The 115,343-nt window shown below is 54.7% G+C and carries 123 protein-coding genes and 1 other annotated feature (2 of these 124 cut by a window edge); of the genes, 110 read left to right on the top strand and 13 right to left on the bottom strand.

All coding sequences use genetic code 11. From position 1 onward, the window contains the following. Together mntR and ACFSO0_RS18485 are read left to right on the top strand one after the other, a co-directional pair. Positions 1-243 carry the 3' portion of a transcriptional regulator MntR gene (gene mntR, locus ACFSO0_RS18490; protein WP_376882835.1) on the top strand. 186 nt of this gene lie to the left of the window's left edge, so the window shows 243 of its 429 coding nt (coding positions 187-429); its start codon lies off the left edge, out of view; the stop codon is at positions 241-243. Positions 244-357: 114 nt separating this feature from the next. Further along, positions 358-1,287, top strand: a complete 930-nt coding sequence (locus ACFSO0_RS18485; RefSeq protein WP_376882832.1) for a patatin-like phospholipase family protein — start codon at positions 358-360, stop codon at positions 1,285-1,287. A 46-nt stretch (positions 1,288-1,333) separates the two neighbouring features. Here the strand turns inward: ACFSO0_RS18485 and ACFSO0_RS18480 are convergent, their stop codons facing one another. Beyond that, entirely contained in the window at positions 1,334-1,678 is a 345-nt protein-coding gene (locus ACFSO0_RS18480) for a hypothetical protein (protein WP_376882830.1), read from the bottom strand. Positions 1,679-1,722: 44 nt separating this feature from the next. Beyond that, positions 1,723-2,655 carry a DUF1385 domain-containing protein gene (locus tag ACFSO0_RS18475; protein ID WP_376882827.1) on the bottom strand — a complete coding sequence of 311 codons (933 nt, stop codon included), beginning with the start codon at positions 2,653-2,655 and terminating at the stop codon, positions 1,723-1,725. 137 nt (positions 2,656-2,792) lie between these two features. On the opposite strand from ACFSO0_RS18475, the gene ACFSO0_RS18470 reads away from it, so the two are divergent. The 4 genes from ACFSO0_RS18470 to efp all read left to right on the top strand — a co-directional run bounded on the left by ACFSO0_RS18470 (position 2,793) and on the right by efp (position 5,607). After that, positions 2,793-3,296: a YqhR family membrane protein gene (locus tag ACFSO0_RS18470; protein WP_376882824.1), complete on the top strand. Its 504-nt coding sequence runs from the start codon at positions 2,793-2,795 to the stop codon at positions 3,294-3,296. Between the two features lie 175 nt (positions 3,297-3,471). Continuing rightward, a complete protein-coding gene (gene aroQ, locus ACFSO0_RS18465) occupies positions 3,472-3,915 on the top strand; it encodes a type II 3-dehydroquinate dehydratase (protein ID WP_376882822.1) in 444 nt (147 codons plus the stop codon). Positions 3,916-3,937: 22 nt separating this feature from the next. Then, positions 3,938-5,008 carry a M24 family metallopeptidase gene (locus ACFSO0_RS18460; RefSeq protein ID WP_376882820.1) on the top strand — a complete coding sequence of 357 codons (1,071 nt, stop codon included), beginning with the start codon at positions 3,938-3,940 and terminating at the stop codon, positions 5,006-5,008. 41 nt (positions 5,009-5,049) lie between these two features. Further along, complete coding sequence (gene efp, locus ACFSO0_RS18455) at positions 5,050-5,607, top strand: elongation factor P (RefSeq protein ID WP_376882817.1); 558 nt, start codon at positions 5,050-5,052, stop codon at positions 5,605-5,607. Positions 5,608-5,661: 54 nt separating this feature from the next. On the opposite strand, the gene ACFSO0_RS18450 is transcribed toward efp, so the two are convergent. Genes ACFSO0_RS18450 through comA form a run of 3 tightly spaced genes read right to left on the bottom strand, consistent with a single transcriptional unit; the run spans position 5,662 to position 7,688 of the window. Beyond that, positions 5,662-6,123: a DUF441 domain-containing protein gene (locus ACFSO0_RS18450; RefSeq protein ID WP_376882815.1), complete on the bottom strand. Its 462-nt coding sequence runs from the start codon at positions 6,121-6,123 to the stop codon at positions 5,662-5,664. Positions 6,124-6,159: 36 nt separating this feature from the next. Beyond that, positions 6,160-6,876: a 2-phosphosulfolactate phosphatase gene (locus tag ACFSO0_RS18445; protein ID WP_376882812.1), complete on the bottom strand. Its 717-nt coding sequence runs from the start codon at positions 6,874-6,876 to the stop codon at positions 6,160-6,162. After that, positions 6,867-7,688, bottom strand: coding sequence for a phosphosulfolactate synthase (comA, locus tag ACFSO0_RS18440; protein ID WP_376882810.1), 822 nt, complete (start codon positions 7,686-7,688; stop codon positions 6,867-6,869). The genes ACFSO0_RS18445 and comA overlap by 10 nt, the downstream gene beginning before the upstream one ends. 170 nt (positions 7,689-7,858) lie before the next feature. Here comA and ACFSO0_RS18435 point away from each other — a divergent pair, with 170 nt between their 5' ends. The 31 genes from ACFSO0_RS18435 (at position 7,859) to ACFSO0_RS18285 (ending at position 33,148) form a co-directional block, all read left to right on the top strand. Continuing rightward, positions 7,859-8,122 carry a YqhV family protein gene (locus tag ACFSO0_RS18435; protein ID WP_376882807.1) on the top strand — a complete coding sequence of 88 codons (264 nt, stop codon included), beginning with the start codon at positions 7,859-7,861 and terminating at the stop codon, positions 8,120-8,122. A gap of 82 nt (positions 8,123-8,204) precedes the next feature. Then, entirely contained in the window at positions 8,205-8,540 is a 336-nt protein-coding gene (locus ACFSO0_RS18430) for a CD1247 N-terminal domain-containing protein (RefSeq protein WP_376882805.1), read from the top strand. A gap of 180 nt (positions 8,541-8,720) precedes the next feature. Further along, positions 8,721-9,683 (top strand): stage III sporulation protein AA, encoded by a 963-nt coding sequence (spoIIIAA, locus tag ACFSO0_RS18425; RefSeq protein WP_376882803.1) that lies wholly within the window; start codon positions 8,721-8,723, stop codon positions 9,681-9,683. Continuing rightward, entirely contained in the window at positions 9,671-10,189 is a 519-nt protein-coding gene (gene spoIIIAB, locus ACFSO0_RS18420; RefSeq protein WP_376882801.1) for a stage III sporulation protein SpoIIIAB, read from the top strand. The genes spoIIIAA and spoIIIAB overlap by 13 nt, the downstream gene beginning before the upstream one ends. A 22-nt stretch (positions 10,190-10,211) precedes the next feature. Then, complete coding sequence (gene spoIIIAC / locus ACFSO0_RS18415) at positions 10,212-10,412, top strand: stage III sporulation protein AC (RefSeq protein WP_376882799.1); 201 nt, start codon at positions 10,212-10,214, stop codon at positions 10,410-10,412. Between the two features lie 15 nt (positions 10,413-10,427). Then, the gene (gene spoIIIAD / locus ACFSO0_RS18410; protein WP_376882796.1) at positions 10,428-10,817 is read left to right on the top strand and encodes a stage III sporulation protein AD; all 390 of its coding nucleotides are present in this window, start codon (positions 10,428-10,430) and stop codon (positions 10,815-10,817) included. Between the two features lie 52 nt (positions 10,818-10,869). Further along, positions 10,870-12,021 (top strand): stage III sporulation protein AE, encoded by a 1,152-nt coding sequence (spoIIIAE, locus tag ACFSO0_RS18405; RefSeq protein ID WP_376883267.1) that lies wholly within the window; start codon positions 10,870-10,872, stop codon positions 12,019-12,021. A gap of 8 nt (positions 12,022-12,029) precedes the next feature. After that, positions 12,030-12,683 (top strand): stage III sporulation protein AF, encoded by a 654-nt coding sequence (spoIIIAF, locus tag ACFSO0_RS18400; RefSeq protein WP_376882793.1) that lies wholly within the window; start codon positions 12,030-12,032, stop codon positions 12,681-12,683. 31 nt (positions 12,684-12,714) lie between these two features. Continuing rightward, the gene (spoIIIAG, locus tag ACFSO0_RS18395) at positions 12,715-13,389 is read left to right on the top strand and encodes a stage III sporulation protein AG (RefSeq protein ID WP_376882791.1); all 675 of its coding nucleotides are present in this window, start codon (positions 12,715-12,717) and stop codon (positions 13,387-13,389) included. Positions 13,390-13,402: 13 nt separating this feature from the next. After that, positions 13,403-14,089, top strand: a complete 687-nt coding sequence (locus tag ACFSO0_RS18390) for a SpoIIIAH-like family protein (protein ID WP_376882789.1) — start codon at positions 13,403-13,405, stop codon at positions 14,087-14,089. A gap of 215 nt (positions 14,090-14,304) precedes the next feature. Next, complete coding sequence (gene accB, locus ACFSO0_RS18385; protein WP_376882786.1) at positions 14,305-14,811, top strand: acetyl-CoA carboxylase biotin carboxyl carrier protein; 507 nt, start codon at positions 14,305-14,307, stop codon at positions 14,809-14,811. Between the two features lie 16 nt (positions 14,812-14,827). After that, complete coding sequence (gene accC / locus ACFSO0_RS18380; protein ID WP_376882784.1) at positions 14,828-16,183, top strand: acetyl-CoA carboxylase biotin carboxylase subunit; 1,356 nt, start codon at positions 14,828-14,830, stop codon at positions 16,181-16,183. Between the two features lie 68 nt (positions 16,184-16,251). Further along, positions 16,252-16,674 carry an Asp23/Gls24 family envelope stress response protein gene (locus tag ACFSO0_RS18375; protein ID WP_376882782.1) on the top strand — a complete coding sequence of 141 codons (423 nt, stop codon included), beginning with the start codon at positions 16,252-16,254 and terminating at the stop codon, positions 16,672-16,674. 116 nt (positions 16,675-16,790) lie between these two features. Further along, positions 16,791-17,348, top strand: a complete 558-nt coding sequence (gene amaP / locus ACFSO0_RS18370; RefSeq protein WP_376882779.1) for an alkaline shock response membrane anchor protein AmaP — start codon at positions 16,791-16,793, stop codon at positions 17,346-17,348. Positions 17,349-17,360: 12 nt separating this feature from the next. Continuing rightward, positions 17,361-17,573, top strand: coding sequence for a DUF2273 domain-containing protein (locus ACFSO0_RS18365; RefSeq protein ID WP_376883265.1), 213 nt, complete (start codon positions 17,361-17,363; stop codon positions 17,571-17,573). Positions 17,574-17,641: 68 nt separating this feature from the next. Beyond that, positions 17,642-18,046 carry a transcription antitermination factor NusB gene (gene nusB, locus ACFSO0_RS18360; protein ID WP_376882776.1) on the top strand — a complete coding sequence of 135 codons (405 nt, stop codon included), beginning with the start codon at positions 17,642-17,644 and terminating at the stop codon, positions 18,044-18,046. Positions 18,047-18,066: 20 nt separating this feature from the next. Next, positions 18,067-19,029, top strand: coding sequence for a tRNA (adenosine(37)-N6)-threonylcarbamoyltransferase complex transferase subunit TsaD (locus ACFSO0_RS18355; RefSeq protein WP_376882774.1), 963 nt, complete (start codon positions 18,067-18,069; stop codon positions 19,027-19,029). An 87-nt stretch (positions 19,030-19,116) separates the two neighbouring features. After that, positions 19,117-19,971, top strand: a complete 855-nt coding sequence (gene folD, locus ACFSO0_RS18350) for a bifunctional methylenetetrahydrofolate dehydrogenase/methenyltetrahydrofolate cyclohydrolase FolD (RefSeq protein WP_376882771.1) — start codon at positions 19,117-19,119, stop codon at positions 19,969-19,971. An 87-nt stretch (positions 19,972-20,058) separates the two neighbouring features. Further along, on the top strand, positions 20,059-21,438 hold the full coding sequence (gene xseA / locus ACFSO0_RS18345; RefSeq protein WP_376882769.1) for an exodeoxyribonuclease VII large subunit: 1,380 nt from the start codon (positions 20,059-20,061) through the stop codon (positions 21,436-21,438). Beyond that, on the top strand, positions 21,407-21,661 hold the full coding sequence (gene xseB, locus ACFSO0_RS18340) for an exodeoxyribonuclease VII small subunit (RefSeq protein ID WP_376882767.1): 255 nt from the start codon (positions 21,407-21,409) through the stop codon (positions 21,659-21,661). Before xseA ends, xseB begins: the two co-directional genes overlap by 32 nt. Then, complete coding sequence (locus ACFSO0_RS18335) at positions 21,662-22,561, top strand: polyprenyl synthetase family protein (protein ID WP_376882764.1); 900 nt, start codon at positions 21,662-21,664, stop codon at positions 22,559-22,561. A 319-nt stretch (positions 22,562-22,880) separates the two neighbouring features. Then, positions 22,881-24,767 (top strand): 1-deoxy-D-xylulose-5-phosphate synthase, encoded by a 1,887-nt coding sequence (gene dxs / locus ACFSO0_RS18330; protein WP_376882761.1) that lies wholly within the window; start codon positions 22,881-22,883, stop codon positions 24,765-24,767. Continuing rightward, a complete protein-coding gene (locus ACFSO0_RS18325) occupies positions 24,764-25,582 on the top strand; it encodes a TlyA family RNA methyltransferase (protein WP_376882758.1) in 819 nt (272 codons plus the stop codon). The genes dxs and ACFSO0_RS18325 overlap by 4 nt, the downstream gene beginning before the upstream one ends. 111 nt (positions 25,583-25,693) lie before the next feature. Further along, positions 25,694-26,551 carry an NAD(+)/NADH kinase gene (locus ACFSO0_RS18320; protein WP_376882755.1) on the top strand — a complete coding sequence of 286 codons (858 nt, stop codon included), beginning with the start codon at positions 25,694-25,696 and terminating at the stop codon, positions 26,549-26,551. 6 nt (positions 26,552-26,557) lie between these two features. Next, entirely contained in the window at positions 26,558-27,007 is a 450-nt protein-coding gene (gene ahrC / locus ACFSO0_RS18315) for a transcriptional regulator AhrC/ArgR (RefSeq protein ID WP_376882753.1), read from the top strand. A gap of 16 nt (positions 27,008-27,023) precedes the next feature. Beyond that, positions 27,024-28,748: a DNA repair protein RecN gene (recN, locus tag ACFSO0_RS18310; protein ID WP_376882751.1), complete on the top strand. Its 1,725-nt coding sequence runs from the start codon at positions 27,024-27,026 to the stop codon at positions 28,746-28,748. 115 nt (positions 28,749-28,863) lie between these two features. Then, positions 28,864-30,201 carry a SpoIVB peptidase gene (spoIVB, locus tag ACFSO0_RS18305; RefSeq protein WP_376882749.1) on the top strand — a complete coding sequence of 446 codons (1,338 nt, stop codon included), beginning with the start codon at positions 28,864-28,866 and terminating at the stop codon, positions 30,199-30,201. 263 nt (positions 30,202-30,464) lie between these two features. Then, a complete protein-coding gene (gene spo0A, locus ACFSO0_RS18300; protein WP_376882746.1) occupies positions 30,465-31,253 on the top strand; it encodes a sporulation transcription factor Spo0A in 789 nt (262 codons plus the stop codon). Positions 31,254-31,439: 186 nt separating this feature from the next. Beyond that, positions 31,440-31,661, top strand: coding sequence for a hypothetical protein (locus ACFSO0_RS18295; RefSeq protein ID WP_376882743.1), 222 nt, complete (start codon positions 31,440-31,442; stop codon positions 31,659-31,661). Between the two features lie 53 nt (positions 31,662-31,714). Next, the gene (locus ACFSO0_RS18290) at positions 31,715-32,281 is read left to right on the top strand and encodes a beta-class carbonic anhydrase (protein WP_376882741.1); all 567 of its coding nucleotides are present in this window, start codon (positions 31,715-31,717) and stop codon (positions 32,279-32,281) included. 3 nt (positions 32,282-32,284) lie between these two features. Further along, a complete protein-coding gene (locus ACFSO0_RS18285; RefSeq protein ID WP_376882738.1) occupies positions 32,285-33,148 on the top strand; it encodes a metallophosphoesterase in 864 nt (287 codons plus the stop codon). Here ACFSO0_RS18285 and ACFSO0_RS18280 read toward each other — a convergent pair. Next, positions 33,145-34,011 (bottom strand): LysR family transcriptional regulator, encoded by an 867-nt coding sequence (locus ACFSO0_RS18280; protein ID WP_376882736.1) that lies wholly within the window; start codon positions 34,009-34,011, stop codon positions 33,145-33,147. The two genes, ACFSO0_RS18285 and ACFSO0_RS18280, sit on opposite strands and share 4 nt — an antisense overlap. Before the next feature lie 100 nt (positions 34,012-34,111). On the opposite strand from ACFSO0_RS18280, the gene ACFSO0_RS18275 reads away from it, so the two are divergent. The 8 genes from ACFSO0_RS18275 (at position 34,112) to ACFSO0_RS18240 (ending at position 39,874) form a co-directional block, all read left to right on the top strand. Next, positions 34,112-34,924, top strand: a complete 813-nt coding sequence (locus ACFSO0_RS18275) for a class I SAM-dependent methyltransferase (protein WP_376882734.1) — start codon at positions 34,112-34,114, stop codon at positions 34,922-34,924. Next, positions 34,908-35,282, top strand: a complete 375-nt coding sequence (locus ACFSO0_RS18270) for a VOC family protein (protein WP_376882732.1) — start codon at positions 34,908-34,910, stop codon at positions 35,280-35,282. Before ACFSO0_RS18275 ends, ACFSO0_RS18270 begins: the two co-directional genes overlap by 17 nt. Position 35,283: 1 nt before the next feature. Next, a complete protein-coding gene (locus ACFSO0_RS18265) occupies positions 35,284-36,060 on the top strand; it encodes a class I SAM-dependent methyltransferase (protein ID WP_376882728.1) in 777 nt (258 codons plus the stop codon). Between the two features lie 149 nt (positions 36,061-36,209). Then, positions 36,210-36,386 carry a DUF2759 family protein gene (locus tag ACFSO0_RS18260; RefSeq protein ID WP_376882726.1) on the top strand — a complete coding sequence of 59 codons (177 nt, stop codon included), beginning with the start codon at positions 36,210-36,212 and terminating at the stop codon, positions 36,384-36,386. A gap of 215 nt (positions 36,387-36,601) precedes the next feature. After that, entirely contained in the window at positions 36,602-37,720 is a 1,119-nt protein-coding gene (steA, locus tag ACFSO0_RS18255) for a putative cytokinetic ring protein SteA (RefSeq protein WP_376883263.1), read from the top strand. A 12-nt stretch (positions 37,721-37,732) separates the two neighbouring features. Continuing rightward, a complete protein-coding gene (locus ACFSO0_RS18250) occupies positions 37,733-38,296 on the top strand; it encodes a copper transporter (RefSeq protein WP_376882723.1) in 564 nt (187 codons plus the stop codon). Then, positions 38,283-38,978: a glycosyltransferase family 2 protein gene (locus ACFSO0_RS18245; RefSeq protein WP_376882720.1), complete on the top strand. Its 696-nt coding sequence runs from the start codon at positions 38,283-38,285 to the stop codon at positions 38,976-38,978. Before ACFSO0_RS18250 ends, ACFSO0_RS18245 begins: the two co-directional genes overlap by 14 nt. Then, entirely contained in the window at positions 38,957-39,874 is a 918-nt protein-coding gene (locus ACFSO0_RS18240) for a UDP-N-acetylmuramyl pentapeptide phosphotransferase (RefSeq protein ID WP_376882717.1), read from the top strand. Before ACFSO0_RS18245 ends, ACFSO0_RS18240 begins: the two co-directional genes overlap by 22 nt. Before the next feature lie 11 nt (positions 39,875-39,885). Here ACFSO0_RS18240 and ACFSO0_RS18235 read toward each other — a convergent pair whose 3' ends face one another. After that, a complete protein-coding gene (locus ACFSO0_RS18235) occupies positions 39,886-40,146 on the bottom strand; it encodes a DUF2627 domain-containing protein (RefSeq protein WP_376882715.1) in 261 nt (86 codons plus the stop codon). Positions 40,147-40,321: 175 nt separating this feature from the next. Here ACFSO0_RS18235 and ACFSO0_RS18230 point away from each other — a divergent pair, with 175 nt between their 5' ends. From ACFSO0_RS18230 to ACFSO0_RS17965, 54 genes are all read left to right on the top strand, one after another. Next, positions 40,322-42,391: a sigma 54-interacting transcriptional regulator gene (locus tag ACFSO0_RS18230; RefSeq protein WP_376882713.1), complete on the top strand. Its 2,070-nt coding sequence runs from the start codon at positions 40,322-40,324 to the stop codon at positions 42,389-42,391. 236 nt (positions 42,392-42,627) lie between these two features. Beyond that, positions 42,628-43,719 carry a Glu/Leu/Phe/Val dehydrogenase dimerization domain-containing protein gene (locus tag ACFSO0_RS18225; RefSeq protein ID WP_376882710.1) on the top strand — a complete coding sequence of 364 codons (1,092 nt, stop codon included), beginning with the start codon at positions 42,628-42,630 and terminating at the stop codon, positions 43,717-43,719. 184 nt (positions 43,720-43,903) lie between these two features. Further along, complete coding sequence (lpdA, locus tag ACFSO0_RS18220; protein ID WP_376882708.1) at positions 43,904-45,325, top strand: dihydrolipoyl dehydrogenase; 1,422 nt, start codon at positions 43,904-43,906, stop codon at positions 45,323-45,325. Between the two features lie 18 nt (positions 45,326-45,343). Next, positions 45,344-46,336, top strand: coding sequence for a thiamine pyrophosphate-dependent dehydrogenase E1 component subunit alpha (locus ACFSO0_RS18215; protein ID WP_376882707.1), 993 nt, complete (start codon positions 45,344-45,346; stop codon positions 46,334-46,336). A 14-nt stretch (positions 46,337-46,350) separates the two neighbouring features. Further along, positions 46,351-47,334, top strand: a complete 984-nt coding sequence (locus ACFSO0_RS18210; protein ID WP_376882705.1) for an alpha-ketoacid dehydrogenase subunit beta — start codon at positions 46,351-46,353, stop codon at positions 47,332-47,334. A gap of 20 nt (positions 47,335-47,354) precedes the next feature. After that, positions 47,355-48,698, top strand: a complete 1,344-nt coding sequence (locus tag ACFSO0_RS18205; protein ID WP_376882702.1) for a dihydrolipoamide acetyltransferase family protein — start codon at positions 47,355-47,357, stop codon at positions 48,696-48,698. A gap of 248 nt (positions 48,699-48,946) precedes the next feature. Further along, positions 48,947-51,097 (top strand): copper amine oxidase N-terminal domain-containing protein, encoded by a 2,151-nt coding sequence (locus tag ACFSO0_RS18200; RefSeq protein WP_376882699.1) that lies wholly within the window; start codon positions 48,947-48,949, stop codon positions 51,095-51,097. A 385-nt stretch (positions 51,098-51,482) separates the two neighbouring features. Further along, positions 51,483-51,911, top strand: coding sequence for a methylmalonyl-CoA epimerase (gene mce, locus ACFSO0_RS18195; RefSeq protein ID WP_376882696.1), 429 nt, complete (start codon positions 51,483-51,485; stop codon positions 51,909-51,911). Between the two features lie 132 nt (positions 51,912-52,043). Beyond that, on the top strand, positions 52,044-53,159 hold the full coding sequence (locus tag ACFSO0_RS18190; RefSeq protein ID WP_376882693.1) for a M20/M25/M40 family metallo-hydrolase: 1,116 nt from the start codon (positions 52,044-52,046) through the stop codon (positions 53,157-53,159). 126 nt (positions 53,160-53,285) lie between these two features. Further along, positions 53,286-54,488, top strand: coding sequence for a DUF3866 family protein (locus ACFSO0_RS18185; protein ID WP_376882690.1), 1,203 nt, complete (start codon positions 53,286-53,288; stop codon positions 54,486-54,488). A 158-nt stretch (positions 54,489-54,646) separates the two neighbouring features. Beyond that, a complete protein-coding gene (locus ACFSO0_RS18180; RefSeq protein ID WP_376882688.1) occupies positions 54,647-55,204 on the top strand; it encodes an NUDIX domain-containing protein in 558 nt (185 codons plus the stop codon). Beyond that, positions 55,197-56,381: an endonuclease Q family protein gene (locus tag ACFSO0_RS18175; RefSeq protein WP_376882686.1), complete on the top strand. Its 1,185-nt coding sequence runs from the start codon at positions 55,197-55,199 to the stop codon at positions 56,379-56,381. Before ACFSO0_RS18180 ends, ACFSO0_RS18175 begins: the two co-directional genes overlap by 8 nt. Positions 56,382-56,455: 74 nt before the next feature. Beyond that, a complete protein-coding gene (gene spoIIM / locus ACFSO0_RS18170) occupies positions 56,456-57,082 on the top strand; it encodes a stage II sporulation protein M (protein ID WP_376882683.1) in 627 nt (208 codons plus the stop codon). A gap of 94 nt (positions 57,083-57,176) precedes the next feature. Beyond that, on the top strand, positions 57,177-57,641 hold the full coding sequence (gene fur, locus ACFSO0_RS18165; protein ID WP_275296701.1) for a ferric iron uptake transcriptional regulator: 465 nt from the start codon (positions 57,177-57,179) through the stop codon (positions 57,639-57,641). 194 nt (positions 57,642-57,835) lie between these two features. Then, positions 57,836-58,075, top strand: coding sequence for a YqzK family protein (locus ACFSO0_RS18160; RefSeq protein ID WP_376882680.1), 240 nt, complete (start codon positions 57,836-57,838; stop codon positions 58,073-58,075). A 105-nt stretch (positions 58,076-58,180) separates the two neighbouring features. Continuing rightward, positions 58,181-59,068, top strand: coding sequence for a site-specific tyrosine recombinase XerD (gene xerD, locus ACFSO0_RS18155; RefSeq protein WP_376882678.1), 888 nt, complete (start codon positions 58,181-58,183; stop codon positions 59,066-59,068). 141 nt (positions 59,069-59,209) lie between these two features. Continuing rightward, a complete protein-coding gene (gene deoB / locus ACFSO0_RS18150) occupies positions 59,210-60,382 on the top strand; it encodes a phosphopentomutase (protein WP_376882676.1) in 1,173 nt (390 codons plus the stop codon). Positions 60,383-60,439: 57 nt separating this feature from the next. Then, complete coding sequence (locus ACFSO0_RS18145) at positions 60,440-61,249, top strand: purine-nucleoside phosphorylase (RefSeq protein WP_376882674.1); 810 nt, start codon at positions 60,440-60,442, stop codon at positions 61,247-61,249. A 26-nt stretch (positions 61,250-61,275) separates the two neighbouring features. After that, the gene (locus ACFSO0_RS18140; RefSeq protein WP_376882672.1) at positions 61,276-62,580 is read left to right on the top strand and encodes a pyrimidine-nucleoside phosphorylase; all 1,305 of its coding nucleotides are present in this window, start codon (positions 61,276-61,278) and stop codon (positions 62,578-62,580) included. Positions 62,581-62,904: 324 nt separating this feature from the next. Continuing rightward, complete coding sequence (locus ACFSO0_RS18135; RefSeq protein WP_376882669.1) at positions 62,905-63,375, top strand: Lrp/AsnC family transcriptional regulator; 471 nt, start codon at positions 62,905-62,907, stop codon at positions 63,373-63,375. Between the two features lie 112 nt (positions 63,376-63,487). Next, positions 63,488-65,140: a peptide ABC transporter substrate-binding protein gene (locus tag ACFSO0_RS18130; protein WP_376882667.1), complete on the top strand. Its 1,653-nt coding sequence runs from the start codon at positions 63,488-63,490 to the stop codon at positions 65,138-65,140. Positions 65,141-65,402: 262 nt separating this feature from the next. Then, positions 65,403-66,335 carry an ABC transporter permease gene (locus ACFSO0_RS18125; protein WP_376882664.1) on the top strand — a complete coding sequence of 311 codons (933 nt, stop codon included), beginning with the start codon at positions 65,403-65,405 and terminating at the stop codon, positions 66,333-66,335. A 7-nt stretch (positions 66,336-66,342) separates the two neighbouring features. After that, a complete protein-coding gene (locus ACFSO0_RS18120) occupies positions 66,343-67,260 on the top strand; it encodes an ABC transporter permease (protein WP_376882661.1) in 918 nt (305 codons plus the stop codon). Positions 67,261-67,274: 14 nt separating this feature from the next. Next, a complete protein-coding gene (locus tag ACFSO0_RS18115) occupies positions 67,275-68,270 on the top strand; it encodes an ABC transporter ATP-binding protein (RefSeq protein WP_376882660.1) in 996 nt (331 codons plus the stop codon). Between the two features lie 14 nt (positions 68,271-68,284). After that, a complete protein-coding gene (locus ACFSO0_RS18110; RefSeq protein WP_376882657.1) occupies positions 68,285-69,244 on the top strand; it encodes an ABC transporter ATP-binding protein in 960 nt (319 codons plus the stop codon). 177 nt (positions 69,245-69,421) lie between these two features. After that, the gene (locus tag ACFSO0_RS18105) at positions 69,422-71,500 is read left to right on the top strand and encodes a methyl-accepting chemotaxis protein (protein WP_376882654.1); all 2,079 of its coding nucleotides are present in this window, start codon (positions 69,422-69,424) and stop codon (positions 71,498-71,500) included. Positions 71,501-71,620: 120 nt separating this feature from the next. Next, a complete protein-coding gene (locus ACFSO0_RS18100; RefSeq protein ID WP_376882652.1) occupies positions 71,621-72,808 on the top strand; it encodes a D-alanyl-D-alanine carboxypeptidase family protein in 1,188 nt (395 codons plus the stop codon). Between the two features lie 148 nt (positions 72,809-72,956). Further along, positions 72,957-73,307 (top strand): anti-sigma F factor antagonist, encoded by a 351-nt coding sequence (gene spoIIAA / locus ACFSO0_RS18095; protein ID WP_376882650.1) that lies wholly within the window; start codon positions 72,957-72,959, stop codon positions 73,305-73,307. A 2-nt stretch (positions 73,308-73,309) separates the two neighbouring features. Beyond that, positions 73,310-73,756, top strand: a complete 447-nt coding sequence (spoIIAB, locus tag ACFSO0_RS18090; RefSeq protein WP_376882648.1) for an anti-sigma F factor — start codon at positions 73,310-73,312, stop codon at positions 73,754-73,756. 12 nt (positions 73,757-73,768) lie between these two features. Continuing rightward, a complete protein-coding gene (gene sigF, locus ACFSO0_RS18085) occupies positions 73,769-74,524 on the top strand; it encodes an RNA polymerase sporulation sigma factor SigF (RefSeq protein ID WP_376882646.1) in 756 nt (251 codons plus the stop codon). A 201-nt stretch (positions 74,525-74,725) separates the two neighbouring features. Further along, on the top strand, positions 74,726-75,340 hold the full coding sequence (locus tag ACFSO0_RS18080) for a stage V sporulation protein AA (protein ID WP_376882643.1): 615 nt from the start codon (positions 74,726-74,728) through the stop codon (positions 75,338-75,340). Continuing rightward, positions 75,337-75,756, top strand: coding sequence for a stage V sporulation protein AB (locus ACFSO0_RS18075; protein ID WP_376882641.1), 420 nt, complete (start codon positions 75,337-75,339; stop codon positions 75,754-75,756). Before ACFSO0_RS18080 ends, ACFSO0_RS18075 begins: the two co-directional genes overlap by 4 nt. Positions 75,757-75,855: 99 nt before the next feature. After that, positions 75,856-76,341 (top strand): stage V sporulation protein AC, encoded by a 486-nt coding sequence (gene spoVAC / locus ACFSO0_RS18070; protein WP_376882639.1) that lies wholly within the window; start codon positions 75,856-75,858, stop codon positions 76,339-76,341. A 32-nt stretch (positions 76,342-76,373) separates the two neighbouring features. After that, positions 76,374-77,381: a stage V sporulation protein AD gene (gene spoVAD, locus ACFSO0_RS18065; RefSeq protein WP_376883261.1), complete on the top strand. Its 1,008-nt coding sequence runs from the start codon at positions 76,374-76,376 to the stop codon at positions 77,379-77,381. Next, positions 77,381-77,731: a stage V sporulation protein AE gene (gene spoVAE, locus ACFSO0_RS18060; protein ID WP_376882637.1), complete on the top strand. Its 351-nt coding sequence runs from the start codon at positions 77,381-77,383 to the stop codon at positions 77,729-77,731. The genes spoVAD and spoVAE overlap by 1 nt, the downstream gene beginning before the upstream one ends. Before the next feature lie 32 nt (positions 77,732-77,763). Continuing rightward, entirely contained in the window at positions 77,764-78,369 is a 606-nt protein-coding gene (gene spoVAEA / locus ACFSO0_RS18055) for a stage V sporulation protein SpoVABEA (protein ID WP_376882634.1), read from the top strand. After that, positions 78,332-79,801 carry a spore germination protein gene (locus ACFSO0_RS18050; protein WP_376882631.1) on the top strand — a complete coding sequence of 490 codons (1,470 nt, stop codon included), beginning with the start codon at positions 78,332-78,334 and terminating at the stop codon, positions 79,799-79,801. Before spoVAEA ends, ACFSO0_RS18050 begins: the two co-directional genes overlap by 38 nt. Positions 79,802-79,964: 163 nt before the next feature. Beyond that, positions 79,965-81,287: a diaminopimelate decarboxylase gene (gene lysA / locus ACFSO0_RS18045; RefSeq protein ID WP_376882629.1), complete on the top strand. Its 1,323-nt coding sequence runs from the start codon at positions 79,965-79,967 to the stop codon at positions 81,285-81,287. A gap of 133 nt (positions 81,288-81,420) precedes the next feature. Continuing rightward, positions 81,421-82,386: an EAL domain-containing protein gene (locus ACFSO0_RS18040; protein ID WP_376882627.1), complete on the top strand. Its 966-nt coding sequence runs from the start codon at positions 81,421-81,423 to the stop codon at positions 82,384-82,386. Next, on the top strand, positions 82,299-83,348 hold the full coding sequence (locus ACFSO0_RS18035; protein ID WP_376883259.1) for an EAL domain-containing protein: 1,050 nt from the start codon (positions 82,299-82,301) through the stop codon (positions 83,346-83,348). Before ACFSO0_RS18040 ends, ACFSO0_RS18035 begins: the two co-directional genes overlap by 88 nt. A gap of 68 nt (positions 83,349-83,416) precedes the next feature. Then, positions 83,417-83,851 carry a peptidylprolyl isomerase gene (locus ACFSO0_RS18030; protein ID WP_376882624.1) on the top strand — a complete coding sequence of 145 codons (435 nt, stop codon included), beginning with the start codon at positions 83,417-83,419 and terminating at the stop codon, positions 83,849-83,851. 135 nt (positions 83,852-83,986) lie between these two features. Next, positions 83,987-84,652 (top strand): site-2 protease family protein, encoded by a 666-nt coding sequence (locus ACFSO0_RS18025; RefSeq protein WP_376882622.1) that lies wholly within the window; start codon positions 83,987-83,989, stop codon positions 84,650-84,652. A gap of 21 nt (positions 84,653-84,673) precedes the next feature. Next, a complete protein-coding gene (locus ACFSO0_RS18020) occupies positions 84,674-85,447 on the top strand; it encodes a segregation and condensation protein A (protein WP_376882620.1) in 774 nt (257 codons plus the stop codon). Continuing rightward, the gene (gene scpB, locus ACFSO0_RS18015) at positions 85,437-86,021 is read left to right on the top strand and encodes an SMC-Scp complex subunit ScpB (RefSeq protein WP_376882617.1); all 585 of its coding nucleotides are present in this window, start codon (positions 85,437-85,439) and stop codon (positions 86,019-86,021) included. The genes ACFSO0_RS18020 and scpB overlap by 11 nt, the downstream gene beginning before the upstream one ends. 98 nt (positions 86,022-86,119) lie before the next feature. Continuing rightward, positions 86,120-87,289 (top strand): D-alanyl-D-alanine carboxypeptidase family protein, encoded by a 1,170-nt coding sequence (locus tag ACFSO0_RS18010; protein ID WP_376882615.1) that lies wholly within the window; start codon positions 86,120-86,122, stop codon positions 87,287-87,289. Continuing rightward, positions 87,282-87,872, top strand: a complete 591-nt coding sequence (locus ACFSO0_RS18005) for a nucleoside recognition domain-containing protein (protein WP_376882612.1) — start codon at positions 87,282-87,284, stop codon at positions 87,870-87,872. Before ACFSO0_RS18010 ends, ACFSO0_RS18005 begins: the two co-directional genes overlap by 8 nt. Before the next feature lie 11 nt (positions 87,873-87,883). Continuing rightward, a complete protein-coding gene (locus ACFSO0_RS18000; RefSeq protein WP_376882610.1) occupies positions 87,884-88,417 on the top strand; it encodes a spore maturation protein in 534 nt (177 codons plus the stop codon). Between the two features lie 107 nt (positions 88,418-88,524). Next, positions 88,525-89,274, top strand: a complete 750-nt coding sequence (locus tag ACFSO0_RS17995) for a pseudouridine synthase (protein ID WP_376882607.1) — start codon at positions 88,525-88,527, stop codon at positions 89,272-89,274. Positions 89,275-89,384: 110 nt separating this feature from the next. Further along, entirely contained in the window at positions 89,385-89,909 is a 525-nt protein-coding gene (resA, locus tag ACFSO0_RS17990) for a thiol-disulfide oxidoreductase ResA (protein ID WP_376882604.1), read from the top strand. 12 nt (positions 89,910-89,921) lie between these two features. After that, on the top strand, positions 89,922-91,547 hold the full coding sequence (gene resB / locus ACFSO0_RS17985) for a cytochrome c biogenesis protein ResB (RefSeq protein WP_376882602.1): 1,626 nt from the start codon (positions 89,922-89,924) through the stop codon (positions 91,545-91,547). Between the two features lie 24 nt (positions 91,548-91,571). Next, positions 91,572-92,801, top strand: a complete 1,230-nt coding sequence (gene ccsA / locus ACFSO0_RS17980; RefSeq protein ID WP_376882600.1) for a cytochrome c biogenesis protein CcsA — start codon at positions 91,572-91,574, stop codon at positions 92,799-92,801. A gap of 87 nt (positions 92,802-92,888) precedes the next feature. Further along, entirely contained in the window at positions 92,889-93,605 is a 717-nt protein-coding gene (locus ACFSO0_RS17975) for a response regulator transcription factor (RefSeq protein ID WP_376882598.1), read from the top strand. 1 nt (position 93,606) lies between these two features. Continuing rightward, positions 93,607-95,403, top strand: a complete 1,797-nt coding sequence (locus ACFSO0_RS17970) for a HAMP domain-containing sensor histidine kinase (RefSeq protein ID WP_376882596.1) — start codon at positions 93,607-93,609, stop codon at positions 95,401-95,403. A gap of 6 nt (positions 95,404-95,409) precedes the next feature. Then, entirely contained in the window at positions 95,410-96,546 is a 1,137-nt protein-coding gene (locus ACFSO0_RS17965; protein WP_376882595.1) for an HAD family hydrolase, read from the top strand. A 97-nt stretch (positions 96,547-96,643) separates the two neighbouring features. On the opposite strand, the gene ACFSO0_RS17960 is transcribed toward ACFSO0_RS17965, so the two are convergent. The 5 genes from ACFSO0_RS17960 to ACFSO0_RS17940 all read right to left on the bottom strand — a co-directional run bounded on the left by ACFSO0_RS17960 (position 96,644) and on the right by ACFSO0_RS17940 (position 102,603). Beyond that, entirely contained in the window at positions 96,644-97,927 is a 1,284-nt protein-coding gene (locus ACFSO0_RS17960) for an ArsB/NhaD family transporter (RefSeq protein ID WP_376882593.1), read from the bottom strand. 118 nt (positions 97,928-98,045) lie between these two features. Next, positions 98,046-99,629 (bottom strand): phosphoglycerate dehydrogenase, encoded by a 1,584-nt coding sequence (serA, locus tag ACFSO0_RS17955; RefSeq protein WP_376882590.1) that lies wholly within the window; start codon positions 99,627-99,629, stop codon positions 98,046-98,048. Next, positions 99,622-100,776 (bottom strand): pyridoxal-phosphate-dependent aminotransferase family protein, encoded by a 1,155-nt coding sequence (locus ACFSO0_RS17950; RefSeq protein WP_376882588.1) that lies wholly within the window; start codon positions 100,774-100,776, stop codon positions 99,622-99,624. Before ACFSO0_RS17950 ends, serA begins: the two co-directional genes overlap by 8 nt. Before the next feature lie 70 nt (positions 100,777-100,846). Then, positions 100,847-101,091 (bottom strand) — a binding site (T-box leader). Between the two features lie 363 nt (positions 101,092-101,454). Beyond that, the gene (locus ACFSO0_RS17945) at positions 101,455-101,661 is read right to left on the bottom strand and encodes a ferredoxin (RefSeq protein ID WP_376882586.1); all 207 of its coding nucleotides are present in this window, start codon (positions 101,659-101,661) and stop codon (positions 101,455-101,457) included. Between the two features lie 123 nt (positions 101,662-101,784). Next, entirely contained in the window at positions 101,785-102,603 is an 819-nt protein-coding gene (locus ACFSO0_RS17940; protein WP_376882583.1) for a hypothetical protein, read from the bottom strand. Between the two features lie 165 nt (positions 102,604-102,768). On the opposite strand from ACFSO0_RS17940, the gene ACFSO0_RS17935 reads away from it, so the two are divergent. The 7 genes from ACFSO0_RS17935 (at position 102,769) to ACFSO0_RS17905 (ending at position 110,332) form a co-directional block, all read left to right on the top strand. Continuing rightward, positions 102,769-103,881 carry a YpbB family protein gene (locus ACFSO0_RS17935; RefSeq protein ID WP_376882580.1) on the top strand — a complete coding sequence of 371 codons (1,113 nt, stop codon included), beginning with the start codon at positions 102,769-102,771 and terminating at the stop codon, positions 103,879-103,881. Further along, complete coding sequence (locus ACFSO0_RS17930; RefSeq protein ID WP_376882578.1) at positions 103,878-105,407, top strand: RecQ family ATP-dependent DNA helicase; 1,530 nt, start codon at positions 103,878-103,880, stop codon at positions 105,405-105,407. Before ACFSO0_RS17935 ends, ACFSO0_RS17930 begins: the two co-directional genes overlap by 4 nt. A gap of 19 nt (positions 105,408-105,426) precedes the next feature. Beyond that, positions 105,427-105,987 (top strand): CPBP family intramembrane glutamic endopeptidase, encoded by a 561-nt coding sequence (locus ACFSO0_RS17925; protein WP_376882575.1) that lies wholly within the window; start codon positions 105,427-105,429, stop codon positions 105,985-105,987. 65 nt (positions 105,988-106,052) lie between these two features. Continuing rightward, positions 106,053-106,724, top strand: a complete 672-nt coding sequence (locus tag ACFSO0_RS17920; RefSeq protein WP_376882572.1) for a LysM peptidoglycan-binding domain-containing protein — start codon at positions 106,053-106,055, stop codon at positions 106,722-106,724. Positions 106,725-106,797: 73 nt separating this feature from the next. Then, entirely contained in the window at positions 106,798-107,724 is a 927-nt protein-coding gene (locus ACFSO0_RS17915) for an NAD(P)/FAD-dependent oxidoreductase (protein WP_376882570.1), read from the top strand. 222 nt (positions 107,725-107,946) lie between these two features. Continuing rightward, positions 107,947-108,549 (top strand): genetic competence negative regulator, encoded by a 603-nt coding sequence (locus tag ACFSO0_RS17910; protein WP_376882568.1) that lies wholly within the window; start codon positions 107,947-107,949, stop codon positions 108,547-108,549. A 550-nt stretch (positions 108,550-109,099) separates the two neighbouring features. Next, entirely contained in the window at positions 109,100-110,332 is a 1,233-nt protein-coding gene (locus tag ACFSO0_RS17905) for a Glu/Leu/Phe/Val family dehydrogenase (protein ID WP_376883257.1), read from the top strand. 114 nt (positions 110,333-110,446) lie between these two features. Here ACFSO0_RS17905 and ACFSO0_RS17900 read toward each other — a convergent pair whose 3' ends face one another. Continuing rightward, on the bottom strand, positions 110,447-111,418 hold the full coding sequence (locus ACFSO0_RS17900) for an asparaginase (RefSeq protein WP_376883255.1): 972 nt from the start codon (positions 111,416-111,418) through the stop codon (positions 110,447-110,449). 83 nt (positions 111,419-111,501) lie between these two features. On the opposite strand from ACFSO0_RS17900, the gene prsW reads away from it, so the two are divergent. The 4 genes from prsW to cmk all read left to right on the top strand — a co-directional run. Continuing rightward, the gene (prsW, locus tag ACFSO0_RS17895) at positions 111,502-112,176 is read left to right on the top strand and encodes a glutamic-type intramembrane protease PrsW (RefSeq protein ID WP_376882566.1); all 675 of its coding nucleotides are present in this window, start codon (positions 111,502-111,504) and stop codon (positions 112,174-112,176) included. 471 nt (positions 112,177-112,647) lie between these two features. Continuing rightward, complete coding sequence (gene ypeB / locus ACFSO0_RS17890) at positions 112,648-113,997, top strand: germination protein YpeB (RefSeq protein WP_376882563.1); 1,350 nt, start codon at positions 112,648-112,650, stop codon at positions 113,995-113,997. 136 nt (positions 113,998-114,133) lie between these two features. Next, on the top strand, positions 114,134-114,817 hold the full coding sequence (locus ACFSO0_RS17885) for a flagellar brake protein (RefSeq protein ID WP_376882561.1): 684 nt from the start codon (positions 114,134-114,136) through the stop codon (positions 114,815-114,817). A 347-nt stretch (positions 114,818-115,164) separates the two neighbouring features. Continuing rightward, positions 115,165-115,343, top strand: the 5' portion of a protein-coding gene (gene cmk, locus ACFSO0_RS17880; protein ID WP_376882559.1) for a (d)CMP kinase. 493 nt of this gene lie beyond the right edge of the window; only the first 179 of its 672 coding nucleotides appear in the window; it begins with the start codon at positions 115,165-115,167; the stop codon falls past the right edge of the window.

Below are 115,343 nucleotides of genomic sequence, written 5' to 3'. Positions count from 1 at the left end.
ACCACAAAAGGGAAGAAGATTGGCAAACGGCTTGTTGACCGCCACAGCCTGCTGGAGGAGTTCATGCGGGTGATCGGCGTCGATGAGAATCATATTTATCAGGACGTGGAAGGAATCGAACACCATTTGAGCTGGGAGTCCATCACTTGTCTGGAATATTTGGTGCAATACTTCCAGGCAGATCCCAACCGTATGGAAGAGCTGAGGCGGATTCGGCTCGAGGACGAACAAAAAGAAGAATAGTTTTGAGCATTGAGCGCAGGCTGGCCAGGCCTGCGCTTTTCGATGTCGTATGGGATTGGCTGTCGCCTTATATTTGATAAGGAGACAGATAATCCAGTCACAGGAGGCGGAAGGATGAAAGCGGACGCAGTCTTTGAGGGGGGCGGAGTAAAGGGGATCGCTTTTATCGGAGCCTTGCAGGTCATGGAAGAGCACGGGTATACGTGGGAAAAAGTCGCCGGAACATCCGCTGGCTCCATCGTCGCGGCGCTGCTCAGTGCAGGCTACACCAGTCGGGAGCTGAAGCCGATTTTTGAAGAAATGGACTATCAGTGCTTTCTGCAGCGCAGGGGATTGGGGCGGCTTCCCTTCGTCGGGCCCATGTTCGAGCTGCTCCTGAATGAAGGCATTTTTCGGGCAGACCGGCTCGAGTTGTTCATCGAAAATCTGCTGCAGCGCAAAGGAATCCGGTCATTCGGCGATCTGCCGGAGGGCAAGCTGCGCATCGTCGCATCCGATGTGACCGCCGGGAAGATGCTGGTGCTGCCAGATGATCTGCCCCGCTACGACGTGGCTCCCGAGAGCTTTTCGATCGCCAGGGCGGTGCGCATGTCTGCCTCCATCCCGTTTTTCTTTCAGCCAGCGATTCTCCAGAGCGACAGCAAGCCGCATTACATCGTGGACGGAGCCTTGCTCAGCAATTATCCGGTCTGGCTGTTTGACGTTCCGGGGGCGCCCAAGTGGCCGACGATCGGGTTTCGGCTGCACGACAACAAGGTGACGGCAGAGCAGACGTCGATCTCGGGGCTATTCTCGTTTACACGCGCTTTGCTCGTGACGATGCTGGATGCGCATGACAATCTTCACGTGGAAAAGGCCAATGCGGTCCGGACTATCTTCATCAACACGCTCGGCGTTCGTACGACGCAGTTCCACTTGCCATACGAGCTTCGCCAGCGCCTGTTTGCGTCGGGCGAAGAGTCCGCCCGCCGTTTTCTGAGAAATTGGAATTTTGCAGAATACGTCAAAGTGTTTCGTACCTCTTCCCCGAAGTATCTGGTCTGAACACAAAAAAACAGGCACCCTCCAAAGCGGCTACCTGTTTCTTTTTTTAATGAGAGATGTTGTTGTGTGAATTTTGATCGCCCTGCTCTTGCTTCGTTTTCCCCTTTTTTCCATCGATGACGCGGAAGGGATGATCGCGTCGGGGGTGTGCCTGCTTTTTCGCGGGCTTTTGCCCCGGCGTTTTGGCCTTGGGCGGTTTTGGCTTGCGAGGCCCGGTGTTGCGCGGAAAAAAGGAGCCCGTTTGCAAATAATTCCGCACCACCAGGATCAACGCAACAGACAGCCCCAGAATAATCAGCGTATTCACAGGGTCCTCGATAAACGTCAGGAGAAAACCGTAGGCAGCGAGCAACAATACAATCAGTATCACTGGTGGAATGCGGCGTAACATAGGCCTCACCTCTAAGGGATTCAAAAATGCCTCACGTTCTCACGTTATCCTGTCGTGGCCGTACGCTCCTGCGCATGTCTCTGGTCGAGTTCGCGCATTTTCTGGAAGGAGGCAATGGCTACTTCCACCTGATGGTCTTCCGGCTCCCGAGTCGTAATTTTTTGCAAGAGCAAACCCGGATAGCCAAGGAAACGAAACGGGGTGTCGCGCAGCTTGTTGGTCCACTGCAGCACCTCGTAGGAGACGCCCATGACGACCGGCAGGAGAACGATGCGCTGGATGACCCGTTCAGTCAGCGAATCATAGGGGAAAAGGGAGTAAATGACGACGCCGACGAATACCGTGAAAATGAGAAAACTGCTTCCGCATCGATAATGCAGGGTGGAAAATTTTTGTACATTTTCTACTGTTAATTCTACCCCGGACTCGAACGCGTTAATCACTTTATGTTCGGCTCCGTGATATTGAAATAGCCGTTTGATAATCGGGGCTTTCGCGATTGCGGTAATGTAGCCCAGCAGCAGGAGGATCTTGAAGCCGCCTTCTGCCAGCGTTTGCGGAACGCCGTCCGGGACCCATTTGCCCAGGAGGAATTTGGCCAGAAATACCGGTACGAGCGTGAAGACGAACTTCCCGAACAGGAAAGACAAGACGCCGACCAGCGCTACGCCGAGAATCATTGTCAGCCGGGAAGGAGAGTCCGGCGATACCTCTCCTGAGTCCGCGTTGTAACGTTCGGAGGCGAAATTCAGGTGTTTGGCACCGTTCGCACTTGCTTCAATCAATCCGACGACCCCGCGCAAAAACGGAATTTTTTTCAAGGGAGTAATCCATTTATATTCCGTACGGGGGGCTTCAAAATACTCGATTTCCTGATTTTTTTTCCGAACAGCCGTGACGGTCATGGTTTTGCCGCCGAACATGACACCTTCGATGACAGCCTGACCACCGTAGCTGGGTACGACTTGCTCTGCCAATTTGAATCACCATCCTTATTTCCTATTTTACCGGAAACAGGGGCTTGAAGCTACATGCAGTTCATGGCCGGGCAATGAAATGTCAGGAATTAGTGAAAATAGGGAATGCGGCGCATAATACCAAGGAGGTGATCAACATGGAAGCGACCAAAGCCCGAAAAGGTCTGCGGGGATGGAACGGGAGACAGGCGCAGGAGCAGCAGCAACAAAGGCAACGGCAAGCAAGCGGCGGGCAGCCCGCGAAAAAAATCGTGGAGGTGGCCCTTTGGGGAACGATCTTCTGGGGGATCATCCGCATGGCGGCCCATTTCCTGAATTTTACTCCCTATGGCTTGGGAGCGTTCGCCCGGCCGATATTGACGGGAATCGACGAGAATACGGCGGCCGCGATTGGCCTTGGAGCGATCTTCTTGTTCGTGGAGTCGCTGATCGCAACGGCGCTGTTTTCCGCACTGTTTCGCAAAGTGCGGGTATGGTGGAGCGGGCTTTTGCTCGGTGCCGTCATGCTGGCGGTAGCAGGATATTTTTTCGTCATCGGGAATTGGGAAGTATCCACCTTGAGTACGGAGGCGGCCTGGTATTTGTCCTATGGCCTGTTTGCCGGAATGACGCTGACGCTCGAAGAATCCGACGAAGAATAGCGGAGCGGGCTCTTTGCGGTTGGGTGGAAACGCCCGTTCCTGCCAAGAGGTATGCGAATGTTGGGAATCTTTTTCGTAAAAGGCGGATCTTTGGTTGAACTCTGCAAGGCATGTGGTAAAATGTTTCATTAGTAAAAAATCTTTTCTTGAAGAAATCTACGTGGGAGGGATGAGCATGACTTCCGTTCTGTTGTTGAACGGACCCAACCTCAACTTGCTGGGGACGCGGGAGCCGGAAGTATACGGGAGTGAGACGCTCGAGGATCTGGTTACGAACTTGGGCAAGGTGATGGAAGAGCTGGGCGGCAAACTTGAGCATCTGCAATCCAACCATGAGGGTGTGCTGATTGACGCGATTCATCGGGCGAAGGGCGTGCATGACGGAATCCTGATCAATCCCGGCGCATTCACTCACTACAGCTACGCGCTGCGCGATGCCTTTGCCAGTGTGGCGCTGCCTGTCATCGAAATACATATTTCCAACATTCATGCGCGGGAAGAATTCCGCCACCACTCCGTCATTGCGCCGGTCGTGATTGGCCAGGTGGTGGGGCTGGGCCTGGATGGCTACGAGTGGGCGCTGCGTGCGCTGGTGCGCAAGATCGAAAAAAATAAATAACGATAAAGGGGAGGATGTTGTCATGCAACAACGTCTGGACAAATTGCGCGAAGCTGTGGCCAATCTGGGAGCAGATGCCATCATCACGGAGAAACAGGAGAACCGGTTTTACTTCAGCGGCTTCACAGGTTCTACCGGCTGGGTCATCGTCACGGAGAAAGAGGCGTTCCTGGTCACCGACTTCCGTTACGTCGAGCAAGCGCAGGAGCAGGCTCCGCTGTTTACGGTCGTAAACAACGAGCGCAAGGCAGTGGAAGCGATCGCCAAACTGCTTGCCGAAAAAGGCGTAAAGCGTCTGGCGTTTGAAAGCTCCGTCTCCTACCAGACCTACCAGGAATGGAGCAAAGCCTTTGACGGCGTAGAGCTGATCGCGGCTTCGGGCCTGATGGAAAAAATCCGCATGTTCAAGGATGAGTCGGAGCTGGCGATCATCCGCGAGGCGGTGCGGATCGCAGAAGCGGGCTTCGAGCATATTCAAAAGTACATCAGGCCGGGCGTGAGCGAGGAAGACGTAGCGCTGGAGCTGGAGTTCTTCATGCGCAAGCAGGGAGCGTCCGGGTCTGCGTTTGACATGATCGTTGCTTCCGGACCGCGCGGGGCATTGCCGCATGGCCGGGCCAGCGAAAAGATCATTCAGGCAGGGGAAATGGTGACACTCGATTTCGGCGCGGCGTACAAAGGATACAATTCGGACATCACACGCACGCTGGCCGTAGGGGAACCAAGCCCGAAAATGAAAGAAATCTACGACATCGTCCTGCGTGCCCAGCTTGCGGGCGTCGCGGCGCTGAAGCCGGGTGTGACAGGGAAAGAGGCGGACGCAGCGACCCGTGACATCATCGCGGCAGCAGGTTATGGCGATTGCTACGGACACAGCGCGGGTCACGGACTTGGCCTGGAGGTGCACGAGCAGCCGAGCCTGTCCACGGTAAGCCCGTTTGTGCTGGAGCCGGGGATGCTGGTGACGATGGAGCCGGGCATTTACGTGAGCGGTCTCGGGGGCGTGCGCATCGAGGACGACGTGCTGATCACGGCTGACGGTCACGAGGTACTGAACAAGTCCACGAAAGAGTTGATCATTTTGCCCGTGTAATTTATACTTAACCTGTTATCGATTGATTTGGGAGGACTATCATGATCTCTGTGAACGATTTTCGGACAGGTTTGACGATCGAAGTGGACGGCAATATCTATACGGTTCTCGAATTCCAACACGTGAAACCGGGGAAAGGTGCGGCATTCGTTCGTTCCAAACTGCGCAACCTGCGTAACGGCAATACCACGGAAATGACCTTCCGCGGCGGCGAGAAAGTAAACCCTGCGCGGATTGAAACCAGCACCATGCAGTACCTGTATGCAAGTGGCGACGAGTACACTTTCATGAACACCGAAACTTATGAGCAAATGACGTTCACCCGCAGCCAAATCGAGCGTGAACTGCGTTTCCTCAAGGAAAACATGAATGTGCAAATCATGCAGTACAACGGTGAAACGATCGGGATTCAGCTGCCAAACACCGTGGAGCTGACTGTTACCGAGTGCGAGCCTGGCGTAAAAGGCGATACGGCTTCCAACGTAACCAAAAAAGCTACCCTGGAAACCGGCTTTGTGGTAAACGTACCGCTGTTCGTAGAAGAAGGCGACCGCCTTATTATCGATACCCGCACCGAAGCATACGTATCGCGCGCATAATCGCCGCGAATAAGGAAAAGGCAGTGCCCGTCACGGGTGCTGCCTTTTTTTGCATCATCGTCCGCCCAGCCACTCCCACAGCTTGAGCACGAAAGCAGTAATGCCAGCCGCCATGAGCGGTCCGACCGGGATGCCGCGCAAAAAAACGATGCCGATGATCGAGCCTATGACCAAACCCACGATCATGTGGGGTTCTGTACGGAGGAGATCGAGACCTTTTCCGTTCATCCACGTAGCAATGGCTCCGCCCGCGAGCGCCGTCAGTCCGATGAGCGTGGTAAAGAGGGGAAGGATGTCTTTCCACGATATTTTTTCGCTTGCAAACGGCACAAGGACGGAGATCGTCAAAAACAGCAGGCCGAGCTCCAGTCCGCGTCTTTCTACCGCAGGGAAAAAGCGCTCCAGCGCCGTGAGCTTCAGCACCAACAGGATGCTGGCGGCGGTGGCAATGATCGGTGAACGGCCAAGTAACCCTATGACGATCAGGATGACGAGCATCACTTCTCCAGACATCATTGGCATCAAAACCCCTGTCCCTGTTCTCCTTTCACTCTATGAGACAAGGTATGGGAGTATGCGTTTCTCCTTGATATACGGGACGAGCCGGTAGCGGTCGAGCTGCGCGCAGTAGAGGATGTCATCCGTGAAATGGTGCTGGACCAGGCGTTTCCCTGTCGTCGTCTGCGGCAGCAGTTCGGTCAGGCGTCCGGCGAAGTATTGGTAGCTCGCCTTCAGCGCTTCGCCGAGATCGCAGACTTGAAAGTGGGCGGACATTTTTTGCGCCTGCCCGATCATGAAGCCGGCTGCCAGCCCGTCCTCCAGGGCGAATTCGGAGCGAGTGCCTGCACAGTACAAGGTGATGTCCAGATTGTACGTCAGAGCGTGGGTGATACAGGCGGTGGCATTGAGAAAGCAGCCGATGAGCAGCGCTGCGGCTCGCTCCGCTTTTTGAATGGCGCGGGTGCCGTTAGTCGTGGTCAAGATCAGCTGCTTTCCGGCAGACTGCCGCGATGCAATTTCAGTCGGGGAATTGTTGCAGTCGAAATCCGGAATCTTCCTGCAATGCCGTTCCCCGGCCAGGATGCAGTCTGCCGCGCGCAATGTATTGGCCTGGCCGATTGTCTCTACTGGCATGACAGACAAAAATCCGCTGGCAAGGGCCGTGACGATCGTACTGGATGCACGAAGCACATCAATGACGATCACGACATGGTTGCTAATCTGGTCAAACCGGATTTCCTCCACGCTCGGAACGACTTCTATTCGCACGCATGTGACCTCCCTGCCTCCATGAACGCGGCCGTATCTCCCCGCAAGCCTCTGCGTAAGGTCTCTACCGACAAGACGTCCACATAACTTACATTCCCCAGATTGACGTCGGTCCCCAGGGTGCGGATGAGCAAGACTTGCTGTTCTTTTTTCGGCGCTTCCCAGATCAGGCGGTTTGCTTCCTGGCCGGCAGCCTTGGCGATTTCGAGGATGAATTTGCCATCGGCAGAGCCGTCCTTGTCGAAAATGCCGACGGTCCCGCTCTCCCGCGCCTCCACAATGACGTGACTTGCTCCCGCGTCCAGATCGGCATACAGCGTCTCCAGCAGCTCGCAGATTTCAGTGCGGTAATCCGCCGCCTTTTTTCCAACCTCGCTGTAGACGACGAGCCCCGCCTCGACGCCTGCCGCAATGGCGCTCCTGCGCTCTGCTGCGGTGAGGGGGAAGGTGCCGTCCGATATTTCCACTGCATTAAAGCCTAAAGATTGGATCAGGTACATATACTCCTCGACAGCTGTTTTCCTGCGGGCGATTTCAAAAAACGTTCCGCCTGGCATGATGTGCAGCCCGTGCGCGGCAGCCAGGCTCAATTTTTGCTGCAACAGGTCTTTGGGATACAACGCGCTTGTGCCAAAGCCCAATTTGTATATGTCCATATAGGGAGAGGCCATTTCCAGCAAATCGCGGAAGGCGGTGAGACCGACGCCTTTGTCGATGACCATGGTTAATCCCGCGCGGCGCGGTTTGTCACGTCGCTGTCCGGACGGATTTGCCCAGTCGGCGGGCCAGAAGGGATGGTCGCAGTGTAGCATAGGTGGTTCCTCATTTCTTCTAGGCGATTTGGTTCAGTGTATGCCTTTTGCCAAACAGGAGTGAAGGAGCGCTTCTCTAGGCGAATGCCCACGCGCAGCAGATCGCAGAGTCGGCAGTGCTGAACCGCTCGGGTACAGGCATACAGTGGAACGAAGGGAGGACGAGGGAGATGTGGGAAAAGGCGATACTGGGCATGGCGGCGCTCAGAATCTTGTCGGGGAGCATGGAGGTGCTGGCTGCCTTGTTGATCCTGAAAGTGAACGAGGTAGAAAAGGCGCTTTTGATCAATTCGGGACTTGCGATCGTCGGACCGATCATTTTGATTGCGACAACAACCGTCGGGCTGCTCGGCATGTCCGACCGGATCAGTTTTGCCAAAATCGCCTGGATACTGGTCGGGATCTCGTGCATCCTGATCGGGGTGCGCAAGTGAGTCGCCAGTTCCTTCCACCGGTACGCGCACGCTTTATTGGGCAAGCTAGAGGGGAAAAGCGGACAAGAGGAGGGGAATAGCTGTGCTGACAGCATTGACAGAGCGAATATCGTACTTGCGCGGCCTGGCCAGCGGGCTGGACGTGAGTGAAAAAAGCGCGGAAGGAAAGCTGCTGATGGAGATCGTCGGCATACTCGATGAGATGCATGCGGAGTTTCGGGAGCTGCACACCCGCATCGACGAGACAGAGGACTATGTGCAGGCGATCGACGAGGATCTGGAGGACGTCGAGTTGTTCCTGTTTGAGAATGAGGAGGATCTGTACGAGACAGTCACCGACTGCGAGGACAGCCACCATCATTTTGCCGCCGAGCCAAGCCATCAGGAAGCAGACACGGTGGCGGTCAACCCGACGTAAGCGAGCGTTGCCGGAGGACAAATGGATTACGGAGCCTGCCCCAACCGCGATTTTGGCGAGGGGCGGGCTTTTTTTCGTAGAGCGGGAGCATAAATCTCGTCCAGCCGTGCATAGGATGGAGGTAAGTCAAAGTGGACAAAGGCTGGATGAACGTCTGGCCACAAAAGGAGGGTACCTGTTGTGAGAGAAATACTGGCGATCTTGCCGGCTACCGTAAGAAGCATTCTGACTGCCCTCCCCTCCGCGGTCAGAGAGCATCTGGAGGAAATACGGCTGCGGCAAAATCAGCCATTGGAAATCCGCTACGGCCAGCAATCCAGTTTTGTGACCGCGAGCGGGCAGCTCACCTCCATTGCAAGGCAAGGATGGATATTTACCGAGGAAAATGCGGTCAAGCTGCTGGGGCAAGTCAGCCAGCACTCCTTGTACGCCCTTGAGGAAGAGCTGAAGCGGGGGTACATCACGGTAGTCGGCGGCCACCGGATCGGCATCGCGGGCAAGGTGGTGCTGGACAGGGGGGAAGTGAAGGGGATTCGGGATGTAACCAGCTTCAACATCCGCATCGCGCGCGAGAAAAAAGGTGCTGCAGCCAAAGTCATGCCGTACCTGTTTGAAGACGGGAGGCTGCTCAATACCCTCGTCATCTCCCCGCCGCAGTGCGGCAAGACGACGCTGCTTAGGGACATGGCCCGAACGATCAGCTACGGCAGCGAATGGTGCTCCAGTCGGAAGGTGGGGATTGTGGATGAGCGATCCGAGCTGGCCGGATGCCTGCAGGGCGTTCCGCAGCGGGACGTGGGACCGCGCACCGACGTGCTGGATGCTTGTCCCAAAGCTGCCGGGATGATGATGCTCATCCGCTCGATGTCTCCTGATGTGCTGATTGTGGACGAAGTCGGCCGCCCTGAAGACGGGGATGCTGTCTGGGAAGCGATCCACGCCGGCGTCGCCGTCATCTGCACTGCCCACGGGGCGGACGTCTCTGAAGTGGCGCAAAGGCCCATGCTGGGCAAGCTGATCAAGCATGGCGCCTTCTCGCGCTACATCGTGCTCAGCCGCTCCAGAGGGGCAGGAACCATCCAGGGAGTGTACGATCAGCAGTTGAAGCTGGTGGAAAAGGAGAAGATGGCATGGTCAAGCTGATTGGGGCTCTGCTCATCCTCTTGTCCGCATCCATGGTCGGCTGGCAGATCGGCGGATATTACGCCTGTCGGCCGAAGCAGCTGCGAGCACTGCTGGTCGCCCTGCAGATGCTGGAAACCGAAATCGTCTACGGTCTGACACCGTTGCACCGCGCTTATATCAAGGTCGGCAACAGAATCTCGGAGGAGGTCGGCCGAGTATTTCTGCTGGCTGCCGAACTGCTCGTCACGGAGAAGGCCCATTCCGCCGAAGACTCGCTGCGGCAGGCGATGAGCCGCCACTGGCCAGAGACGGCGCTGCGCAAACAGGAAGGCGAGGTGCTGGCGAGCCTGGGTCAGGTGCTCGGCTCCTCGGACAGGGAAGACCAGCAGAAGCATTTGCGGCTCGCCGTTACCCACCTGCGCGGACTGGAGGAAGAAGCGCGCGTGGAACAGGCCAAATACGAGAAGATGTACAAGAGTCTCGGATTTTTGGGTGGACTCTTGGTCGTCATCCTGATGTTCTGAAGGCGAGGTGTTCACAGTGGACATGGGGTCTCTTCAACCCATTTTTCAAATTGCGGGAGTCGGATTTATCGCAGCGATTCTCCATACGGTATTGAAACAGTCCGGAAAAGAAGATTACGCGCACTGGGTTACGCTTCTGGGGTTCGTCATCGTCCTGTTCATGGTTGCCCACTACCTGGGAGATTTGTTTGCCGAAGTAAAACGGGTTTTTCAGCTGAATTAAGGAGGGCTTGCAAGTATGGATATCGTGCAAGTAGTGGTACTGGGATTGATTGCCACGATCCTCGTACTGCTCATCAAAGAGCAAAAGCCGATATTCGCCGTATTGTTGGCTCTCATTAGCGCGATATTCATTTTCTTCCTGGTCGTAGACAAAATCGTCGATGTGATCCGGATTTTGGAACGACTGGCTGTCCAGGCAGACCTGAACCTCGTGTTCCTGGAAACGATCCTCAAAATTATCGGAATCGCCTACATTGCCGAATTCGGCGCGCAATTGACCCGAGATGCCGGACAGGGCGCGATCGCCTCCAAGATCGAACTGGCAGGGAAAGTCCTCATCCTGGTCATGGCCGTGCCGATTATCCAGATTATCATCGAAACGGTCATCGACTTGTTGCCTGCATGAGGGGAGGGGGGATGTCCACGTGGTCCGTACAGGCACTTTCACGGTTCTTCTTCTGCTGCTCCTGATGATGCCGATTGGCACTGTATCGGCCGCGCAGACACCAGCCGCAGGTCCGCTCAACCAGATCGTTCAGGAGCAGGTCGACCACTTGCAACTGGAGCGTGTGGAGCAATACTGGCAGCAGCTGCAGCGCAACTACCAGGGCTACTTGCCCGACCTGAAGTCACCGGGCTTGACCCAGCTGCTGATGGACCAGGGAGAATTCAGCTTTACATCCGTTCTCAAGGGCATGGGCAAATTTTTCTTTCGCGAGATCCTGATGAACGGCAAGCTGCTAAGCTCGATCATCATTATCACGGTGTTCGCGATGATTCTGGAAACGATGCAAAATGCGTTCGAGCGCAATGCCGTGTCGACAGTCGCCTACTCCATCGCCTACCTCGTGCTGATGGTGCTCGCGATCAACAGCTTTCACGTCGCCATCTCGTACGCCAAGCAAGCGATCACCGATATGTCTGACTTCATGCTGGCGATGATCCCGCTCGTAATCGCGCTTCTCGCGTCGATGGGCAATCTGGCGACGGCGACGATGTTTCATCCGCTCATCATCTTCATGATCAACATCAGCGGCATGATGATTTCCTACGTGGTCTTTCCGCTTCTCTTTCTCTCTGCGATGCTGTCGATCGTCAGCCTGTTTTCCGAGCGGTACAAGGTGACGCAGCTCGCGACCTTGCTGCGCAACGTGGCGATGGGGGTGCTCGGGTCGTTTCTCACGATTTTTCTCGCCGTCATCTCGATTCAGGGAGCCACTACGGCCGTGACGGACGGCGTGACGCTGCGGACGGCGAAGTACATTACGGGAAACTTCATCCCGATTGTCGGACGAGTGTTCTCCGATGCGGCTGACACCGTCCTGAGCGCCTCGCTGCTGGTCAAAAACGCCGTAGGGCTGGCAGGAGTCGTCATCCTGATTCTCCTGTGCGCCTTTCCGGCATTGAAAATACTGGTGCTTGCCCTGATCTACAACCTGTCTTCCGCCGTGCTGCAGCCGCTCGGAAACAGCCCCATCATCAGTGCGCTCGGAACGATCGGCAAAAGTCTCCTGTTCGTCTTCGCCGCGCTGGCAACGGTAGGACTGATGTTCTTTCTGGCGATTACCATCATGATCGCAGCGGGCAACATCTCCATGATGGTTCGGTAGGTGATCTTATGACCTGGTTAACGCTCTGGCTGAAAAAAATCATCCTGCTCGTGCTTCTGGCCGCCTTTCTCGATCTGATCCTGCCCAATACGACCTTGCAGCGCTACGTCAAAATGGTGATGGGACTCATCCTGCTGCTGACGATCATCTCGCCTGTATTCGCCTTGTTCAGCCTCTCACAGGACGATCTGGCCCTGCGGTTTGACCGCTATCAGCAGGAGATGAACAAACCTGCTGACGGGGAGTGGAAACGCTTCGCCGAAAAGCTGCTCGGGGAGCAGGGCAAGCAGGTGACAGCATACGTGCAGAAGCAAGTAGAGGCTGCGGTGAAGGCGAAGGTGAAGGAGGAATACGGCCTGGATGTGCAGCATGTCAACATCCGCGTCGACAACAGTAATCCGCAGCAGCCCGCAATCGAGAAAATCGAGCTGACCATCGGAGAAGAGAAGCAGGAGGACAAAAGTGCAGCGGTCATCACCCCCATCCAGCCCATCGCGCCGGTAACCATTCAATTGGGGCAAAGTCAGGCCGTAACATCACAAGCAGGCATCGAGACGTCTTCACGCCAGATGGACCCGACGTACGCGAAGATCGCTGCCGATCTAGCAGCGCAGTGGGGGCTTACGAGCGATCAGGTGGTCGTGACGGGCGGGTCTTCGTAACAGAAGCTTTCGGAAAAGCGAGGTGAGAGAGATGCTGGAAAAACTGAGGAAGCTGTGGGAAGGAACCGGCAAAAAGCGGTTGCCGCTGCACTACTTGATCGTCGTCTTGGGAATCGGGGCCGCCGCCATGATCTTGACAGATTTTCTTCAGGTCGAGCGGGATTCGCCGCTCGGATTGGCCGGAGGTGGCGGCGGGGGAGCCGGGCAAGCCGAAAGCGCCAGTGCAAGCTGGTTCGGCGGCGGGAACAACGCCGGAGAGGATGCGGCAGCTCCGGCCATGGGCGCCAAATCCGCGCCTGACATCATCGCCGAATACGAAAACATCTACGCCACACAGCTGCGGGACATCCTCACCAGCGTCGTAGGCGTAGGCGAAGTCGAGGTGATGGTCAACCTCGAGTCGACGCCGGAGCTGGTTATGGCCCAAAACACGAATAACCGCTCTTCCACCAACCAGGAAATGGACAAAGACAAGGCGACACGCAACCAGAGCGACCAGACGAAAGATGCCGAAGTCGTCATTGTGCAGGGCGGCAAGCAAGATCAGCCTGTCGTCGTCAAGACAGTGAAGCCGCGCGTCAGAGGTGTCCTCGTCGTAGCCAAGGGCGCCGACAACATCCAGGTCAAGGCGTGGATTACCGAAGCCGTACAAAAGGTTTTGGACGTTCCCGCCTACAAAATATCCATTTTGCCCAAAAAAGGGTAGGAGGTAATGGCGAATGATTCTGCGCAAGCAAACAGTATGGTTGTTGACAATGCTGGCAGTCATGGTAGTGCTCTCCGGGTATTATTTGGTGAAAGGCCCGCAAGATCAGGTGCCGACGTCCGGACAGCAGGAAGCTGTACAAAAGCAGGAGCAGATTTCGGGTGTCGTCGTCGAGTCCAAGCAAGTGGACCAACCATCGCCTGCCGCACCGGTAGACGGAAAAAACGAGGGTCAGGTTGCCGCAGGGCTGCCTGTGGATGTGCAAGCGGCCAATCCGCAAGCGCCTGATACCAAAGCCGCTCCACAGCCGCAGACAGGCAATGCCGCTGTCCCTGTAACAGAGACGACAAGCGAGATTTTCCAGGGCTACAAAATGAAGCGGGAAGCTCAGCTCCAGCAGCAAAAAGACGAACAAATGGCGATTATCGGAAACGCCGAGTCGTCGGCGCAAGCAGTCGCGGATGCCCAGGCGAAATTCAACAAGCTCTCGGCGCAGGAAACTGCCGTGACGAACATCGAGGAGATGCTGAAAGCAAACGGCTATCAGGATGCGGTCGTCTACGTGAATGACGACAAGGTGACCGTCATCGTCCAGAAGGATAAACTGAGCGCCAATGAAGCTGTCGACATCATCGCCCAGGTGAAGCAGCAGCTCAATGTCCCGGCGACGAATGTGACCGTGCAGTTCAAGACCACGTAAGCCCGGGAAAGGGTGGTCTATGGGCAATGCTACCGTTATAATGTCAGCCCGAAACGGGTATCATGGTAAGGGTTTCCTCGCTTCTGCGCGGCAAGAAGCGGGGAAATCCTTTCTTGACGTGTTATGGTCAACAGGCTACCATGGATTTATGCTTTGCTCTTGATACATATATAGCCACCCGGAAACATCTTAACGAAACGAAGGAGTGCACATTCGTGTTAAAAATTCATGAAATCCGAGAAATTATCAAGCTGATCGATCAATCTTCCATTAATGAATTCAAATTGGAAACAGAAGGCGCAAAAGTGACCTTGCGCAAATCGAATGGCACCGAGACGGTCGTCGTGACTCAGCCTGTTGTACAAGCTCCTGTGGCAGCTCCGGCTCCCGTAGCACCTGTAGCGGCAGCACCGGCAGCGGCTCCGGCTCCCGTGGCAGAAGCGCCGAAAGCAGCACCGGCACCTCTCGAGGACGAAGCAAACCTGCACAAGATCGTATCGCCGATGGTCGGTACGTTCTATAGATCGCCAGAGCCTGGCAAGCCGCCGTACGTGCAGGCAGGCGACAAAGTCACTGCAAGCAAAGTGGTGTGCATCGTGGAAGCGATGAAGCTGTTTAACGAAATCGAGGCAGAAGTAAACGGCGAGATCGTCAAAGTTCTGGTCGAAGACGGACAGCTGGTTGAATACGGTCAGCCGTTGTTTTTGGTGAAGCCGGAATAAGGTGGGGGAGAGCGGAATGTTTCAGAAAGTATTGATTGCCAATCGCGGAGAAATTGCGGTCCGTGTCATCCGCGCATGCCGCGAGCTGGGCATTCGTACGGTCGCCGTCTACTCCGAAGCGGATCAAGAAGCGCTTCATGTAAAAATGGCCGACGAAGCCTACTGTATTGGTCCGAAAGCATCCAAGGACAGCTACTTGAACATAGCGAACATCATGAGCGTAGCGACCAAGGTGGGAGCCGACGCCATTCACCCCGGCTATGGATTTCTGGCGGAAAACGCTGACTTTGCCGAGATTTGCGCGGCGTGCAACATTACGTTCATCGGTCCGGACCCGGATGCGATCGTGAACATGGGCGACAAATCGACAGCCAAGGATACGATGAAGGCTGCGGGGGTCCCGACCGTACCGGGGACGGATGGCCTGATCGAAGACGTGGCAGATGCCATCAAGACGGCCAACGAAATCGGCTACCCCGTGATGGTGAAGGCGACGGCCGGCGGCGGAGGACGCGGCATGCGCGTTGCAGTAGACGATGAAGATCTGGAAAAGGCGATTCGTCAGGCGCAGAACGAAGCGAAGACAGCGTTCGGCAACCCGGGCGTCTACCTGGAAAAATTCGTGGAAAGCCCGCGCCATGTGGAAATTCAGATCATGGCCGACAAGCATGGCAACGTCGTCTACCTGGGCGAGCGCGACTGCTCGATCCAGCGTCGTCACCAGAAGCTGATCGAGGAAGCGCCGTCGCCCGCTTTGAGCGAGGAGCTGCGCAGGCAAATGGGGGAAGCGGCTGTCGCTGCAGCCAAGGCGGTCAATTATCACGGCGCAGGAACGGTGGAGTTTCTGCTGGATAAGCACGGCAAGTTTTACTTCATGGAAATGAACACACGCATCCAGGTCGAGCATCCGGTTACAGAGCTGGTTACCGGTTTTGATCTGATCAAGGAGCAGCTGACGGTAGCGGCAGGATTGCCGTTGTCCTTTACCCAGGAAGACGTCGTGCTGGACGGCTGGGCGATCGAATGCCGGATCAATGCGGAAAATCCCGCGAAAAACTTCATGCCGTCTCCGGGACGCATCACCGGGTACCTGCCGCCGGGCGGCTTCGGCGTGCGCGTGGACAGTGCTGCCTATACCGGCTATTCCATCCCGCCGTACTACGATTCGATGATCGCCAAGCTGATCGTCTGGGGCAAAGACCGCAACGAGGCGATCGAGCGGATGAAGCGCGCCCTGGGAGAATTCGTGGTGGAAGGCATCACGACGACGATCCCGTTCCATCTGAAGGTGCTGGAGCATGAAGTTTTCGTGAGCGGTCATTTCGATACGAAATTCCTGGAGACGTACGATTTGAACCTCGATGAGGAGTAAGGCGCTCATTTGTAAAAAAACAGAGCGCTTGGTATAATGGAATACAAATCCAAAGGGAGGTGCGAAGCGTGGAAGAATTTTCTCCAGATTTAGAGAGAACAGAACTTGGGAAGGTCCAGATCGCTCCTGAAGTCTTGGAAGTGATCGCCGGCATGGCTGCGTCCGAAGTCGAAGGCGTGGCGCAGATGAGCGGCGGTTTCGTAGGAGAAATAGCGGAACGTTTAGGCCGTAAAAATATTGCCCGCGGCGTTCGCGTAGAAGTAGGTTCTCGCGAGGCAGCTGTAGATGTTTCGATCATCGTGAAATACGGTCACCGCATCCCGGATGTCGCTCGAAATATTCAAGATAGTGTGCGCAGCGCAATTGAGAGCATGACAGGGCTGTCGGTTGTGGAAGTGAATGTACATATCGTCGATGTAGAGCTGAAAGCGGATGAAAAATCGCCTGCACCCGCAACTGCTGTGGTGGAAGAATACCAGCGCGTGCGCTAGCACAGGCAACGGATGGATGCCCCCTGCTAACAGGGGGCATTTTCCTCATCAGTACGGCAACACCCGAACGTGCTATGTTTGTCCGACAGACGGGCATGGTTGAAGGAGAGATGTATGTGAACTTGTTCGACCGGTTTATTTTGACCATCTACAGTTTTGCGCTGATCATCTTGTCCTGCATGGCGATCGCAGCGACCAGCGGCTTGTTGTCTCCGGACGTGTTCCGTCCTTACCTCGAAGAGATGCTCGCGGGCACGAACCTCGCCTATCTCATCGTCGCGATCATCTTCCTCGTTGTCAGCCTTCGATTCTTTTTCAGTTCCTTCCGCAGAGGCAAAGCAAAGACAGAGCGCGGCATTCGCCAACGCAGCGATCTGGGTGAGGTCCACATCACCTTGCAGACCATCCAGACGATTGCGGAGCGCGCAGCCAGACGGGTAAAAGGCGTGCGCGACATGAAGACAGCGGTCAGATCGCTCGAGAGCGGGAACATGATCACGCTGCGCATCGCAGTCGATGGGGAGACACCTTTGCCCGAATTGACACAAAAGCTGCAACAGGATGTCAAGGATCAGGTGGAAGGGATCGCAGGCGTCGTGATTTCCGAAGTATCGGTCATCGTGACGGAGGTGGCTCAACAAGATAACTACGCTGCGCGCAGGCGGGTGGAATAGAAGGTGAGAGCCGTGTTATGGGAGTTATTGTGGGAGCACAAGGGGAAGCTATTGGGTGTTGCAGCCGGATTTATTTTCGGGATCATCTACCTTCTCGTGGGCTTTTGGGATACACTGGTGTTTGTTGTGTTTATCGGCACCGGATTTTACATCGGCCGCAAACTGGATCACAAGGAAGACTTGCGGGAAATTCTTGACAGGATTTTGCCTGGCAAGTTTCGGTAACAGATGACCGGATCTCCCGGGATAACCCATCTGCTCCCGGACGCAAAATAAATGGTAGGGTGAATGGTATGAAGCGAAGAACAGCACGAGAAAAAGCAGTCCAATGTCTTTTCCAGATCGATATGGCAGAGGTGCCGGTGAATGAGGCGATCGCGCTGGTCATGGAGGACTCGCAGGAAGATTCGCAGTATCTGCGTTACTTGGTGGACGGCGTCCTGAAGAATCAGGCAGAGATTGACGCCAAGATCAAGCAATACTTGCGCGGCTGGCAGCTGGAGCGGATCGCCAATGTGGACCGCGCGATACTCCGTCTGGCTTTTTACGAGATCATGTATGAAGCAGATACCCCTGACAAGGTTGTCATGAACGAAGCGATTGAAATTGCCAAGCTCTTTAGCGATGAGCAATCCCACCGTTACATCAACGGCGTCTTGTCCAGCTTCCTGCATGCTCGTGAGATCACACAGGCATAAACAGGGCAGGGGAAAAAGGCATGGGTAAGGTAATGTTAGGCATTGATACGAGCAATTACCGGACATCACTGTGCTTGGCTCAGGAAGACGGCCGGATTGTGGCAGAAGCAAAGCGCCTTTTGAAAGTGAAAGAAGGCAAGCGCGGGCTGCAGCAATCCGAGGCCGTCTTTCAACATGTGATGAACTTGCCGGAACTGAGCGAACAAATGAAGTGGAACGAGTATGAGATCGAAGCCATTTGCGTCAGCGAGAAGCCGCGTCCCGTCGACCAGTCGTACATGCCGGTGTTCAAAGTTGGTGAAGGGCTGGGCAAATCGCTGGCGACCTACTTGCGCGTGCCGCTGCACTTGACGACACATCAGGAAGGGCATATCGCAGCAGGGGAGTACACGGCAGAAAATCGTCCGCGTGAAGACCGTTTTCTGGCGGTCCACCTCTCCGGCGGGACCAGTGAGCTTTTGCTGTGCGAGCGAATGGCGACAGGCTATGCGATCGAAAAAATCGGCGGTACGATCGATTTGCACGCCGGCCAACTGGTAGACCGCGTCGGAGTGGCGCTCGGGCTGTCCTTTCCCGCGGGGCCGCAGCTGGAGGCATTGGCCAGGGAAGCGTCGGGCGATTTCCGGGTGGCGTCGGCCGTGGACGGCTTGTCGTTCAGCTTTTCCGGCCCGGAGGCTTCCTTGCTGCGCGCCGTTTCGGCGGGGCAGGTCAGTTTCGCTGACATCGCCCGCGCGACGGAGCAATGTATCGCCAACACGCTGGAGAAATCACTGCGGCATGCGGTGGAACAGGGCTTGCCGAAAGAAATATTGATCGTAGGCGGAGTAGCTGCCAACCAGTACATGCGCGAGCGGCTGATCAAGCGGCTGGAGCATCCTGCAGCGGGGGCGAAACTGTATTTTTGCGACCCCGCTTACTCGGGTGACAACGCCTACGGGGTAGCCATGCTCGGATGGATGAAGCAAAAGACGAACAATAAATAATGTTGAACATTTTATGATTCGGCTTTACAGGATATCCGAAAATCGGTACACTAGTGGTATCGACGTTATGAAGGAGGTCCTTTCTCCATGGCTGCAGTGATTGTCCAAGGGAAAGAAGTCGCGCAAAGCATTCGCGCCGAGCTGGCGAATGAAGTGGCGGAACTGAAAAAACAAGGCATTACACCAGGGTTGACCGTTGTGCTGGTAGGAGATGACCCTGCTTCCCAATCCTATGTGCGAGGCAAGGCGAAGGGCTGCGAAGAAGTCGGCATCGCCTCTGAAGTGATTGTTAAGGACGCGTCCACCACAGAGGAAGAGCTGCTGGCGATCATCCAGCAATTGAACGAAAATCCGAACGTTAATGGGATTTTGGTGCAACTTCCTTTGCCGAAACACATTTCCGAGACGGCCGTGATCGAGGCGATTCATCCGGACAAAGATGTGGACGGTTTCCATCCGATCAGTGTCGGCAACATGGTGCTTGGCAACGAGACATTTCTGCCGTGTACGCCGCACGGGATCATCGAGCTGATCAAACGGACGGGGACGGAAATGGCTGGCAAGCACGCTGTCGTCATCGGGCGCAGCAACATCGTGGGCAAGCCGGTGTCGCTCTTGCTGCAGCAAGAAAACGCCACAGTGACGATGTGCCATTCCCGCACGCAAAACCTCGAGGCAATCACGCGGCAGGCGGATATTCTCGTCGTTGCGACAGGACGCGCGCACATGATCGGGAAAGAACACGTGAAGCCGGGGGCTGTCGTGATCGACGTCGGCGTGAACCGGATTGAAACCGGCAAGCTCGTAGGCGACGTCAAGTTCGATGAAGTAAAGGAAGTGGCGAGCTTCCTGACGCCTGTACCGGGAGGCGTCGGCCCGATGACGATTACCATGCTTTTGAAAAATACGGTCGCGGCTGCACGCAGGCAGGCAGGCCGATAAGCTGTACCGAAAACAGGGAAATGGAGAGGGAGGACCGATCCATTTCCTTTTTCGCAGATAGGACAGCGGCCAGATGAGGAGGGGCGCATGGCTATTCAAAACATCTTATCTGTCAGCGATCTCAATCGCTACATCAAACTGGTGCTGGAAAAGGAAAACCGCCTGCAGGACGTCTGGGTGCGCGGCGAGATTTCCAACTTTACGCACCATTCGAGCGGACATATGTACTTTACCCTCAAAGATCAGCAATCGCGGATCAAGGTCGTCATGTTTGCCAGCTACAACCGTTTTTTGCGTTTCCTGCCCAAAGATGGAACCAAAGCAATCGTGCGCGGTTCCATTTCTGCCTTCGAGCGGGACGGAGCCTACCAGCTGTATGCCAAAGAGATGCAGCCGGACGGTCTGGGATCGCTTTATTTGGCGTTTGAGCAGCTCAAGGAAAAGCTGGCGCGGGAAGGGCTGTTTGCCGCCGAACGAAAACGTCCGCTGCCGCGATTTCCGAAGCGGGTGGGCGTCGTGACCTCTCCGACCGGCGCCGCCATTCGCGACATTTGCACCACGATTCGCCGCCGCTTCCCGCAGGCCGAGATCGTGCTGGCACCTGCTGTCGTGCAAGGAGCAGAAGCCCCGGCCTCCATAATTTCCGCCATTCGGATCATCAACCAACATCCCGATATCGACGTTCTCATCGTGGGACGCGGCGGTGGTTCCATCGAGGAGCTGTGGGCGTTCAACGACGAAAAGGTCGCCAGAGCAATCGCTGCCTCGACGATTCCCGTCATCTCGGCTGTCGGCCACGAGACCGATGTGACCATTGCCGATTTCGTCGCAGATGTACGTGCCGCGACGCCGACTGCTGCAGCAGAGCTGGCCGTTCCGCACTATCTGGAATGGGTCGAGCGGGTCAAGCAGTTTGAGATGCGCATCCAGCGAGCCGTCCTGAACCGGATCGCCGACCAGCGCAAGCGGTTGAACCAGCTTGCAAATGCGTACGCGATGCGCCAGCCGCAGCGGCGTCTGGAGGAGGCGGCAGAGCGGCTCGACCGTGCCCAGCTACGGATGAAGCAGTCGATGAAGCATTTGCTTGCGCTGCGCAAAGAGCGGTATGAGCGGCTGGACCAGCGGATCAAGCGCTACCGGCTGGCGGATCAGCTAGGGGAACGCAGCAAACAGCTGATGGCCGTCCGTGCGCGATTGGATGAAAAAATGCGCAGACGGCTGACCGAGCAGCAAATGGCTTTTTCGGCCCGTGTAGCGCAGCTTGATGCGCTAAGTCCGCTCAAAGTCATGCAGCGCGGGTTTTCGCTCGTCTATGCGGAAGGGCAGATCGTCAAGTCCGTCGAGCAATTTGCCTGCGGAGACAGGCTCGTGGTACGATTAAGGGATGGAAGCGCCACTGCACGCGTGGAACAGATTGATCGGGAGGAGAAACACGATGGCTCGCAAAAAAACGGACCAAGAGACTGACATGCAGTTTGAAGAGGCGATGAGACGGCTGGAGGAGGTCGTCTTGCAACTGGAAGAAGGAGAAATTCCACTGGAGGAGGCCATCACCTTGTATCAGGAAGGCGTCACACTTTCCCGGATTTGCGGTCAGAAGCTTGAGGCGATCGAGGCGAAAATCACGCAGCTGGTAGAAGAGGACGGGATGCTGAAGCAAAAGGCGTTCCGCGTGGAAGGAGAAGCGTAAATGGCTGTGGACACGTTTACTACATACCTGACAGAAAAGACAGCCTATATCGAGGACAGGCTCATTTCCGCCCTCGAGCAGGAAGGGGTGCCTTCCGCCCTTTACGAATCGATGAAATACTCGCTGATGGCAGGAGGCAAGCGGCTTAGGCCCATGCTCGTTCTGGCTGTGCTGGAGGCGCTGGACAAGCCGATCGAGCGCGGTGTCCCGTTTGCGGTCGCCCTGGAAATGATCCATACATACTCACTCATCCACGATGACTTGCCAGCGATGGATGACGATGATTTGCGGCGCGGCAAACCGACGAACCACAAGGTGTTTGGCGAAGCGACCGCGATTCTGGCGGGAGACGCGCTTTTGACCCGCGCTTTTTCCCTTATCGCCGAGTCGTACATGGGGCGAACGGACGTACCTGCCGCGACAACGGTCAAACTCATCGCGGAGCTGGGCCGGCGTGCCGGTGCCAGGGGGATGGTCGGCGGACAGATGGCGGACATCGAAGGCGAGATGAAGCGGCTGGAGCTGCCCCAGCTGGAGTTCATTCACGAGCACAAGACAGGCGACCTGTTGATTGCGGCACTGCGCGGCGGAGGCTATCTGGCGGAAGCAAGCGAAAAGCAGATGGAGATGCTGACTCGCTACGGGTATTGCATCGGGCTTGCTTTCCAGATTCAGGACGATATCCTGAACGTCGAAGGGGATGCTGCCGAGCTTGGCAAAGCCGTCGGCAGCGATGCCCAGCGGCAGAAAGCGACGTATCCGTCCATCCTTGGGCTTGAGCAGTCCAAGGAACGGCTGGCCGCGCTCATCGCGGAGGCGAAGGCCGCTCTGGCGGATGCCGGACTGGAGCATTCGGCCCTTGGCCCGTTGGCAGATTACGTGCGCGACCGGAAAAAATAGGGCAGTCCGCAACAAGCACTTTCCGTTTGGTACCGGTACGGTCTGCCATTCACAGACAGAAGCCTCCCGAAAAGCACGGGAGGTTTTTTAATCTGCACAGCGTTCGTTTCCCTGCTTCGCGAAAGCGCATCCATCCTGCTATTCGCCGATGATGATGAAAAGTGGTGTTTTTGCAGAGAAACCGTTATAATGAAGCAAGCATAAAAGTAGCGTAACGATGCGGCTCTGGCAAAAGAGAGAGCCGCGTTTACCCAGGGATAGATTGGATTGCAGCACGCACAATCGCCGGAGAACGAACAGTGGAAAGTGAGGAATACCCATGCTGCTTACTACCATAAATGATCCTCAAGACTTGAAAAAATGCAAACAGTCGCAGCTATATACATTGGCAAAAGAAATCCGGCAGTTTCTCGTGGAGACGCTGTCCAAAACAGGCGGCCATCTGGCTCCCAATCTCGGGGTGGTCGAGCTGACTCTTGCTCTGCACTATGTCTTTGACAGCCCGCGAGACAAAATCATCTGGGATGTAGGCCATCAGGCGTATGTACATAAAATGCTGACCGGGCGCCGGGACATGTTCCCGACACTGCGTCAATACAAAGGGCTTTGCGGGTTTCCGAAAATGGTCGAAAGTCCGCATGACGTGTGGGAAACCGGGCACAGCAGCACATCGCTGTCTGCTGCGATGGGAATGGCGACGGCTCGCGATTTGAAAAAGGAAAAGAACCATGTAGTCGCGGTGATCGGCGACGGTGCCCTGACTGGCGGGATGGCTCTGGAAGCGCTGAACCACATCGGTCACGAACGCAAAAATGTGATCGTTGTGCTCAACGACAACGAAATGTCGATCGCGCCCAACGTGGGGGCATTGCACAACTACTTGGGCAAATTGCGTTCGGCGGAGAACTACAAATGGGCAAAGGAAGAGCTGGAAAGCCTGCTCAAATCGATTCCGGCAGTAGGCGGAAAGCTGGCGAACATAGCCGAGCGGTTCAAGGACAGCATGAAGTATTTGCTCGTTTCCGGCGTTCTATTCGAGGAGCTTGGCTTTACGTATATCGGTCCGATCGACGGCCATAATCTGGAGCTGTTGCTCGATACGATGAAGACAGCGAAGCAGACCAAAGGCCCTGTCCTGATCCATGCGATCACGAAAAAAGGAAAGGGTTACGCCCCCGCCGAAGCAGATTCGGTCAAATGGCATGGCATCGGAACATACAAAATCGAATCGGGAGACACGCCGAAGTCAGCTCCTACTTATACATCCATCTTCGCGGATACGATGATGAAGCTGGCGGACGAGGACGACCGGATCGTGGCGATTACGCCTGCGATGCCGGCCGGTTCCGGGCTGATTCCGTTTGGCCAGAAGTTTCCTGACCGTCTGTTCGACGTAGGGATTGCCGAGCAGCATGCTTGTACGTTCGCCGCAGGGCTTGCGACGCAGGGCCTCAAGCCGGTCCTTGCGATTTACTCGACGTTTTTGCAGCGCGCATACGACCAGCTGATTCACGATGTGGCCCGGCAAAAGCTCAATGTCGTGTTTGCGGTAGACCGCGCAGGGCTTGTCGGAGCGGACGGGGAGACGCACCAGGGCATGTACGACATCGCCTTTATGCGGGCTATTCCCAACATGGTCATCATGGCGCCGAAGGACGAAAACGAGCTGCGCCATATGATGAAGACGGCTTCCAAATACGACGGGGGCCCGATTTCCTACCGCTATCCGCGTCTGCCGGTGCGCGGCGTTGCCTTGGACGAGGAACTGCAGGTGCTTCCCATCGGCAAGGCCGAAATCGTGCAGGAAGGAAAGCATGTCGCGATCCTCTCGTTCGGGCATGTGTTCGAGATCGCGGAACAGGCGGCGAGTCAGCTCAGGCGCGAAGGAATGGAGCCGATGCTCGTCAATGCGCGCTTTTGCAAGCCGTTGGACGAGGAGCTGCTACTCAGGCTGGCAAAAGAAGGCTACCACATTGTCACCGTCGAGGAAGGCTGTGAAATGGGCGGCTTCGGCAGTGCCGTGCTGGAATGCTTGAACGGCCTCGGCTATTACGATGGCAACGTGCAGATCGTCGCGGTGCCTGATTACTTCGTAGAGCATGGCAGTGTCAAAGAACAGCGGCAGGAAGTAGGGCTCACGGCAGAGAACATCGTCTCCCGTGTACGTGCCCTGATGCCCGTATCGAAAGGCGTAGTCGAAGCATGAGCATAAGAAAAGAACGCGTAGATGTCCTCCTCGTCGAGCGAGGATTGTACGAAACGAGAGAAAAAGCAAAAGCAGCAGTAATGGCAGGACTCGTCCAGGTTGCGGGCGAGCGATGCGACAAACCGGGAACGAAATTCCCCGCAGACGTTGCAATCACGGTCAAAGGCGAGGTGCACCCGTACGTCGGCCGCGGCGGTCTGAAGCTGGAAAAAGCGCTGCGGGTATTCGGGATCGACCTGACGGGGCGCGTCATGATGGACATTGGCGCATCCACGGGCGGCTTTACGGACTGTGCCTTGCAGCACGGCGCACGGCTCGTCTACGCCATCGACGTAGGCTACGGCCAGCTCGCCTGGAGTCTGCGTCAGGATGAACGGGTCGTCGTCATGGAACGGACGAATTTCCGCCATATGGACCCGGCTGCTTTCGAGCTGGAAAAGCCGGACGCTGCTTCCATCGATGTCTCCTTCATTTCCCTGCGCCTGATTTTGCCGGTGCTGTACCGCTTCCTGAAGCCGGGGGGAGATGTGGTCGCGCTGGTCAAGCCGCAATTTGAGGCAGGCAAGGAGAAGGTGGGGAAAAACGGCATTGTGCGCGATAGAGAGACGCATGAAGCCGTCTTGACGGACATCGGCGCCTTTGCCCGCGAGCTTGGCTTTGCCCTGAAAGGTCTGGATTTCTCGCCGATCACCGGCGGCGAAGGCAACATCGAGTTCGTCCTGCACGCCGCCAAGAGCGAGGATGGCCTCGACTCGGAAGCGTGGCTTTCGCTCGTGACGGAAGTAGTGGCGTCTGCCCATGCCGCGTTAAAATAAGCTGATGAACAAAGCCTCGGGATTTTTGTCCGAAACGAGGCTTTTTATTTATGCATGAGAAGTTGTATACTTGTATAAGGATTTCCAACCAACCAGTTTGGGGTGGACCATGTGAAGAAAATTGGAATTATCGCGAATAAAGGAAAACCGGAAGCCCGCATAGTGGCGCGGGAGCTTCTGTATTTGATCGAGGCGCGCGGTGCACAGGTTTTTCTGGACGAAAACATCTCCTCTGACCTGGGCCGTGCCGAACTGGGAGCGACAGTCGAGGAGATCGGGCATCAGGCGGACCTCGTCTGTGTGCTGGGCGGAGACGGGACGCTTCTCGGGATTGCCCGCCAGCTGGCAGGACGCTCCCTGCCGATACTGGGGATCAATCTCGGGACGCTCGGCTTTTTGTCCGAGGCAGAACCGGAGCATCTGCCCCATGCCGTCGACTTGCTGCTGTCGGGAAACTATAACATCGAAGAGCGGACGATGCTGGAGGCGACCCTTTTTCGCAAGGGGAAAAGCCTTGGCACGTACACAGCGATGAATGACATCGGCATCGCCAAAGGGTCGTTTTGCCGGATCATTCAATGCGCTGTATATTTGGACAATGCCTATGTCGCCACCTTCAGCGGGGATGGCGTGATCGTCTCGACGCCGACCGGGTCTACGGCCTACTCACTGTCAGCCGGAGGTCCCATCGTCGCACCCAATGTGGACATGCTGCTGCTGACGCCGGTAGCGCCGCATTCGTTGACGGCAAGGCCGATGGTGTTGTCAGGCGACGAAGTGATCCGGATCGAGGTCGATGCCATCCATCAGGAAATGGGCTTGTCCATTGACGGACAATTCGGCTACCGGCTGGAAGGCGGCGACCAGATTTACATCAAAAAATCTCCGTTCGTCACGCCGCTGATCAAGTGGAAAGCGGGCGGCTTTTTTGAAGCGATTCGCACCAAACTACAAGGGGAATGGGAGTAAATTTCTATGAACAAAGGGCAACGACATATCCGGATCAAGGAAATCATCAGCAATAACGAGGTGGAGACCCAGGATGAGCTGGTGGAGCGTTTGCGGGCGGCAGGTTTTCACGTGACGCAAGCAACGGTTTCCCGCGATATCAAGGAGTTGCATCTGGTTAAGGTGCCGCTGCCAGATGGCCGCTACAAATATTCCGTACCGACCGAGCAAAAGTTCAATCCACTGCAAAAACTGAAACGAATGCTGGTCGATTCGTTCATGAGCATCGATCAAGCCGATCACTTTATCGTGCTGAAAACTCTTTCCGGACACGCAAATGCGGTAGCCGAGCTGATCGACAACCTGCCCTGGGAAGAAATTATGGGCACGATCAGCGGCGACAACACGATCCTGATCATTTGCCGCTCCAGGGAGAATACCGATGAAGTGACAAAACGCTTGAAGGAAATGCTGTAAAGGTGGTTGCTTTGCCATGCTAATGGAACTGTCCATTCGGAATTTTGCCATTATCAAATCGGTTACAATCTCCTTTCAAAAAGGACTCAATATCCTCACGGGTGAGACAGGAGCGGGGAAATCGATTATCATCGATGCGCTTGGGCTGCTTCTTGGCGGCAGGGCTTCTGCCGACTTTGTCCGGTACGGAGAAGCGCGCGCGGAAGTAGAAGGGCTGTTCGAGCTGCCTGCAGGGCATCCGGCGCTGGCAGTGTGCGAGAGCGTCGGCGTCCAAGTCGAGCAGGATGGCATGCTGGTGGTGCGAAGGGATATATCCAATCAGGGAAAGAGCATCATTCGCCTGAACGGACAAATGGTTACCCTTGCCATGCTGCGCGAGCTGGGACCTTGGCTGGTAACGGTTCATGGCCAGCATGACACGCATATGCTCATGCAGTCGGACAAGCACATCAACTGGCTGGATGCGTACGGAGAATCCGCGCTGGGCAGTGCCAAGGCCGAGTATACCAGGCTGTATGCCGCGTTTCGCAAAACGAAGCAGGACCTGGAGCGGATGGCCCGCAACGAAAGAGAGCTGGTGCAACGGATTGATCTGTTGCAGTATCAGCTGGATGAGATTGAAGCGGCGGCCCTCACGCCGGGCGAGGACGAAAAGCTGCTGCAACAGCGCAAAAAGTGGATGAACATCGAGAAGGTTTATTCCGCCATTCAGGATGCGTACCGTTCCCTGTACGGGGATCAGAGGGGGATGGACTGGCTGGGGCACGCCATGGGTGAGCTGGAGCGCGTCGCAGGCTACGAAGAACAGCTCGCCCCCATCCTCGAGACGGTCCAGAACGCCTACTACCAGATCGAGGATGTCGTCCACCAGCTGCGCCATCTTTCCTACCAGATGGACTTCGAGCCTGCCCAGCTGGCAGAAGTCGAGAGCAGGCTGGATCAGATCCAGACCTTGAAGCGCAAGTACGGCAAGAGCGTAGATGACATCCTCGAATACGCGGCCACGATCCAGGATGAGCTGGATGACATGCACCATTACGAAGACCGGTTGCAGCAGGTTCAGGACAAGCTGGCCGGGCTGGCTGCCGATTTGGCAGTGGAAGCGCTCGAGCTGTCCGTCATCCGCCAGGAATGCGCGCAGAAGCTCGCCGTGGAGATCGAGCAGCAGCTCAAGGAACTGCACATGGAGCGCGCCCGCTTCGCCATCGATGTGCGGCAGACGCCGGACGAGGACGGCGTAGAGATCGAAGGCGTCAAGCGTCTCTTCGATGCCAACGGGATGGATCAGATCGAGTTTCTCATCTCTCCGAACCCGGGCGAGCCGCTGCGGCCGCTGGCGAAAATCGCATCTGGCGGAGAGCTTTCCCGCGTGATGCTGGCCATCAAGACGATTCTCGCAGGGACGGACCAGGTGGAGACGCTTATCTTTGACGAAGTGGATACGGGTGTCAGCGGTCGGGCAGCCCAGGCCATTGCGGAGAAGCTCGCAAAAGTAGGTGCGCAGCGGCAAGTGCTCTGCATCACCCATTTGCCGCAGGTTGCCTCCATGGCAGACGCCCACTTCCTCATTAAAAAGGAAATGAGCGAGCACGAGACCATGACGACGGTGACCAGGCTGTCAGATGACGAGCGGGTAATGGAGCTGGCCCGCATGCTTGGCGGGGCCGAAGTCACGGCAAAAACAAAAGAACATGCCCGCGAGATGATTGCGCTCGGAATCGGGAGGAAGGCTGCCAACTAGACGGTTGGCAGTCTTTTTTTCCTGACATAATCCGCATCCGCAGGGGCAACATTAAAGGTACACAAGGTGGAGGTGTCACATAGGTGTAGGTAGGGAACGGTAGGAGTGATTGCTGGTGATCCGACAGAACAAAAGAAAATGGATGGGAAGTTTCCTTCTCCTCATCACGGCGCTCGTCGTGAGTTCCACCCCGTTCCGCGATCTGTCATCCTTTCCCCATGAGCTTCGCATGACGGAAGGGTCCCTGAAACAGTTGCGCGTCTCCGTACCAGTAATGGGCACTCTTGTCAACAGCAATCCTGACATTTTGCACGTCAATGGGACGAAGGCGCGTGAAGTGTCCGTTGATTTGAGCAAGCCGATGTCCGTCGAGCCGCTCCGGGCAGGGCAAGCGCAATTGCAACTGAAGTGGCGCAACATCCCGCTGACTGCTGTCAAAGTCGACGTGCTGCCCGACCTGCGGCTGTATCCCGGCGGTCAGTCCATTGGCGTCAAACTGCAGACGGCAGGTGTCCTGGTCGTCGGTCACCATCTGGTGGACGACGGCAAGAAGAAGTATTCCCCCGGTGAACAGTCTGGCGTGCATGTGGGCGACATGATTGTGAAGATGAATGATCTGTACATTAACGACATGAATGACGTAAAAAAGCTGATTAACGAAGCAGGGAAAAACAATCATCCGGTGCAGCTGCTCGTCGTGCGCGGGAAAGAAAAGCTGACCCTGACGCTGCACCCTGCAAAGGACAAGCGGGACAACGAGTACCGGATGGGCTTGTACATCCGCGACTCGGCAGCAGGTGTCGGCACACTCACTTTTTACGATCCGAAATCCAAAGCATTTGGTGCGTTGGGACATGTCATTTCCGACGTAGATACGGGTCAGGCGATTGTCGTCGGGGATGGACAAATCGTACAAGCCAGTGTGACATCCATAGAAAAAGGTCAGAGCGGCAATCCCGGCGAGAAGTTCGCCCGCTTTTACAATGAGAGCGAAGTGCTGGGAAGTATCACCAAAAACACGCCATTCGGCATTTTCGGCAAGATGAAAGAGGAGCCGAAACGCAGCTTTTACGACGAACCGTTGCCCGTAGCCCTCGCTGAACAGGTAGAGGAGGGTCCCGCCAAAATATTGACAGTGGTGAACGGGCAAAAAGTGGAAGAGTTCGATATTGAAATTGCCAATGTCATCAAGCAGCATTTTCCTGCCACCAAAGGCATGATTATCAAAGTGACGGACAAGCGTCTGCTGGAAAAGACAGGCGGTATTGTTCAAGGGATGAGCGGCAGCCCCATCATTCAAAAGGGAAAAATCGTAGGGGCAGTGACGCACGTATTCGTCAACGATCCGACATCCGGCTACGGCTGTTATATCGAATGGATGCTGCAGGATGCGGGGATCAACTTGCGCAGTTCAGAACCGCAAACGCAAGCTTTGCATGTGAAAGCTGCCTGAATGACAGAGACGAGCCGTCGCGCGCGCGAGCGAGACGGCTTGTTCGGCGTTCAACCGAGATGCGGCCGGCCATGGCAAATAATTGCATTCTTTGTCGAAATATCAGTGAAATCATTCAATCTTTCGTCATTGGCAGGAAAGGATACCAGATCGTCGAATAAATTTTAACAGTGAAAAGATGGCTGGGACTTATCCGTATCAATTCAGAAACTTCTGGGATGCCACCTTCTTCAAAAGACCGTCCATTGTTAGGAGGAACGACTTTGAGCAAGATTGAAGTATTGTTGGCAGATGATAACCGCGAATTTGTAAACCTGCTGGAAGACTACATTAGCAGCCAGTACGATATGGATGTCGTTGGCGTAGCCTACAACGGCAATGAAGTAATGAGATTGCTCCAGGAACGTGTTCCCGATGTTTTAATATTGGATATTATTATGCCGCACCTGGATGGACTCGCCGTGCTGGAACAAATTCAGGCCATGCGGTTGTCTCCGCAGCCGAAAATCATTATGTTGACTGCCTTCGGACAGGAAGAAATCACGAAAAAAGCGGTTGAACTGGGTGCTGCTTACTACATCCTCAAGCCGTTTGACATGGAAGTTCTGGCCCAGCGCATTCGCCAAATGATTACGACCAAGCCGGCATCATCCATCGTGTCACCGGTAAAACAGCAAAATTCTCTGTCAGTGAGAGGCCGCAATCTGGACGCCAGCATCACCAGCATCATCCACGAAATCGGCGTGCCGGCCCACATCAAAGGCTATTTGTATTTGCGCGAAGCGATCACCATGGTGTACAACGACGTCGAGCTGCTCGGCTCGATCACGAAGGTCCTGTACCCGGACATCGCCAAAAAGTTCAACACGACCGCAAGCCGCGTAGAGCGGGCCATCCGCCACGCCATCGAGGTAGCATGGTCCCGCGGCAACCTGGACTCCATCTCCAGCCTGTTTGGCTACACCATCTCCAACACCAAGGCGAAGCCGACCAACTCGGAGTTCATCGCTATGGTCGCGGACAAGCTGCGGATTGAGGCGAAGATTAGTTAGAGTAAGAAAGAAGCGGGTTCGCTGGATACACCAAGTGAACTTAAAATAGCTCACCCAATAAATCTTATGGGTTTATTGGGTACTTTTATTTTTTTGAGAGGTGGAAGATCGATAAACTTAATTCCGAGCACATAGGTAAAATATTCAGTCTTTTTCCTTATGATAGTGAATAGGGAGGGATAGAAGATGAGAGCAGGAAATCAGGTTCTGCTAATAATTGGGGGAGCCCTGCTCGTTTATGGACTGATCCCGGTGCTTTTTGTATATCCGTTTAAACCGTGGGCATCCACCATGGATTTTCTGACCTTTGTTTTTCTGGAGGATAGAAGTCGATTTTATTGGCTGTCGGGGATCGCCGTAGTAGGATTTTCATTCTTTGGGAGACGAAACAATAGTAATGTAAAATAATAAACATACACCTAAACCAATTAGAGAATAAAGAGCAAGGAGGGTGTTGCTGCATGCGCAACCTGGATGAGATTCTGACATTCAACCGGCAATTTGTGGAAAATAAAGAATATGAAAAATACCAAACGACCAAATTTCCTGATAAACGCCTGGTGGTGCTCTCCTGCATGGATACGCGCCTGGAGGAGTTGCTTCCGAAAGCGATGAACATGCGAAACGGAGACATCAAACATGTGAAAAGCGCCGGGGCGATTGTCTCCCATCCGTTCGGGAGTATCATGCGAAGTATTCTGGTCGCGATCTACGAGCTCGACGCTGCAGAAGTCATAGTGGTGGGCCACTACGACTGCGGGATGAGTGCCATTGACAGCAACCGCACCATGAAGAAAATGCTGGAGCAGGGAGTATCGTCGCAGACGTTCACCATACTGCAGCATGCAGGCATCAATCTGCATCAATGGTTGCACGGCTTTTCCTGCGTAGAAGAAAGTGTGAAAAAGAGCGTGCAGACAATCAAAAATCACCCGCTGCTGCCACCCGATGTACCGGTACATGGCTTGCTGATCGATCCGGTAACAGGAAAGCTCGACGTAGTGGTCAACGGATACGGGAACGAGTAAGCAATGAGTGATCCAAATCTGACGACGGTCACCCGGAGATCGTTTTTGCAGCAAGCTCTCGTCTTGGCAGGCCGACTGGTTGGTCTAGGGTTGCTGTCCGGACTGTACGGCTACGGCTGGGAACGGAAATGGATCGAAGTCACGCGCATTCCGCTCACCGTGCCGGACTTGCCGGAGCCGTTTCGCGGGACGAGGCTCGTTCATTTCAGCGACCTGCACCTCGGTCACTACAGCGGGCTGGAGGATGTACAGCGCGTCGTCGATGTGATCAGGCAGGAGAAGCCGGACCTGATCTGCTTTACCGGCGATCTCGTGGACGAGAGCACCCGCCTGGTGCCGGGGGCGGCCCAGATTCTTCGTCAACTGGACGCGCCCCTTGGCAAGTTCGCCGTGCTGGGCAACCACGATTACCGGGCGGGAGAGCAGAGAGTCGTACGGGAGGCTTGGAGCGAAGCGGGGTTCGCGGTGTTGGACAACCGGCATGTCCGTCTGGAAAAACAGGGCGGCCGCTTGTATTTGGCGGGTGTCGATGATGTTTTGCTCGGCGCTCCAGACGTAAAACGAGCGGTCGCGGAGATCCCGGCAGGCGAGACTGTCATATTGCTTGCGCACGAACCGGATTTTGCCGATGAAGCGGCCGCCTATCCGATTCGCTTGCAACTGTCCGGCCACAGTCACGGCGGGCAGGTACGGATTCCGTGGCTCGGTGCGGTCCTGACGCCCAAGCTGTCGCAAAAGTATGTGCAAGGGCTGTACCGGATCGAAGGAAGCGGCATGCAGGTGTATACGACGCGAGGGATCGGGACGACGATACTGCCGATTCGTTTCTGCTGCCGGCCGGAAATTACGGTATTGACTCTCACCTAATAGTTTTCCTTGATCCACTGGACGAATTGCTGAAACGCTTCGTCCTCTTTTTTTGGATGCAAATAGGCGATGAGGGTGGGACGCAGCAACTGTCCTTCTGCGATGTCGTGCGCGACGAGGGTTCCGGCAGCCAGCTCCTCCTGGATCGTGCGCTCCGGGAGCATGGCGATCCCCAGCTTTTGTTCGACCATTTTTTTGACGCTGCTGAAGCTGTCCAGCTCCATGATGACGTTGGGAAAAACCCCTTGCTGGGCGAGAAAGCGGTCGATCCGCTGACGATACGGGGCGGTATGATTACCAAAGACGATCATTTCCTCCATCCCCCATGCGTGAAAACCCGGAAAGCCATTAGCCCACGGATGCGACGGGTGCGTGACCAGGAGAATGCGGTCGCTGGGCAAAAACTCCTGGTAAATATGCGGGTGGTACATCTCGCTGCCAAGGAAGGCGATATCCGCGGTCCCGGTCAACAGGGCGCTTAGCGATTCCTCGTATAGAGCCGAACGGACGTAACAGGTGAACTTCGGGTGAGATTGCCGGTACTGTCCGAGCAGGCGGGGCAGCTCATAGACGACGAATGCTTTCCCGGCTACGATGCTCATCGACTGGCGCTGTTCCTTTTGCTCGGTAAAAGCGCGCATCTGTTCCACGATGTTGGCCGCGATGGGGAGCAGCCGCCGCCCTTCTGCCGTGAGCGTGACCCCCGATGCGGTGCGGATGAACAAATCGGTGGCGATTTGCCGCTCCAACTGCTTCAGGCGGTGCGTGACGGTAGATTGTGCGAGAAACAGAGCCTGTGCCGCGCGATTGATCGAGCCGTACCGAGCGATCGTCAAAAAGATTTCGAGGCTTTCTTTGTCCATTTCCTTTTGCTCCTTATCGATGAAGTCGATACCTTGTTAGCAACATTCTATAACAAAGCCGGAGAAGATTGGAATATGATAGTGGCAGGAGGTGTTCTGAATGAGAAAGAAAGAAGAGGTCAAAAAGGAGGCTCAGGCACAATTCGGTAGAAATGCGGAAGAGTATGTCACGAGCGCGATTCATGCCAAAGGGGACGATTTGGACATGCTGGTGAACTGGCTGCAGCCTGCCGAAGAGTGGGTTGTTCTCGACATTGCGACGGGAGGAGGGCATGTGGCGCGCAAGCTGTCCGCGCACGTAGAGCTGGTCGTGGCAACGGACCTGACAAGGCCGATGCTCGAGGCGGCGAGCCGTGCGAATCGCATGGCCAAAGCAGAGCGCATCCTGTATGTACAGGCGGATGCAGAGGCGCTGCCATTTCTGGATGAATCTTTTGATGCAGTCACCTGCCGGATCGCCGCGCACCACTTTCCGGACCCGGAAGCATTTATCCGCGAAGTGAGCCGTGTGCTGCGGCCGGGCGGACGGTTCCTGTTCATTGATAATGTCGCGCCAGATGACCCCGATCTGGCGGAGTTTATGAACCGGATCGAACAATTGCGCGATCCCAGCCATGTCCGCTGCCTGTCTCCCGAAGAATGGCGCAACCTTTTTGCCCGGCATGGCCTGACCGGCAGAATGCAACGGCACCGGGTCAAAAAATTCGCGTTTCCCGAGTGGGTGAAGCGCACATCCGAGTCCAGGGAGCAGGAGAAAAGCGTGGAAAACGCCCTGCTCACCGCGACTGCCAGACAGAAAGAATATTTGGACTTGAAAGTAGAAGAGGGCCGTGTAACCACCCACCAGATCGAGGAGTGGATGGTGCTCGCCGAAAAAACGAAAAGAGATTCGACACATGAAGCATACATTTGAATGGAAGGGCATTGACCATGTACAGCTTGCTGCGCCGCCGGGCTGCGAAGTGGAGGCGCGCCGCTTTTTTGGAGAGCTGCTGGGAATGACGGAAGTGCCAAAGCCGGAGAAGCTGCAAGTGCGCGGAGGGGCATGGTTTCAGTGCGGACCGCAGATGATCCACGTCGGCGTAGAGAACAGCTTCCAGCCGGCCAAAAAAGCACACCCGGCATTTCTGGTACACCACATCGAGCGTCTGATGGAGCATTTGCAGGAGCATGGCGTCGCCTACCGCATCGATGACGAGATTCCGGGAGTGATCCGCTTTTTTGCGGAAGACCCGTTTGGCAACCGACTGGAGTTCATGGAGGTGAAATGACGTGGGTATCGACTTCCATGCAGAAGAAAACCAAAGCGCGTACATAGGCCGGACAGCCGATGAAACCTGGCGCCAGGCGATGCAGTCCATCCTCGATCCCCGAGGAAAAAGAGTGGTCGACGCCGGGTGTGGAGGAGGCATCTACAGCAAGGCGTGGGCGGATATGGGAGCGGAGTCGGTGATTGGCGTCGATTTCTCCGAGGTGATGCTGAAAGCGGCCAGGGACAATTGCCGCGAGGAGAAACGCATTACCTTTTTGCGCAGGGCCGCACACGCCACGGGTCTGCCGGACAGCAGCGCAGATGTCGTATTCGCCCGCGCCCTGGTGCATCACCTGCTCGAGCTGGAGCCGTTCGTCGAGGAAGCATGGCGGTTGCTTGCGCCGGGGGGCGTCCTCATCATTCAGGACCGGACGATGGAAGATGTGCTGATGCCGCCTTCCCCCACGCATTTTCGCGGCTACTTCCTGGAGCAGTTTCCGCATCTGCTGGAAAAAGAAGCGAAAAGACGGCCCAAGGATGCGAAAGTACGGGAGGCGCTGCAGAAATGCGGCTTCGTCCAGATCGAGACAAAGCCGTTGTGGGAAGTGCGACGGAGGTATGGACAATGGGCGGAGCTGAAGGCCGATTTGTTGGCGCGAACAGGGCGTTCGATCCTGCACGAGCTGGACGACGAACAACTCCGTACGCTTGTGGTGCGAATCGGTGAAAAGATGGCGCAACAACAAACGATCGAGGAACAAGACCACTGGACGATCTGGATAGGTGCGAAAGCTTGAGGAACAATAAAGAAAACCGGCCTTCGCGCAAATTGTGAAATCGTTTGTCACAAATTTGGATATGCTTGTTTCATAATTGGCAAGGCTATATAATGGAATTGCCATTGTATTCCGGTTCGTTTCATCTTGGTAAAGGAGTTGTCATATTCATGAAAGTGGTTTTGTTTGATTTCCTCATGTTCATCTTTACGATTTTCATTGCTTGGGGCTGTATCAATTCGTTCAAGGCGAAAAACAAATTTGCAATCGGTTTCGGTATCATTTCCTTGCTGGTATTCCTGTTTGCCGACGGTTTGATTATTTATTACGCAACGAAAGGCGCGTAGTCATTTTCACATGGATTAAGAAGAGGTTGCGCATGATGGCGCAGCCTCTTTTTCTTATTTTCGCTTCAATCCGGTGTGTACGCAGCCCTGCCGCGGAAGACTTTTTCCAGTTCTCCGGCGCATGAAAGAAGGGAATTTTTAGCATACTATGGGCGGAGGTGGAGCAGGTGAACAGGCAAAAAAACCGTGGTGCCCAATCGCGTTCGGCGATCATCATGGCGGATCGCCGGACCAAGCAACTATGCAAACGGCTAGGCTGTGACCACATCGCGCTCATCGACCATCCGGATGTAGACGAAATGGCTGCCCTTGCCTTGCTGGACACAGGCGTGCAGGCAGTCATCAATCTTTCCCCTTACATGACCGGGCTCTATCCGGCAGAAGGGGCGCGCAAGCTTCTTTCTGCCGGTGTGGCCCTGTATGAAATACCTGCTGAATGGTCCGCCCCCAAGCTGACAGACGAGCTGGATGGCTGCCGGGCATGGATCGTGAACGGCTGCCTGCACGTGTATTCCGCTGCGGGGGACTCGCGCGTCATTCCTTTGCAGAGCGTGACCGAGGAACAGGTACAGGCGAAGTGGCGGCAGGCAACCGACGCGCTCGACGAGACTCTTTCCCGCTTTATTGACAATACCCTCCAGTACGCGCTCCAGGAAAAGGATTTGTTCCTGAAGCCGTTATGTTCCCTGGACCTGCGGACGAAAATGGACAACCGCCACGTGATCGTCGTTGTCAGGGGCAAGCATTACCGGGAGGACCTGCAGACGCTTCATTCGTACATACGGGAATATCGCCCGGTGCTCATCGGCGTGGACGGCGGAGCCGATGCGCTCATGCAGAACGGGTACAAACCGGATCTCATCGTCGGCGACATGGATAGCGTCACGGATAAAGCGCTCCTGTGCGGCGCAGAAATCGTCGTGCACGCATTTTCCGACGGGAGAGCACCGGGCAAGGAGCGCGTCGAGCGGCTCGGTCTGGACTGTCATGTGCTACCGGCTCCAGGCACGAGCGAAGATGTCGCCATGCTGCTCGCTTTTGAAAAAAACGCTGAGCTGATCGTGACGATCGGCACGCACACCAGCATGATTGATTTTCTGGAAAAAGGGCGCAAAGGGATGGCGAGCACACTGCTTGTCCGCACCAGGATCGGGACGAAGCTGATCGACGCCAAAGGGGTGAACCAACTCTATCAGCCGCGCTGGTCGTGGAAGCTTTGGGGGTGGTGTGTAGCGGCCATGCTTACCCCGATCACAGCAGCGCTCGCGATCAACCCCGTAGCCCGCCACGCCGCGCAAATGCTGTGGACGCAGTGGCGCACGTGGTCATTTTAGGAGGCGGCACACATGATCCACTTTCGGTACCACCTGCTGTCGCTGACGGCAGTTTTTGTCGCGCTTGGCGTTGGAATTTTGCTGGGAGGCATGGCTGGACACAACTGGTTTGCAGTCGGCGAACAGGAAGTGCTGGCCAAGATGGAAGCGAAATATGACAAAGCGCTGAAAAGCAACAACGAACTCAAACAGCAAATGAACCGGCTGCTCATGGAGGTCGAGCGCAGCAACGAGGAAGTCATCCATTTGATGGCGATGCGCTACTCCCCGGACTTGTCGGGCAGCAAGGTGTACATCTGGCACCAGCCGGACCTGAAGATGGCGCCTCTCCAGCGCTTGCTGTCTTCGGTCGGCGTAGACGTGCTTCCTTACGAGAAGGGGGCTTCGCTGGAAAAGGGCAATGGACTGCTGCTCATCTTCTCCCATGAAAAACCGTCGTGGGTGGAGGGGCTGGAAGGACCGCGCCACTGGCTGCTGGTAGAGCAAGTTCCTGATTCCCCGGCCAAGCAGTGGGCGTTGCTGGAGAAGGTGCAAAAATTGCTGACGGAGATGAGGGTGGACCGTGAAAAAGGTTAGCGCAGTCATTCCGGCTTACAATGAGGCAGAGGCGATTGGCGCCACGCTGCGCGCGATCCGTGAACGCTTTTTTTGTCACGAGCTGATCGTGGTCGACGACGGCAGCGACGACGGGACCGGGGAGCTGGCGAAGAAATGGGCGGATCTCGTCATTTCCCTGCCTGTGAACCGGGGAAAAGGGGCGGCTCTGCAAACGGGCTGGCGGCAAGCGTCAGGTGAAGTCGTGCTGCTGCTCGACGGCGACTTGCGGGAGAGTGCCGCAGAGGCCGCCCATCTTTTGACGCCCGTGATCGAAGGGGTCTGTGATATGGCGGTGGCCGTGCTCCCGCCTCCGAAGACAAAAGCGGGGTTGAGCCTGGCAAAAGGATTGGCCCGTCACGGCATTCGCTGGTTGACGGGATTTGAAGCGGCCGCTCCTCTGTCCGGGCAGCGTGCGGTCCGCAGGGAAATTTTGCAGCGAACGGGCAAGCTCGATAAAGGCTTCGGCGTCGAAGTCGGCTTGACGGTCGATGCCTTGCGGGCAGGTTACAGAGTCATGGAAGTTCCCGTTCGGTTCACGCATCGGGAGACAGGAAACGATCTGTCAGGATATTGCCATCGGGGGAAAGAGTTCGTGGCGATTGGCCGCGCACTCTGCCGGAAGTGGTGGGAGGGATGTCTGTGGACACGCAGCGGCTTGTAGCGGCAGCAATCGGTCTCCTTCTGCCTGCTGTGATCCATCGCCCGCTGTTTGCCGCCGTGTGCAAAAAGCTGCGGGAGCGGGGGATGCATCGGACGAACTACCGCGGCAGACAAGTGCTGACGGCAGGAGGAACGGTAATCGTCTGCTCTGCAGCGCTCTCGCTCGCGGCCATGCTGCTTTACCTGGGCGCGGTTGGAGTCGATGCCACCACTTGGAGAGAAGGCGCATTGCTGGGGATCGGGATGATCGCCGTCGCCTTTTGGGGATGGCAGGACGACTGCTCGCTGGACAAGCTTGCGAAAGGGTTTCGGGGTCATTTCGGGATGCTGTTGCGGGAAGGCAGAGTGACGAGCGGCATGCGGAAGCTGTGGGGCGTGAGCGGAACGTCGGCTGTGATCGCTCTTGCCTTGTTGGCACCGGGACCCCTGCGGATCGGGGAGTGGCTGCCTGCTGCCTGCCTGCTTGCCATTTCCGCAAATGCCCTCAACCTGTTTGACCTGCGTCCGGCACGGGCGATCAAGGTATTTTGGCTGCTGGAGCTGATCGCACTTGGCATCGGCTACAGCCTTACTGGCACAGAGTATCTGTACGCGCACGCAGTGTGGCAGATTCCTCTGCTCATGGCCACTTGCCTGTCTTTTTCCCACGATGCCTGCGGGCGCGTCATGTTGGGGGATACAGGCTCCAATACGCTCGGGTTTTGTGCAGGCTACTCGTTCGTCGTGGGAACGCCGCTGTCGCTTCAGATGACCATCCTGCTCCTGCTCATCGGCGTACACATCTTGGCCGAGTTCGTCTCCATCTCGGCGCTGATTGAGCGCTGCGGTTGGCTCGACTGGCTGGACAGGTGGGGCAGAGCAAAAGAAGCGGAAACAATAGAAGAACCAGGCGGATGAACCGTCCTGGTCTACTCGTCTTCGTCTGGATCGGGGATCATGAAACGCGGCTGAACCCGATTTTTTTTGCGGTCATGGTGCAGGATGAAGCCCCCGATAAACAGTACGGGAATGGCAAAGCATAAAATGCCGGCAATCAGCTTGCCCCACAGGAAGCTCACGTCGGGGGCAGTGGAGTAAAAGAGCGCATCCCGGATCAGTTTGATTCCGTACATGGCGATTGCCGCCGGAATCACCATAATCAGAAGGGCGATCAGCTTTTGCACTACCAAGGGTGATTCACACCTTTCATTCTCATCACACCCTTCATCATAGCGAAAGCGCACGGGCTTGTCCATAAGCGAGCGACACACGAGCGAGCGCACGCTAGACAACTGTTCCTGTCCAACCCCGAACCATTCGAGTACAATGGTAACGAGTATGATTGCAAAAAGTGAGGGGGCACACATGCACAAGCTGCTCATCGTTGGTGCCGGACGGGGCGGAAGCGCTCTGCTGCGCATGCTGCACCGAATGGAGAGGATCGAGATCGTGGCCGTCATTGATCACCGCCCGGACGCCCCTGGGCTCGAATTGGCGCGCTCCTTTGGCATCAAGACAGACATCGATTACCGCCCGTACTTGACCGACGATCTGGACGTAATTTTGGAAGCGACAGGAGATTTGGGGGAGTACAAGCATTTGCGCCATCTGAAACGGGAAAACACCGTGCTCATCCCCGGGACATTAACGCGCATCGTCATGAAGCTGATCCGCGAGCGCGACAAGCTGATTGCTGTCCTGACGCAAAATGAACGGGAACGGGAAACGATGCTCAACTCCACCCACGATGCGATCATCGGGGTGAATCGGCAAGGCGTCATCACGCTGTTCAACAAGGCAGCCGAACGTTTGATGGGCATAGAAGCGAGCGAAGTGCTGGGCACCAACGTCACACAGCGTATACCCAACACTCGGTTACATATTGTATTGGAGACGGGGTCGCCTGAACTGAACCAGGAACAGATCCTGCCCAACCAGACGCGCATCATTACCAACCGGGTGCCCGTCCGCAATGAACGGGGCGAAGTCGTCGGCGCCGTCGCGATTTTCCGCGACATTACGGAGATCATGGCGCTCGCGGAAGAAGTGACGAATTTAAAGGAGCTGCAAAGCATGCTCCAGGCGATTATCGACTCGTCGGACGAGGCAATCTCCGTGGTGGACAAAAATGGAAACGGACTGTTGATCAACCCGGCGTATACGAGGATCACGGGGCTGACACAGGACGATATCATCGGCAAGCCTGCCACGGTGGACATATCCGAGGGCGAAAGTATGCATATGCAAGTGCTGAAGACGAAAAAGGCCGTCCGGGGCGTGCCGATGAAGCTCGGTCCCAAGCGCAAGGATGTCGTCGTCAACGTGGCGCCTGTCATGGTCGACGGCGAACTGAAGGGCAGCGTCGGGGTCATCCACGACGTGTCCGAGTTCAAACAACTGACAGAAGAACTGGAAAAGGCGCGCCGTATTATTCGCACGCTGGAGGCGAAATACAGCTTTGCAGATATTATCGGGTACAGCGAGCCGATGCGCACGGCGATCGAGCAGGCCCAGCAGGCGGCGTTGACACCCGCGACGGTTTTGCTGCGGGGAGAGTCAGGAACGGGCAAGGAGTTGTTTGCCCATGCGATCCACAACGCGAGCGAACGCAAATACAAGCAGTTTATCCGCGTCAACTGTGCGGCCATTTCCGAAAGCCTGCTGGAGAGCGAGCTGTTCGGCTACGAAGAAGGCGCGTTTACGGGTGCCCGCAGAGGCGGCAAGCGCGGCCTGTTTGAAGAGGCGAGCGGTGGAACGATCTTTCTCGACGAAATCGGCGAGCTGTCCATGAGCATGCAAGTCATGCTTCTTCGCGTATTGCAGGAGCGGGAAGTCGTCCGTGTCGGCGGGACGAACCCGATCCCGATCGACGTGCGCGTCATCACGGCTACCCATGTCAATCTGGAATCGGCAATCAGCGCCGGCAGGTTCCGTGAAGATTTGTACTACCGCCTGCATGTCGTCCCCATCCAGATCCCTCCGCTTCGGCAGCGGCGGGAAGACATCAAGCCGCTGGCCATGCACCTGCTGCGCAAGTACAACCTCGAGTACGGGCGCAATGTGGAAGACATTGACGAGCAGGCCCTGCAAATTTTGCTGTCCTACCATTGGCCGGGAAATGTGCGCGAACTGGAAAACGTGCTGGGCAGAGCCATGATCCACATGCGGATCAACGAGCGCATCATTTTGCCGCAGTACCTTCCCCCGCTGGAGCGAAGGCTGGCCGCCAGCGAGAACACGCCGAAAAAAGCGTTCCAAACGACGGGCAAGACGTTAAAGCAAGCGATGGAAGAGGCGGAGCGAGAGCATATTTTGCGCGAGCTGAAGGCGGCGGGGGGCAATCGCACCTTGGCGGCCAAGCGGCTGGACATTTCCATTCGCAGCCTGTACTACAAGCTGGAAAAGCTCGGGTTGACGGATGAACAGCAAGATTGAGCGGACAAATGTGCAAAAGTTTGCATGCAATACTTTGCGTGTTTGTGCAAAAAAATGCACGCTAGACAAACCGGAGATTTTGTGGATGTGGAGGAAAATAAAGCGCTTTCATATGGGTGGATGTATTGGCATGACTTTTGCAATACCTCATGCACTGGGAATCATCAAAATGGTCCCATGTGAAACATCCACGAACAACAACGATGACAACGATCGAGACTAGGGAGGTCACTTCAGTGAACATCTTTGATTACATGCAAAAGTACGACTACGAACAACTGGTTTTTTGTCAGGACGCAAATTCCGGTTTGAAAGCCATTATATGCATTCATGATACGACACTCGGCCCGGCGCTCGGCGGTACGCGCATGTGGCCGTACAAAACCGAAGAAGAAGCAATCATCGACGTACTGCGTCTCGGACGCGGGATGACATACAAAAATGCGGCAGCAGGCCTCAACATCGGCGGCGGAAAAGCCGTCATCATCGGCGATCCGCGCAAGCACAAGAGCGAAGAGCTGTTCCGCGCGTTCGGCCGCTACATCCAAGGGCTGAACGGTCGCTATATCACGGCAGAAGACGTGGGTACGACTGTTGCCGACATGGATATGATCCACCTGGAAACAGACTACGTGACAGGAGTATCGCCAGCGTTTGGTTCCAGCGGCAATCCGTCGCCGGTAACGGCTTACGGCGTCTACCGCGGGATGAAAGCAGCTGCCAAGCTCGCATTCGGCTCCGATGATCTCTCCGGACGTGTCGTAGCTGTCCAAGGGGTAGGGAACGTCGCCTACAACCTGTGCCGTCACCTGCATGAGGAAGGCGCTCACCTGATCGTCACCGACATCAACGAAGAGAACGTCAACCGCGCCGTGAATGACTTCGGAGCAAAAGCAGTGGGCGTGAACGAAATCTTCGGCGTCGAGTGCGACATTTTCTCTCCGTGCGCGCTGGGTGCTGTCATCAACGACGACACGATTCCGCTGCTGAAAGCAAAAGTGATCGCAGGTGCCGCCAACAACCAGCTGAAAGAAGAGCGGCATGGCGACCAAATCCACAACATGGGCATCATTTACGCGCCAGACTATGTCATCAATGCGGGCGGTGTTATCAACGTGGCTGACGAGCTGCAAGGCTACAACCGCGAGCGCGCCCTGAAAAAAGTCGAGACGATCTACGACAATATCCTCAAAGTATTCGAGATCGCCGAGCGCGACGGCATGGCTTCCTACCAGGCTGCGGACCGCATGGCGGAAGAGAGAATTGCCAGCGTGGCCAAATCGCGTAATACTTTCCTGCAAAACGGCAAGACTGTTTATCATCGCTAGGTAGCAAAGCTTGCCAGCCCCCTTTGGCCGTGCGCACAGGCTCGCGGCTAAGGGGATGTGCATGCGCATCGTTCTTTGAATATTCGTATTCGCTTGAAACCATGTGATGGAGAGTCCAAATGACCGGTCGCCCATCCTCGTGGTATTTCGCTGGAGGTTTTCGTAAGGAAGGGAGAGATCGAATATGTCTCAAGAGTTTGATCTGGTCGTTTTGGGCGGGGGAACCGGGGGCTATGTAGCGGCGATTCGCGCCTCCCAGCTCGGGATGAAGGTGGCGATCGTGGAAAAGGAAAAGCTGGGCGGGACATGTCTGCACCGCGGCTGCATTCCGTCCAAGGCGCTGTTGCGCAGCGCCGAAGTGTTTGCCACGCTGAAAGAAAGCGACAAATACGGGGTGATCGCGGGAGAAGTCGGCTACGATTTCGCCAAGATCCAGGAACGGAAGCAAGGCATCATCGAGCAGCTGCACAAAGGGGTCCAGTATCTGATGAAAAAAGGCAGCATCACCGTCTTTGAAGGCTTTGGCCGCGTCATGGGCCCATCCATCTTTTCGCCGCAGGCAGGCGCTGTGCGCATCGAAAAGGAAAACGGGGACCAGGAGATCATCGTCCCGCGCTTCCTTTTGCTTGCGACTGGATCGCGCCCGCGCACGTTGCCGGGACTCGTCATTGACGGCTCGTACGTCGTGACCAGCGACGAAGCCTTGCAATGGGAGCAGCTGCCCGAGTCGGTCATCATCGTGGGCGGCGGTGTAATCGGCATCGAATGGGCGTCCATGCTGAATGATTTTGGGGTGGAGGTCACAGTCGTGGAATACGCGGATCGCATCCTGCCGTTGGAAGATGAAGAAGTGAGCAAAGAGCTGACCCGCCTCTTGAAAAAACGCAAAGTCAACATCGTCACGTCGGCCAAGGTACTGCCCGAATCGCTGGAAAAAGGGGAAGGGCGCGTCATGCTTCAGGCAGAGACGGGAAGCGGCGTGCTGTCCTTTGAAGCGCAAAAGGTGCTCGTATCCGTCGGCCGGCAAGCGAATGTGGAAAACATCGGGCTGGAGGCGACCGAGATCAAGGTCGAGCGCGGCGTTGTAGTCGTCAACGAACATTTTCAGACAGCCGAATCGCACATCTACGCGATCGGGGATGTCATCGGCGGCTTGCAACTGGCGCACGTGGCTGCCCATGAAGGCATTCTGGCGGTGGAGCACATGGCTGGACTTCAGCCGCATCCGATGGACTACACGAAAGTACCGAAGTGCACGTACAGCCGTCCGGAAGTGGCGAACGTCGGCCTGACGGAAAAGGAAGCGAAGGAACAAGGGTTCGATGTCAAGGTCGGCAAATTCAGCTTCAAGCCGTTGGGGAAAGCGTTGGTACACGGTGAAAACGACGGTTTTGTCAAAGTCGTCGTGGATGCCAGAACGAACGATTTGCTCGGTGTTCATATGATCGGGCCGCATGTAACCGACATGATTTCGGAAGCAGGTCTGGCGCGCGTGCTCGATGCGACACCGTGGGAGATCGGCACGACGATCCACCCTCACCCGACGCTGTCGGAAGCGTTGATGGAAGCGGCATTGGCCGTTGATGGAAAAGCGATTCACAATTAGCGAGGAGGGGAACCGACGATGACAACCAAGCGTCATGAACAAGTAGGTTTGACGGACGCGCAAGTGCTCGACATGTATTATTACATGCTGCTCGCGCGTAAAATTGACGAGCGCCAGTGGCTGCTGAACCGTGCGGGGAAAGTTCCGTTCGTGATTTCCTGCCAGGGGCAGGAGGCAGCACAGGTAGGAGCCGCCTTCGCCCTGGAAGTCGGGAAAGATTACTTGTGCCCGTACTATCGTGACCTCGGACTGGTACTGGTATTCGGACAGACGGCCCGCGACTGCATGCTGTCCGCTTTTGCGAAAGTAGAAGATCCGAACAGCGGCGGGCGTCAGATGCCTGGCCACTTCGGCGGAAAAAAATACAACATTTTGACCGGTTCCTCGCCGGTGACGACCCAGGTCCCGCATGCGGTCGGGATGGCCTTGGCAGGGAAAATGCAGCAAAAGGATTTCGTCGTCTACGCTTCTTTCGGCGAAGGCTCCAGCAACCAGGGTGATTTCCACGAAGGGGCGAACTTTGCCGGGGTGCACAAGCTGCCAGTCATCTTCTTCTGCGAAAACAACAAGTACGCGATCTCGGTGCCGCTGAAAAAGCAGCTCGCCTGCGAAAGCGTGGCAGACCGTGCCATCGGATACGGCTTCCAGGGCGTGAGCGTGGATGGCAACGATCCGATCGAAGTGTACCGCGTCATGAAAGAAGCGGTCGAGCGCGCCCGCAGAGGTGAAGGTCCAACCTTGATCGAAGCCGTGGTGTACCGGCTGGTTCCACACTCCAGCGACGATGACGACCGTGTGTACCGGACGCGTGAAGAAGTCGAGGAAGCGAAAAAGAACGACCCGTTGATCGTGTTCGCCGCTTATTTGCGGGAAGTCGGCTTGCTTGACGAAAGTACGGAAAAAGATATGCTGGCGCGCGTGCAGCTGGAAGTGGACGAAGCGACGGAATATGCAGAGAATGCGCCGTATCCGACGCCGGAATCTACGCTGACACACGTATACGGGAAATAAAGGGGGGGAGCCAGATGGCGGTCATTTCGTTTATTGATGCGATTACGATGGCGATGCGGGAAGAAATGCGTCGCGATCCTAATGTTTTTGTGCTCGGTGAAGACGTCGGCGTGCGCGGCGGTGTGTTTCGCGCCACCGTGGGATTGATTGAGGAGTTTGGCGAGGAGCGCGTAATCGACACGCCGCTTGCAGAATCGGCGATCGTCGGCGTGGGGATTGGTGCGGCAGCTTACGGCATGCGCCCGATCGCGGAAATCCAGTTCGCTGATTTCATCATGCCGGCCGTGAACCAGATCGTCAGCGAAGCGGCGAAAATGCGCTATCGCTCCAACAACGACTGGAACTGCCCGATCACGATCCGCGCGCCTTTCGGGGGCGGCGTGCACGGCGCGCTCTACCACTCGCAATCGGTAGAAGCGATGTTTACGAACGTTCCCGGTCTGAAAGTCGTGGCGCCGTCCACGCCGTACGACGCAAAAGGGCTGCTCAAGGCAGCGATCCGCGACGACGATCCGGTGCTCTTTTTTGAACATAAACGCTGCTACCGCCTGATTAAAGGCGAAGTGCCCGAACACGATTACGTCCTGCCGATCGGCAAGGCAGACGTGAAACGGGAAGGGACGGACATCACGGTCATTTCGTACGGACTGACGCTGCACTTCTGCCTGCAGGCAGCGGAAAAGCTGGCGCAGGAAGGCATCAGCGCGCACGTCCTCGACCTGCGCACGCTGTACCCGCTGGACAAGGAGGCAATCGCGGAAGCTGCCTCCAAGACCGGAAAAGTGCTGATCGTGCACGAAGACAACAAAGAAGGCGGCGTCGGCGGCGAAGTTGCAGCGATCATTGCCGAGCAGTGTCTGTTTGACCTCGATGCGCCGATCAAGCGCCTGTGTGGTCCTGATGTACCGGCTATGCCGTACAGCCCGCCAATGGAAAAATTCTTTATGCTGAACCCGGATAAAGTGCTGGAAGCGATGCGGGAATTGGCCAACTTTTAAGGCGAGGAGGACCTTTGATCATGGCAACGAAAGTGCTAATGCCCCAACTCGGTGAGAGTGTAACGGAGGGCACGATCAGCAAATGGCTGGTCAAAGTAGGAGATACCGTCAAAAAATACGACCCGCTGGCAGAAGTGACAACGGATAAAGTAAACGCAGAGGTCCCTTCCACTGTCTCGGGCCGTGTCACTGAAATCGTCGTTCCGGAAGGCGAGACGGTCGCAGTCGGCGCGTTGATTTTGTACATTGAGGAAGGTGCAGAAGCGGGAGATGCTCCGGCAGCACAGCCAGAAGCACCAGCCGCAGCTGCTCCGGCGGCCGCTGTGCAAGCGGGGCCCCAGCAGTCGAACCAGGCAGCGGCGAAGGTGGCCGCTCCTGCACAGCATGCAGGAAAGCAGCGCTATTCTCCTGCCGTGTTGGCCTTGTCTCAGGAGCATGGCATCGACCTGTCCCGCGTGACAGGAACAGGTGCGGGTGGTCGCGTGACGAGAAGAGACGTGCAGGCGATCATCGACGCTGGCGGACAACAGCTGTCCGCTGTGCAACCGGCAGCAGCCGAGCAACCAGCGCCAGTTGTGCCTGCCTCGGCAGAAGCACAACCTGCGGCTGCCTCCGCCCCCAGCGCGCCAGCTGCATCGGCAGCTTCGCCAGCAGTCACAGCCGGTACCGGCGATCAGATCATCCCGGTTACGCCGGTTCGCCGCACGATTGCCAGCCGGATGGTCCAAAGCAAGCACGAGGCGCCGCATGCCTGGACGATGGTCGAGGTGGACGTGACCAATCTGGTCAACTTCCGCAACCAGGTAAAAGGCGAGTTCGCCCGCAAGGAAGGAATCAACCTGACGTTCCTGCCGTTCTTCATCAAGGCGGCGGTAGAGGCGCTCAAAGAATATCCGATGATCAACTCCACATGGGCCGGAGACAAGATCATCGTCAGGAAAAACATCAACATCTCCATCGCGGTGTCGACAGAAGACGCCCTGTACGTACCGGTCATCAAGGACGCCGACCAGAAGTCGATCCTTGGCATTGCGAAAGCTGTGGATGATCTGGCTGCCCGCACCCGTGCAGGCAAGCTGACGATGGAGGACATGACAGGCGGCACGTTCACCGTAAACAACACCGGTTCTTTCGGGTCGATCCAGTCCCAGCCGATTATCAATTCGCCGCAGGCGGCGATTCTCAGTGTCGAGTCCATTGTGAAACGCCCTGTGGTCATCAACGACATGATCGCGATCCGTTCCATGGTCAATCTGTGCATGTCGCTGGATCACCGCGTACTCGACGGACTTATTTGCGGACGTTTCCTGCAGAGCGTCAAGCAGAAGCTGGAGTCGATCGGGCCAGATACCAAGCTGTACTAGAAATTCGAGGTCAGACGCTTTTACAGGTCTGGCCTTTTCTATTTTGGGCGGCGAAAAACGAAAAAATTTTTTGCCGCTCCTAGAAACTGATGTAACTTTTTGCCGAATCGCTGCGTCTAACCGAATGTAGGCAGGGAGTCTATTATTTTCCGCAGAACAGATTTCCAGCAGAAAGCATTTATGGTAAACTGGTAGCGTTCTGCTAATAGAGAAAGTTATTGACTTTGGGTCAATGTGGGAGGAAAAACATGGAAAAGAGCAAAAAAGCATTGCCGATTGTGCTTGCTTCTGCACTGGCAGCTACTCCTTTGGTGGTTGTTCCGCAGCAAGCCAGCGCGCTGTCGAGCGTGACTGTGACGGCGGATGATGAAACGGCTGGAGAAGACAGCGAATACACGATTGAGTTTACGACAGGCAAGGACCTCGATGAAGGGGATACGATCACGATCAAGTTTGACTCCGCTTACGACGTCGACGACTCTATCGACGACTCTGACGTGGAAATTGACGGATACGACATCGATGACGTAGAGGTGGATGGCAACGAAATCATCATCACGCTGGACGAGCCGATCGATAAGGGAGAGGACCTTGAGATCACCATTTCGGACGGCATTACGAATCCGGACGATGAGGACACATACGAGGTCGGCGTGAAAACCTCCTCAGAGAATACGTTTAAATACGACGAGGTCGACATCCAGGAAGACGATAGCAGTTCTAGCGATGAGTTTGACGTATCGTTGAGCAGTCAAGTAGCAGGTGAAAAGGTTTCCATAGAGCTGGGCGACTTTGACCTCGATGGCAAAGACAAGCTGGAAGCGGGGAAAACCATCACTGTCATTTTCCCGGACGAAGATATGCTTCCAAGCAGCATCGACGAATCCGATGTCAAAGTAAACGGGAATACAGCCAAATCCGTCGATGTAGACGGCGATGAAGTGACTATCAAAGTGCCAAACGGTGCTGACGGGGACGACTACCTCGACCTGGAATTCCTGAAATCCGCCGGCATCACCAACCCGGAAAAGGCAGATGATTACACCTTCAAGGTGAAATACGACGGAACTACATACGAGTCCGAATCGTTCGACATCACAAAATCGAGCTCCAGTACGTCGACGGTAAACGGGGACTATACCGTGAACTTGTCCGATCCGACTGCAGGAGCACGCTCCAGCTATACATTTGAAACGGATTTCGGCAATAAAAAATTGCAGGCGGATTCTGATTTGATCATCGAGTTCCCATCGGCCGAGATGGTTCCGATGATTCTGAGTCCATCCGACTTTACGGTCAACGGCAAAACGCCGAAAAAAGTGGGTGCCCTGGGCAACAAGGTATACATCACGACTCCGAGCAATTTCAGCGCAGATAGCAATGTGAAAGTAGTGGTGGCCTACACAGCCTGGATCACCAACCCGAAAACGGCTGGTTCCTACACGCTGAAAGCGACGGTGGACGGCAAGACGATTACTTCCAAAGCGTTCTCGATCGGCGGCGGTACCGTGACTCCGACGACGCCAACGACACCTGCTCCTTCGACTCCGACGCCAGGACAAGTCGTCAATAACAGCACGGCTACCATCACCTTGACGAACACGGCGCTCGGCCAGACGACCGGTGTCAATGTCGCGATCAAAGGCTTGGGTGTCGGGCTGGCGAAGCAGCGCGACTTTATCGAGCTGGTATTCCCGGCAGGCTATAAAGTGCCTGCGTATATCGCTCCGACCAGCATCAGCGTAAACGGCGTAGCGGCCAACTACGTGGCTGTCCGCGGACAAAACGTGCTGGTGTATCCGTCCCAGGACATTCCTGCCGCTACAGCTGCCAACGTGGCCATCGCGGCGACCGCGAATATCGTGAACCCGACCGTGAAAAACGCATACAGCATCAGCGTATATACTTCCGAGGAGAAAGGGCTGCAATTCGCCCGTGCTGTCGGCGTAGGCATGCCTGCCCCGGCACAGCCAGCGACTCCGGCGCCAGTTCAACCAACGACGCCAGCACAGCCTTCCGCGGCGGTACCGGCGAATGCTGCGTTGTTTAAAGTAAATGCGAAGTCGTTCACCCTGCACGGCAAGTCATATCCGCTGCAAGTGGCGCCTTACCTCGCAGGAGGCAACACGACCATGGTTCCAGCGCAATTCTTCAAGGAAGCACTGGCGCTGACTACCCAATGGAACAACCAGTCCGTTGCGATCATCAGCGGAACGAAAGTGTTGAAATTCTCGGTCGGCTCCAACAAAGCGCGAATCGGAAGCCAGGAAGTGACACTTCCTGCTCCAGTCGTCTTGAAAGAGGGCATGCCGATGATTCCGGTCCGGTTTGTGACGGACAACCTTGGCTATAAAGTCGGCTGGGATGCCAAAACTTCCAGCGTATACGTATACCGTTAATCTGCGCCAAGCCACAAAGAATCCCCCTAGCCAGTGCGGCAAGGGGGATGTTTTTATTTCCACCGTTATTGAAAGTAGAAAAACATCGGAACAATCAGAGAGAGAACAAGAATGCCGATGAAAATTTTGGCAATCAAGGATTGCTTCACCTCATTGATCCTCCTTTCTGGTCGGGGAAATCAAACGGACAAGGAAAATTTCGGGGCTGCCGGCCAGCCTGTGTGCTAAAATTGTGATGAAACCGGATCAGACTCGTTGCAGATACCTCAATTTTACTGAATCGGACGAGCCGGAGCAACCATGGTTGTCCCGGCTGGAGCATCTGTCATGAGCATCTGACTGATGGGGAAACATGATTCCATAGAAAAGAAAAGGATGAGTTACTGTGAAAGCACCGAACAAAATCGCTCATATCGGAATTGCTGTCAGAAGCCTGGATCAGGTTCTTCCCTTTTATACCGAGCAACTTGGTCTGACCTTGCTCGGCACGGAGGAAGTGGCGAGCGAACAAGTCAGAGTCGCCTTTTTGGCAATCGGGGAAAGCCGCATCGAGCTTTTGGAACCGCTTTCGGCGGAGAGCCCGATAGCCAAGTTTATGGAAAAGCGCGGGGAAGGCATCCATCATATCGCCCTGGACGTGGACGATGTAGAGGCGCGTCTCGCCACCTTGAAAGAGCGCGGAGTTCCGTTGATTCATGAAAAGCCGAAAGACGGCGCACACCATGCCCGGATCGGTTTCCTGCATCCGAAAGCAGCCAACGGGGTCCTCTATGAGCTTTGTCAGTACCCGCAGGACGCAGACCGTACAGAATAAGCACAAGACAGCTTCCGGCTGTAAAATCACATTTGCTTAGTGGACGTTCTCATGGTAGAAAAAATTTTTTTGCGGTATACTGGAACTTGTGAACAGGTACCAAAATCGGGAAAAAATGAGGAGGCAACACTCGTGATCAATCAAGACCGTTTGTTAAACGAGTTTTTGGAGCTCGTCCAGATTGACAGTGAGACGAAAAACGAGGCGCAGATCAACAAAGTTCTGAAAGACAAGCTGATCGAGCTTGGCTTTACCGTACAGGAGGACGACGCCGCTGCCAAGACAGGCCATGGCGGGAACAACCTGATCGCAACTCTGGAAGGTACGGGGAATGGTCCGGTTATCCTGTTCAGCAGCCATATGGATACCGTGGTGCCTGGAAACGGGGTCAAGCCGCAAGTTCGTGACGGCTATGTCTACTCCGATGGAACGACAATTTTGGGCGCGGACGACAAAGCCGGGATTGCCGCGATTTTTGAAGGCATCCGCACCATGAAGGAAAAAAACCTGCCTCATCCGACGATCCAGGTCGTGCTGACGGTCGGTGAAGAATCTGGCCTGGTCGGCTCCCGTGCGATGGATTCCAGCCTGCTGAAGGCGGAAATGGGCTTTATCCTCGATTCCGAAGGACCAGTAGGGAAAATCACTGTGGCTGGTGCGGGTCAGTACCGGATCGTAACCAAAATTCACGGGAAAGCAGCGCATGCCGGGGTCAACCCGGAAGACGGCATCAGCGCCATCACTGTCGCCAGCAAAGCGATCTCGCGCATGCCTCTCGGTCGCATCGATAGCGACACGACTGCCAATATCGGCCGGTTCGAGGGTGGCAAGGCGTATAACATCGTGACCGACTATGTAGAAGTATGGTCGGAAGCGCGCAGCCTGGTAATGGATAAGCTGGAAGCGCAAGTGAAGAAAATGACCACCGCGTTTGAAGAAGCGGCAGCTGAAATGGGGGCTACCGTGGAGAACGACGTCATTTTCATGTACCATGGCTACAAGTTCAACGAAGAGACACCGGTCGTGAAAAAGGCGATCGAAGCGGTGAAACGTGTGGGACGCAATCCGGAGCTGGTCGCAAGCGGCGGGGGAAGCGACGGTAACGTATTCAACGGCTACAACATCCCAAGCGTAAACTTCGCGATCGGCTACGAAGAAATCCACACCAAAAACGAGCGCATGCCCATCGCCGAGCTGAACAAGGCGGCAGAATTGGTGCTTGCGGTCATCGAAGCAGTACAGGAATAAGACAGGAAAACCAGGTCGGGATGCCACAGGTGTCCCGGCTTTTTTCATCATGACATGATTGGGCCAAGCCGTAATGGTCATACAATGGAAAGAGACTGTGTCAAGCGACAGAAGGGAGGTTGGCTTATGCTATGTCTGGCAACAGGGACGGTTGTACAGGTCACGGAAAAACGACCGGGGTGGCAATTGCTGGATATAGCGATGGCTGAGACGGGCAGGCAGGAGAAAGCGATGTCGTTTGCGGACGAGGAATACCTTCCGGGGGAGGTGCTGATCGTAAACACGACCGCTGTCAGGCTGCAGCTCGGGACGGGCGGTTACCATCTGGTCGTGGGCAAAGCGGACCAGATGAGCGGGTGCGATCTGGCCCCGGGGAAGTGGGGGCATGTGATGAAAATGCGCTATTCCCCCTGGCAACTTGCTGTCGATTGCGTCGAGGAGCAGGAGAGCCCATACCACGAACTGTTCGTTCGGGACGACCTGTCACTGGAAGGTACGCCGGTTTTGATCGGGGAACTGCATAGCCTGCTGCCTGTCGCAGTGATCGCCTTGAAGGAAAATGATCCGGCAGCCAAAGTCGTCTACGTCATGCCGGACGGCGCCTCCCTGCCTATTGCCTTGAGCAGGCATGTCCATCGGTTGAAGCAAAAGGGATTGCTGACTGCGACAGTTACGACCGGTCATGCCTGGGGAGGGGATCGGGAGGCAGTCACCATCCACAGCGGTCTGCTCGCGGCTCGTCATGTCGAGAGAGCTGATGTCATAGTCTGCATGCTTGGCCCAGGTGTGGCAGGGACAGGGACTCCCTATGCCTTTTCCGGAATTCAGCTTGCGGAAGTTATTCATGCCGTCTCGGCGCTCGGCGGTTTTCCCCTGTTGATCCCGCGAATCAGTTTTGCGGACCCGCGCCAGCGCCATTTGGGAATCAGCCACCATACCCTCGCGCTGCTGACCCGGTATGTGCTTTGGCCCGTCGTGCTATCCCTGCCGCTGCTGGGCGACGAGCGAGATGGGCTGCTCGGCAAGCAAATGGCATTGTTGGCAAAAGGAGAAACGGGGAAAAAGCATCTGATCGTCAAAGGGAGAGTACCGAATATCGACAGAATCGCCCGGATGGAACGGGAATACGGCATGTCCTTTACAACTATGGGCAGGAGCTGGCAGACTGATGCCGTTCCGTTTCAGACCGCGGTGCTGGCGGCAGACCACCTCAGCGCGTGGCGGGCGGAACTGGCCCGTGCGTTCAGCGCCGACCCGCATGGCTTCTCCTCTCCAGATACGTTTGCAAGGTTAGCTCTTTTTTCGACCAAGTACGAAGGGCAGCCCTGATCTCCCACGCCTTGCCGACCATGCGCAACTGCTTTTCGCTTACATAGGTTTTCATCCTTGATCTCCTCCGCTACAATAGTGTGGACAAGCTTCATGCTCCCAACTTATGGTCGAATCGGAGCATTTAGAACGCAGAAAATAAACACGGGAGGTTTGTCATGAACAAATACGAGCATCTCCATGAAAAAACCATTTCCAGCCAGTCGATCTACGACGGACGGATTATCAAGGTGAAAGTCGATGAAGTCCAGTTGCCGAACGGAAAAACAGCGAAGCGGGAAATCGTTCATCATCAGGGAGCGGTCGCCGTCATGCCGATTACTGACGATGGAAAACTGGTAGCGGTGCGACAGTTTCGCAAGCCGCTGGAGCGGACGATTGTAGAAATTCCTGCCGGAAAGCTGGAGCCGGGAGAAGAGCCGCTCTCCTGCGCCATTCGGGAGCTGGAGGAGGAGACGGGCTATGTGGCGAAAAAGATGGAGCTGCTTAGTTCGTTTTACACCTCTCCCGGTTTCGCTGATGAGCTTCTCCATGTGTATGTGGCGACCGGCTTGACAAAGGGCGAGAGCCGGCCGGATGAAGACGAGTTTGTGGATGTGCTGGAGCTGACCTTGGCAGAAGCGCGGGAGCTGCACCGATCAGGAGAAATCCGGGATGCCAAGACCGTCGTCGCGCTGTTTGCGTGGGAGAACCGGATGCTGCGTTCGCATGGCTGAAAACGTGCTGCACGAATACTTCTGCGACATGCACATCCACATCGGCGGCACGCGCACAGGGAAGCCCGTGAAAATTACGGCCTCCCGCCAGATGACGCTGACCCGCATCCTGGAAGAGGCGTCGGAGCGCAAAGGAATGGATGTCGTCGGGATCATTGACGCTCATTCGCCCGAAGTTCAGGAGGAGCTGATCGATCTGCTGGAGAGCGGGGCGGCGATCGAGCATGCGGACGGAGGCATCCTGTACAAGGAGACGATGCTCATTTTGGGCTGCGAAGTGGAGATCAAGGAGGGGGAGCGCGGCGAGGCACACTTTCTCGCCTACATGCCGACCCTGCGCGAGATGCGCTCTTTTACCGAATGGCTGTCCGCTCGTTGCAAGAATGTCACGTTAAGCTCGCAGCGCATTCACGCCAGCTTCAAGGAACTGCAAAGCTGTGTGGAGGAGCTTGGCGGCCTGTTGATTCCGGCGCATATTTTCACGCCGCACAAAGGGCTGTACGGCAGCTGCGCGGATTCGCTCGCAGATGTGCTGGACCCGGCGAAGATCATTGCCGTCGAGCTTGGACTTAGCGCGAATACAGAGATGGCGGATCAGCTGTCCGAACTGCGGGACAAGACATTTCTTACCAATTCGGATGCCCACTCCCTCGGGAAAATCGGCAGGGAGTACCAGGTGATGCGGATGAAGGAGCGCTCCTACAAGGAGTGGGAAAAAGCCCTCCGCAGACAGGAGGGCAGGAGGGTGACGGTCAACTACGGGCTGCAGCCGCAGCTCGGCAAGTACCATTTGACGGCCTGCCAAAACTGCCAGTCTCTCTTGCCTGCCGATGCTTCGGGACGGTGTCCGGAGTGCGGCCACAAGCGCGTCGTCAGGGGGGTGGCCGCACGGATTGAACAGCTCGCCGACCTGCCAAAAGGACAGCATCCGGTTCATCGTCCGCCCTATGTTGAGCAGGTCCCGCTCGAATTTATCCCGGGCGTGGGACCAAGGCTGCTGCAAAAGCTGTACGCCTCATTCGGTACGCAAATGAACGTGCTGCATCGGGTGGGATATGAGGAGCTGGCGGCGGTAGCGGGTGAAAAAATCGCCTCTCTGATCGAAAAGGCCAGAACAGGCGCGCTGGCAGTCGAAGCGGGGGGAGCCGGGACATACGGCAGAATCGTCCAGGAGTGAATGAGTGATTGGCATAGCGTATTCCTCGTCCGCATAGGCTGTACAGTAAACAGCGAAGCGGGAGGCGACGCAACGTGCGTTCACGAGTCGGACAAACTATCCATACGTATGCGAAGGATCATCAGTCGCTCTATTGGTTCACGATCGTCCTCTTCACCATGGGTATCATTTTCGGAGCCGTGCTTGTCAATTCCTTGCCGCTTTCCCAAAAGCAGGAGCTGTCCGGTTTCCTCCAATATTTTTTCAACAGCTTGTCGACGCAGGGGATACCTGAATCAAGCGGACACTTCTATGAAGCGTTCGGGCATTATGCCAAAACGGTGGCGATCATGTGGGTGCTCGGCCTGTCCATTATCGGCCTGCCAATGATCCTGCTCATGCTGTTTTTGAAAGGAGTTGTCGTCGGCTTTACTGTCGGCTTTCTGGTTAACCAACTGCAATGGCACGGGGTCACGTTTGCCATGATGGGTGTGCTGCCGCAAAATTTGCTGGTCGTTCCGGCGCTGTTCATCGTGGGCGTGAGCGGAATTTCCTTTTCCTTGCGATTGATCAAGACGAGGCTGGTCAGCAAACGGGATGGCATTCTGCCGCACTTTGTGAGCTATACCGCACTTGTGGTCTGTATGCTGGCGGTGCTGACGCTGGCTGCCTTGTTCGAGACGTTTGTCTCGCCGAAGCTGATGCAGCTCGTCCTTACTTAATAATGATTCTCATGTAAGAACTTCTGTATTTGACTTATCCAAGTACCCTCTACTATAATAGGAACAGGTTTCATGCGAGCGGGGAGGGGCATTAATGTTGGAAGAAAAATTAGAGAAAATCAAGCAACAATTGCATTCGCAAAATTACAAGTTGACACCACAGCGTGAAGCCACTGTTCGCGTGCTGTTGGAAAACGAGGAAGACCATCTGAGCGCGGAAGATGTCTATCTCCTGGTGAAGGACAAAGCTCCGGAAATCGGACTTGCCACTGTATACCGGACGTTAGAGCTTTTGAGCGAATTGAAAATCCTTCACAAAATGAACTTTGGCGATGGCGTAGCGCGGTACGATCTGCGTGATGACAATGCAGCCTATCATCACCACCATCTGATCTGCCTGAACTGTGGCACCGTCGATGAAATATTTGAAGACCTGCTCGTCACGGCAGAAGAAAAAGTCAAGAATGTTTACAACTTTTACATTACCGACCACCGCTTGACCTTCTACGGCATTTGCAATCGTTGCATCGATAAGGTCAACGTAGAGGACTTCAAATAAGAAAACTTCTCTGGGAACGGAGAAGTTTTTTCTTTTTCTTCCCGGATACCCCAGCAGGTTATGGTCATCGAATCCGTGTGGCATTATATTAAAGGTAACAGGACAGAGGCGGCCTGACCGATATTCCGCTCCAGCGTTGAATGAAGGCGCGGACAAGAGCATATAATGGATGGAAACGAAGAGGAGGGGTGAATATGCGGTTCCCGTACCGCCGCATCATGGAGGGGCTGCGTTTTTTGCTTCTGTTCGTGACGTGCACCTTGCTCTCCTATGGAATCATCGCGTTGTTGTCCGAAAAGCTGCTCCCCGCCAACCCGTATGAAGAGCCGCACGGAAACGCCGTAAAGGTGATCGCGCTCGTCAATTCCCCGCAGACGCAGGATCTGGAAGGATACTTCTCGAGGCTGCAGCTGTTTTACCTGACTGGCGAGTAAGTTGCGGATTCGCGTCTGCCATCATTTTTTTGTGAGTAAAGCAGGAGTTTCTTTTTCGGCGTGGAAAAATGTACAGGATACTTATCACCTGAAGGGGACAGCTTCATGGACAGTCTGATTGATCAATTCATCCATTATCTCGCTGTAGAAAAAGGGCTATCGCGCAACACCCTGGAATCGTATCAGCGGGATATGGTGGCCTATACCACGTATTTGCAGGAACAAGGCGTCACCCGTATCGAGGATTCGACGCGGATGCAGATCGTAGGGTACTTGCTTGAACTGCGGGAAAAAGGGAGGGCCACGGCCACGCTCTCGCGGAACATGGCGTCGATCCGAGCATTCTACCAGTTTCTCGTTCGGGACAAATACATCGAAAAGGACCCGTCGATCCATCTGGAGACGCCGAAGATCGAGAAGCGGCTGCCAAAGGTGCTCTCCATCGAAGAAGTGGAGCGGCTGCTGGACAGTCCTCCCGTTCATCATCCTGCAGGGCTGCGAGACAAGGCGATGCTTGAGCTATTGTACGCGACAGGGATTCGCGTCTCCGAGCTGGTCAATCTCGACGCAGCGGATGTGAATCTCGAAATGGGTTTTGTGAAATGCATGGGTAAAGGCTCCAAGGAACGGATTATTCCACTGGGCTCTGTCGCCATTCAGATGGTGCGGCACTACTTGCAAGCAGGCCGTCCCAAGCTGGTCAAAGGGACGGGTGAGACGGCGCTGTTTTTGAATCATCTGGGAAAGCAGATCACAAGGCAAGGTTTTTGGAAGATCATCAAGCGATATGCACAGAAAGCCGACATTCGTACGGAGATCACGCCGCATACGCTTCGCCATTCGTTTGCCACTCACCTGCTGGAAAATGGAGCAGACTTGCGTTCCGTACAGGAAATGCTCGGTCATGCAGATATTTCCACCACCCAGATTTACACGCACGTCACACGCACCCGGATCAAGGACATATATGCCAAGACTCACCCGCGGGCATAATCGGCGCGGTGGGCAGGGCGATACCAAAAGAGACAAGAGACTCCGTCATACTGTGAGGCGGAGCAAACTTTTTTGCATCAGGTCAGACGTCTGACGACTTGATCGCAAACGATACTTATTTTGGAACTGGAGGCGTTTGCATTGCGTTTTTCTCGAGTATTTTTGATCGTTATGGACAGCGTGGGTATCGGAGAACTTCCGGACGCGCCCCGATTCCATGATGAAGGCGCGCACACCCTGGGGCACATTGCCGAACGGGTAGAGGGCTTTCGTCTGCCCAATCTGGAAAAGCTGGGGCTGGGCAATATCGCGCCCTTGAACAATGTGCCGCCAGCCGCAACGCCGCTCGCCCACTATGGCAAAATGCAGGAGATTTCCATGGGCAAGGACACGACGACAGGGCACTGGGAAATCATGGGGCTGCATGTCTCGACCCCGTTCAACACATATCCGGACGGGTTTCCGGCCAGCCTGATTCAGGAGTTCGAGCAGCGGATCGGCCGCAAGGTGCTGGGCAACAAAGTCGCATCTGGCACGGATATTCTCGACGAACTGGGCGAGCAGCATATGAAAACGGGCGACGTGATCGTCTATACGTCGGCCGACAGCGTATTCCAGGTGGCTGCGCATGAAGATGTCGTGCCGCTGGAGGAGCTGTACCGCATCTGCCAGATCGCGCGTGAGCTGACGCTGCGCGACGAATATGCGGTTACGCGCGTGATCGCACGGCCATTCGTAGGGGAGCCAGGCAACTTCACGCGGACGTCGAACCGCCACGACTACTCGGTGAAGCCGTTTGCCCCGACGGTCATGAACCGTTTGCAGGACGCCGGGCTGGCTTCCATCGCCATCGGCAAGATCAGCGACATTTACGCCGAAGAAGGAGTCACGAAGGCGATCCGCACGAAAGATAACATGGACGGAGTCGACCAGCTGCTCGCCACGATGAAAGAGACATTCACGGGACTTAGCTTTGTCAATCTCGTCGACTTTGACGCCAAATTCGGCCATCGCCGCGATCCTCAAGGATACGGTCAAGCGCTCATGGAGTTCGACGCGCGCATTCCGGAGCTGTTGTCCGCAATGGGAGACGAGGACCTGCTCATCATTACTGCAGACCACGGTAATGATCCGGTTCACCACGGCACCGACCATACGCGGGAATACGTGCCGCTGCTCGCTTACCACAAAGGCATCGCAGCCGGGACGGATCTCGGCATTCGCGAGACGTTTGCCGATCTGGGAGCAACGATTGCGGATAATTTTGGTGTGCAACTGCCCGTGATCGGAAAAAGCTTCCTGAGTCATTTATAAAGATGAAGTGTTTATAAACATTTATATAGAAGAAACAGATATAAAGGAGTGTTTCTCGTGGCAAATTTCCATGAAGCAGTCGCCTATATTCAACCAAAAGTGACAGAAAAACCTACCATCGGCCTGGTGCTCGGCTCCGGTCTCGGCGTGCTGGCAGATGAAATCGAGAATCCGGTTGTCATTCCGTATCACGAAATTCCCGGTTTCACTGTATCGACTGTTGTGGGCCACAAAGGACAGCTCGTCATCGGCAAGCTGCAGGGCAAACAGGTCGTGGCTATGCAAGGACGCTTCCACTTTTATGAAGGCCATGGCCTCGACGCTGTCGTCTTCCCGATTCGCGTGATGAAGCTGCTCGGAGTCGAGACGATCATCGTGACGAATGCAGCAGGGGGCATCAATGAAAACTTCGATCCAGGCAACCTCATGCTCATTTCCGACCATATCAACATGACGTTCCGCAATCCGCTGATCGGCCCGAATGACGAGGAGATGGGCCCTCGCTTCCCGGACATGTCGGAGGCGTACTCCAGGGAGCTGCGCCAGTTGGCGAAAGAAGTGGCAGCGGAGCAGGGCATCGAACTGCGTGAAGGGGTGTACGTGGGCCTGCTCGGGCCAAGCTACGAGACGCCGGCGGAGATCCGCATGCTTCGCATTTTGGGCGGGGACGCTGTCGGCATGTCCACAGTTCCGGAAGTTATCGCGGCTCGCCATATGGGCGTGAAAGTGCTCGGCATTTCGTGCATCAGCAATATGGCTGCCGGCATTCTGGAGCAGCCGCTGTCCCACGACGAAGTGATGGAAACGACCGAAAAAGTAAAAACACAGTTCCTGTCGCTGGTAAACGGGATCGTTGCCAAGCTGTAAGCGGGAGTCAAAAGGAGGGACATGCGATGCGCATGGTCGATATTATCGCCAAAAAAAGAGACGGCGGCGAACTTACGACAGAAGAAATCCAGTTTCTGATCAAAGGATATACAGAGGGGAGCATTCCCGACTACCAGATGTCAGCGTGGGCGATGGCGGTCTATTTTCGCGGGATGACACCGCGGGAGACCGGCGATCTGACCTTGGCAATGGCAGGCTCCGGCGAGCAGTTGGACCTGTCGTCACTTTCCGGTATCAAAGTCGACAAGCACAGCACAGGCGGAGTGGGGGACAAGACGACGCTTGTGGTCGCCCCTCTCGTCGCGGCAGCAGGCATTCCGGTCGCCAAGATGTCCGGTCGCGGCCTGGGCTATTCCGGCGGGACGATTGACAAGCTGGAGTCGTTTGCAGGCTTTGCGGTAGAGCGCACGCGCGAGCAGTTTTTGCAGCAGGTGCGCGATATCGGCGTGTCGGTCATTGGACAGTCCGGCAACCTGACGCCGGCAGATAAAAAGCTGTACGCCCTGCGTGATGTGACGGCGACCGTCGAAGCGGTTCCGCTGATCGCCAGTTCCATCATGTCCAAAAAAATCGCGGCCGGCGCAGATGCCATCCTGCTCGACGTAAAAGTCGGGAAGGGCGCGTTTATGAAAAACCTGGAGGAGGCAGAGACGCTGGCGCGCGCGATGGTGGAGATTGGCAGTCAGGTTGGGCGCAAGACAGTGGCGGTTATCAGCGACATGAACCAGCCGCTGGGCTTTGCTGTGGGGAATGCTCTGGAAGTGAAAGAGGCAATCGAGACGCTGGCAGGCAGAGGTCCGCGCGATTTGACCGAGCTGGCGCTGGCAATCGGCTCGCGCATGCTCGTGCTGGGCGGTCTGGTCGCGGGCGAGCAGGAGGGACGCGCCAAGCTGGAGGAAATTATGGCTTCCGGAGCGGCAGTGGAGAAGCTTGCCCAAATGGTCGAGGCCCAAGGCGGAGACAAGCGCGAAGTGTATGAGCCGGAGCGTTTGCCGCAGGCGGCGATCCGCCACGAAGTCATCGCCCAGACAGACGGCTTTGTAGCCGGGATCGACGCAGAGGCTGTCGGTCATGCTTCGGTCGTGCTCGGGGCAGGCCGTTTGACGAAAGAGATGGGCATCGATTTGGCGGTGGGATTCGTCCTGCACAAAAAACGCGGGGATGCCGTCCGCGCCGGTGATGTGCTCATGACCATTCATGCGAACAAAGAGGAGCTTTTGCGCAGCGCTCTCCAGGAATTGGAAGGGGCGTTCGATATTGCGGCGAATCCCCCGGCGGAGCAGCCGCTCATTTATAAAATCATGGAATAAAGCAATTGCTTTGCAGGTTAAGGAAAGAGGTATGCAGACAGCAGCGCTGCACGCCTCTTTTCCGTTAAATTCATATCGCATTTGAATGGATTTAAGTGTGGGGATCATATTTTCAATTTGCCGTCTGCGAGGTAAGATAGAGGGAGAAATTCGAGAAAAAATATTTGATGGGTCATGCGCTCTTTATAATGTTTTATTTTTCTACTTGTCAAATTTCGTTGACACCACTATCAATTCAGATTACTTTTAATGTAACAAAGATATTGTAAAAGATTTTTGCGAATTTCGTAAAAAAAGGACGGAGGTTCCCGGAAAATCGTATGTATGAAAAAGCTAGACCATGTTGACAAGCAGATCCTGCAAATTCTTCAGGAAGACGGACGAACACCGTATACAGAAATCGCGCATCAACTTGGTGTTAGTGAAGGTACGATTCGCTCTCGCATCACTCGCTTGTTGCAAGACGGGGTCTTCCAATTCGTGATCCATCCCGACCGTGAAAAGCTGGGACTACATGTACAGGCGATTATCGGTTTGACCACGAAGCTCGGCATGCAGAAATATGTTGCAGAGGAGCTGAGCAAGATCAGTGCCGTGCGGTTCGTGGGTGCGTTCAGCGGTAAGCACGACTTGATCATCCAAGCGTGTTTCCATACCAATGATGAACTGATCACCTTTGTCAACGAACGACTCTCTCAAATTGAAGGAATTGCTGCAGCGGATGTGTCTCTGGAGTTGAAGCAGTACAAAGATTCCTTCTCTTTCGTTCAGGAAGACGGGGTGACCTTGCAGTGAAAGGAGTTGATGCCGTCCAGCCGAAGTCGATTTGCTTCGCGTTACGTTCCTTTTTTCGCCCTTTATTTTCTGAAAAAAGACAAAAAAGAAAAATGTAATGGGGGTAATTGCGTTGAAAAAGAATATTTTTGCACTGGTAAGTTCTGTAGCCGTTCTGGGAACCGCTCTCGCTGGCTGCGGCGGGGGACAACAAGCTGCTGAGCCGGCACAACAACCTGCCGGCAACACTCAATCCCAAACACCTGCTGCGCCTGCGGAGAAAAAACCGCAAGTGCTGCGGATCAACCTTCACTCGGAGCCGCCGACAGCTGACCCTGGCATTGCAGAGGATACGACTTCCGGTGCCGTGATTCTGGCCACCTTTGACGGCTTGACCCGGATTGGCGCGGACGAAAAACCGCACGAAGCAGCAGCGGAGAGCTACACCGTCTCTGACGACAAGCTCACGTACACCTTCAAAATCCGCGATGCCAAGTGGAGCAACGGTGATCCAGTAACAGCGCATGACTTTGAATACGCCTGGAAGCGCGCTCTCGATCCAAAAACGGCTTCCAACTACGCTTATCAGCTGTACTACATCAAAAACGGGGAAAAAGCGAACAAAGGCGAGGCCAAGCTGGACGACGTCGGAGTAAAAGCACTTGACGACAAAACTCTGGAAGTAAAACTGGAGAACCCAACTCCATTCTTCCTGGAACTGCTGGCATTCCGTACCTACTTCCCGGTAAACCAAAAAGTCGTGGAAGCGAACGGAAAATGGGCTGGTGAAGCAGCAACTCACGTAGGGAACGGACCGTTCAAAATTGAGTCTTGGGAACATAAGAGCAAAATGGTGCTCGTGAAAAACGAAAACTATTGGGACAAGGACAACGTAAAGCTCGACAAGATCGAGTTCTCCATGGTAGAAGACGAAAATACCGAGCTGTCCATGTTTGAAAACGGTGAGCTTGACTGGGCAGGGGCGCCAATGAGCTCATTGCCGACAGATGCGATTCCGGCCTTGAAAGAGCAAGGCAAAATTACGACCAAGCCAATTGCCGGCACTTACTGGTATAAATTCAATACTGAGAAGCCGCCGTTTAACAACGTCAAAATCCGTAAAGCGTTTGCGTTTGCGATCGATCGCCAAGGGCTGATCGACAACATCCTGCAGACTGGTCAACTTCCGGCAACCGGTGCAGTACCGCCTTCCATGGTGCTGAATCCGAACGGCTACTTCAAAGATAATGACGTAGAAACCGCGAAAAAGTTGCTGGATGAGGGAATGAAAGAACTCGGAATTTCCAAATTGCCTCCGATTACGCTGTCGTACAACACTTCCGAAGCGCACAAAAAGATTGCTGAGGCGATCCAGGACCAATGGAAGAAAAACCTCGGCGTTGATGTGAAGCTCGAAAACAAAGAGTGGAAAGTATATCTTGAAGACTTGCACGAAGGGAACTTCCAGGTCGGACGGATGGGCTGGCTGGGCGACTTCAACGACCCGATCAACTTCCTCGAGCTGTACAAGGACAAAAATGGCGGCAACAACGATACCCGTTGGGAAAATCCGAAGTTCAAAGAGCTGCTGAACAAATCTTCCCTCGAATCTGACCTCGACAAACGCAAACAGATTTTGGCGGAAGCAGAACAAGTGCTGATGGATGACATGCCGATCATGCCGATCTACTTCTACACCGAGTCCTGGGTGCAAAATCCGAATGTCAAAGGCGTTCAAATCACCGGTCTTGGAGACATAGACTGGAAAGGCGCATACATCGAGTAATACCGTTTTCTATACCATGCAGGTTGATTCACACGAAGGAATCGGGCCAGGTAGCGAGAGGGTATATGGCGGACCATATACCCTCTCGTATTCCGACCCTTTCCATATAAATGATAGATGGCAACACGCCAGTAGAGAAAAATTAAAAGCAAGAGATCATCCAGGGTTATTTACACAGCCGATTTTTGCACTGTGTCGGTAACGTCCGCAGTGTAAAGATGGGACGTGAAAGCATTCATTATCTGTCAAGGAGGTAAGTTAGTTGATCCGTTATCTTGGTAAGCGCATCATCTTTATGCTCATCTCACTCTTCTTGATCGTAACGGCCACTTTCTTCATCATGAAAGCAGTACCGGGTGGACCTTTTACGTCGGAAAAAAATGTGCCAGAAGAGATCAAAGCGGCTCTGGAGGCCAAATACAAACTCAACTTGCCGCTACACGAGCAGTATCTCGACTATTTGAAAGGTGTTGTGACCTGGGATCTGGGTCCGTCCTTCACGGAAAAATCTTCGACGGTCAATGAGATGATCAATCGCGGTTTTCCTGTTTCCGCTCATCTGGGTGCACAGGCACTCCTCGTGGCAGTATTCGGTGGAATCATTCTCGGTGTCATCGCTGCGCTGAAGCACAACAAGTGGCAGGACTATTCCGCAATGGTGCTGGCTGTATTGGGCCTGTCTGTTCCAGGGTTTATCCTGGCATCTTTTCTCCAATACTTCTTCTCGATTAAATGGGGCTTGTTGCCGATCGCGAAATGGGAGGGCTTCGAGTACACGATTCTCCCGTCCCTGGCCTTGGCTGCATCGCCAATGGCGTTTATCGCGCGTCTGACCCGTTCCAATATGATTGAGGTTCTGGGCCAGGATTATATCAAAACGGCGAGAGCAAAAGGTTTGAACACCGTTACCATCACGGTGAAGCACGCGATCCGCAATGCACTCTTGCCAGTTATCACTTACCTGGGTCCGTTGATTGCCAACATCTTGACAGGGGCATTCGTTATCGAGCGTATCTTCGGTGTTCCTGGTCTGGGTCGCGAGTTCGTTCTCTCCATTACCAACCGCGACTACACCGTGATCATGGGGACGACCGTTTTCTACTCCATCATCCTGGTTGTCATGATCCTGATCGTTGACATTGCGTACACACTGGTAGACCCACGTATCAAATTGGCAGACGCAGGAAGGGAGTAATGAAACGATGCAACAATTGACGAAAGAGCATTTTGAGCCTATTTCAGTTGACCTTCGCCAATCGGAAGCCATCAAACGTCCCAGCCTGTCTTTCTGGGCTGACGTGTGGCGCCGTTTGAAAATGAATAAAGTAGCCATGGTATCGCTGATCTTTATCGCTGTTTTGGTCGTGGCGGCAATCGTCGTTCCATTCGTTACCACGAACGACTATTTTACGACGGATTTGGCCGGAAAGAACAAAAAGCCGTCCGCTGAACACTGGTTTGGCACGGACGATCTGGGCCGCGATATGTTCGTACGGATTTGGTATGGTGCTCGTATTTCTCTGGAAGTAGGCCTTGCCGCCGCCTTTATCGACTTGGTCATCGGTGTAATCTGGGGCGGTCTCGCCGGATTTTACGGCGGCAAAGTAGATGAGATCCTTATGCGTATCGCCGATATTTTGTTTGCTATTCCATATCTTCTCGTTGTGATTTTGCTGATGGTTGTGTTAGAACCAGGGGTAGGGACGATTATTATCGCCTTGACGATCACGGGCTGGATCGGGATGGCGCGGATCGTCCGGGGGCAAATGCTTCAATTGAAGTCACAAGAGTTCGTTCTGGCTGCCCGTTCCCTTGGAGCAGATTCCAAACGCCTGATCTTCAAGCACCTGATTCCAAACGCTCTCGGTCCGATCATCGTTACCTTGAGCTTGACCGTACCTTCTGCTATCTTCGCAGAGTCCTTCCTCTCCTTTATCGGATTGGGGGTAGCAGCACCTGTTGCATCATGGGGCACGATGTCGTCTGAAGGTCTGTCGGCCATGAAGTACTATCCATGGCGTTTGATGTTCCCGGCCGTGTTTATCTCCGTGACTATCTTGGCCTTTAACTTGTTCGGTGACGGTCTGCGCGACGCAGTAGACCCACGCCTGCGGAAATAGGAGGGATCATCGATATGGAACGCATTCTTGAGGTAAAAGACCTGCATGTCTCCTTCCACACGTATGCAGGAGAAGTAAAAGCAGTACGCGGTGTCAACTTTCACGTGAACCGCGGGGAAGCAGTTGCAATCGTAGGGGAGTCCGGCTGTGGCAAGTCGGTAACCGCGCAATCCTTGATGAAGCTGATTCCGATGCCTCCTGGCGAAATCAAAAAAGGGGAAATCCTTTTTAACGGCGAGGACATCGTCAAAAAATCCAATAAAGAGATGGAGAGTATCCGCGGGAAAGACATCGGGATGATCTTCCAGGACCCGATGACCTCGCTGAACCCGACCATGACAGTCGGGAACCAGATTACAGAGGGTCTGATCAAGCACCAGAACATGTCGCGCACTGCTGCGCGCCAACGTGCGATCGAACTGCTGACCATGGTAGGAATTCCGCAGCCGGAAAAACGCGTCGAGCAGTATCCGCACGAATTTTCCGGCGGGATGCGGCAACGCGCGATGATCGCCATCGCGCTGGCATGCTCTCCGAAGCTGCTGATTGCGGACGAGCCGACGACGGCGCTGGACGTAACCATCCAGGCGCAAATTCTCGACCTGATGAAAGAATTGCAAAAGAAAACAGGCACGTCCATTATTCTGATTACCCATGACCTTGGTGTCGTGGCCGAGATGTGCGACCGCGTAATCGTCATGTACGCCGGGAAGGTGATTGAAACGGGAACCGTAGACGATATTTTCTACAACCCGCAACACCCGTACACCAAAGGTCTGCTGCGCTCCGTTCCCCGTCTTGACCTGAACCGCGACGAACCGTTGACTCCGATCTTCGGGACTCCGCCGGATCTGCTCCGTCCGCCAGTTGGCTGCGGCTTTACGGCACGGTGCGAATCGGCAATGCGCGTGTGCCAAGAGTTCGATCCTGAGTTGAAAGACATCAGCGCGACCCAACGAGCAGCCTGCTGGCTTCAGCATCCGCTTGCTCAGAACCGCGCAGGATCGTAGGAGGAGGGGTAACAGTGGATAAGCGTGATACGCTGATTGAAGTACGCAATCTCAAAAAGTTTTTTACCATTGGCGACAATACACTGAAAGCGGTAAATGATATTTCTTTCGATATCAAGCGCGGAGAAACTCTTGGTGTCGTAGGGGAGTCCGGCTGCGGAAAATCGACAGCCGGCCGTACGCTGCTCCGTCTGTACGATGCGACAGGTGGGGATGTCCTGTTTGAAGGGAAAAGCATCATGAGCCTGAACAAACAGGAAATGAAAGCGATGCGCCGCAACATGCAAATGATCTTCCAGGACCCATACGCTTCTCTGAATCCGCGTATGACGGTTGGGGATATCATCGGCGAGGCCTTGGACATTCACAACCTCGCATCTGGTCAAAAGCGCAAGGAGCGCATCCAGGAGCTGCTGTCTCTGGTAAGCTTGAACCCGGAGCACATGAACCGCTTCCCGCATGAGTTTTCCGGCGGTCAGCGCCAGCGGATCGGGATTGCCCGCGCTCTCGCCGTAGAGCCGAAGTTCATCGTTTGCGACGAGCCGATTTCAGCGCTGGACGTATCCGTACAAGCGCAGGTGGTCAACCTTCTGGAGCAGCTTCAGGAGAAAATGGGCCTGACGTACATGTTTATCGCCCATGACCTGTCCATGGTGAAATACATTTCCGACCGTGTGGCTGTTATGTATCTGGGCAAAATGGTAGAGCTGGCTGACAGTGATTCTCTCTACGAGAAACCGCTGCATCCGTACACCCAGGCGCTCTTGTCCGCGATTCCGATTCCGGACCCGGAAGTCGAGCGCAATCGGGAGCGCATCGTTCTCCAAGGAGATGTTCCGAGCCCGATGAATCCGCCAAGCGGCTGCCATTTCCGCACCAGATGCCCGAAAGCAATGCCAGAGTGCGCTGCTGCCGCGCCGGAGTGGAAAGAAATCGAGCCAGGTCACTTTGCTGCATGCCACTTGTATAACTAAGTAATCCAGCGGGTTCTCAGGTCGTTCGGATGAGGACTCGCTTCCTTTTCCAAATTGCGATTTTGCCTCTGATGAAAAAAGGGTCCATAGTACCCTGCAGCATGTAAATCAGAGGTATTTTTTTAAGCTTTTCGCATGGTAAAAAGTGGAGTAATGCGTAAAATGGGGGGAGTTTCCATGAAAAAAATCTCCGTTCCAGGCTGGAGCGGCAAGGGATTCGGAGGCTCAGCAAAACACGTTCAGAAATTCAAGGTACTGGTCGATACGGCTGCCGGACGGCTCAAGGGCTCGATTGCCACGAAAATGATCGTATTTGGCCTGATTCTTGTCCTTATTATCATCGCTTCCCTGCAATACGTGGCGCTTTCTATTTCCAAATCTACGTTGATCAACATTACCTCGAACCAAGCGAAAATGCTGGCCGAGCAGCATGCCACCAGCATGAGCGACTGGGTGAAAGCCATTTTGACCTCGACGAAGGAGACGGCTTCCAAGCGCGTGATGACGACGGACCTGGAGCCACTCATCCGGGAGCAATTCACCCTGCTGCGGCAAAGCCACAAGGAAATATCGAAAATCTACCTGATCGACACCACGACCGGGAGAGCGCTCTACTCCCTTACAGGGAAGAGCGAGATTGATTTCAAGCAGAAAAAATATTTCCAGGACGCGCTTCAAAGCAAAAGTCCTGTCGTGTCGGACGAGGAAATCGTTGAAGGAACCAATAAGAGCTTTCTTTATATTGCAACACCTGTAGGAGAACAGAGCAAAGATGAGAGCAGGCTGTTCGTCGTCGGTTTTTCCATCGACGAAATTCTGGAAAAAACGCAGGAAATACCGTTCATGAAAAACGGCTACGCTTTCGTCGTCAAGCCGGATGGGTTGGTCGTCGCCCATAAAGACCCTGCGCAAATCAACAAGCTCTCCATCGCCGGGAAAAGCGAGTACAGCGAAATGATGGAGATGCTGAAAAAGCCTGCGAGCAACAGCCTGCTCTATACAGTCAATGGGGAAGCGAGCTTCGCCGCGTTTGCACCCATCCCGATCCTGAATTGGCACATCGTCCTGTCGACAGGCGTCAATGAGGTATACGGCGAAGTCAACAGCATGGGCTGGTACCTCGCGTTCATCAGCATTCCGGTCATCGCCATCTCGGTGTGGCTGATCTGGTGGTTTGCGAGTCGCATCCGCTCGTCGCTGTTTTCCATCGCACAAGATATGGACAAGATCGGTTCCGGACGATTCGACATCCATGTCAATGTCGAGGGTAACGACGAACTGGCTATGGTCGGGCGCAAGATGAACGAAATGGCGGCTGAACTGCGCAAGCTCATCGCACTGGTTCAGGGACAAGCGAGCCAGTTGAACATCGCGACCGGTGAACTGACGCTGTTTGCCGAAGAAAACAAAGGGGCGATCAGCGTCATCACGAACAACATTTCTTCCATCACACAGCGTGTCTCTACGCAAACAAGCGAAGTGCAAGCCACGGCGCATACCGTCTCGGAAATTTCCCAAGGGGTCGAGCAGGTGGCCATCGCGGCAGAATCGACGTCTGATGCGACGACGCGCACCTTCGAGCGGGCACAGGGCGGGCTGCAACTGGTGGAAGACGTCATTGGCACGGTGCGTCAGGCTACAATCGAGGTAGGGCGCACAGCCGAGCAGATGCACAGCCTGCGCGAACGGGCGCGGCAGATTACGAGCATTGTCGAGATGATCAGCAGCATCGCTTCGCAGACCAACCTGCTGGCGCTGAATGCGGCGATCGAAGCAGCACGTGCGGGCGAAGCAGGGCGCGGCTTCTCTGTAGTTGCAAGTGAAGTGCGCAAGCTGGCGGAGGAAAGCAACTCGTTTTCGGAGCGGATCGCCTTTATTGCGCACTCGATCAACGATGAAGCGATGGATATGACAAAGCACATGGATGAAATCGTAACGATGGTTAACGGCGGTCTCCAATCGGTCGAATCCGTGGGAGCAGTCTTCCATCACATCGTGGCGGAGATCCAGTCGGCAGCTGAACAGAGCGAAACGATGAAGGCGACCTCCGAAGAAATGGCGGCAGGCAACCAGGTCGTTACGAATTCCATGCAACGCCTTGCTTCGATGTCGGATGAAATCAGCCAGTCCATCACGGGCGTCGCGGAGACGGTCGACGAACAGCTCCATTCGATCGCGCGTATCAACGAAAATGTGGAACAACTGAAAAAAATGGCAGACGAGTTGACGGAAAACGTAAGCCGCTTCATCATCTGACCACAGCTCCCTTCTGCAGCCGCGGAAGGGATTTTTTCTACCGCAAAACCAGGCTTTCGAGTGAATATTTTCCTGTTCCATTGGTGAGAATAAAGCCATGAATGGAGGGAAGAGACTGCTATGAAACGGATTGGATATCTCGCTCTATGCTTCATCATGTGTTTCACCTTCTTTTCTCCGACGGCTGTCTTTGCTGCTGAGAAATCTGGACCCCAAAATGGAGAGATGAATTTTGCGCCCCATGCGCGTTCTGCTGTCATGATCGAAGCGGATACGGGCACTGTTTTGTACGATAAGAATGCAAACGAAAAAATGCCGCCGGCCAGTATCACCAAAGTGATGACGATGCTGCTCATCATGGAGGCAATCGAACGAGGTGAACTGAAACTTACGGATAAAGTGAGGGCGAGTGAAAGAGCGGCCTCCATGGGCGGCTCCCAGATCTTTTTACAGCCCGGCGAAGAAATGACGGTCGAAGATATGATCAAAGGGATCGCGATCGCTTCGGGCAACGACGCTTCCGTGGCGATGGCCGAGCATCTGGCCGGCACGGAAGAGGGATTTGTCGCACGGATGAATGAGCGGGCCAGACAGTTGGGGATGAAAAACACCCATTTCGTTAACTCCAACGGGCTGCCGGCAGAAAATCATTACTCCTCTGCCTACGATATTGCCATTATGTCGAGGGAACTGCTCAAACACGAGGGAATTACCCGATTTACCGGAACGTACCAGGACTACTTGCGTAAAGACAGCGCGAACCCGTTCTGGCTGGTCAACACAAACCGGCTGGTGCGCTTTTACGAAGGCGTCGACGGCCTCAAGACAGGCTATACGGGAGAAGCCAAGTACTGTCTGACGGCTACCGCGAAGCGCAACAACATGCGGATCATCGCCGTCGTCATGGGCGAACCGGATGTCAAGACGAGAAACAATGAAGTCGCTACCATGTTCAACTACGCGTTTACTCATTTTCAGGTTTTGCCGCTGTTCAAAAAAGGAGAAGCGGTGCAGCCGATTATCGTCGACAAGGGCCAGGTACCGCAAGTCAATGCCGTCACACCGCACTCGGTCAGCCTGCTGATGAAAAAAGGCGAGACTGCGGATCATTACGTTCGCGAGGTCGTTCTCGATCAGCGTGTCAACGCGCCGGTCAGCCGGGACCAGGTGATCGGCCACATATTTATCCGGACGAAAGACGGCAAGGAAGTGAACCGGGTTGATCTGTATCCGGAGCAATCCGTGGCAAAAGCAGGCATGTGGGAGATTCTTAAGCGAACCATCAAAAACGTTTTCATCAGCTATTAAGCGGACAGCATGAACGCGAAAAGAATCGGGTTGCCTCGAATGAAATACGGTGGCTGCTCGATTTTTTTGTTCTTTTGTCGACTGGCAGGAATTGGTTTGAAGAAAGAAGAAAGAGAGTTCTATTACGGGATGAAGGAGTGAGTCAGCTATGAGTTTGCGAATCGCGATGGAGACCAGACAAGATGTGCTGGTCATCCGGTTGCAAGGAGAGCTGGACCATCATACAGCAGAAGAGCTGCGCCGCAAGGTGGATGAAATTTTACGCGCCCCCGAAATTCGCCATATCGTCCTCAGCCTGGCCGGGTTGACGTTCATGGACAGCTCGGGCATCGGGGTGATTCTGGGCAGGTACAAGCAAATATCCGCGCGCTCCGGAGAGATGTACGTGACCTCCATCAATCCGACGATTTACCGGATCTTTGAGATGTCCGGGCTGTTCAAGGTGATCAAGTTTCGTGAGAATGAGCAAGACGCATTGCTTGTCCTGGGGGTGGCGTAACGATGACACAACGCAATTTCATGTCGGTGTCGTTCGCAGCATTGAGTCAAAACGAAGCATTCGCCCGCGTAGCCGTCGCCTCGTTCATCTCGCAGCTGGATATTACGATGGATGAACTGGAAGAGATCAAGACGGTGATCTCCGAAGCCGTGACCAATGCGATCATACATGGATATGACGAAGATCCGGAGGGTGTGGTACATATCTCCGTGCAAATTGAGGATGGAACTGTCGAAATCGTCGTCGAGGACAAAGGGAAAGGGATTGAAGATGTGGAGCAGGCGATGCAGCCGCTGTTCACCACGAAGCCGGAGCTGGAGCGTTCGGGCATGGGCTTCACCATCATGGAGAATTTCATGGATTCTTTGGAAGTGGCGACGGCTGTCGGCAATGGGACGACGGTGCGCCTGACCAAACGCCTGTCGTTTGCCAAAGCCTTGCAAAATTAGGGGTAGTGCCAAATGGGTGCCGATATTAAAAATGCGAGTCAACCATTTCTGACCAATGACCAAGTGAAAGAATTGATCGCCAAAAGCCAGACCGGAGATGCTGATGCACGGGAGCTGCTCGTGAACAGCAACATCCGGCTGGTCTGGTCCGTCGTCCAGCGCTTTATCAACCGTGGCTACGAGGCGGATGATTTGTTTCAGATCGGGTGTATCGGATTGCTGAAAGCCGTGGACAAGTTTGATCTTTCCTATGACGTGCGTTTTTCGACGTATGCCGTGCCGATGATCATTGGTGAAATTCAACGGTTTTTACGCGATGACGGCACCGTAAAGGTCAGCCGATCGTTAAAAGAAACAGCGAACAAGGTCCGACGCGCAAAGGATGAGCTGTACAAACAATTCGGCCGAGCACCCACGATTGCAGAGGTGGCAGAAGCGGTGGGGATCACACCGGAGGAGGTCGTTTTTGCCCAGGAAGCGAGCAGGGCGCCGTCCTCCATTCACGAGACTGTCTTTGAAAACGACGGCGACCCGATCACCCTGATCGACCAGATTGCAGATGACGGCGTGAACAAATGGTTCGAGAAAATAGCGCTGAAGGATGCCATCAGCCGTCTGAGCGAGCGCGAGCAGCTTATCGTCTATTTGCGCTACTACAAGGATCATACCCAGTCTGAAGTGGCGGAGCGGCTCGGCATTTCGCAAGTGCAAGTATCTCGCTTGGAAAAGCGCATTTTGCAAACGATCAAGGATCAGATCGATCAATAGGCAAAACAGGAACGCACCAGAGCAACGGCTTTGGTGTTTTTTTGCGCAAATAAATGGCCGCGCCTTATCTTTGGCGCTGCCATGCTTTTTCCTTTGCAACTCGGGCAGCGAAGGCGGCTTTTGGCAAGAAGGTATGGCTTTCGGGGAGGGGCACATACTAGCGAATACATGCGCGGAAACAGAAGGAGGGGAACTATTTGCATGAAAGAGCCGATGTTTTTACGCTTGCGCAAACGACTGGCGGTGAAACCGGAAGCCCTCATCACAATGGGGGACGTCTGTCAGATTTACTGGGATGGAAAGCGGGAAGAAGCCATCAAGCGCATGCCGATTTACCGCGTCAAGCCGGAGGACGGCAACCTGATCATCATCGACATTATGCAGGTCATCCAGCGTCTGCGCTCCGCCTATCCGGAAGTCGAGCTGGACATTCAGGGAGCGCCGCAGTCGATCGTCGAGGTGCTCAATCCGAAGAAAAATGCCAATATCGCACTTGTCGTTGTGGTCTGGCTCCTGCTCTTCGTCGGTTCGGGTCTGGCGATCATGAACTTCCACACCGACGTGAGCATGCTGCAGGTGCATCAGCGCATTTTCTATCTGATTACCGGGCAGGAGAGCAAGCAGCCGCTGTGGCTGCAGATTCCGTACTCGATCGGGATCGGGATGGGAATGATCCTGTTTTTCAATCACATTTTCAAGAAAAAAATCAACGAAGAGCCCAGCCCCCTGGAAGTGGAACTGTTTCTCTACCAGCAAAGCCTCGACCAATACTACATCCAGCATGAAAACAAGGAGAACCAGCGAACAAAGGTATGACGATCTGGAGTGTTTTGCTGCTCGTCGTCATCGGGCTGGGGGGAGGGCTTGCTGTGGGCAGCGGATTGGTCGCGTTTATCACCGTGCTTGACATTATCCCGCGACTGACCCAACTGACCTGCGCCCATCGTTATATCCGCGCTTTCGAGTGGTCCCTCGTCATGGGGGCGATCTTTTTCACGCTCATCGACTTTTTTCAATGGCGCGCCAGACTTCCTGTATTCGTGACATCCATCTACGGAGGATTGGCGGGAATCTTCGTTGGGACTTTGGCGGCAGGACTGACGGAGGTGCTGAACGTGTTTCCGATCCTCGCCAAGCGCATCCATATGGACGGGAATCTGCTCTACTTGCTCATGGCGGTTGTCCTGGGCAAAGTGACCGGCTCGCTTGTGCAGTGGTTTCTTCACTTGTGAACTGGTAAATACCTCTATTCATAGGCATCTTTTGAAAAAGGAACGATATAGGTACAGGTGACCATATGACTTGAAACTGACAAAAGAAGGAGTGGGAAAATGACGACCAAGGCGAAATCAAAATCGATGGGCTCCATGCAGATGACCAAGCAGCTCTATCAGCAGCAGGCGTCCAAATATCAGCCGAAGCGGAATGTCCTGCTCAACTCCATCCGGGCTTTCTGGGTAGGCGGAACCATCTGCCTGCTTGGGCAAATCCTGCAAAATATGTACATTCACTTCTTCGGCTTCACGGAAAAGACCGCCAGCAACCCGACCGTGGCCACACTCATTTTTATTTCCGTGCTGTTGACCGGATTCGGCGTCTACGACAACATCGGACAGTACGCAGGCGCTGGTTCGGCTGTGCCGGTCACCGGTTTTGCCAATTCCATCGCTGCAGCTGCGATCGAGCATCGCAGCGAGGGCTTCGTTCTCGGGGTTGGCGGAAACATGTTCAAGCTTGCCGGCTCTGTTATCGTTTTCGGGGTGGTGGCTGCTTTTATCGCGGGCATCATCAAGACGTTGTTCAAAATGATCTTCTGAAGGGAGGGGTAACGGTGGAGAGCAAAAAGCAAATGGCCCGGATCAATCGGCAGACATGGCATTTCGCGCAAGACGTCCGTTTGCAGGCGTCTGCTGTGTCAGTCGGTCCCAAGGAAGGGGAAGGGCCGCTGGCAGCTTTGTTTGACAAGATTCATGACGACATGTACGCGGGACAGCAGACGTGGGAGGATGCAGAACGCCAGCTGATGGAAGATGCGGTCACGACCGTCTTGCAAAAAGCGGGCATTACAGATCAGAATGTTGACGCCATCCTTGCGGGCGATTTGCTCAACCAAAATATTACGACCAACTTTGCCGCGGAGAAGCTGGCGATCCCGCTCTTGGGAATGTACGGCGCCTGCTCGACCTCGATGCTGACGCTTGCCACTGCGGCTGCCTTGGTCAACGCCGGTTACGCCAATCGGGTCATCGCAGCCTGCAGCAGTCACAATGCCACGGCGGAGAGGCAGTATCGCTATCCCACTGAATACGGCGGACAAAAGCCGCCTACCGCACAATGGACGGTGACGGGCGCAGGAGCGGGCCTGGTCGGCATCGGCGGTTCCGGGCCGCGCATCACCTATGCGACGATTGGCAAAGTTGTGGATATGGGCATCAAAGACCCGTTCGACATGGGATCGGCGATGGCGCCTGCCGCCGTCTCCACGCTGCAAACGCATTTTCAGGACACGGGCCGTTCACCGCAGACGTATGACCTTATCGTAACAGGGGATTTGGCATCAGTCGGCTATCCGATTGTCAAAGAGCTGATGCGCCAGGACGGCTACAACATGGAGCCGATGTACAACGATTGCGGACTGATGGTGTTCCGCCCGGATCAGGACGTCTTCGCAGGGGCGAGCGGCTGTGCGAGCAGCGCCGTCGTCACGTACAGCTACATCATGGATCAACTGCAGAGGGGACTGCTGAAAAAAGTGCTCGTCTGCGCGACCGGAGCCCTGCTTAGTCCGGTCAGTTATCAACAAGGAAACTCGATACCGTGTATCGCACATGCCGTAGCGTTAGAAGGAGGAGAATGATGGAATACGTGATTGCCTTTGTGATTGGAGGGCTGGTTTGCGTCGTGGGCCAGCTGCTCCTCGATGTTGCCAAGCTGACCCCGGCACACGTCATGAGCACATTGGTCGTGGCAGGGGTTGTGCTCGATTTCGTCGGCGTATACGACAGGTTCATCGATTTTGCCGGGGCGGGCGCGACCATTCCGATTACGAGCTTCGGTCATTCCCTCTACCACGGAGCCATCGGAGAAGCGGAGAAGCATGGATTGATTGGCGTCGTGACGGGAATTTTCGAGGTCACAAGCGCGGGCATCTCCGCCGCCATTGCCTTCGGATTTCTGGCTTCGCTCGTCTTCAAGCCCAAAGGCTAGGCGGACCACACAGGCAAAGGCGGTGAACGCAGGTGGATCGACAGCCAAGAAAGGTCATCCTGGTGACGGATGGAGACCATGTCGCACAAAAAGCAGTCGAGATGGTCGCCAAAGAGTTGGGAGGTCGGTGCATTTCGCTTTCTGCCGGTAATCCGACGCCATTGCGGGGGAGTCAGATGGTGGAGTTGATCAAGATGGCTCCCCATGACCCCGTCCTCGTCATGTTTGATGATAACGGCGACTTTGGGAGAGGGAGGGGAGAGCGGGCAATCGAGTATCTGGTCAAACATCCGGACATCGAGGTGATCGGCGCCATCGCAGTTGCCTCCAACACGCGGCTCGTCCAGGGAGCGACCGTCGCCTACTCCGTCGACAACAGCGGACGCATCGTGGAGGAAGCGGTGGACAAAGACGGCTACGCGAACAAAGAGCTGAAGCATCGCATCTATGGGGATACGGTAGATATCCTGAATGCACTGCAGGTGCAAAATGTGATCGGCATCGGTGACATCGGCAAAATGGAGGGGAGAGACAGCCTGCAAAATGGATGCCCGATTACCCGCCTCGCCGTGCAGTGGATCTTGGAAAGGAGTGGTACACATGACACAGGTAACGGAAAAACGCCGCCCCATCTCTGACAATGTCGACGAGAACAAGGAGTACCTGAACGACCGGCTGGGCGTCGGCACGAGCTTTGACATCGGCGCTCACGAATATTTCATCGGCAGCACCAAAGTGGTGATGTATTACATAAACGGCTTCGCGGACAGCCACCTCGTCTCGAACATCATGCGCGACCTGAATGACTTGCGCAGCAGAGATGTCCATAGCAATATTTTTGATTACCTGTTCTACAAGTACATCCCGTACTTCCAGCTCGAAAAAGTCACGAAAACCGATGAGTTCATGGACAAGCTGCTGGTCGGACAAGTCGGGCTGATCATTGACCGGTCCAGTGAAGCCATTATCATGGACACGAAAATATTGCCGGTCCGCTCCCCGCAGGAGCCGGACACCGAGCGAATCGTCCGGGGGGCACATGACGGTTTCACCGAAGCGCTGGTCATCAACACTGTACTGACCCGCAGGCGGATTCGGGACGAGAGGCTTCGCTTTGAAATCCTGCAAATCGGCGAGCGTACCAAGACGGACGTAGCTGTGGCATACTTGCAGGATGTCGCCAATCCGCAGATCATCGATACGCTGAAGGAGCGCCTGCAGAACATCCAGATTGACGGGATTCCGATGGCGGAGAAGACGGTGGAGGAATTTATCATCGGGAAGACATTAAACCCGTTCCCCATGGTTCGTTATACGGAGCGGCCGGATGTGGCGGCGGTGCATCTGCTGGAAGGGCACGTCCTGATTTACGTGGACAACTCCCCAAGTGTCATGATCACGCCGGCGACCTACTTTCACCACGTCCAGCACGCTGAGGAGTATCGGCAGACACCTGTGGTAGGGGCATACCTGCGCTGGGTCCGTTTTTTTGGCATCTTCGCTTCCCTTTTCATCTTGCCGATCTGGCTGCTGCTCGTCATGCATCCGTCCATGATACCGGACTCGCTGCATTTTCTGGGCATCAAAAACAAAGGCAGCATTCCGCTGCTGGCGCAATTTTTGCTGGCAGAGGTCGGACTTGACCTGATGCGGATGGCCGCGATTCATACGCCTACGCCGCTGTCGGTGGCGATGGGGTTGCTGGCCGCCATCCTGGTGGGGGATGTGGCGATCAAGGTCGGGTTGTTTGCCCCGGAGATCATCCTCTATTTGGCGGTGGCCGCGATCGGCATGTTTGCGACCCCCAGCTATGAACTCAGTCTCGCCAACCGTCTGGTCCGCATCTTTTTGATCCTCATGGTCGGCTTCTTCGCCACGCCAGGTCTGATGATCGGATTGACCCTCGTGCTGATCGGCCTTGCTACGACGCGTTCGCTCAATACTCCCTATCTTTGGCCCTTCATCCCGTTTAATTACAAAGGGTTCCTGGATGTCATGGTCAGGCTTGCCGTGCCCAGTAAAAACAATCGGCCGAGTATCGTGCGTTCGCAAAATAGTTCCAGGCAATAATATTCTGATAACGCCGATCTACACCCATTGTCAAATGAACGTGCATGTAGTAAATTGATTGGGTAGCCTTATTGCGCTTGGTATGTACGGCAACTGACATCTTGTCGGTTGCCTTTCTCTATAGAAAGTCGACACCTGGCAGAAGAACTGGGAGGAAAGACACATGTTTTTACACGGGACAAGTCGAGTAAATGAGCAAGGACACCTGGAAATTGGCGGTTGTGACACGACACAGCTCGCGGCGCAGTACGGCACGCCGCTCTACGTGTACGACGAAGCACAGATCCGCCGCAAGTGCAGGGATTATATCGAGGCGTTCCGTAAGACCGGCTTCGCCTTCCAGGTAGCCTATGCGAGCAAAGCATTCTGTACGATGGCGATGTGCAAGCTGGTAGAAGAAGAAGGCATGTCGCTCGACGTCGTCTCAGGGGGAGAGCTGTATACGGCGCTTCAGGCGGGATTCCCGGCCGAGCGTATCCATTTTCACGGCAATAACAAGTCGCTGGACGAGATCGTCATGGCGCTCGATGCCCGGATCGGCTGTTTCGTCGTTGACAACTTCTATGAACTGCACCTGCTTGACCAACTGGCTGCCGAGCGCAAAGAAAAGGTCTCGGTGCTGCTGCGCGTGACGCCGGGCGTAGAGGCGCATACGCATGAATACATTTCCACGGGCCAGGTCGATTCCAAATTCGGATTTGACGTGAAACACGGGCAAGCGCTGGAAGCGATGAAGTACGCCTTTGAAAGCAATCATCTTCATTTACTGGGTGTGCACAGCCACATCGGCTCGCAAATTTTCGAGACCGAGGGATTCCTCGTCGCGGTGAAAAAGCTGGCGGAATTGTTAGGCGAAGCGAAGGCGGCGTTTGGTTTCTTGCCGGAAGTGCTGAATGTCGGCGGCGGCTTCGGGATTCGCTACGTGGAGGGGGATACGCCGCAGCCTGCTGAAACGTATATCAAGGCGATCACAGACGCTGTACGGGCAGAACTGACTGCCCGCGACATTCCGCTGCCGGAGTTGTGGATCGAGCCGGGGCGCAGTGTCGTTGGCGACGCCGGCACGACGCTCTACCGGATCGGATCGCAGAAGGAAATTCCAAATGTGCGCAAATACATCGCCGTAGACGGCGGGATGACGGATAATCTCCGCCCTGCCTTGTACCAGGCGGAGTATGAAGCGGCGATCGCCAACAAGATGAACGAGTCTGCTACGGAAGTCGTCTCCATTGCAGGAAAATGCTGCGAATCCGGAGATATGCTGATCTGGGATGTCAAGCTCCCGCCGGCTGTTGCAGGAGACATTTTGGCGGTACCGAGCACCGGAGCCTACGGATATTCGATGTCCAACAATTACAACCGAATAGCGCGGCCGGCCGTCGTCTTCGTCAAAGATGGCGAAGCAGAGCTGGTCGTCAAGCGTGAGAGCTATGCAGACATCATCGGACATGATTTGCTGCCGAAACGGGCCCAGCTGCAGCGTTGAAACGCACTCACACACCGCCTCCCTGACACGATTGGGGAGGCTTTTTGCTGTCTTTATGAATCCTCCACATCCCGTTTACAACAAATTAACGGACGACTGCCATAATGGAGATGGCGAGGAGGAAAGATCCACCATGTGGTCGACGCTTATGCAACGATTCAGACGTTTCCCCTTTTTTTCCCTGGACAGACACCAGTGGATGAAACAAATCCTCTCTCAGGAGATCGAAAAAGGGCGCAGCGTCGTGATGTTTTATGTCGATATTGTCAAGCTGACAGAGCTGGAAAACCGCTACGGCGTCACCGTGGCCAAAAGGGTTCTCCATGCTTTTGAGCGAATTTTGCCTGCCGTCACCCGACAGGTGTTTGATCTTAGGGGAAAATCATTGGCCATCCAGAAGCTGTGGGGAGACGATTACGCGATCTATGTGTCGTTTGGCGGGAGTCTGAATGAGGAAGACTGCCGCTTGCTTTCCATCCACATTCAGGAGCAGGCGGAAAGACAGTTAAATCAGCAGGTGAGCTTTGTCAACAGGGAAGAGCTGAGTGTCCGTATCGGCTACGTGAGGCTTCCGGGGCGTGATCTCGGCAAGGAAATGTACACTTCTGTAAAACGAGCCATACATATGGCGAAATACGGGCTTACTTCGGACGCCTACACGAACATGACGCAATTTCAAAAACTGCTGGCGGAAGAAAACGTGAGCATGAATTTCATGCCCATCGTACATTTGCCGGATGGGCAGACGCTGGGTTGGGAAGCACTGGCGCGGGGGCCGAAAACCAGCCCGTTTGCGTCTCCGGCTGCGCTCTTTCACTATGCGGAGGAGACGAACACGGTGCTTCAGCTCGAGCATCTTTGCCGGAAGCGAGCGATAGAGCAGCTGCGTTATATAAAGCCGCAGCACAAGCTGTTCATCAACCTCGATCCGCGCGCGATGGACGATCCTTTATTGCTGCGCGGGGAGTATTCGCCATGTTTGAACAATACGGCCTGCATCCGCATCATGTCGTGCTGGAAATTACGGAGCGGCACGCAATCACGAATTATGCCGTATTTCGCAAAATCATCGAGGAATACCGGAAAAAAGGCTACCTGATCGCCGTCGATGATGCAGGAGCCGGCTATTCCAGCCTCGAGTCGATCACGGAAATCTACCCTGATTTTATCAAACTGGATATGTCTCTCATCCGCAACGTCGATGTCGACCCGATCAAGCAGGCGTTGCTGGAAACGTTCGTCCAGTTCTCGGAAAAGGTCAAGTGCAAGATTATTGCGGAAGGCATCGAGACACAGAGAGAGCTGGAAACCGTTATGGAGCAGGGTGTCTCATACGGACAAGGGTATTTTCTCGGCAAGCCAGAGAAAGGGATGACGCATGTATGCGGACAGGCGCTGAACGTCCTGCGGCTCATGCAGGAAAAGCGGGCGAGCGAGCAGGGGGAGCCGTTGATTTTCACGCCGACCATGTCGGAAATGCTGGCGAGCACAATCGTCGTGCAAAAGCATGCCAAGGTGCGGCTCGTCCACGAAATCTTCGAGCAAAATCAGCGGATTGAAAGCGTCGTCGTCCTGGAGGAAGGCAAGCCGATCGGACTGGTCATGCGCTTTCAGCTCTATCAAATCCTGGGAGGGCAGTACGGAATCGCTCTCTATTACGAAAGACCCATCTCGCAAATCATGTACGCCAGCCCTCTCATCGCCTCCAAGGACGACAAGCTCGACAAAGTGGCGCGCCGGGCAATGACCCGGGACTTCTTTCATCTGTACGACGTCGTCATCATTACCGGGGAGGAGAACGAGTACATCGGAATCGTGACCGTCCAGCACATGCTGGATAAGATGGCCTCGATCAAGCTGGAGATGGCGACGGCAACGAAAGCAAGCCCTCTCTCCATGTCCATGGCCGGGGTGCGGCTAGGACCGGGCAAGTACGAGAATGCCGAAGCCATCGCGGAGCGGGCGGCTTCTGTGAAGAAGCAGGCGAAGGAACTGACGGGTACGGTGTTCCTCGACGACAGCGATCTGCCCGCAGATGGGGCCTTGCGAACTCTTGAGTAAATTGGACGGCGACCTTCGCGCATGGTAAAATGGGTACGTTAACTTAACGAGGTCTGGAGGCATACATAATGAAAAAAGCGCAAATCACGATGGAAAACGGGAATGTTATCGAACTGGAGTTGTACGATCAGGAAGCTCCCGGCACGGTAGCCAACTTTGAAAAATTGGCAAACGAAGGCTTCTACAACGGCCTGACGTTCCACCGCGTCATCCCGGGATTCGTGGCCCAAGGCGGATGCCCGTACGGCACCGGCACCGGCGGCCCTGGCTATACGATCAAATGCGAGACCCAAGGCAATCCGCACAAGCATCTGCGCGGCTCGCTGTCCATGGCACATGCTGGGAAAGACACAGGCGGCAGCCAGTTCTTCATCTGCTACGATTCCTTCCCGCATCTGGATGGCGTTCATACCGTCTTCGGAAAAGTGACTTCCGGCATGGAGCACGTGGATGCGATCAAGCAGGGCGACAAAATGGAGACTGTCAAAGTGTCCGCTGAATAAAAAGGCTTTGTCCAGACACTGGCCGCTGCGTGCGCGCCAGTGTTTTTGCATGCAGCAGGGGGAGCACGAGAAGGCTTGTAAGCCTATCAGACTGCTGGTATGCTAGAAGGTAGACGATTTTTCGAGGAGGAACCCATGGATCTTTTTCATTTTGAGTGGGAGACGGTGCCGTTTCGCATGATCGCGTTCGTCATTGCATTCTCCTTGCATGAATGGGCACACGCGTTTGTCGCCTGGAAACTGGGGGACAATACGGCAAAGGACCAGGGACGGTTGACTGTCAATCCGATTCCTCACATCGATCCGTTCGGCCTGATCCTCATCTTGTTCGGGCCTTTTGGCTGGGCCAAGCCAGTGCCGATCAATCCGCTGCATTTTCGCGGCAACAAGCGGCTGGGGATTGTGTACGTGTCCGCTGCAGGTCCGCTGATCAATTTGGTGCTCGCCTTTCTGTTTATGGTTCTGTACGGATGGATCACTCAGGCAGGCTATTTGAATGATACCGAATCGAAGCTGACGATCGCCTTGAATGAGACATTGGTGAATTGCGTCTTGATCAACTGCGCCCTGTTCGTTTTCAATCTCCTCCCGATTCATCCTTTGGACGGATCGAAAATCATCCGTTTCCTTTTGCCGCGCAAATGGGATCGATTTTTTTACAATCTGGAGATATACGGGCCGTGGGTTTTGTTGCTGCTCATTTTCCTGCCGGCCGTACGCGGCGTCGTATTGAATGTGCCTTTGAGCTTCGTCGTCGTTAGCCTCGACCAACTGGCAGGGCGGATTTTATCGCTGTTTTGATGAAGAAACGAGGGAGTATTTGTGGCTTACAGCATCAAACTGGATTCCTTTGAGGGGCCGCTCGACCTGTTGCTCCATCTGATCGAAAAGGCCGAAGTGGATATTTACGACATTCCCATCGCGGAAATAACGGAGCAGTATTTGGCGACGATCGATACGATGCAGCAGCTCCAGCTGGATGTGGCGAGTGAGTTTGTCGTCATGGCGGCGAGCCTCCTCTCGATCAAAAGCAAGATGCTGCTGCCAAAGAAAGAGGAGCAGATCTACCAGCAGCAGCTCCTCGATATGGATGTGGAGGAAAACGATCCGCGCGAAGAGTTGGTTCAGCGCCTTCTGGAATATAAGCGTTACAAAATGCTGGCGGAACAGCTGCGGGAAATGGAAATCGGCCGCAACCGGGTGTTTACGCGACCGGCTGAAAATCTCGCTCCCTACATAAAAGAGGAGGAGCACACCGTCAAGGACGTGACGATCTACGACCTGATCTCGGCCCTGGAAAAGCTGGTGAAAAAGAGCAAAGACAAGCAGCAGCCCATCACCAAAGTATCGCGGGACGAGGTATCCATCAAGGACCGGATGACGGAAATCCGTCAATTAGTGCGGGTAGGCGGCGGGATGATCCGCTTTTCGCAGCTGTTTTCCCGCCGGGCGACGCGAGCGGAGATCGTGACGAGCTTCCTTGCCCTGCTGGAGCTGATGAAAGCAAAGGAAATTACCTGTATCCAGAACCAGCTGTTCCAGGACATCATGATTTGTGAGAACACGACGAAAGGAGCCCATACGGATGGACTATGACAAGCTGAAAGGCGTCATTGAGGGCTTGTTGTTCATTTCGGGTGACGAAGGCATAGACGCCAAGGAAATCAGCGAGATTATCGGGATATCCGAAGATGAAGTCATCGACCTGATCGAGGACATGAAGGCCGATTTCAAGCGGGCAGGCAGAGGCATCCAGATCGTGGAGGTCGCACGCGCCTACCAGCTGACGACCTTGCCGGAGCACGTCCCGTATTTTGAACGCCTGGCTGCTTCGCCGAGTCAGTCGACGCTCTCCCAGGCTGCGCTGGAGACGCTCGCGATCATCGCGTACAAGCAGCCTTTGACCCGCTCGGAAATCGAAGAAATTCGCGGGGTCAAATGCGAGAAAGCGCTCAATACGCTGCTGTCGAAGCAGCTGATTCGCGAAGCCGGTAGGGCGGAAGGAATTGGTCGCCCCATTTTGTACGCGACGACCAAAGACTTTTTGGAACACTTCGGCTTGCGGGAATTGACGGACCTGCCGGAACCGCCGGTCAACCTGGACATCGAGGAAGCCCGCATGGAAGCAACCGCGCTCTTTGGAAAAGGAACTGAAGGAACAGGCGACTAGCTGCGCCGGGACTGTTTTTTCGTACTAATCGACGACTCGTCCCCATATACATGGTACAAACCTGTGCATCGTTGTACTTTGTAATGGGGAGGACGTTTATGAAGGTGCGAAAATGGCTGTCCGGCGTGCTTGTCGCTTTTCTTTTTATACAGACTTTATGGCTGACGGTTCCGGATGCGATGGCGGCGGCAAATGCGCCCGAGCTGTCTGCGGAGAGCGCTGCGCTGATTGACGTGGCGAGCGGACGTATCCTCTACGCGAAAAATGGCACGAAAAAAATGAGAATTGCCAGTTTGACCAAGACGATGACGGCAATTGTGGCGATCGAGTCGGGAAAGCTGGATCAGGTGGTCACCGTCCCGCCAGAGGCGGTGGGGGTCGAGGGCTCATCCATTTACTTGAAGAAAAACGAAAAGCTGACGCTGGAGGAGCTCCTGTACGGACTGATGCTCCGCTCCGGAAATGACGCTGCCGTGGCGATTGCGACGCACGTAGGAGGCTCCGTGCCCGGCTTCGTCTACATGATGAACGAAAAGGCGGCGCTGATCGGGATGAACCATACGCACTTCACCAATCCGCACGGGCTTGACGACAGCAACATGCACTACTCGACGGCGGAGGACATGGCGAAGCTGTCTGCCTACGCCTTGCGCAATCCCGTATTTCGCCAGATCGTCTCCACGAAGGTGAAGGACATCCCGTGGGAAGGGGAGCAGTGGAATCGGCGGCTGCTCAACAAAAACAAGATGCTCCACCTGTACGACGGGGCAGACGGCGTAAAGACCGGCTACACGAAGCTGGCGAAGCGTTGCCTGGCTGCCTCGGCGACCCGTGACGGACGACAGCTCGCCACCATTACGCTAAATGCTGCGGACGACTGGAACGATTCGGCCAAACTGCTCGATTGGGGATTTGCCAACTTCCCGCTGAAAGAACTGGTAGGACAAAAGGAGACGGTCATACCGGATACGCCGGCTACATTGGCGGCAGGAACGCATCTGGTGTCGATGAACGCGTTCCGCTACCCGCTGATGCAGGAGGAGACGGCGAATATCCGCAAGCGCATCGTGCTGGGAGAGTCGGTCATTGACAGGAAGATGAATGGGCAGATCGTCGGATTTATGCAAATTTATTTGCAGGACAACATGATCGGGCAAGTGCCGCTGCTGGTCAGCGTGGATGAGCCGACGATGAGTCAGCCGCAAGAGAACCGCACATTCTGGAAGCAATTGTGGCAACTCGTAGCGGGGGGGCTGTGGAGTGCTTAACGTCATCTGGCTCGCCCTGATCGTTATCAGTATTGCGGTAGCTGCCATAAACGGTCGCATGGAAGCGATCAATCAGGCCGCTTTTGAAGGTGCCAAGACAGGAGTCACGGTCTGCTTTGGCCTCCTGAGCGTGCTCGCCTTCTGGATGGGACTGATGCGGATTGCGGAAAAATCCGGTTTGCTGGAAATTTTGGCGCGGGCGATGTCGCCGATCATCCACCTGCTTTTCCCCGACGTCCCCAGTGGGCATCCGGCGATCGGCTACATTCTCTCCAACATGAGCGCGAATCTGCTCGGCTTGGGGAACGCCGCGACACCGATGGGTCTGAAGGCGATGGAGGAGTTGCAAAAGCTGAATCCTAACAAACAGGTCGCCTCACCCGCGATGTGTACGCTGCTTGCCATCAACACGGCCAGCATCACGATCATACCGACCACCATGATTGCCATTCGTATGCAGTACGGCTCTGCCAACCCTGTAGAGATCGTCGGGACGACGCTGCTCTCGTCCTTTGGCGCTACGATTGTCGCGTTGCTCCTCGACCGCTGGTATCGTTACCGCCATGCGAGACGTCACCGTTAGGGAGGGACCGTATGTACAAATGGGTATCCCTGATTTCGCTCTGGGCCATTCCCGTCACCATCTCTTTCGTTCTGCTCTACGGTTGGCGCAGACAGATTCCGGTATACGAGACTTTCGTCGAGGGAGCAAAAGGGGGGCTGTCGACGACAATCCGTATCCTCCCGCACCTGATCGCCATGATGGTAGCCGTGACGATGTTCAGGGAATCCGGTGCTCTCGATTTGCTCCTTGGCATGATGAAGCCGTTGCTCGACTGGATGCACTTCCCGGAGGAACTGGTTCCTTTGGCGCTCTTGCGGCCGTTGACCGGAACGGGGTCTCTCGCGATTGCCACGGACCTGATCGCCCAATACGGCCCCGATTCCTTCCTCGGGCGCCTGGCCGCTACCATGCAGGGGAGCACGGATACGACACTGTACGTGCTGACGGTCTACTTCGGCGCGGTAGGAATCCGCAACTCCGCGTACGCGCTGAAGGTGGGTCTCTGGTCCGATCTGGCTGGCGTGATTTTCTCGCTCCTCATCGTTTCTTATGTTTTTTCATAAGAAAAAGACAATGAAGGGAAAAAACTTCCTCGCTTTGGGGAAGTTTTTCCCTTTTCCTTGTCCACACTGGTAAGAATGGGTATGATGTTGGAGAGGTGATCCGAGATATGGAACGTTTACAGAAAGTATTGGCACACGCTGGAGTCGCCTCTCGTCGCCATTGTGAAGAGTTGATCGTGCAAGGCAAGGTGCAGGTAAATGGCAAAGTGGTGCAGGAGCTGGGGACGAGGGTCGACCCGGCGACTGACAAAATCACGGTCAACGGAAAGCCGATCCGCATCGAGCAGCACGTCTACCTGATGCTATACAAGCCGACCGGCGTCATCACCAGTGTATCCGATCCGCAGGGACGACGTGTGGTGACCGACTTGTTAAAAGGGGTAAAAGAGCGGGTGTATCCGGTTGGCCGCCTCGATTACGATACGTCCGGGCTCCTTTTGCTGACCAACGATGGCGACCTTGCCAACCGGCTGGCGCATCCGAGCTACGAGATCGACAAAGTATACCGCGCCTGGGTGCGAGGCGTGCCCAGTCAGGACAAAGTAAAAATGCTGGCGACGGGCATACGGCTGGAGGACGGGATGACAGCACCAGGCGAGGCGCGCTTGCTCAAAGCGACAGCAACCAAAGACAAGGCGTTGATCGAGTTGACCATCCACGAAGGGCGCAACAGGCAGGTCAGACGGATGTGCGAAGCGATCGGCCACCCCGTCGTGACGCTCGAACGCATCCGCCTTGGCTTTTTGACGCTGGAAGGTCTTGAGCCGGGACAGTACCGACCGCTTACGAGCGCGGAAGTGGAAAAGCTGAAACAGGGACTTGTCCAGACCCGAAAGAGCAGACCGCGCCAACGCTGATTCGTTCAAAATCTGTTCATAAGTTATGCGCTGTCGGAAAAACTAGGAACGCTATAATAGAAAGGAAAAACATTGCAAGTCTATCAGCAGTAGATGGGAGTTAGGGCTACATGAACAAAAGCAATCGTACATACATACGCGTCGCCGTGCTGGGCATCTTGCTCGTGGCTCTTGTCTTCGCACTCTATTCCAGCTTTGTAAAGGACCCGAACGCGGTGAAAGTGGGGAAGGCCGCTCCAAACTTCAGCCTTCAGCAGTTGAACGGCCCGGCGCTGACGCTTGGTGACCTGAAGGGGAAAGGCGTCGTCCTCAACTTTTGGGGGACGTGGTGCGAACCCTGTAAAAAGGAAATGCCCGCTTTGCAGCAGAAGTACAACGAGTTCAAGGACAAGGGACTTGTTGTCGTCGGCGTCAATATCGGAGAAACTCCTGTCGCCGTCGAACCGTTCGTCAAACAGTTCGGCGTGACCTTTCCGATTCTCATGGACAGCGAATCCCAAATTACCAAGCTGTATCGCATCGGTCCGATCCCGTCGACTTTTTTTATCTCGCCGGACGGGAAAGTCGAAGAAATTTTTCTCGGCCAAATGAACGAAGCGATGATTACCGAAAAAGTGAGGAAAATTTTGCCGTAAGCGAGGAGCAATATGGATCAGCGAAAATGTGAATGTGGACATACCAATCCCATCGGGACGCTGCTCTGCGAATCTTGCGGCAAGCCGCTTGACGTTGAGATTGAGCAGACAGAATTTCCGGACATGCGCTACGAAGGGATGGCGCGCCGTTCCCAGACGTATACGCGAAAATTGATCGACCGCGTCTGGAACTGGTTTTCTTCCGTCAAAGTTGCAATCGGCATCATTCTCGTCCTGCTGGTTTCATCTGCGGCAGGAACGCTCTTTCCGCAACAGCAATACATACCTGTGCCCGTGCCGACCGAAGCGGATGTTGCCCGCTTTTACACGGATACATACGGAAAGCTCGGCACGATCTACTACGAGCTCGGCTTTCACAACCTGTATTCTTCCTGGTGGTTTGTGACGCTGCTCGTCATGCTGGGGACCTCCCTCGTGATCTGCAGTCTCGACCGGGTCATTCCGCTGTACAAAGCCTTGTCCAAGCCCCGACTCAATCAGCACAAATCATTTTTGAAGGGACAGAAAATCTTCTCCGAAGGCCAGCTTCCAGCAGGAGCCAGTCAGGAGGAGCTGCTGGAAGCTGCCGCACAGACGCTGCAAAAGAAGGGTTATCGGATCTTTACGACCGACCGCGCGCTCTTGGCAGAAAAAGGAAGGTTTAGCCGCTGGGGTCCGTACGTGAACCACATCGGGTTGATTATTTTTTTGATCGGTGTCCTGATGCGCAACATTCCGGGCTTTTACATGGATGAATACGTCTGGGTGCGGGAAGGCCAGACGGTTGCCATACCGGAAACGCCGTACTATGTGAAGAATGTCGAATACCATACGGAATACTGGTCCGAAAGCGAGATGCCGCAAAAGCTGGACTTGCAAGGCGGTGTCATTCCCAAAAACTTTCAGACCGATGCTGTGCTGTACGTGAACAAAAACGCCGGTCTGCCGGGCGCCGAGCCGGATCTGGCAGAAGTCAAAAGCGGGCCGATTGTGGTCAACCACCCGATGGAGCACGAAAGTTTATACCTGTACCAATCGGGTGTGCAGGAAATGCAGCTGGGCGCGCTCAACTTCGACGTGATCGACCAAAAGAACGGCGGCAAACTGGTCGGGCAGCTCAAGGTGGATTTGTACGATCCGCCGAAGGAACAAAAAATCGGCAATGGCGTTGTAGTCCGCACGCTGGATTACTTCCCTGATTTCATGATGGGGTCGGACGGCAAGCCGGCGACCAAGACGAACCTGCCGAAGAACCCGATGGTGGCACTGGAGATCGTGGGGGAGAACGGGAAAGTCGCGGAAAAATCGGTCTACCTCCAAGGCACCGTCATCACGCAAAAATCAAACCCGCAATATGGACTGGTCATCCGCAAGCCGGATCTGATCGACATTACCGGATTGAATGTGCGGGTGGACAAGGCAGTACCGCTGATCTACTTCGGCTCGATCATCTTCATGATCGGGGTAGTAATGGGCTTTTTCTGGCAACATAGACGCATTTGGGTCCAGTTCCAGGAAGATCACGTGATGCTGGCGGGGCACACCAACAAAAACTGGTTTGGCCTGCGCAGGGAAATTCAGGGGTTGATCGAGCAGACGGAGCTACCGCTCGCCATCGAAGATAAAGCAAAGGTATAATAGCTTCAAGGAGGGACACTCGACGTGCAGCTCATCCAATTGAGTGACTGGTTGTTGGATCTTGCATTTCTGCTCTACGTGCTCTCGTCCATCCTTTTCGTCGTTGCCATGACGGGAAAGAATTGGGCGGGACGCGACCCCAAGCTACATGAAAAGCGTTTTGGCGGCATCGCCTTCTGGCTTGCCGCAATCGGATTCCTCGCGCAGACAGGCTATGTCGTGACGCGCTGGATCGGGGGCGGGCACAGCCCGACCAGCAACATGTTTGAGTTCATGGCATTTTTGGACTACTGTATTATTATTGCCTATCTGATTATTTACCGGATTTACAAGCTGACTGTGATCGGTGCTTTCGTATTGCCGCTCGGGGTCATCATGCTGGCGTACTCGTACGTGTTTCCCGCAGAGGTCACCCCGTTGATTCCATCTTTGCGAAGCTACTGGCTGCACATTCACGTGACGACTGCTGCCCTGGGCGAAGGCATTTTGGCGGTAGGCTTCGCGGCGGGTCTGATGTATCTGATCCGCACCGTTCCGCAGGACGTCTCCACAAAAAGCACAAAATGGCTGGAGGTCGTTCTCGCCGTCGTACTGATGCTCGTAGGGTTTATCGGAATGCAGTCGACGTTTGCGCGGATGGATCAAAAGACCGTGTTTGAAATGAACAAGGAGACGCAAAACGCGCTGGGACAAATGGAAAAGGCGCAGGTCGTATACACGATGCCGGCCATCGTCGCGCCAGCAGATGCGACGATCATCAAGCAGGGTCCGATGTCTCCGCTGTTTTCCGCTCCCTCCTGGATGGAAGGCAAAGACGCTGCCCGCAAATTGAATACGATGATCTGGTCGGTTCTGACAGGTGTGGTTCTGTACGGCCTTATGCGCGTCATTTTCCGCAAGCGACTGGGGGTGCTCATCCGGCCTTCTGTCGACGGGATTGAGCCGGAGCTGCTGGACGAGATCAGCTACCGCGCCATCAGTATCGGATATCCGGTCTTTACGCTCGGCGCGCTCATTTTCGCCATGATTTGGGCACAGGAAGCATGGGGCCGCTTTTGGGGTTGGGACCCGAAAGAAGTGTGGGCGCTCATCGTCTGGCTGTTCTACAGTGCTTATTTGCACCTGCGGCTCTCGCGCGGATGGATCGGGGCAAAATCCGCCTGGATGTCCGTCATCGGCTTTGTCATCATCCTGATTACACTGGTCGTAGTCAATCTGGTTATTGCCGGCTTGCATTCCTACGCTGGCGTGTAATCCATCCGAAAAAAGCTGGTCGAGGTACCAGCTTTTTGGGCTATCTTCCATCAGTTTACGATATCAAATGGCTAAGAGGTGTTGGGTATGGAGAAATTGGCACGTATCCTGGTTGTGGACGACGAAGAACGCATCCGACGTCTGCTCAAAATGTATCTGGAGCGGGAAAACTTCCTGATCGATGAAGCGGACAACGGAGAGGCTGCCGTCGAAATGGCAATAGGCAGCGATTACGACATCATTCTCCTGGACCTGATGCTGCCAGGGATGGATGGAATCGAGGTCTGTCAACGGATACGCGAGTTCAAGGCTACACCGATCGTCATGCTGACAGCCAAAGGAGAGGAGACGAACCGCGTACACGGCTTTGAAGCAGGGGTGGATGACTACGTCGTAAAACCGTTCAGCCCCCGCGAAGTCATGTATCGGGTAAAGGCAATTCTTCGGCGTTCTTCGGCTACTGCCTACCTGAAAACAGAAACCTTTAACAGCCACTCTGTACTGGTCTTCCCTGAACTGACCATTGATCACGATGCGCACAAGGTCATCGCCAGCGGCCAGGAAGTGAGCCTGACACCAAAAGAATACGAGCTGCTGCACTATCTGGCGCTTTCTCCTGACAAAGTGTTCACCCGCGAGGAACTGCTCAAGGATGTGTGGCATTACGAGTTTTTCGGGGACCTTCGCACCGTTGACACACACATTAAACGTTTGCGTGAAAAATTGAACCGCGTTTCTCCGCAGGCAGCCAACATGATCGCTACCGTGTGGGGGGTCGGTTACAAACTAGAGGTGCCAAAATAACGTGGATGTCTTCTATCGAAGCGTTGTCGGAAAGCTTTGGATGACGATCATTGCCTTGTTCGCTTTGGTCCTGACGATATTCAGCCTGCTTATCGTGCAATCCTTTGACAGCTTTTATACCAAACGCCAGACCCAGAATCTGCAGGATCTGGCGGAAGGCTTGTCAAGCGCCATTTCAGCGAGCAAAGATTCAAAAGGCGCATTGGAGATGGCTGCCACGTTTGGCGTTGTCCACCATACGGGTTTGGTCGTTTTGAACGATCGGAAGCAGTTGATCGGAAAGAGCGATGCGAAAGGTCTGCCTGCCATTGCACTGGACGATTTGCTGGCGGCACAGGATTTGAAGCTGCAGGACGCTTTCGCAGGGAAGCACCCTGCGCCTGTGCGCATTTATTTGCCTACAGGCTCCAGCGATCCGAACAACCCGAATGCAAACGTACAGATTATCGCTGTCGCCGTACCGATGGAGTATTCCGCCGGAAAGCACGGCTCGGTCGTCATGTACCAGGCGAACGAAGACTTTGATGATACGGTGAACGAAGTACGATTTCTTATTTTTGTCGTGGGCGTGATCGCTTTTGTGTCAACGACGGTGTTTGCGTTTTTCCTCTCCTCGAGGATTACGATTCCTTTGCGCCAGATGAAGGAAACGGCTCACCGCATTGCAGAAGGCGATTTTCATGCAGAGATCCCGATTCGTACGGGAGATGAGATGGGGGAGCTGGCGGCGTCATTCAATACGATGGCAGCCCGCCTCAATCAGCTCGTGGATGCCCTCTCCAAGGAGAAGGAGCAGCTTGCGAGTGTGCTTCGCAGCATGGTGGACGGCGTCGTGATGATCGATGCGGAGGGCAAGATCGCACTGACCAATCCACCGGCAGAACGTTTTTTGCGCGACTGGAAGTTCGAGCATCCGGATGAACCGGTTCCATTATTCTCGATCTATCAGCAGGTCGTTCAAACAGGACAGGAAGTGACAGAGGACATTCCGCTTCAAGGGCGGATCTGGGCACTCGTCATGGTTCCCGTAAACGATCGCGAGCAAATTCGCGGTGCCGTAGCCGCTTTGCGCGATATGACGCAGGAGCGCAAACTTGACAAGATGCGCAACGACTTCGTTGCCAACGTTTCGCATGAGCTGCGGACGCCTCTTTCCATGCTGCAAGGCTACAGCGAGGCGATCGTCGACGATATCGCTACGACACCGGAAGAGCACAAGGAGCTGGCACAGATCATCTACGACGAATCAGTGCGGATGACCAAGCTGGTCAACGAGCTGTTGAGCCTCGCTCGCATGGAGGCTGGCCATGTCGAGCTGTTTTGGGAATCGATAGAGCTGCGGCCCTATTTGCAGCGGATTCAGCGCAAGTTCACAAACCTTGCGAGAGAGCGCGACATTCATCTGCTGCTCGATATGTCGACCTCTCACAACGATATCTATATCGATCCAGACCGCATGGAGCAGGTGTTAACCAACCTGATTGACAATGCATTGCGGCATACACCGGCAAAAGGCAGCGTGACCATCCGGGCGCGCGGAGACAAGACCTTGCTGCTAGAAATCAGCGACACGGGCAGTGGCATTCCACAGGAAGATCTGCCGTTTGTATTTGAACGCTTCTACAAAGCCGACAAGGCGCGTACGCGCGGTCGGGTAGGAGGGACGGGCCTTGGCCTTGCGATCGCGAAGAACATTGTCGAGGCGCACGGCGGGACCATCAGCGTACAGAGCAAAGTGGGAGAAGGAACGACGTTTACCATTGCCTTGATGTTGCAATCGAAAACAATAGGAGTGTAGAGAGAAATGATCAAGACGATCTTGTTTGATGTTGACGGGGTTATGCTCAGTGAAGAACGCTACTTTGACGCTTCTGCCTTGACGGTATGGGAGTTGCTTTACAGCCCGCAGTATTTGGGGCTGAAAGGCGATTCCTTCACCCCTGCGCCGGCAGAGTCTGACATCCGGCGCGTGCGCGAGCAAGTATTTGCCAAGGACGAAGTGCTCCATTTCATTAAAGCACGGGGAATCAACTCCAACTGGGACATGGTATTCCTGACTTTCTCCTATCAGCTGATCCGTTTGGTAGAGGCGCTGCAAGACAAGCTGGGCGAGAAAGTCACCGGACTGCTCAAAGGACAGGTAGACCGGGAGCAGCTCGTCCGGTTGCGAGAATGGGGTGCATCCTTCGCACCTGATTTTGCTGTCGACTACGCGGCATTTACAGCCGATTTTGCAAAAGGGTCTGCACAAAAAGCGGAAATGCTGCTCTATCTGAACCAGATCGCCCGCGAACGGTGCGGGGTAGAGACGGACATGTTCTCCCGCAACAGCGATCTGTGGCAGCTCTGTCAGCAGACTTTCCAGGAATGGTATCTCGGAGACGAGCGGGTAGCGGCTTCCATCGGGAGAGAGACGATGCAGCCGGGGAAAAAAGGCTTTTTGACAGACGAAATCCCGATCGTCCCGCCGGCCGAAATGATCGAGCTGTTCCGTACGCTCAAGGAAAAGGGGTATATGCTGGGGATTGGAACAGGCCGTCCGACCATCGAGACGCATGTGCCGCTTTCGGAAATCAAGGTGCTCGAATGGTTTGATCCTGATCGTGTCGTGACAGCCTCCCATGTCCTGGAGGCAGAAGAGGAGTATCCGGAGCTGGCGCCAATGTCCAAGCCTCACCCGTTTTCCTATGTAAAAGGTTTGCTCGGACTGTCTACACCAAACAGCGATGTCGTCAACTTTTCCCTGCCGATTGCGAATGGGGAAGAAGTGCTGATCGTCGGAGACTCGCCGGCAGATTTCCTGGCAGCGCGTTCCATTGGCTGCAAATTCGCGGCTACCCTCACCGGGCTGTCCGGTCAGGAGGCGCGGGCAAAATTTGAAGAAGTGAAAGCCGATTACATCCTCAATGATGTCCGGGAGATTCTCTCTATTTTGGAATAGCAAAAAGCCTCCGCTGGCTGATCCGGCGGAGGCTTTTTGCGTCTGTGTGTCTTATACCCACTCGAGCGAAGAATAGCGCAGCATAAGGCAGTCCTCCTTACCAGATAAAATAGCGCAAATATACATACAAGTGGGAGATGACGATCGAGAGGGTCATCAAAGGAAATGCCAGCTTCAGAAAACCGGTAAAGCTGATGTTGTACCCTTCTTTGGCAGCGAGTCCGGCGACGATCACGTTGGCGCTGGCACCGATCAGTGTGCCGTTTCCTCCCAGGCAGGCGCCAAGGGCGAGGCTCCACCAGAGCGGCTCCAGATTCGTGATACCGAGCGCGCCCATTTCCTTGATCATCGGAATCATCGTCGCCACGAACGGGATATTGTCGACGAACGCGGAGGCGATTGCACTCAACCACAAAATGAGCAAGGACGTATGCAGCGATTCCCCGCCGGTCAGCTTGATCGCTTCGGCTGCGAGCTTGGCAATCGTACCGGTTTCTACCAGACCGGACACGAGCACAAACAGGCCGATGAAGAAAAAGATCGAGTTCCACTCGACTTTGCTGATCGCATCCTCTAAATAGTGCTCGCCTGTCAGGAGAAGCAGGAGGAAGGCCCCCGTCAGGGCGATCGTGGCAGTTTCCAGATGCAAGGCGCCGTGCAGCATGAAGCCGATGATCGTCAATGCCATGACAGTCAAAGACTTTTTCAGCAGAACGACATCGGTGATCTCGTCGCGCTCGTTTAACTCCATGATTTTGGCGCTAAGCTCCGGAGAAGTGACCAGATGTTTGCGGTAAATGAAGACAAAACAAAGGATCGTCACAGCCATAATGATGATGATGACCGGGGTCAAATTCAGCAGAAAGGCCATAAAGTCCAGCTCGGGCACGGCGCTGCCGATCATGATGTTCGGGGGATCGCCGATCAAGGTAGCGGTTCCGCCCGCATTTGAGGAGATAATCTCGCTAATGAGAAACGGGATCGGGTTCAGCTGCAGCTGGCGGGCGATGCTGAACGTGACGGGAACGATCAGCAGCACAGTCGTCACGTTGTCCAGAAAGGCAGAAGCGACAGCCGTGATGATGCTCAGGTAGACGAGAATGCGGATCGGCTTACCTTTGGCGGCTTTGGCCGCACGGATCGCGACGTATTTGAAAATGCCGGTCTGGGCCGTGATCGTGACGAGAATCATCATGCCGATGAGCAGGCCGAGCGTATTGAAGTCAATGTGATGGAGAGCTTGCTCCTGCGTGACGATCCCGAACAGGACCATAAGGATGCCGCCTGACATCGCTACGATGGTGCGATGGAGCTTCTCGCTGATGATAAAGGCATAGGTCACCAAAAAGATGCCGATGGCGAATAACGCCTGATTGGACATAGGAGTCTCCTTTCTTTTACATATTCATCTTGTCCATTATAACGATAGGGAAAATCAGGGTAAAGAAAAAGACCCGGCACAATGGCCAGGTCCCTTGCAGCAACCCCCGTGGAAAAGGTTACAGCTCGATTTGTGTAACGCTCTTGACTTCTGCCAGTTCGCCCATCGTGTCGAGCAGCTCGGCAGTCAATGGTTTGTCGACGGACAGCATCATGATCGCGTCCCCGCCTACATCACGGCGTCCCACCTGCATGGTTGCGATGTTGACGTTGTTTTCGCCGAGGATGGAACCGACACGCCCGATGACACCGGGACGGTCGTTGTGGTGGATGTAGAGCAGGTATCCTTCCGGTGCGACGTCGATCGCGTAATCGTCGATTTTCACGATGCGGGCGCCGTAGCCGTTCAGACGTGTGCCGGCGACAGTGCGTGTCTCCTGCGACGTTTTCAGGGATACGGTCAGGAGGTTCGTAAAGCCTTTGTTTTGCGCGGCCTTTTGCTCAGTTACCGTGATGTCGCGTACTTTGGCCAGCAGAGGGGCGTTCACGAAGTTCACTTCTTCGCCAAGGCGGAACGAGAGAACGCCTTTCAGCACGGTGCGAGTCAATGGCGATGTATCGACATCGGTCAGTTCGCCGCTGTATTTAATCTCGATCTCGGAAATGGAGCCAACGGTCACTTGTGCGAGGAAGTGACCCAGCTTTTCGCCGAGAGTGAAGTACGGCTGCACTTTTTCCATTACGTGAGCAGGGATGGACGGCAGGTTTACCGCGTTTTTGAACGGCTGGCCGCGCAGCACCTTGAGAATTTCCTCCGAAACGTCGACGGCTACGTTTTCCTGCGCTTCGATCGTGGAAGCACCCAGGTGAGGGGCAGTGACGACTTTCGGATGTCCGACCAGCGGGTTGTCAACAGGCGGCTCGACCTCGTACACGTCGAGAGCGGCACCCGCTACTTTGCCAGTGGTGATCGCTTCGTACAGGGCTTTCTCGTCGATGATTCCGCCGCGCGCGCAGTTGATGATGCGCACGCCGTCTTTCATTTTCGCAAATTCGCGGGAGCTGATGATGTGGCGCGTTTCCTTCGTCAGCGGCGTGTGGACAGTGATAAAGTCCGCCGCGCGGCAAATTTCATCGACCGTAGAGTGAATGACGCCCAGTTTTTGTGCGCGTTCTTCGGTCAGGAACGGGTCGTAGCCCATGACGGTCATTCCGAATGCTTTCGCGCGTTTGGCTACCTCGCTGCCGATGCGGCCCATGCCAAGGATGCCCAGTACTTTTTTGTTCAGTTCGACACCTTGGAAGCTTTTGCGATCCCATGTTCCGTCGACCAGCTTTTTGTGCGCTTGCGGAATGTTGCGGGCGACGGCCATCAGCATGGCGAAGGTATGTTCAGCCGTGGAGATCGTATTGCCGTCTGGCGCGTTGATGACCGGGATACCGGCTTGGGTGGCGGCGTTAATGTCGATGTTGTCGACGCCGACACCGGCGCGTCCGACGGCTTTCAGCTTTTTGCCGGCAGCGAGCACTTCTGCCGTCACCTGAGTCTGGCTGCGCACGAGCAGAGCATCGTAGTCGCCGATTACCGCGAGCAGGTCGGAAGGGGAGAGGTCGGTTTTGCGGACGACTTCGACGTCAGGCGCGTCCAGCAGTTGTTGAATTCCGTATTCGCTGAGTGGGTCAGTAATGAGAACTTTATACATGTGCAATGAGCACCTCCTGAGCAGCTTTGACACCGGCACCCAGCTCTACTGGCGCACCGATTTTGTGGAGCGACAATTCAATGGCAGCGATGACTTGCAGGACATCGAGCGGCTCGCAATAGCCCATATGGCCGATGCGGAAAATTTTCCCTTTCAGATGCTGCTGTCCGCCCGCGATGGAGATGTTGTAATGCTTGGTCAATGCCTTGCGCATTGCTTCGGCGTCGAATGCGCCTTGCGGATCGCAGGAAGTGACGGTTGTCGCTGCATAAGCGTCGTCCGCCATCAATTTGATGTTCAACGCTCTCATCGCCGCGCGTGTCATGTCACGCATCAGCTCGTGGCGTTTGACGATGGCAGGCAAGCCTTCTTCTTCCATGATGTCGAGCACTTCCGCGAGGCCGTAGATCAGGGAGACAGCAGGTGTATAAGGCGTCGTTTGATCTTTCAGGCTCTTGCGGTATGCTTTCAGATCGAGGTAGAACGCCAAGGACTTGTTGTTTTCGATGATGGACCATGCCCGCTCGCTTGCAGCCAGGAAAGCAAGACCGGTAGGGAGCATGAACGCTTTTTGCGAGCCGGTCACGACAATATCGACACCCCAGGCATCCATTTCGCACGGCACGGCGCCCAGGCAACTGACCGCATCGACAATGAAGAGGGCGTCGGATTGCTTGCGGATGACCGCAGCCAGTTCCGGAATCGGGTTTTGTACACCGGTGGATGTTTCGCAATAGGTAGCAAATACGCATTTGACCTGCGGCTTCTCTTTCAGGAATGCATCCAGCAGTTCAGGAGTAACCGCCTCGCCCCATGGCACTTCAAGACGGTGAGCGATGACGCCGTAGCGTTCGCAAATTTTGGCGAAGCGTTCCCCGAAGTTGCCGCTGATCAGAATAGCTGCTTCGTCGCCGGGCTGCAGCGTGTTGACGACGCCCATTTCCAGCGCGCTGGTGCCGCTCCCTGCGATGATGTACACGTCTTGCTGGGTGCCAAAGTATGGCTTCAGACGTTCAGCTGTGCGGGCGAACAGCGCGGAAAACTTGCCGCTGCGGTGCCCCATCATCGGCTGGTTCATCGCTTGCTGTACCCGCGGCGGAATAGGGGTAGGGCCTGGAATTCGCAAGATTTGCTTGTCAGTAAACATGTTCTCTCTCCTCCTGGTTATCAATGCAATAAAAAACCTCCCGTTCCCACACTGCTCCTATTACAGAACAGTGAGGGACGAGAGGCTTTGCTTCGCGGTGCCACCCTCATTTACCCTTCTTCTCTCAAAGAAGAGCCTTGCTAGGTACGTGACCTAAAGAGATAACGGATCAACCGTTCGCGTCTACTGGAGCGATCCTCGTTCGACGCAACAACTCGGAAGTGCTTATCTGTGTGCGGAACCGCCGATTCGCAGCAACCATCGGCTCTCTGAGGGTTTCCTGCAAGCACAGCATTTCTTCGTCATCGCTGTTTCGCAGTATGTGTTTCGTAAGATTTGTACTTACGATACCACGGTGAAAAAGGAACGTCAAGAACAAAAAGCGAAAAAAATGAACAATGTCGATAAAAATGTATTTTTCGTTCGTGAATAATGGTGTATTTTTTCGTATTGAAAAGGTGAAAAACAACCAAAAACCGAACGTTAAGATATTCGTCTCACAAAAACTGGAAAAACCCGAATTTAATGTTCGGTTTTTGCGATGACTTTATTGTATCCAAAAGAGCGGGAACTGGAAATGAAAAATTGCTGATCGCCTGTTCACCGCCGGTTGGGAAAAATGAAAAACCTCTCGCACCCGAAGGCGGAGAGGTTTTCTGTTCCTTGAAATCGGAATGACTATTCTACTTTAATAGAATCAGTTGGGCATCCCTCAGCGGCGTCGCGAACGTCATCTTGAAGGATTTCCGGGATTTCAACGCTGTTTGAATTGTCATCCAGCTTGTTGTATGCCAGGCCCTCGTCATCGTAGTCAAAGACGTCAGGAGCAGTCGCTCCACAGGCGCCGCAAGCAATACAAGTATCTTTATCTACCCATGTTGTCATTGTGGTTTCACCTCCCATTACGAAGTGGTACGTCCACTGTCATAGATCATTTTATGCTCTTGCTCACAAGATTTCAAGATTGAATCAGTCTAAAAATGAACGACTTAGTCTAAAAATGTACGGCTACTTGTAAAGTGGAATTTCCGGTGCTTGCAATCGGGAGTAGAGTTTGCCGCTCAGTTGCAGGAAGTCGCCAGGGTGAATCGCATCGGTCGCTTCCAGCAGCCGGACCGCAGCCTGGATGTCTTTGACACCGATAGACTGCGCCTCCTGACTGGTGAGCAGCTTGTCGATCCGGGCTGTCAAATCTTCCGGGCTGTAGCTTTTCCACTCTTTACCGGCGGACATGAGAGAGGCAGACACGTAATTGCGATAGTGGAAGGGGAACTGCTTCCACTGGCTCGTGCTGACATTCTCCGGCAAGGCTTTCGGGAACGGGGAATTGACGACATAGGCGGATTCCCAGATGGCTGCGGAGTGGTAGAACAGTTCCTGACCCAGAAGCCAACTGTTTTGGAATAGCGTCATGCGCGACGCGATCGCAGCTGGCGTCAAGGCATTACTATTCTGATCGGAACGCACCTGCTCCATACTATCCAAATAAGCCCTTACGCTGTTTGTGAAATTGCCGTGAGCCTGCACCAGTAAAGGAGAAGTTGGCAGCGGGACTTCCTCATCCAAAGCTTTTAACGTCTGGTTTGCCAGGTTTGTCAATTTTTTCAGGGAGTCAGACTGTTCCGCCTTGTCCATCGCGGGCCATTTGGCCATCTCGTCAAAATGAGCCTGACGCAATTTCAGCAGAGGAGCGTAATACGAGTAGTAAAAACGGATGAAATCCTGTTCGTTATACAGCTTGTGCTCCTTCAGCATTTTGTCTTTTTCGGCTGCCTTTTTGGCCGTCTCCATGGCGGCGGCCTGCTGTTCTGCGATCTTTGCTTTCATATAATGCGCGCCTAAAAAAAATCCACCAACAGTACAAGCAAGTGTTATGATGATCATATATGCCATCATAAATTCTGACTTTTTCAATCGCTTTGCCATAAAAATCCTCCATACAGTGATTGCAACCAATCGATGATAAAAGATAGAGCTTGTAAAGGAGTACCAATGAACAATCGAAGTATGCCGGCACAGGAGTTTCTTTGCGCTGTAGCCTTAAATGCCTTGATCCCGCTTGCCAGCGAGCGAACGCTCCAGGCGGCCTACTACATTTTGCGGGGCCGTAAAGCCAATCAGACTTTGCAAGACGTGCATTTGTACCACCTTTATCCGTATTATCGGATGTTTCCGCGTTTTCCAAAAGAGGATTGGGACAAAATTATTTCAACTTTGTTGCAAAATAGACTCGTCGTGCCGCTGACTGGACTCGGCGGGAATGCGAAGCCTTCGTTTCTGGTCACGGAAATCGGCAGTCGCCAGGCAGCGGAATGGCGATCCAAATACGAGTTGGAAAAATGGAATGCCCCCTTTACCGATTCGGGGATGGCGGAACGAACCGAGCTGTTTTGGCAGCGGCTGCATCTGCTCGTCCAGACGGTATCGCAGCTGCTTGCGGGGGATCTTGGCTTTTTGCCTGTGGTCACCGACAAAAAAGTGCAGTGCTGGGTAAAGGAACAGCTTGCTTACCAGCGGGCGCGGGCAATCTGGCAGGAGCAGCTTGGGGACGAGCTGCTGATGCTGTGGGGCGACTTGCCGAAGAAAGTGCAGATGCTGCTAGCCGGGCAGCTGTCAGGAGCGTCCCAGGTAGGGAAAACGTTAGGGCAGTTAGTTACGCAGCAGAACGAATCCCCGTACTATCTGCACCTCCCGTTCCGCTATGGGCTTGCGATGTCGATTCGCCGTCTGCAAGCAGAGGCAGAGCAGTTCCCGCTGCTCTCCCGGCTCGTCGTGCAGGCGGACAAACGAGACGCGCGCTTGACAGAGAGCGCAGCCCGCACATATGCGCTGGTTCAGCGGGGGCTGAGTATCGCGGAAATTGCGGCAGTGAGGAAAATCAAGCAGAGCACGGTCGAGGATCACCTGGCCGAGATCGCTCTGCGCTGCCCGGAGTGGGACTATTCCCCTTACCTTGACCCGGCTTTGGGCGAGCAGATTGTCCGCATGAGCGAACAGTTGCAGACGAGCAGGCTGCGCCTGATCAAAGATCGGCTGGGGGCATCCGTATCGTATTTGCAGATTCGGCTTGCTTTGGCCCGCAGACAGGGGGCGAAGGAAACATGAACAGCCTGCTTCACGAAAAACTGCACACCCATTTCGGGTACTCATCATTTCGCCCTGGACAACAGGAAGTTATCGAGCGTGTGCTAAAGGGGGAAAATACGCTCGCGATTTTGGCGACCGGCGGGGGAAAATCGGTGACCTACCAGCTGCCGGCCCTCTTGTTGCCGGGGATTACTGTCGTTGTTTCTCCTTTGATTTCCTTGATGATCGACCAGGTGCAGCAGCTGCGGACGCGCAGGAAAATGGCGGCTGTCTATTTGAACAGCGCGCAGGACTACGCGGAGTCGAAAGAAATTTTGCGAGAGCTGGCCGCCGGGGCGTACAAGCTGCTCTACGTGTCCCCGGAAAAGCTGCAGCAGCCGTACGTGCAGGCCGTCCTTCGACGGGTGGGCGTGTCTCTCGTAGCAATTGATGAAGCGCACTGCATTTCCCAGTGGGGCCATGATTTCCGCACCGATTATTTGCGATTGCCTGACGCGATCCGCCAGATCGGCAATCCCCCCGTGCTGGCGGTGACGGCTACAGCCACAGCGGATGTTCGCCGGGAAATCAGCGAACTGCTGGACATCCCTTGGGAAGGTGTGATCGCACAGCCGCTGAACCGCGAGAATATCGCGCTGGACCTGGTCGTGGTCCAGGATGAAGAGAAGCGCCGCGGGCAAGTCATGCGTCTGATGGACGAGCTTCAGGGACCGGGCATCGTTTATTGCAGCACGCGCAATGCCGTCGAAGTGCTGACAGCTGCTTACGAACTGGAGGGCACGAAACGGGTACACGGCTATCACGGCGGCATGGAGAGCATGGAGCGCATGCTCATCCAGTCGCAATTTCTTTCCGGAGAACTGGATGTCATCGTTGCTACCAACGCATTTGGTATGGGCATCGACAAGCCGGATATCCGGTATGTGATCCACTATCAGCTGCCGGCGAGCATGGAGGCGTACGCGCAGGAGATCGGGCGCGTAGGGCGAGACGGACAGCCGGGATACGCGGTCCTGTTCTGCTCCGAGGACGACGGTCACATTCACCAGCACATGGTAGAGAAGGAATATCCGACACAACTGCAAGTGATGCAATTTTACAACTGGTACGCCAACGGTCGGCAGATGAACAGCGAGGCATTGACCGCGCTGGACATGTCCGAGGATATGGTTCAACTGCTCACGTTTTACATAGAGCAAACGGGTGTGGGGCAAGCAGCTGCTGCGTCCGGTGACCCGCAGGAGCATGTGCACAGAATCTGGCTGGAGACTGAAAAGCGAAAGCGGCTGAAAATGCGAAAGCTATGCGAAATGATCGCCTATGCAGAGCCTGGCGGGGATTGTTTGCGCCAAAAGCTGAATCGCTACTTCGGGCAAGACGGGTCGGGCTTTTCCCTGCACTGCTGCAGCCGCTGCGGATTGGACAGAGGAGCGTATCGCGCCGGACGGAGCGTCCCTGTCGTTAAGAAAGTGGAAAACGGTTGGAGTTTGCAGCAGGCTTTGCAGGTTCTTTTGCCGAAAAATAAAGGAGGAACATACCCGTGATGAACAGTGAGGGCAGGAGATGGATGAAGCAAATCTACGGTTAAATCTCTGGCTGACTCAAGGAATGGTACTGGGGATTGCAGCAGGCAGCAGCTGGCTCGTTCACGGAGCAAGCGGCACTGCCGCTTTGTTTGCAAAACCGGACTGGGCCGATATGAACATGGCACTGGGTGTCGCACTCCTGATCGTAGCGGCAAGCATCGCCATGGATCGCTGGCTGCCGAGCAACTGGCAGGACGATGGGCAAGTGAATGAAATGGTGTTCGGGCAGATGTCGCCAATCATGACCTTGCTTGTTTGCATCGCTGTCGGTGTAGGGGAAGAGTGGCTGTTTCGGGGAGTCATTCAGCCATTTGTCGGAAATGTTTGGACGAGCGTCATCTTTAGCCTGGTTCACTTTCGGTATTTGAAAAAACCGTTACTGTTTCTTAGCGTAATGGGCACCAGCCTGCTTCTGGGGCTGCTGTTTCAGCGCACAGGCACTCTGTGGCCTTCGATCGCCGCGCACATCATCATTGATTTGCTGCTGGCATATTACCTTCAATACTCACTTTGGAAAGGATGGGGAAAGAAACCGTGAGTTTTGAACAACCAGGCTTGCCCCCTCGCAGCTCCCGCTCGAAGAAGCCCAAAGGAACACTTTCTTTGAAAAAATGGATACAATCCGGGCTGGTCCTGTTTGGCGCCGTATTTTTCAGCGTCATCGCCATCGAGCTGTACCAGGCCAACACGAATCATACGAAAGGAACGGATGCTCCGGTAGTGACAGCCGAGCCTCCCGCCAAGGCCACGGCTCCTCTGCCCGCAGCAGACAGCAATTCCGCGCAGACCATGCCCAAGGAGGCTGAAAAAAGCCAGAACACAACCACTGCTTCGGCGAACGGTCAGACAGCTTCTGCTGCAAGCAATGGCGTTTCGCCGGAAGCTGCGCCCGCAATTCGTACCGGGTCTGCTGGTTCAGCGGCGGCCGTGCCGGCTGATGCTTCATCGGCTTCCCAGTCTCCGGCAACGAGCGTGACCAAAGGGGCACCTGCCGCGACAGGAAACATGGATGCAGCTGCCCCGGCCAGCCGGTCATCGACCAAGGCGGCCATCGCGACTGCCGGTGCGCCTGCCCAAACAAAAGGAAGCAGTGCCGGCAGCAAAAAGCCAAAGTCGATCAGGCACGTGGTGCAAAAAGGCGAGACGCTCTACATGCTGTCGCGCAAGTATTACGGCAATAACTCCAACGTGGCGCGAATTGCCAAATACAACGGACTGTCTCTGGAAGCGCAACTGAAGGCAGGCGCGGTCGTGTTTGTCCCGCTGCTGCAGTAATCTCTCTCCAGTTATGGCCTTGCATAGCCTGGGTAATGCTATGGGGAAACGCAAAGACGGGTGGAGAGCGCAAGTGAGATACGATACAATCATTGTTGGCGGCGGTATTGGCGGATTGCAGACAGCGATTCAGCTGGCGCGAAACAAGCGCCGTGTGGCGGTCCTGGACGTACGCGGGGGCAGATCCACGGTAGCAAAGGCGTACCGGAACGTCCTTGGCTTCCAGGGCGGAGTCAGCGGAGAGACTTTGCGCCGGATCGGCAGGGAACAAGCTGTCCGATACGGGGCGATGCTTTTGCAGGAGGAAGTTGTCAGGCTGGAGACAAACGGTGACGGCAGTTTTTACGTCTATACGAAGCTCAGGACCGACCCGCTCCAATCCAGGACGCTGGTCATGGCGACAGGCATATGCGACCCGTTTCCTGACATTCCGGGAATCGGCGAATGTCTGGGGATCTCGATCTTTCTCTGTCCGGATTGTGACGGCTATGAGACCGTCGCCCAAAATACGGCTGTCATCGGTGCGCTGCCGCAGGCGCTGGAGATGGCCGATGAGCTTTCCTTTTACACCTCCGGAATCTGCATCGTCAACCACGCCCGAAGCGAAGTGGAGCCTGCTGTGAAGCACGAACTGGCCAGAAAGGGGTACAGGTTGGCCGATGAGAAGGTCACGAGATTGCTGCATGTCGATGGAGCATTGCAAAGCCTGGAGCTGTCCTCCGGGAGACGGCTGGACGTCACGAGGGCATTTCTGGCTTTTCCCGGGGCCAGGCCGCAAACCGATCTGCTGCGCTCCTTTTCCATCCGGTTCAATGAGAAGGGGCATGTGCAGACGAATCCGCGGACGAAAGAGACCGATCATCCGAATGTATGGGCCGTAGGCGATATTGCCGAGCATTCGCAACAAGTCGCAATCGCGATGGGAGACGGGGCACAGGCCGCTATCTGGATTCAAAAACGGCTGCGGGATCAGGATAAACAGCTTGCAGAACGCCGGTAGTTCGGCGTTTTTTCTTTTGGTGCAAGCCGCTTAGAAACCCGAGAAGTGCAAGGTGCCTATGTTCCGGCAAACAAATGTGATATGATAGGACTACCCCCGGAATTTCCTTCGCATTTCAGAAAATGGATGAATGCTAGCAGGTATTCGTCGGAAAATGCGGAGAACTCTTACAGGCTTCCAAACATATTTTGTAGTACGACTGGATGGCGAGGAGGGACAGTCATGCGTGTTGAACGCCTTGGTCAAGATAAGATAAGAATCTTTTTAACGTTTGACGACCTGTCAGAGCGCGGGATAGAGAAAGAAGACATGTGGCGTGACATTCCTAAAGTACATGAACTGTTCAACGACATGATGGAACAGGCATACCATGAATTAGGGTTTGAAGTGTCAGGGCCTGTTGCCGTTGAAGTGTTCGCCTTGCCAGCTCAGGGAATGGTCGTGATCGTAACTCGCGGCAAAACCGGCTCGAAGGAAGGAAAAGACGAAGAGGAATTCGATGAGGAAGAAGTGTATGAACTTGAGGTCACCCTGGAAGAAAGCGACCTGATTATCTACGCCTTCCGCGATTTTGAGCATATGGTCGAAGCAGCCCATCGCATCAATGCCCTGTTGACCAATGGAGGCTCCGCTTACTTTTACCAAGGAAAGTACTACCTGGTGCTGGAAGAAGTGGAATTGGATCAGGAGCGCTACCACAAACTGATTGCGATCCTCTCTGAGTACGGGGAAGCGACGCCGACAACGATTTACGTGCTCGAGGAATACGGAAAAGTTGTCGTGGCAGACGATGCAGTGAAAGAAATATGCAGACATTTCCTGTAAAAAAATGTCTGGGGAAGATAAAAACAGCACCTAGTCAATCACTAGGTGCTTTTGCTGTTGTCAAGACTCATTACCCATGCACAGACCGTTCCTGCTTCTCACTATATTTGGCGGCAGCGGCATGTATGCGGAAAGGTACGTTTTCTGAACGGGAAAAAATATTTTTCTGGATTTATTACAAAATCACTGCGATGAATAAACTTTCAGAATCAGACGCCGAAATCTAAGGCCATCCCTGCAAACTGGTAATGAAACAGGGAGATTGGGGGAGGCTATATGTGCGATTGTTATCGGGCTTTGGCTCTCATACGGCAAATCCTGACTACTTGTATCAACGCTTTTGCTGCTTGGGAAAAAATCGCATGATTATGCTGCCGAACTGACGAAAACGCTTACGAATTGGAAAAAAGGTTTTTTTATAGCTTCTCATAGCGGGGACAAACATGTATACTAAAGGCTGCGTTTACCGATAACATTTTTGAGGTGGTAAGTAATGGGTAATCAAGACGTGGTAACCGAAAGCACCCAAGAGAAAGAAAAGCAGGAGAGCATGAACTTGCTTCAATCTACTCAAGTGGTGATCAAGGAAGCACTGGAGAAACTAGGTTACCAAGAATCGATGTATGAACTCTTGAAGGAACCGCTGCGCGTTTTGACCGTTCGCATTCCGGTTCGCATGGATAACGGCGAAGTAAAGGTGTTTACGGGTTATCGCGCACAGCATAACGATGCTGTGGGTCCGACCAAGGGGGGCATTCGTTTCCACCCGGAAGTTACAGAGGATGAAGTTAAAGCACTTTCTATCTGGATGAGCCTCAAAGCAGGTATCGTCGATCTGCCGTATGGCGGTGGTAAGGGCGGTATCATTTGTGATCCGCGCGAAATGTCTTTCCGTGAATTGGAGCGACTGAGCCGCGGTTATGTACGCGCTATCAGCCAACTTGTTGGTCCAACCAAAGATATTCCGGCTCCAGACGTATTTACGAACTCGCAAATCATGGCTTGGATGATGGACGAATACAGCCGCATTCGTGAATTTGACTCCCCTGGCTTCATTACGGGCAAACCGATCGCGCTCGGTGGTTCGCACGGTCGTGAAACGGCAACGGCGAAAGGGGTAACCATTTGCATCCGCGAAGCCGCAAAACGCCGCAACATTGACGTAAAAGGCGCTCGTGTCGTCGTTCAAGGCTTTGGTAACGCAGGCAGCTACCTGGCGAAATTCATGCACGACGCTGGAGCAAAAGTCGTGGGAATCTCCGATGCTTACGGAGCCCTGTACGATCCAAACGGCCTGGACATCGATTACCTCCTGGACCGCCGCGATTCGTTCGGTACCGTAACCAAGCTGTTCAACAACACGATCACGAACAAGGAACTGCTCGAACTGGAATGCGACATTCTGGTGCCTGCTGCGATCGAAAACCAAATTACCGCAGCAAATGCGCACAATATCAAAGCACAGATCGTGGTGGAAGCCGCTAACGGACCAACCACACTGGAAGCGACGAAAATCTTGACAGAACGCGGCATTCTGCTTGTTCCGGACGTACTGGCGAGTGCGGGTGGCGTGACTGTATCCTACTTCGAGTGGGTACAAAACAACCAGGGCTACTACTGGACGGAAGAAGAAGTCGAGCAAAAGCTGGAACAAGTGATGGTTCGTTCGTTCGAAAACGTATACTCCCTGTCCCAAACTCGCCGCGTAGACATGCGTCTCTCCGCCTACATGGTAGGTGTACGCAAAATGGCAGAGGCTTCCCGTTTCCGCGGTTGGGTGTAATCGCTTCCTTGCCGAATGGAATAACCTATAATCATCTAAATACAAGCTACCCCTCCTTGCGCCTGGCAGGAGGGGTTTTTCTACATGTTTTTTTGCAGATGTGAAAAAGGGCGGTTATCGATCGAACAGCTGCTGGAGCTGTGTGAAGTCGCGTGTCTGCTGCAAGGCTACGATTAGCTTCAGACGCGCTTTTTGTCCGTTCAGTCCGTTGGAGAAGATGACTCCGAGCTGTTTCAGCTGGCGTCCGCCGCCTTCGTAATCGTATACGTCTTGTACCTGGCCGTTGAAGCAGCGGGAGACGAGGACGATCGGGACGCCTTTTTCCAGCAGCTGTTTCAATGTAGGGAGGATCGCAGGCGGGAGATTCCCCAGTCCGAACGCCTCGATGACCAGGCCGTCGATTGCTTGCTCCAGTAAAAATTGCAGCCACGACGGGTCCATCCCGGCGACAGCCTTGATCAGAGGAACATTTGCATTCGCATGAGAAATGGTGTAGTGCTCGCGAATCAAGGGAGCGTGATGGTAGTGCACATGTTTTTTGGCAATGGTGCCGATCGGGCCGTACTGCGGCGATTGGAAAGTGGCGACGTTGCTCGTATGTGTCTTGGTCACATGGCACGCCGCGTGGATTTCGTCATTGAAGACGACGAGGACACCTTTGTTCACGCTGTCCGGGTCAGCCGCCGTCCGGACGGATGAGATCAGATTGACAGGACCGTCAGCCCCGAGCTCGTTGCTGCTCCGCATGGCTCCGGTGACGACGACGGGAACACTGGTCGACAAGGTCAGATCCAGAAAATATGCGGTCTCTTCCAATGTGTCTGTTCCGTGCGTGATGACCACACCGTCGTAAGGGAAGGCGGCAAGCTCGCTTTCGATAAGCAGTCTTAGCTGGTTCATGATGGCAGGAGTCATGTGGGGGCTTGGCAGATTCAGAATGTTTTTCATCGTGATGGCGGCGTAGCGTTCGAGAAAGGGAACAATTTTGTTGACTGCCTGATCATCCAGCGGTTTTACGCCTTCCGAGTCGTCCACGGACATGGCGATCGTTCCGCCGGTATTGAGTACCAATATGTTTTTCAAAATGATTCCTCTCCTGTAGCGGGTTTTCATCAATCAGTATTCATGGTACGATGAATATCAGCCTTGTGTAAAGGAGCAATACGCAGATGCTTGCTATGATCGGAGCGGCAGTGGCCCCCGGCATTGCTATTTTGAGTTACTTTTACTTGCGTGACAGTTTGGAGCCGGAGCCGATCTCGATGGTCATCCGGTCATTTATCTTTGGAGTGTTGCTCGTCATCCCGATTATGGTGCTCCAGTACATCATGCAGAATGAGTGGGGCTTTCGGGACGGCATTGTTGCGGAAATATTTCAATCCGCTTTTGTTGAGGAATTTTTCAAATGGATGGTCATCTACTTTACGGTGTACAAACACGTAGAATTCGATGAACCGTATGACGGGATCGTTTATGCCGTAGCGGTGTCGCTCGGCTTCGCCACGTTGGAAAACCTGTTTTACCTCATTCTCAATGGGTTGGACATCGCGTTTTGGCGTGCGTTGCTGCCGGTTTCCAGCCACGCCCTGTTCGCCGTGTGGATGGGCTATTACCTGGGGCTGGCAAAATTTTCGCGCGGCGTGCGTAAGGAGCGGATCTGGCTGTGGCTTTCCGTCCTTTTGCCGATTGGTTTGCATGCGCTGTACAACGCGATCTTTTTGTCTGTACAAAACTGGATCGTGGTCATCGTGCCATTCATGCTTATCCTTTGGTGGCAAGGCTTGAAAAAGGTGCAGCGTGCCCACGATTACGGTTCTAAAAAGCTCTCTTCCCGTCCACAATAGATGAGAGGAGGAGACGAGACGTGTTGAAGAACCAACGAGCAAAAGTGACCATTCGCTGTAATGTCTGTGGAGAAAAGTTTACCCTGCGCGGTCGCAGGGAACCGGGAGGGCAAATAGAGACAGGGTTCAGACAGTGTTTGTGCGACAATGACAAGCACTTCAGCATCAACGAAGCGTAACCGAAAACGAGGTAGGGCCGATGCGACTTTGCATCGGTCTTTTTCGTTCAAAGCCCGCACTAGCCTTGCGCAGTCAAGTTTCTTATATCCTCCCCGACAATCCGATGCATAAACCAATCTACCTCCACTAACACTATGCAAAGATTTCAATCCATGCCAAGGAGGATTCGGCTGTTGGGGCATTCCCGGCCACAGTCACATCCAAATGGATTTGGAGCAGGCCTCAAGTCAAAAAGATTGGGAAACGTATTTTTGACGATAACGCGTTTGAGCGTTGAAAGGAGGACAATGAATGGTTTACGGAGCTGCTGCACGGGTGCTGTTGCCCGTAGCGCTTGTCGCATTGGTAGGGGCGGGGATGTGGGGGTATCAGGAGCACAACGAGAAAAACTCTGTCCTGATCAAGGCAGAAAACTCCTACCAACGGGCTTTTCACGATCTGACCTACCATGTGGACAAGCTGCATGACGAACTGGGAAAATCGCTTGTCGTCAATACGCGCCGCCAGATGACCCCGACGCTGACGAATGTGTGGCGGCTCGCCTATGCGGCGCAGGCAGATGTCGGTCAATTGCCGCTGACTCTCATGCCGTTCAACAAAACGGAGGAGATGCTGTCCCGCGTCGCTGATTTTTCCTACAGGGTGGCGGTGCGCGATCTGGACAAAGAGCCGCTGTCCGACAAGGAGTACGCGACGTTGAAAAGTTTGCACAAGCATGCGGCAGACATCCAGGACGAGCTGCGCAGAGTACAGTCCCATGTGATCGACAAGCAGCTGCGGTGGATGGAGGTAGAGACAGCGCTTGCCTCTGACGACAAAAAATCCGACAATACGATCGTCGACGGCTTCCGTACGATTGAAAAGAAAGTGCAGGAGTACCCGGATCTGGACTGGGGCGTCGGGATTCAAAGCCTGGACAAAAAGAAGCAGCAACGGATCAAAGGAATCGACGGCAAACCGATCACCAAAGAAGACGCCCGCAAAATAGCGGTAGACTTTCTGGGGGATATGGCCAAAGGTGCGCAAGTAGAAGTAGATGAAAACGGAAGGGGTCAGGAGTATTCCGCCTACAGCGTGCGAGTCACCCTCCCTGCGAAGAAGCAGGCGATCAATCTGGATGTCACGAAGCGCGGCGGCAAGGTCGTCTGGATGATGAACGAACGCCAAATCGGAGAAGAAAAGCTCGATTTGAAGCAGGCAGAAGAACACGGCCGCAGGTTTTTGCAGCAGCACGGCTTCGACAACATGGTCGTATCCGAAACAGACAGCTACGAACGCAGCGCAGTGTACACATTCGTGCCCGAGCAAAACGGCGTCCGCATTTACCCGGATTCCGTCACGGTAGAAGTAGCCCTGGACAACGGAGAAGTCACTGCCTTTAACTCCACGGAGTTTTTGTTCAACCACAAAAAGCGCATCCTGTCCAAGCCCCGCCTCACCAAGGAACAAGCCAGGAAACGGGTAAACCCGAGCGTCAAGGTGACGAGCGAACGTCTTGCTTTGATCGAAGGGAAAAACGATGGAAAAGAAGTGCTGGTGTGGGAAATGGCATGCAGCTTTGAGGGCAGTCCGTACATGATCTACATCAACGCCCTGAACGGAGACGAAGAAGAAGTCGTTAAAATGGATACGGGGCAGTAAGACCATGCGGAGCGGTAATTTATGCAGAAAAATCGGGGGAAAGCCTGTCCAATCAAAGGCTTTCCCTATTTGCCGTCCGAGAAGGGCGCGTTATATAATAGTAGCGTGAGAAGGGATAAGGGGGAAATGTTGCCGCATGTTGTTACCACGAGTAGGACAAACAATCAGACTTGTTTTTACCAGTTCCTCTGATGATACTAGGAGGCAGACATTCAAGAGCCGGGTCGTAGATCTGAAAGACGGCGTCGCTTCGATCGAATTGCCGACCAGCGAGAAGACCGGGCGGACAGGCTTGTTTGGCGCAGGTGACGCATGCGAGGTTTGGTACGTAGGGGAAAACGGCTCCTGCTACGAGTTTCATTCTGCCATTATCGGCAGACAGATCGAACACATTCCGGTGCTGTTTTTGCAGTTGCCGCCAAAAGAGGAGATTCACCGGACACAGCGGCGCAACTATTTGCGCATCGAATTTACGCTGGAAATCGCCGTCAAGCTCGAAGACCCCATTCGCTCCTACCATTTTTTGGCGAGAACGATTGATATCAGCGGAGGAGGGATGTCATTTTCCTGCGACGAGACATACCGGATTCAGCCGGGCGACAATCTGAAAGTCTGGATCGCCATGCCGAGCAAGACCGGGCAAGTGCAGCACGCATATGCCGTCATGGAAGTGGTGCGGCAAAAACCTGCCGAGAAAAAGGGGATGCATCAATGGATTTTCGGCAAATTCGTCCAGATCAGCGAGCAGGACAGGGCGAAGGTAGTTCGCGCCTGCTACAACCGGCAGTTGGAGCTTCGCAATAAAGGCATGGCACAATGACAGACAAGTACAAAAGGAAGTGGCCCCATGACTTGCCCGTACAATGAGCGCTTTCGACGTTTCGCAGGACGTGTGGAAAAAATCATCATGACCGGAATTGTAGTTTGTGCAATTGGACTTATCATTGGGGAAATTCTCATTCAATATGTACCGATGCGGGCGATCTTCGTCGAAACGGAGCGCCTGGAGGGAGTTTCGCGGCACCGTTGAGGGTTTGCGCATGCTTCCATACTATGGTACTATTATAGATAACATAGAAACAGTCACGGGTAGCAGGGGCTTCGACAGAAGCTTTTCTTGTTTCTATTCCCTTTCAGAATTACTGTACATAGCAGGTGAGGATGCAAATGAACATTGCCATTGATGGACCAGCGGGAGCAGGAAAAAGCACTGTCGCAGGGAAAGTTGCAAACAGACTGGAATATGTGTACATCGATACCGGTTCTATGTATCGCGCCTTGGCTTGGGCGGTGCTCCATTACCAGCTTCCGGTCGACGATGAATCGGCAGTTTCCGAACTGTTGCA

Origin of the sequence: Brevibacillus sp. GCM10020057, from assembly GCF_042683565.1 — a bacterium.
In the GTDB taxonomy this organism is placed as follows: Bacteria; Bacillota; Bacilli; order Brevibacillales; family Brevibacillaceae; genus Brevibacillus.
The sequence above is the reverse complement of the archived record's forward strand: the minus strand, read 5'-3'. Positions and strand labels throughout refer to the sequence as shown.

Coding starts and splice junctions, on each gene's coding strand:
- ACFSO0_RS18485 (WP_376882832.1), top strand. CDS start 358: ATGAAAGCGGACGCAGTCTTTGAGGGGGGCGGAGTAAAGGGGATCGCT.
- ACFSO0_RS18480 (WP_376882830.1), bottom strand. CDS start 1,678: ATGTTACGCCGCATTCCACCAGTGATACTGATTGTATTGTTGCTCGCT.
- ACFSO0_RS18470 (WP_376882824.1), top strand. CDS start 2,793: ATGGAAGCGACCAAAGCCCGAAAAGGTCTGCGGGGATGGAACGGGAGA.
- aroQ (WP_376882822.1), top strand. CDS start 3,472: ATGACTTCCGTTCTGTTGTTGAACGGACCCAACCTCAACTTGCTGGGG.
- ACFSO0_RS18460 (WP_376882820.1), top strand. CDS start 3,938: ATGCAACAACGTCTGGACAAATTGCGCGAAGCTGTGGCCAATCTGGGA.
- efp (WP_376882817.1), top strand. CDS start 5,050: ATGATCTCTGTGAACGATTTTCGGACAGGTTTGACGATCGAAGTGGAC.
- ACFSO0_RS18450 (WP_376882815.1), bottom strand. CDS start 6,123: ATGATGTCTGGAGAAGTGATGCTCGTCATCCTGATCGTCATAGGGTTA.
- comA (WP_376882810.1), bottom strand. CDS start 7,688: ATGCTACACTGCGACCATCCCTTCTGGCCCGCCGACTGGGCAAATCCG.
- ACFSO0_RS18435 (WP_376882807.1), top strand. CDS start 7,859: ATGTGGGAAAAGGCGATACTGGGCATGGCGGCGCTCAGAATCTTGTCG.
- spoIIIAB (WP_376882801.1), top strand. CDS start 9,671: ATGGTCAAGCTGATTGGGGCTCTGCTCATCCTCTTGTCCGCATCCATG.
- spoIIIAC (WP_376882799.1), top strand. CDS start 10,212: ATGGGGTCTCTTCAACCCATTTTTCAAATTGCGGGAGTCGGATTTATC.
- spoIIIAD (WP_376882796.1), top strand. CDS start 10,428: ATGGATATCGTGCAAGTAGTGGTACTGGGATTGATTGCCACGATCCTC.
- spoIIIAF (WP_376882793.1), top strand. CDS start 12,030: ATGACCTGGTTAACGCTCTGGCTGAAAAAAATCATCCTGCTCGTGCTT.
- spoIIIAG (WP_376882791.1), top strand. CDS start 12,715: ATGCTGGAAAAACTGAGGAAGCTGTGGGAAGGAACCGGCAAAAAGCGG.
- ACFSO0_RS18390 (WP_376882789.1), top strand. CDS start 13,403: ATGATTCTGCGCAAGCAAACAGTATGGTTGTTGACAATGCTGGCAGTC.
- accC (WP_376882784.1), top strand. CDS start 14,828: ATGTTTCAGAAAGTATTGATTGCCAATCGCGGAGAAATTGCGGTCCGT.
- nusB (WP_376882776.1), top strand. CDS start 17,642: ATGAAGCGAAGAACAGCACGAGAAAAAGCAGTCCAATGTCTTTTCCAG.
- ACFSO0_RS18355 (WP_376882774.1), top strand. CDS start 18,067: ATGGGTAAGGTAATGTTAGGCATTGATACGAGCAATTACCGGACATCA.
- folD (WP_376882771.1), top strand. CDS start 19,117: ATGGCTGCAGTGATTGTCCAAGGGAAAGAAGTCGCGCAAAGCATTCGC.
- xseA (WP_376882769.1), top strand. CDS start 20,059: ATGGCTATTCAAAACATCTTATCTGTCAGCGATCTCAATCGCTACATC.
- xseB (WP_376882767.1), top strand. CDS start 21,407: ATGGCTCGCAAAAAAACGGACCAAGAGACTGACATGCAGTTTGAAGAG.
- ACFSO0_RS18335 (WP_376882764.1), top strand. CDS start 21,662: ATGGCTGTGGACACGTTTACTACATACCTGACAGAAAAGACAGCCTAT.
- dxs (WP_376882761.1), top strand. CDS start 22,881: ATGCTGCTTACTACCATAAATGATCCTCAAGACTTGAAAAAATGCAAA.
- ACFSO0_RS18325 (WP_376882758.1), top strand. CDS start 24,764: ATGAGCATAAGAAAAGAACGCGTAGATGTCCTCCTCGTCGAGCGAGGA.
- ahrC (WP_376882753.1), top strand. CDS start 26,558: ATGAACAAAGGGCAACGACATATCCGGATCAAGGAAATCATCAGCAAT.
- recN (WP_376882751.1), top strand. CDS start 27,024: ATGCTAATGGAACTGTCCATTCGGAATTTTGCCATTATCAAATCGGTT.
- ACFSO0_RS18295 (WP_376882743.1), top strand. CDS start 31,440: ATGAGAGCAGGAAATCAGGTTCTGCTAATAATTGGGGGAGCCCTGCTC.
- ACFSO0_RS18290 (WP_376882741.1), top strand. CDS start 31,715: ATGCGCAACCTGGATGAGATTCTGACATTCAACCGGCAATTTGTGGAA.
- ACFSO0_RS18285 (WP_376882738.1), top strand. CDS start 32,285: ATGAGTGATCCAAATCTGACGACGGTCACCCGGAGATCGTTTTTGCAG.
- ACFSO0_RS18280 (WP_376882736.1), bottom strand. CDS start 34,011: ATGGACAAAGAAAGCCTCGAAATCTTTTTGACGATCGCTCGGTACGGC.
- ACFSO0_RS18275 (WP_376882734.1), top strand. CDS start 34,112: ATGAGAAAGAAAGAAGAGGTCAAAAAGGAGGCTCAGGCACAATTCGGT.
- ACFSO0_RS18270 (WP_376882732.1), top strand. CDS start 34,908: ATGAAGCATACATTTGAATGGAAGGGCATTGACCATGTACAGCTTGCT.
- ACFSO0_RS18260 (WP_376882726.1), top strand. CDS start 36,210: ATGAAAGTGGTTTTGTTTGATTTCCTCATGTTCATCTTTACGATTTTC.
- steA (WP_376883263.1), top strand. CDS start 36,602: ATGGCGGATCGCCGGACCAAGCAACTATGCAAACGGCTAGGCTGTGAC.
- ACFSO0_RS18250 (WP_376882723.1), top strand. CDS start 37,733: ATGATCCACTTTCGGTACCACCTGCTGTCGCTGACGGCAGTTTTTGTC.
- ACFSO0_RS18230 (WP_376882713.1), top strand. CDS start 40,322: ATGCACAAGCTGCTCATCGTTGGTGCCGGACGGGGCGGAAGCGCTCTG.
- lpdA (WP_376882708.1), top strand. CDS start 43,904: ATGTCTCAAGAGTTTGATCTGGTCGTTTTGGGCGGGGGAACCGGGGGC.
- ACFSO0_RS18215 (WP_376882707.1), top strand. CDS start 45,344: ATGACAACCAAGCGTCATGAACAAGTAGGTTTGACGGACGCGCAAGTG.
- ACFSO0_RS18210 (WP_376882705.1), top strand. CDS start 46,351: ATGGCGGTCATTTCGTTTATTGATGCGATTACGATGGCGATGCGGGAA.
- ACFSO0_RS18205 (WP_376882702.1), top strand. CDS start 47,355: ATGGCAACGAAAGTGCTAATGCCCCAACTCGGTGAGAGTGTAACGGAG.
- ACFSO0_RS18200 (WP_376882699.1), top strand. CDS start 48,947: ATGGAAAAGAGCAAAAAAGCATTGCCGATTGTGCTTGCTTCTGCACTG.
- ACFSO0_RS18185 (WP_376882690.1), top strand. CDS start 53,286: ATGCTATGTCTGGCAACAGGGACGGTTGTACAGGTCACGGAAAAACGA.
- ACFSO0_RS18180 (WP_376882688.1), top strand. CDS start 54,647: ATGAACAAATACGAGCATCTCCATGAAAAAACCATTTCCAGCCAGTCG.
- ACFSO0_RS18175 (WP_376882686.1), top strand. CDS start 55,197: ATGGCTGAAAACGTGCTGCACGAATACTTCTGCGACATGCACATCCAC.
- fur (WP_275296701.1), top strand. CDS start 57,177: ATGTTGGAAGAAAAATTAGAGAAAATCAAGCAACAATTGCATTCGCAA.
- ACFSO0_RS18160 (WP_376882680.1), top strand. CDS start 57,836: ATGCGGTTCCCGTACCGCCGCATCATGGAGGGGCTGCGTTTTTTGCTT.
- xerD (WP_376882678.1), top strand. CDS start 58,181: ATGGACAGTCTGATTGATCAATTCATCCATTATCTCGCTGTAGAAAAA.
- ACFSO0_RS18140 (WP_376882672.1), top strand. CDS start 61,276: ATGCGCATGGTCGATATTATCGCCAAAAAAAGAGACGGCGGCGAACTT.
- ACFSO0_RS18135 (WP_376882669.1), top strand. CDS start 62,905: ATGAAAAAGCTAGACCATGTTGACAAGCAGATCCTGCAAATTCTTCAG.
- ACFSO0_RS18120 (WP_376882661.1), top strand. CDS start 66,343: ATGCAACAATTGACGAAAGAGCATTTTGAGCCTATTTCAGTTGACCTT.
- ACFSO0_RS18115 (WP_376882660.1), top strand. CDS start 67,275: ATGGAACGCATTCTTGAGGTAAAAGACCTGCATGTCTCCTTCCACACG.
- ACFSO0_RS18105 (WP_376882654.1), top strand. CDS start 69,422: ATGAAAAAAATCTCCGTTCCAGGCTGGAGCGGCAAGGGATTCGGAGGC.
- ACFSO0_RS18100 (WP_376882652.1), top strand. CDS start 71,621: ATGAAACGGATTGGATATCTCGCTCTATGCTTCATCATGTGTTTCACC.
- spoIIAA (WP_376882650.1), top strand. CDS start 72,957: ATGAGTTTGCGAATCGCGATGGAGACCAGACAAGATGTGCTGGTCATC.
- spoIIAB (WP_376882648.1), top strand. CDS start 73,310: ATGACACAACGCAATTTCATGTCGGTGTCGTTCGCAGCATTGAGTCAA.
- sigF (WP_376882646.1), top strand. CDS start 73,769: ATGGGTGCCGATATTAAAAATGCGAGTCAACCATTTCTGACCAATGAC.
- ACFSO0_RS18080 (WP_376882643.1), top strand. CDS start 74,726: ATGAAAGAGCCGATGTTTTTACGCTTGCGCAAACGACTGGCGGTGAAA.
- ACFSO0_RS18075 (WP_376882641.1), top strand. CDS start 75,337: ATGACGATCTGGAGTGTTTTGCTGCTCGTCGTCATCGGGCTGGGGGGA.
- spoVAC (WP_376882639.1), top strand. CDS start 75,856: ATGACGACCAAGGCGAAATCAAAATCGATGGGCTCCATGCAGATGACC.
- spoVAD (WP_376883261.1), top strand. CDS start 76,374: ATGGCCCGGATCAATCGGCAGACATGGCATTTCGCGCAAGACGTCCGT.
- spoVAE (WP_376882637.1), top strand. CDS start 77,381: ATGGAATACGTGATTGCCTTTGTGATTGGAGGGCTGGTTTGCGTCGTG.
- ACFSO0_RS18050 (WP_376882631.1), top strand. CDS start 78,332: ATGACACAGGTAACGGAAAAACGCCGCCCCATCTCTGACAATGTCGAC.
- lysA (WP_376882629.1), top strand. CDS start 79,965: ATGTTTTTACACGGGACAAGTCGAGTAAATGAGCAAGGACACCTGGAA.
- ACFSO0_RS18040 (WP_376882627.1), top strand. CDS start 81,421: ATGTGGTCGACGCTTATGCAACGATTCAGACGTTTCCCCTTTTTTTCC.
- ACFSO0_RS18030 (WP_376882624.1), top strand. CDS start 83,417: ATGAAAAAAGCGCAAATCACGATGGAAAACGGGAATGTTATCGAACTG.
- ACFSO0_RS18025 (WP_376882622.1), top strand. CDS start 83,987: ATGGATCTTTTTCATTTTGAGTGGGAGACGGTGCCGTTTCGCATGATC.
- scpB (WP_376882617.1), top strand. CDS start 85,437: ATGGACTATGACAAGCTGAAAGGCGTCATTGAGGGCTTGTTGTTCATT.
- ACFSO0_RS18010 (WP_376882615.1), top strand. CDS start 86,120: ATGAAGGTGCGAAAATGGCTGTCCGGCGTGCTTGTCGCTTTTCTTTTT.
- ACFSO0_RS18000 (WP_376882610.1), top strand. CDS start 87,884: ATGTACAAATGGGTATCCCTGATTTCGCTCTGGGCCATTCCCGTCACC.
- ACFSO0_RS17995 (WP_376882607.1), top strand. CDS start 88,525: ATGGAACGTTTACAGAAAGTATTGGCACACGCTGGAGTCGCCTCTCGT.
- resA (WP_376882604.1), top strand. CDS start 89,385: ATGAACAAAAGCAATCGTACATACATACGCGTCGCCGTGCTGGGCATC.
- resB (WP_376882602.1), top strand. CDS start 89,922: ATGGATCAGCGAAAATGTGAATGTGGACATACCAATCCCATCGGGACG.
- ACFSO0_RS17975 (WP_376882598.1), top strand. CDS start 92,889: ATGGAGAAATTGGCACGTATCCTGGTTGTGGACGACGAAGAACGCATC.
- ACFSO0_RS17965 (WP_376882595.1), top strand. CDS start 95,410: ATGATCAAGACGATCTTGTTTGATGTTGACGGGGTTATGCTCAGTGAA.
- ACFSO0_RS17960 (WP_376882593.1), bottom strand. CDS start 97,927: ATGTCCAATCAGGCGTTATTCGCCATCGGCATCTTTTTGGTGACCTAT.
- serA (WP_376882590.1), bottom strand. CDS start 99,629: ATGTATAAAGTTCTCATTACTGACCCACTCAGCGAATACGGAATTCAA.
- ACFSO0_RS17950 (WP_376882588.1), bottom strand. CDS start 100,776: ATGTTTACTGACAAGCAAATCTTGCGAATTCCAGGCCCTACCCCTATT.
- ACFSO0_RS17945 (WP_376882586.1), bottom strand. CDS start 101,661: ATGACAACATGGGTAGATAAAGATACTTGTATTGCTTGCGGCGCCTGT.
- ACFSO0_RS17940 (WP_376882583.1), bottom strand. CDS start 102,603: ATGAAAGCAAAGATCGCAGAACAGCAGGCCGCCGCCATGGAGACGGCC.
- ACFSO0_RS17935 (WP_376882580.1), top strand. CDS start 102,769: ATGAACAATCGAAGTATGCCGGCACAGGAGTTTCTTTGCGCTGTAGCC.
- ACFSO0_RS17930 (WP_376882578.1), top strand. CDS start 103,878: ATGAACAGCCTGCTTCACGAAAAACTGCACACCCATTTCGGGTACTCA.
- ACFSO0_RS17925 (WP_376882575.1), top strand. CDS start 105,427: ATGGATGAAGCAAATCTACGGTTAAATCTCTGGCTGACTCAAGGAATG.
- ACFSO0_RS17910 (WP_376882568.1), top strand. CDS start 107,947: ATGCGTGTTGAACGCCTTGGTCAAGATAAGATAAGAATCTTTTTAACG.
- ACFSO0_RS17905 (WP_376883257.1), top strand. CDS start 109,100: ATGAACTTGCTTCAATCTACTCAAGTGGTGATCAAGGAAGCACTGGAG.
- prsW (WP_376882566.1), top strand. CDS start 111,502: ATGCTTGCTATGATCGGAGCGGCAGTGGCCCCCGGCATTGCTATTTTG.
- ypeB (WP_376882563.1), top strand. CDS start 112,648: ATGGTTTACGGAGCTGCTGCACGGGTGCTGTTGCCCGTAGCGCTTGTC.
- ACFSO0_RS17885 (WP_376882561.1), top strand. CDS start 114,134: ATGTTGTTACCACGAGTAGGACAAACAATCAGACTTGTTTTTACCAGT.